Below are 115,343 nucleotides of genomic sequence, written 5' to 3'. Positions count from 1 at the left end.
CCTCATGGAGTCGGGGGGCGATCCGTCCGATGATCGGAGGGACCTGGCCACTTCCCGTACTCCGTCGTTGGGACGGACGATAGCAGTCCGTCAGGAGGGTATAAACACCGCCCCCTCGCGAGGGGGACAGCCGGCCCCCGTCACGGTTGACGCCCCGATTTGGGCTTCTCGTCACGGGATTCGGGCTCGACGTAGTAGATCTTCGCCTTCATGGCGCCGCGCACCTGGAAGCCTGTCCAGATCAGCGCGCAGCCGAGCAGCGTGAAGCCGAACACCTTGGTGTCGAAGAGCGTGGTGTGTTTGAAGAGCGCCAGGACGACCGCCACCGCGAAGATCTGCGTCGTGTAGACCATGAGCGCCGCGGCCATCATGATCTGCGGGTTGTTCCTGGTGAGCCGGTCGAGCGCGACCTGGCCGAAGCTGAAGAAGGCCATCACGAGCAGCGTCGCGAGGACCGCGCCGATCAACCCCTTGGTCCCCACGACCGCGAAAGAGATCACGGCAGCAATCACGCCGGCGACCGCAGTGGGGATTGCGGCGCCGCGGATGATCCGGGCGTCGTGGGACGGCATGTCGGCAACTCCGGCGGCATGTCGAGTACGGGGGGACGGGCGCGGGGGCGCGGTGGTGACACCGCACCGAGAACCACGGCCGCGGGCCGGCCGACGACGGCGAGCCCGTCGAGGGAGACAGACCACGGCGGAGGCTCTCCGCCTGTGAGGTCTTTCGGCGTGTTCTCGGTACTCGTGAACGGTATCACAAACTATTTGATGAGAGCTTTACCATGAACGTGTGGTACCTGTCACACCGACGGCCCAACGGTGCCGCCGTACGGGTGAACGTTCTTGACGGCCGGTCAGCTCAACCGTCAGTGCTTGGTGCGGCCCCGAGGTCCGGCCGCGGTGGCGCCGGTGCCCAGCCGCCCCAGCAGCGCCTTGTCGGCGGCCGACAGTTCGGCCATGGCGGGCGCCTGGGCGTTCTCCACCTGCTCCTCGGCGGCCGGTGCGTCGCCCGTCCGCGCGGCGGCCCCCACGGCCTCGGCGGCCTCCGCCGCCGGCACGGCGGCGGCCTCCCGCTCCTTGCGGTAGCGCGGCGGGACGATGGCCTGGACGGCGCGCGGCGCGTGCGGCTTGAAGCGCGGCATCAGCAGCACCACCAGGCCGACCAGGCAGAGCCCGGCGAAGGTGAGCACCACGGTGCGGCCGGTGTTGGTGACCGAGAAGGCCACCGTGCCGAAGGCGATCAGCGCGGCCCAGAAGTACATGATCAGCACGGCCCGGCTGTGCGAGTGCCCGACCAGCAGCAGCCGGTGGTGCAGGTGCTGCTTGTCGGCGGCGAACGGCGACTTGCCGGCCCAGGTGCGGCGCACCACCGCGAGCAGCAGGTCGGCCAGCGGCAGGGCGATGACGGTGAGCGGCAGCAGCAGCGGGATGTAGGTGGGCACCAGGGCGTGCACGGTGGCGGTCTGCGAACCCGCACGGGCGGCGACGAGGTCGGGGTCGACGCGCCCGGTGATCGAGATCGCGGCGACGGCGAGCATCAGGCCGAGCATCATCGAGCCGGAGTCGCCCATGAAGATCCGCGCCGGGTGCAGGTTGTGCGGCAGGAAGCCCAGGCACATGCCGATCAGCACGGCGCTGAACAGCACGGCCGGGGCGGCGTCGTTGACGCCGTACCCGATCCACAGCCGGTAGGAGTACAGGAAGAAGGCGATCGCCGCGATGCAGACCATGCCCGCGGCCAGGCCGTCCAGGCCGTCGATGAAGTTCACCGCGTTGACCATGACGACGACCAGCGCCACCGAGATGATCATGCCCTGGGTCGGGGTGACCGCGACCGGGCCGACGCCGGGCACCGGGATCGAGATGACCGTCACACCCTGCCAGACCATCACACCCGCGGCGATCATCTGCCCGCCGAGCTTCACCAGGGCGTCCACGCCCCACTTGTCGTCCAGCACGCCGAGGATCCACATGATCCCGGCTCCGGAGAGCAGCGCCCGCACGTCCGCGCTCTGGATGAAGAGCCGGCCGAGGGTGGTGAGCTGCGAGGCGACCAGCAGGCCCGCGCAGAGGCCGCCGAACATGGCGATGCCGCCGAGGCGCGGGGTCGGCTCACGGTGCACGTCGCGGGCCCGGACGGGCGGCATGGCGCCGGCCACGATCGCGAACTTCCGCACCGGGCTGACCAGCAGATAGGTCACGGCCGCGGTGACGAACAGCACCAGGAGATACTCACGCACCACTGACCTCCTGCGTCACGGTCCGACGGATGAGTACGGAGGGTACTCCCGGGAGTGTCCGGGATTCGAGGTGCGTCGCCACGGTCACACCTTATTGAGTGGGACGGGCGAGGTGTGCACCGCGGTTCTCCCTGCGGCCCCCGAACCGTCCACGGCCCCGTCCGCGCCATTCTCCACGGCTCCGGCCGCGGATCCGACCACGGCCCCGGCGGCGGGCTCAGCGGCGGTCCGCGTACGCCCGGGCCAGCTCCCGGATCCGGCCGGTGATCCGGGCGTCCGGGCCGCCGCGCAGCAGCGCGCCGATCAGGTCGCCCAGCTCCCCCATCTCCTCGGGCCGCATGCCCTGCGCGGCGACCGCGCCGGTGCCGAGCCGGATCCCGGAGGACTCGGCGGCCGGCACCGGGTCGTACGGCAGCGCGCACTTGCCGAGCATCAGCCCGGCGGCGGCGCAGCGGCGCTCGGCCTCGACGCCGGTGATGTCGAGCGGGCCGACGTCGGCGGTGACGAGGTGGGTGTCGGTGCCGCCGGTCAACGGCCGGGCGCCGTGGCCGGCCAGCCCGGCGGCCAGGGCCCGGGCTCCGTCGACGGCGCGCCGGACGTAGCCCGCGAAGGCCTCGGAGCCCGCCTCGGCGAGCGCCACGGCCTTGCCCGCCACCTCGTTCATGGCGGCGCCGCCCTGGGTGAACGGGAACACCGCGCGGTCGATCCGGTCGGCGAGTTCGGCGGTGCACAGCAGCAGCCCGCCGCGCGGGCCGCGCATCAGCTTGTGGGTGGCGGCCACCGTGACGTCCGCGTAGGGCACCGGGGAGGGTGCCACCCCGGCCGCGACGAGGCCGGTGACCTGCGCGGCGGAGGCGATCAGGTAGGCGTCGACCTCGTCGGCGATCGCGCGGAACGCCGCCCAGTCGAGGTGGCGCGGGTAGGAGATGCCGCCGGCGATGATCGCCTTGGGGCGGTGCCGGTGGGCCAGTTCGCGGACCTGGTCGAGGTCGACCAGGCCGTCCGCCTCGCGGACTCCGTAGCCGACGAAGTCGAACCAGCGGCCGGAGAAGTTGGCGCGCGACCCGCAGCTGAGGTGTCCGCCGTGCTCCAGCGACATGGCGAGCACCGTGTCACCGGGCCGCAGCAGCGCCGCGTAGGCGGCGAGCATCGCCGAGGTGGCGGAGCGGGGCTGGACGTTGGCGTGCGGCGCGGCGAACAGCTGCCGGGCGCGGTCGACCGCGAGCAGTTCGGCGGTGTCGGCGAGCGCGCAGCCGGTGTGGTGGCGGCGGCCCGGGTACCCCTCGGCGTACTTGTCGACGAGCGGGCCGCCGAGCGCGGCGAGCACGGCCGGGCTGGTGAGGTTCTCGCCGGCGAGCAGCTGGAGGCTCTCCGCGCGTCGCTCGGCCTCGGCGGCCAGCAGGTCGGCGATCAGCGGGTCCGCGCGGCGCAGCGCCTCGGCGGGCTCCCAACGGGGCGTACGGCCGCCCGCGGCGGCCTGGGGGTGGTCGGGGCGTGCACGGTGTCGGCGACGGACATGGCGGTGCTCCCGGGCTGCGGCGGGCTGGGTCCCTCCAGCGTAGGTCGGGGCGGTGGCCGGGGCCCGCTCGCGCGGCCGGTCGGGCGTCCGTCAATGCGTGCGCGGGCGGCGCTCACCGACCGGGCACCGGGCCGTCACCATCCCTCCACGCAACTCCCGTCAGTCCCCCACCGGTGCCGCGCCCGCCCGGGGGCACCGTGGCCCCGCACGCCGTCACCCGTCCCGTACGCCCCACCCGGCCGGTCACGGCCGCCCGGGCACGCCCGTCAGTGCGGTGACCACCGGGTCCAGCGCCCCGAATATCTCCTCGCCGCAGTTGCGGAACATCCCGATCGGGGCGCCGTACGGGTCGTCCACCTCGTCCGACTCGGGCGAGGCCGCCAACAGCCAGCCGCGGAGCGCGGCGGCGGAGCGGACGAGGGCGCGGGCCCGCTCGGGCAGCCGGGCGCCGTCCAGCGGGTCGGGCAGGGTGCTGGGCTCGATCCGGCGGACGAGGCGGGTGAACTCCTTCAGGGTGAAGGTGCGCAGCCCGGCCTTGTGGCCCATCGAGATGACCTGGGCCCGGTGGTCCAGCGTCGCGGTGAGCACCAGGTCGGCGTCGATGACGTGCTCGTCGAGCAGTTCCCGCCCGGCGAAGCCGGCGCTGTCGACGCCGTACTCGCCCAGCACGGTCGCCGCGTGCGCCTCCATCGGCGCGCCCTCGTGGCCCCAGGTGCCGGCGCTCTCGACGACGAACCGCTCGGCGCGGGCGCCGAGACGGGTGTCCAGCTCATGCCGGGTGAGCCGCTCGGCGATGGGCGAGCGGCACACGTTGCCGGTACAGACGAACAGGATCCGGAAGGCGTCCACCGGGCGCGGCGACAGCGCCGCGTACGGGGCCGCCCCGGGGCCCGCGGCGTGCAGCGACGCAGCGGTCAACTGCCGGCCTCCAGGTCCGGGACGACCTCCCTCAGCTGCTCGACGCTGATCGCGCCGGCCCGCAGCACCACGGGGGTCTTGCCGGTGACGTCGACGATGGTGGAGGCCGTGGCGTGGTCGGCGCGGCCGCCGTCCAGGTAGACCGAGATGCTGTCGCCGAGCTGGGACTCGGCGTCGTCGCAGGTGGCCGGGGAGGGGCCGCCGGTCTTGTTGGCGCTGGAGACGGCGAGCGGGCCGGTGGCGTTCAGCAACTCCAGGGCGACCGGGTGCAGCGGCATCCGGACGGCGACGGTGCCGCGGGTCTCGCCGAGGTCCCAGCGCAGCGACGGCTGGTGCCGGGCGACCAGGGTGAGGCCGCCGGGCCAGAAGGCGTCGACGAGCTCCCACGCCTGCTCGGAGAAGTCGGTGACCAGGCCGTGCAGCGTGGTCGGCGAGCCGACCAGCACCGGGGACGGCATGTTGCGGCCCCGGCCCTTGGCGTCCAGCAGCGCGGCCACCGCCTCCGGGGAGAAGGCGTCGGCGCCGACCCCGTACAGGGTGTCGGTCGGCAGCACGACGAGTTCGCCGCGGCGGATCGCGGAGGCGGCCTCGCGCAGCCCGGTGGCGCGGTCCCCGGTATCGGCACAGTCGTAGCGGCGGCTCATCGGTGGCGTCCCCTTCCGGATGTCACAGTGAAGTCAGAGCGAAGCGCGTCGGGCCGTCGCGAAGCGCGGCCGGTTGTTGAGGTCGCGGTGGTCGGCGGCGTCCGTCCAGCCGCCCTCCTCGCGGAAGATCCACGGCACCTGGCCGCCCTGGGTGTCGGCGTGCTCGACCACGACCGCGCCGCCGGGCCGCAGCAGCCGGGCGGCGACCCGCTCGATGCCGCGGATGGTGTCCAGGCCGTCCTCGCCGGAGAACAGCGACATCTGCGGGTCGTGGTCGCGGGCCTCGGGCGCCACGTACTCCCACTCGGTGAGCGGGATGTACGGCGGGTTGCTGATCACCAGGTCGAAGCGGCCGTCCCAGCCCGGCTCGCCCTCGAAGGCGCGGGTGGCGTCGCCCTCGTGGAGGGTGACCCGGGCCCGGTCGGGGCTGGCGGCGATGTTGCGGCGGGTGTAGGCCAGCGCGCCCTCGTCGAGCTCGAAGGCGTGCACGGTGGAGCGGGGCAGCTCCTGCGCGAGGGCGAGCGCGATCGCGCCGGAGCCGGTGCACAGGTCGACGACCAGCGGCTCGGCGACGTCCATGTCGCGGACGGCGTTTATGGCCCACTCGACGACCGATTCGGTCTCCGGGCGGGGCACGAACACGCCGGGGCCGACCTCCAGCTCCAGGTAGCGGAAGAACGCCCGCCCGGTGATGTGTTGGAGCGGCTCGCGGGCCTCGCGGCGGGAGATCGCCTCCCAGTAGCGGGCGTCGAAGTCGGCGTCGGCCACGGTGTGGAGCTGGCTGCGCTTGACGTTGTGGATGTACGCCGCGAGTTCCTCCGCGTCGAAGCGCGGCGACGGCACGCCGGCCGCGGCCAACCGCTGGGTGGCCTGGGCCACCTCGGCGAGCAGCAGGTTCATCCGACCCGACCCCTCAGTGCTCAGTTGTCCTGGGCGGCGGCCAGTTTGGCCGCTGCGTCGGCGTCCACGCAGGACTGGATCACCGCGTTCAGGTCGCCGTCCAGGACCTGGTCCAGGTTGTACGACTTGTAGCCGGTGCGGTGGTCCGAGATGCGGTTCTCCGGGAAGTTGTACGTGCGGATGCGCTCCGAGCGGTCCACCGTGCGGACCTGGCTGCGGCGCGCGTCCGAGGCCTCCCGCTCGGCCTCCTCCTGGGCGGCGGCCAGCAGCCGCGACCGCAGGATGCGCATCGCCGACTCCTTGTTCTGGAGCTGGCTCTTCTCGTTCTGGCAGGAGGCCACGATACCGGTCGGCAGGTGGGTGATCCGGACGGCCGAGTCGGTGGTGTTGACCGACTGCCCGCCGGGGCCGGACGAGCGGTACACGTCGATCCGCAGGTCGTTGGCGTGGATCTCCACCTCGACCTCCTCGGCCTCCGGGGTGACCAGCACGCCGGCGGCGGAGGTGTGGATCCGGCCCTGCGACTCGGTGGCCGGCACGCGCTGCACGCGGTGCACGCCGCCCTCGTACTTGAGGCGGGCCCAGACGCCCTGGCCGGGCTCGGTGGCCCCGCGGGTCTTCACGGCGACCGAGACGTCCTTGTAGCCGCCGAGGTCCGACTCGTTGGCGTCGATGAGCTCGGTCTTCCAGCCCGCCCGCTCGGCGAAGCGCAGGTACATCCGGAGCAGGTCGCCGGCGAACAGCGCGGACTCCTCGCCGCCCTCGCCGGCCTTGACCTCCAGGATGACGTCCTTGTCGTCATTGGGGTCGCGCGGCACCAGCAGCAGCCGCAGCTCCTCCGTCAGCTCGTCGCGGCGGGCCTCGGCGGCCTTGGCCTCGGCGTGGAAGTCCGGGTCCTCGGCGGCGAACTCACGGGCGGCCTCGATGTCCTCGCCGGCCTGCCGCCAGGCGCGGTAGACGGTGGTGATCGGGGTCAGCTCGGCGTAGCGCTTGGCGAGCTTGCGGGCGTTGGCCTGGTCGGCGTGGACCGCCGGGTCGGCCAGCCGCATCTCGAGGGCGGCGTGCTCGACGAGGAGCTCTTCGACTGCCTCGAACATCGGATGGGCCTACTTCCCGTGAGTGGCGGTGTGGGGGTGGAGATGCGAACGGCGCCGGCCCGACGCCCCCGCGGTACCGCGGGGACGCCGAGACCGGCGCCGTGGAAGCGCTAGGCCTTGCCGCCGCTGAGCTTCTTGCCGAAGCGGGCCTCGAAGCGCGCCACGCGGCCACCGGTGTCCATGATCTTCTGCTTGCCGGTGTAGAAGGGGTGGCACGCCGAGCAGACCTCGGCGCGGATCTCGCCACCGGTCTCGGTCGAGCGGGTGGTGAACTCGTTACCGCAGGTGCAGGTCACCTTGGTCACGACATACTCGGGGTGAACGTTGGGCTTCAAGGGTCTCTCCTAGGTTTCGGGAGGGCACCGGGTCGGCGGCAGGCAGCCGCGCGTGAACCGGGACCGACGGACCAGTCTGCCAGCACTGGCCGCTTCTTCCCAAACCGGGTGGCGGGCGACGCTATTCCCGTGGCCGCCCGCGCTCACCCGTGACCGGCGGCGCGCGCCGCGGAGGGCGAGGCGCCGCCGTCGGCCGGGTTGGTGGGCTGCTCCGACAGGACGGACTGCGGCACCGGCTGATCGGCCTGCAGGGCCGTCCACAGCGCGGCCGCCTGGGCCTTCTGCGGCACCACCCGGTTGGGGTCGGAGGGGGCGGTGACCACCGGCAGGGTGACCATCGTCATCTGGTCCGGGCCGACCGCCTTGATGGTGTTGGCCAGGCCGACGAGCGAGCTGACCGAGGCGAGGTCGGAGTCGGTGGTCATCGACCGGGTGAGCTTGTCGGCGACCGACCACATGCGGGCCGGGTTGGCGGTCAGGCCGATCGATCCGACCTGCCGCATGATCGACTTCACCATCTGCTTCTGCAGCTCGATCCGGCCGAGGTCGCTGCCGTTGCCGATGGCGTGCCGGGTGCGGACGAAGGCCAGGGCCTGGGCGCCGCCGAGGTGATGCGTCCCGGCCGGCAGCCGCAGCCCGCTGTCCTGGTCGGAGATGGGGACGGTGGTGGTGACGTCGACGCCTCCGATGGAGTCGATCATCGAGGCGAAGCCGGCGAAGTCGACCTGGACGTAGTGGTCCATCCGCATCCCGGTGAGCTGCTCGGTGGTCTTCACCGCGCAGGCCGGCCCGCCGACCTCGAACGCCGAGTTGTACATCACGCTGCGGGCCGCGGGCACGGCGGTGCCGTCCGGGGCGGTGCAGGCGGGCCGGGAGACCAGCGTGTCGCGGGGGATGCTGACCACCGACGCGTGGGCGTGGTCGTGGTCGATGTGCACCACCATCGCGGTGTCCGAGCGGGCACTGTCGCCGGTGTCGCCGCCCGCCAGCGAGCCGTTGGAGCCCGCCCGGGAGTCCGAGCCGAGCACCAGCACGTTGAAGGCGCCGCCGGTGGAGGCGGGCGGCCGCCCGGTGCCCAGCTGGGCGTCGATGTCCACGCTGCGGATGTTGCCGTTCAGCCGCCAGTACGCGTACCCGGCCGCACCGGCCCCCAGCAGGAGCAGTCCGGCCAGGGCGTACAGCGCGATGCGCAGGCCGCGGTGGCGGCTGCGGTTCGTGCGGTTCGTACGCCGATCGGACATGGCATCCCATTTCTGCTCGAACGGGTCATTCGAGCATAAGGCGGGTCCGTGAGGGCGGCCGATCGGGCGGCTGAAGGCCGGATGAGAAAGGGCCGGGCCCCGGCCGCGGTGCGGTCGGGGCCCGGTCACGGCAGCCTCGGTCAGTCGCCGGAGCCCGGCGCCGTCTTGGCGATCTGCATGAGGAACTCGGCGTTGCTGCCGGTCTTCTTCATGCGGTCCAGCAGCAGCTCGATGGCCTGCTGCTGGTCCAGGGCGTGCAGCACCCGGCGGAGCTTCCAGACGATCGCGAGCTCCTCGTTGCCGAGCAGGATCTCCTCCTTGCGGGTGGAGGACGCGTCGACGTCCACCGCCGGGAAGATCCGCTTGTCGGAGAGCTTGCGGTCGAGCTTGAGCTCCATGTTGCCGGTGCCCTTGAACTCCTCGAACACCACCTCGTCGGCGCGGGAGCCGGTCTCCACCAGGGCGGTGGCGAGGATGGTGAGCGAGCCGCCGTTCTCGATGTTGCGCGCGGCGCCGAAGAACTTCTTCGGCGGGTAGAGCGCGGTCGAGTCGACACCACCGGACAGGATGCGGCCGGAGGCGGGCGCGGCCAGGTTGTAGGCACGGCCCAGACGGGTGATGGAGTCCAGCAGGATCACCACGTCGTGGCCCAGCTCCACCAGGCGCTTGGCACGCTCGATGGCGAGCTCGGCGACGGTGGTGTGGTCCTCGGCCGGCCGGTCGAAGGTCGAGGAGATGACCTCGCCCTTGACCGAGCGCTGCATGTCGGTGACCTCTTCCGGACGCTCGTCGACCAGGACGACCATCAGGTGGCACTCGGGGTTGTTGTGGGTGATCGCGTTGGCGATCGCCTGCATGATCATCGTCTTGCCGGTCTTCGGCGGGGCGACGATCAGACCGCGCTGGCCCTTGCCGATCGGCGACACGAGGTCGATGATCCGCGTGGTCAGGATGCCCGGGTCGGTCTCCAGGCGCAGGCGCTCCTGCGGGTACAGCGGGGTGAGCTTGCCGAACTCGGGGCGGTTGCGGCCGCCGTCCGGGTCCATGCCGTTGACGGAGTCCAGCCGCACCATGGCGTTGAACTTCTCGCGGCGCTCGCCGTCGCGGGGCTGGCGCACCGCACCGGTGATGGCGTCACCCTTGCGCAGGCCGTGCTTGCGGACCTGGGCGAGCGAGACGTAGACGTCGTTCTGGCCCGGCAGGTAGCCGGACGTCCGGACGAACGCGTAGTTGTCGAGGATGTCGAGGATGCCCGCGACGGGGATCAGGACGTCGTCCTCGCCGATCTGCGGCTCCGGAGCCGCGCCCTCGAAGCCCTCACGGCGGCTGCCACGCCCGCGGCGGTCGCGGTAACGGCCCCGGCGGCCGCGGCGGCCGTCGCCGAACTCGTCGTCGTCGTAGGCGCCGCCGGCCTGCTGCTGCTGCCCGGCGGGCTGGCTCTGACGGCCGGCCTGGCCGGCGTCCTGCTGGGTGCCGGTCTGCTGCTGGCCCTGGCCGCCCTGACCGCCCTGGCGGTCGGTGCGGTCGCGGTCGCGGCGGTTGCGGCGGTCGCGGCGCGACTCGCGGCCGTCCGCGTCCTGCGCCTCGGCGGTCTCGGTGCGCTCGCCGCCCTCGCGGCGGTCGCGGCGGTCCCGCCGGTCGCGGCGCTCGGTGCGCTCGCCACCCTCGAAGCCGCGCGGCTCGGCGGTCTTGCTGTCGGCCTTGGCCTCGGCGACCACGGTGCCGGCCGCGTCCGCGGCCTCGGCGACGGGTGCGCCGGCGGCCGAGGTGGCGCGGCGGCGGGTGCGCTCGGCACGGGCCGGAGCGGCGGTCTCGGCGGCGGCCTGGACCGGGATCTCGATCTGGGCCTGCGCCTCGGCCGGAGCCTCGGCGGCGGCGGCGGTGGCCGTGGCGCGGGTGCGGCGGGCGGGCTTCTCCGCGGCGGCGGGTGCCTCCTCGGCGGGCGCGGCCTTGGCCGCGGCGCGCTTGGCGGCCGGGGCGGGCGCGGAGCCGCCGGCGAGCAGCGGGTCGCCGCCGTTCTTCTCCTTGATCGCCTCGATGAGCTGGCTCTTGCGCATCCGTCCGGTACCGCTGATGCCCAGCCCCGTGGCGAGCTTCTGGAGCTCGGCCAGGACGAGGCCGTCGAGGCCGGCGGCGGCGCTGCGACGGCGCTTGGCCGGCGCCGCGGGGGCGGCGGCTGCGTCCGACGCATCGGCGTCCGGGCGCGCGCCCATCAGATCGGTGGTGTCGCTCACTAAGGGTCCTTCCCTGGAGCGGACGTCGGCCTGTCTGGCTCGGCGACCGGTTGTGCTGTCCTGACCAACGCCGAATCACGCTGGTCCGAGGCGGTTGTCCCCCGAAAGGCTGAGCCGATCGGGAGGAGCGCTGCGATGTGCGGTGCACTGTGGTGCGAAGTGGCGCGACGGGCCGGTCTCGTACCGGCGTCGCTGCCTTGCGGTTCCCGGGCCCCGTCGCGCGGCGGTCCCCGGGCTCCGCCCGCCCGTACCTCAGTCGGGAGGCCGCGGGTGGGAGTCAGGTGCCGTCACGGCTTCGGGATGCGCCCCAATCGCGCAGGCAGGCTGCGTACGCGCTGTGGTGGGCTCCCGGAGAATCGTGGTCCCGTACTTCCGGACCCCGTGCGAACGGAGTGTCGGGATCGGGACGTGGCGCACCGGATCCCGATGGGCATCTGGTGCAGCAATGAGGTTAACACTACCGACCCCCTGACACATTCCCCAGCCCTGTTCTTGTCAATCGTTTCCATCCACGCGGGTAGGCCCGGAACCGGGCCGCTCAGCCGTCCAGCGGCAGCACGCTGGCACCGGTGCGGTCCAGTCGGAGCCGGTGGGCGGCGAATTCCGGTCCGGCGAGCTGCCGGACCTTGTCGGCGGACGCCTCGTCGGTGAGCGCCAGCACCGTCGGGCCGGCGCCGGAGATGACGGCCGGGACGCCGTGCGAGCGCAGTGCGGCGACCAGCGCGGCGCTGTCGGGCATCGCCGAGGCGCGGTAGTCCTGGTGGAGCCGGTCCTCGGTCGCGGTGAGCAGCAGCTCGGGGCGGCGGGTGAGGGCCTCGACCATCAGCGCGGCACGGCCGGCGTTGACGGCGGCGTCGGCCAGCGGGACGGTCTTCGGCAGCAGGCCGCGGGCGGTCTCCGTGAGCACCTCGGTGGCCGGGACGAAGACGACCGGGACGACCTGCTCGGACGGGTCGAGCACGATGGTGCGGGCGCCGTCCTCGGCCGTCCACGCCACCGTGAAGTTGCCGCGCAGACAGGCGGCGACGTTGTCGGGGTGGCCCTCGATCTCGGAGGCGAGGGCGAGCAGGGCGTCGTCGTCGAGCGCGGTGGCGCCGCCGATGGTGACCGCCCGGGCGGCCACGATGCCCGCGCAGATCGCGGCCGAGGACGAGCCGAGGCCGCGGCCGTGCGGTATCCGGTTGGCGCAGACGACCTCCAGGCCGCGCGGCTGGCCGCCGAGCCGGTCGAAGGCGGCCCGCATGGAGCGGACCACCAGGTGGCGCTCGTCCCGGGCGAGGGTGTCGGCACCCTCGCCGGCGATGTCCACGGTGAGCCCGGAGTCGGCGACCCGGACGACGATGTCGTCGTACAGGCCCAGGGCGAGTCCGAAGGCGTCGAAGCCGGGGCCGAGGTTGGCGCTGGTCGCGGGGACTCGCACCCGGACGGCGGCGGCACGGAACGCAGGACCGGCCATTGCGGTGGACTCTCCTGGGGAGTGAGGGCTGCCCGGTGGGGTGGGGCCAGCAGTGGTACGGCGGCGGGACCCAGGAACACGGGACCCGGCGGATCGGGCGTCTGCGCGGGAAGGCGCGGCCCGTCGGAAACTAGACTATCGAAGAGAGGTTCCACAGCGGTACACCCCGCTCCCCTTCGATCTGCCGTGTTGCCCTTTCTGGCCGGAAACCGTGCGGAAAAGAAGGGGGAAATCAGCGGCGAACCGACACGTAAGTGTCATACGACGACGGCGGCGGGCCGAACCCCCGAAAGGGTCGGCCCGCCGCCGGGCGCGCGCTGAACGACCGTCAGTCGAGCAGGCCGAGACGGTGCGCGGCGGCCTCCGCGTCGACCGGGACGATGTCGGGGCGCTGCGGGGCGCCGGCCACCGCCCAGTCCGGGTCCTTCAGGCCGTTGCCGGTGACGGTGCAGACGATCCGCTGACCCGGGTCGACCAGGCCGGCCTCCGCCTTGGCCAGCAGGCCGGCCACGCCGGCCGCCGAGGACGGCTCCACGAAGACGCCCTCCTGCGAGGCCAGCAGGCGGTAGGCGGACAGGATTTGACGGTCGGTCACCTTGTCGATGAGACCGCCCGACTCGTCCCGCGCGGCGACCGCGAAGTCCCACGAGGCGGGGTTGCCGATCCGGATCGCGGTCGCCAGCGTCTCCGGCTTGAGCACCGGGGCGCCGTCCACGATCGGGGCCGCACCGGCCGCCTGGAATCCCCACATCTGCGGCTTGCGCGTGGACAGGCCGTCGGCGGCGTACTCGCGGTAGCCCCGCCAGTAGGCGGTGATGTTGCCCGCGTTGCCGACCGGCAGGATGTGGATGTCGGGGGCGTCGCCGAGCATGTCGACGATCTCGAACGCGGCGGTCTTCTGGCCCTCGATGCGCACCGGGTTCACCGAGTTGACCAGCGCCACCGGGTACTTGTCGGACAGGTCGCGGGCGAGCGTGAGGCAGTCGTCGAAGTTGCCCTCGACCTGGAGGATCCGGGCACCGTGCACGATGGCCTGGCCCATCTTGCCGAGGGCGATCTTGCCCTGCGGCACCAGCACCGCCGGCACCATTCCGGCGCGGACCGCGTACGCGGCGGCGGAGGCCGAGGTGTTGCCGGTGGAGGCGCAGATGACGGCCTGGGCGCCCTCCTCCTTGGCCTTGGAGATGGCCATCGTCATCCCGCGGTCCTTGAAGGAGCCGGTCGGGTTGGCGCCCTCGACCTTGAGGTAGACCTCGCAGCCGGTCCGCTCGGAGAGCACCTGCGCGGGGACGAGCGGCGTGCCGCCCTCCAGCAGGGTGACCACGGGGGTGGCGTCGCTGACCGGCAGCCGGTCGCGGTACTCCTCGATGAGGCCGCGCCACTGGTGGGTGCGCGCGCCTGCGGCGATCACTGCGTTCATGGCTCTTCCTACTCCCCTTCGACCCGCATGATGCTGGCCACGTCGCGCACGCTGTCCAGCGCGCGCAGCTTGTCGACCGTCGCCGACAGCGCGGCGTCGGTGGCGCGGTGGGTGACCACGACGAGCGAGGCGTCGCCGTCGCGGCCCTGCTGGCGCACGGTGTCGATGGAGACGCCGTGCTCGGCGAAGACGGACGCGACCTGGGCGAGCACGCCGGCACGGTCGTCCACGTCCAGGCTGACGTGGTAGCGGGTGACGACCTCGTCCATCGGCATGGCGGGCAGCTGCGTGTAGACGGAGTCGCCGGGGCCGGTGGCGCCGTTGATCCGGTTGCGACAGACCGCGACCAGGTCGCCGAGGACCGCGGAGGCGGTCGGCGAGCCGCCCGCACCCGGGCCGTAGAACATCAGCCGGCCGGCCGCCTCGGCCTCCACGAACACCGCGTTGTAGGCCTCGCGGACGGAGGCGAGCGGGTGCGAGAGGGGGATCATCGCCGGGTGCACCCGGGCGGTGACCGAGGCGCCGTCGGCGGCCCGCTCGCAGATCGCCAGCAGCTTGACCACGCAGCCCATCTGCTGGGCGGAGGCGATGTCGGCGGCGGTGACCTCGGTGATGCCCTCGCGGTAGACCTCGGCCGCGGTGACCCGGGTGTGGAAGGCGATGCCAGCCAGGATCGCGGCCTTGGCGGCGGCGTCGAAGCCCTCGACGTCCGCGGTCGGGTCGGCCTCGGCGTAGCCCAGCGCGGTGGCCTCCTCCAGCGCCTCGGAGTACCCGGCGCCGGTCGAGTCCATCTTGTCGAGGATGAAGTTGGTGGTGCCGTTGACGATGCCGAGCACCCGGTTCACCTTGTCGCCCGCGAGGACTCGCGCAGCGGGCGGATCAGCGGGATCGCGCCGGCCACCGCGGCCTCGTAGTACAGGTCGACGCCGGCCTCGGCGGCGGCGGTGTGCAGCTCGGCGCCGTCCTTGGCGAGCAGCGCCTTGTTGGCGGAGACCACCGCGGCACCGTTGCGGAAGGCGGAGAGGATGAGGTGTTTGGACGGCTCGATGCCGCCGACCACCTCGACCACCACGTCGATGTCGCCGCGGTTGACCAGGGCCTCGGCGTCGGTGGTGAGCAGGTGCTCGGGCACCCCGGGCCGCGGCCGGCCGGCCCGGCGCACGGCGATCCCGGCGAGTTCGACGGGGGCACCGATCCGCGCGGCGAGGTCGTCGGCCGTCGTCGTCATGATGCGCGCCACCTCGGAGCCCACCACACCACAGCCCAGCAACGCCACCTTCAGCGGGCGCGTACGCATCATCCGACTCCGCTCTGCATTCTCGGTCTCCGCCGGGCAATTCCGGATGCCCGACGGTATTCGGTCCCTACCAGTCTCCGGGACTTTCCGCACGGATCTACGGCCGGTCCACGTTCTGAGACAAGAATTTCGTCAGCCGATATCGAGACGCAGGAGATCCTCCTCCGTCTCGCGCCTGACGATCACCCGGGCTGCACCGTCGACGACGGCGAGCACGGGAGGCTTGAGTGCGTGGTTGTAGTTGCTCGCCATCGAGCGGCAGTACGCCCCGGTGGCCGGCACCGCGATCAGGTCGCCCGGCGCCAGGTCGGCGGGCAGGAAGGCGTCACGGACCACGATGTCGCCGGACTCGCAGTGCTTGCCCACCACGCGGACCAGCATCGGCTCGGCGTCGCTCGTCCGGGAGACCAGCGCCACCGAGTACTCGGCGTCGTACAGCGCGGTGCGGATGTTGTCCGACATGCCGCCGTCGACGCTCACGTAGGTGCGCAGGCCGTCCAGCACCTTGACCGTGCCCACCTCGTACAGGGTGAAGGTGGTCGGGCCGACGATCGCCCGGCCCGGCTCCACGCTGAGCCGCGGCGGCGTGAGGTCGGCGGCGGCGCACTCGCGCCGGACGATCTCGGCCAGCGAAACGGCGATCTCGGCCGGCTCCCGGGGGTCGTCCTCGCTGGTGTACGCAATGCCGAGGCCGCCGCCGAGGTCGATCTCGGGGAGCTCGACACCGTGCTCGTCGCGGATCTCGGCCAGCAGCCCGACCACCCGGCGGGCGGCGACCTCGAAGCCCGCGGTGTCGAAGATCTGCGAGCCGATGTGCGAGTGGATGCCGCGCAGCTCCAGGCCCGGACGGGCCAGCACCCGGCGCACCGCCTCCGCGGCCGCGCCGCCGGACAGCGACAGGCCGAACTTCTGGTCCTCGTGGGCGGTCGCGATGAACTCGTGGGTGTGCGCCTCGACGCCCACGGTGATCCGGATCAGCACCGGCTGCCGCACGCCCTGGGCGTCGGCGATCGCGGCGAGCCGCTCGATCTCCTGGTACGAGTCGACCACGATGTGCCCGACACCGGCCTTCACGGCCTGCTCCAGCTCCTGCACCGACTTGTTGTTGCCGTGCAGGGCGATCCGCTCCCCCGGCATCCCGGCGGCCAGTGCGACGTGCAGCTCGCCGGAGCTGCACACGTCGACATTCAGGCCCTCCTCGTGCAGCCAGCGCACGACCGCCTTGGAGAGGAAGGCCTTGCCCGCGTAGTACACGTCGGCGTTCGCGCCGAAGGCGTCCCGCCAGGCGCGCGCCCGGGAGCGGAAGTCCGCCTCGTCCATCACGTACGCCGGGGTGCCGAACTCCTCGGCCAGCTCCCGCACATCACGCCCGCCGACGGTCACCGCGCCGTCCGCGCCGCGGGTCACGGTGCGGGACCACACCTTGGGGTCGAGCGCGTTCAGGTCGCTCGGCGGGGCCTGGTAGTGGCCCTCGGGCAGCACGTCGCCGTGGCGGGGGCCTGCGGGGTGGGCGGAGCGGCTCATCTTCTTCGCTTCCTTGCCGTGCGGGGCTGGTGCCGTGCGGGGCTCATATGCCGTGCGGGGCTTGTGCCGTACGGGGTTTATGGCGAGGGGCGGTGGGCGGTCTCCGTCGACCGCCCACCGCCCCTCGCCGTACGCATGGGGGTCGTGCTCTTACATCCGCTCGGGCGCCGAGACGCCCAGCAGCGTCAGCCCGTTGGCGATCACCGTGCGCGTGGCGTCGGCGAGCCAGAGGCGCGCGTGCGTGAGGTCGGTGACCTCCTCGTCGCCCTTGGGCAGGATCTGGCAGTTGTCGTAGAACCGGTGGTAGTCGCGGGCGACCTCCTCCAGGTACCGCGCCACGTGGTGCGGCTCGCGCAGCTCGCCGGCCTTGGCCAGCACCCGCGGGAACTCGCCGAGCTGGCCGAGCAGGTCGGACTCCCACTCGGTGGCGAGCAGCTCCGGTTTGAAGTCGTCGGACCGGGTGATCCCGAGGTCCACGGCCTTGCGCGCGACGCCGCACATCCGGGTGTGCGCGTACTGGACGTAGAAGACCGGGTTCTCGTTGGTCTGGCTGGTCAGCACGTTGATGTCGAGCGTGATCGTGGAGTCGGTCGAGGAGCGGGCCAGGGTGTAGCGGGCCGCGTCCACGCCGATCCAGTCGACGACGTCGTCGATCGTGATGATGTTGCCGGCCCGCTTGGACATCCGGACCTCTTCGCCGTCGCGAAGCATCTTCACGAACTGGCCGATCTTGACCTCGATGTTGCGGTCCATGTCGTCGCCGGCGCAGGCAACGATGGCCTTCAGCCGGTTGACGTAGCCGTGGTGGTCCGCGCCGAGCATGTAGACGGAGACCTCGGCACCGCGGTCCCGCTTGCTCAGGTAGTACGCGGCGTCGGCGGCGAAGTAGGTGGTCTCGCCGTCGGCCTTGATCAGGACGCGGTCCTTGTCGTCGCCGAAGTCGGTGGTGCGCAGCCAGATCGCACCGTCCTCGTCGAAGACGTGGCCCTGCGTGCGCAGCCGGCCGATGGCCTCCTCGACGGCGCCGGAGTCGTGCAGCGACTTCTCCGAGAACCAGGTGTCGAAGTGCACGCCGAACTCGCTCATGGACCGCTGGATCTCGGTGACCATGAGGCTCAGGCCCTCGGTGCGGAAGACCTCCAGCTGCTCGGCCTCGGGGAGGTCGAGCACGCCGGGGACGCCCTCGGTGATGGCCTTGGCGATGTCGACGATGTACTCGCCGACGTAGCCGTCCTTCGGGACCTCCCGGCCGTTCGCGGCGGCCTGCAGCGACGCGGCGAACTTGGAGATCTGCACGCCGGCGTCGTTCAGGTAGTACTCGGTGGTGACCTCGGCGCCGGTCGCCTTGAGGATCCGGGCGAGCGAGTCGCCGACGGCCGCCCAGCGGACGCCGCCGATGTGGATCGGGCCGGTCGGGTTCGCCGAGACGAACTCCAGGTTGATCCTGAGGCCCTTGAGCGCCTCGTTCCGGCCGTACGCCTCGCCGGCCGTGACGATGCTGCGGGCCAACTCGCCCTGGGTGGCGGTGTCCAGGGTGATGTTCAGGAAGCCGGGGCCGGCGATGTCGACCTTGGCGACGCCAGTGATCCCTCGCAGGCGGGCGGCCAGCAGTTCCGCGACGGCTCGCGGCGGCCGACCGGCCGGCTTCGCGAGCTGGAGGGCCACGTTGGTGGCGTAGTCGCCGTGGTCCCTGTTCTTGGGTCGCTCGATCGTCACGTGCTCGGGCACGGCGACGGTCAGCTCGCCCGCCTCGACGGCGGCGCTCACTGCGACCTGGACTGCCTGGGAAAGCTCTGCGGGTGTCACGACGCCAAGCGTAGGCGAGAGGTGGCGGGCCTCCGCCACTCGGTTTACCCGTTGAGACGCATTACGCCAGGGAGCGGGACGGTTACGGACGCCGTGTTCGCCCAGAGCGGAATCCGCACGGCCACTCCGGGGTGCCGCCCGAGCGGGGGCCGGGACTCAGGAGGCCCCGAAGGTGAGGCCCGGGCCGCGCGCGGCACCGTCGGCCGGGGCCGTCCAGCCGGCGCCCGGCACCAGCAGCCGTCGCACCAGCGCCACCAGGTCGGCCGGATCGAACGGCTTCGCGAGATAGCCGTCCACCCCGACCGACTCCCCGCGGTCCAGATCCGCCGGGGTGCAGGCACTGACAATGGCGATCGGCAGGTGGCTGGTCTCGGGGGCCGCGCGGAGGCGGGCCGCCGTCCGCAGGCCGTCCAGCCGTGGCATCACCACGTCCAGCGTCACCACGTCGGGGCGCACCCGGCGGACGACCTCCAGGCACTCGGCACCGTCGGCGGCGGTGACCACCTCGAAGCCCTCGAGCTCCAGGTTCACTCTGATCAGCTGGCGGATCACCTCGCTGTCGTCCACCACGAGGACCCGCCCGGTCGTTCCCGGCACATCACCGAGGGTAGCCGCGCCCCCACCGCCCCGTCCGGCCTTTCCCGACTTCGCCCGCCGCACCGCCCCGCGCACCACCCCGCCGCACCCGCGCAAACCCGTGCACGGATCACGCCACGGGCCTGGTAGTGTTCTCCACGTCGCAGCAAGTCAGCGACGGCCGACAGGCCCCCGTAGCTCAGGGGATAGAGCACCGCCCTCCGGAGGCGGGTGCGCAGGTTCGAATCCTGCCGGGGGCACTTCGCAAGAAGTGCAACAAAGGCCCAGCTCAGCGGATCACCTCCGCCAAGCTGGGCCTTCGTCATGTCCGGGGCCTCTTAAGGCTTGTGCCAGTTACGTGCCAGATGCCTCCGGCGCACCATCCGGTGGCGGGCTCTCCTTCTCCCTTCTGGCGCGCCTGCCACCCCGCCCCCGCGCCTTGCGGATCGCCGTCTCCATCCCGCCGGCGATGAGCAGGTCCCGCTCTCCCCGCATGTGCTGGTAGCGCAAGGCGGCGTCCATCGTCGAGTGGCCCATACGGTGCATCAGTTCCCTTGTGCTGGCGCCGGTGTCGGCTGCCAGGGTGTTACCGGTGTGGCGGAGATCATGGAACCGGATGCTGTCGGCGCCGGACTCCTCCATGGCCCGACTCCAATCGACTCCCGACTTCCGGAGCGCAGTTGTCCACACGCTGTGGAAATTGCTGCGCCGCAGCTTCCCGCCCCTCGGCCCGACGAAGACCAGGCCGGCCGGACCGTCCTCGCCGAACCACCGCAGGTGCTCGGAGAGCTCGGCCACGATCGAGACCGGGAAGGCCACCGGCCGCACGCCCGCCTCGCTCTTGGGCTTCTTGATCTTCAGGGCGCCGGTCTGGAGCTCTGCCTGCGCCCGGCGGACGCGGATGATGCCCTTCTCCAGGTCGACGTCCCGGCGCTGGAGCGCGGCGAATTCGCCGAAGCGGAGCGTAGAGAAGGCCGCCATGAGCACCAGGGCCCGGTACCGCGGGTCGATCGCCTCGGCCACCGCGTAGACCTCCGGCACGGTGAGCACCGGCCGCTCCGCCGAGTCCTCGTCCGCGGCCCCCTTGATGCGGCAGGGGTTCCGGGTGATCAGCCCGTCGTCCACGGCCGTGTAGAGGATCGCCCGCAGCACGCGGTAGGACTTGGCCACGGTCGCGGAGCCGACGTCCTCGTCCAAGAGGCCACTCCGCCAGCTCCTCACCCGCGCGGACGTGAGGTCGGCGACCGGACCAGCTCCGAACGCCGGCTTGATGTAGAGCCGCAGGACACCCTCGTACCGCTCCAGGGTCCGGTCCGCGAGCCCGCGCTCCTTGAGCCAGGCATCCGCGAACTCGCCGAAGTTGACCTTCCCGGCGTCCGGATCGACCCACTTGCCCCGTTTGAGGTCGGCCTCGATCAGGGTCAGCGCCACCTCGGCGTCCGTCTTGGTCGGGTAGGTCTCCTCCCCGGCCGGAGCAGGCCGGTCTCCGGGTCCGGGTACCGAATCTGCCACCGGCCGGAGCGCAGCTGCCGGAGGGCGCCGAAGCGCCGGCGGGTCCCCTTGTCGTTGGCCATCAGGCTGCCCTCCGCAGGTGGCCCCGCCGCACGGTGACCGGCTGGACGGTGCGGGCGGCCAGGAACTCGGCGAGCACCGAGGCCCGGATCCGGACGTGTCGGCCGACCTTGACGAAGGCGATGCGGCGCTCGGCGATGAGCCGCCGCGGGAAGCGCTCGGTGGTGCCGAGGAGGTCGGCGACCTGGGCGACGGTGAGGAGCGGGTCGGGCGGGGTCATGCTGCCTTCCTTTCGGGTGCGGTGGACGGGAGGGGCGTGCCCTCCGCGAGGGTGAGGGCCTGGTCGAGGGCCTGGCGCCAGCGGACGCGTTCGGCGACGGCGCGCAGGAGGCGGGTGGCGAGGGGTGTCGCGTCGGGATCGCCGGGGCGGACGAGGGCCCAGAGGTAGCGGGTGGGGTCGGGCTTGGCGGCGGTGTCGCCGAGGACGTCGAGGACCCAGGCGCGGCGTTCAGCCCGGTGGTCGGTAAGGGTCTTGCCGGACCACTTGCGGGAGACCAGGACCCGGCGACCCCCGTAGCCGAGGTGTTCGCGCTTGTGGGCCCGGGCGCGGCAGTTGCCGGCGTGGAGTCCGGGGTGGGCGCCGCGCGGCTGGATGCCGTAGAGCAGCCAGTTGGCGCAGGTCGGCGAGCAGGGCTCCCAACGGAGTTCGGCGGCGAGGCGGTCGATGTGGTCGGCCTCGGTGGCGCTGGTGGCGCTGTGGCACTCGGCGACGGACTTGGTCAGGTACTTGGTGAGGTAACGGATGCAGCGGCCGGCCTGGTCGGAGCCGACGAGGACGCCTTGGGCGTTGAGCTGGGGGCCGAAGCGGACGACGTGCAGCGGTTCGGTGTCCGGGTCCTGGTCGAGGCCGTCGAGGGCCTTCTCCCAGGTGGGGAGCGGTGCGCCGGTGGCCGGGTCGGTGAAGGCGCCGAGTTCCGGCTCCCACATCGGGGCCGTGTCCGGGGTGTAGCGGGGTCGGTCGGCGGACGGCCACCAGACCTGGTGGTAGGTGGCGGCGACGACCTGTCGCAGTTCAGCGCGCGAGATGGTGCCGCGCAGGGCGAGGTGCAGGTGCGGGGCAAGGCGGCGCTGCGGTTCGACGACGGCGAAGTACTGGACGTCGTAGCCGACGAAGCGGCGGAGGTTCTGGACGAACCGGTCGATGAGCTTGGGGAAGTGGAGCGCGTCCCGGGCGGCCCGGCGGTAGTCGTAGCTCGCCGGGTCGGCCGGGGTGCCGTCGCTGCGGACCCGCCCGTAGGAGGGCAGGGTCAGGGTGAGGAAGAGCGAGGGACGGAAGGTCTTGCCGTCCGGGGTGGCGTACGCCTTGCCGAGGGTGCGGGCCTCGACCGGGCGGCGCGGTAGGTCGGGGGTGTCCTGGCGGCGGCGGGTGGAGCGGACGCGCCGGGCCGCGGTGGCGGGTTCGAGGGTGCCGCGGACACCGGAGTCGGCGAGCTGTTCGTCGACCTCGACGAGGACGGCGGCCAGGTCCTCGGCGTCCGGGCCGCCGGCCTCGGCGTGAGCCTTGGTCAGGTCGGCCCGGAGTCCGGTGAGGAAGAGCTGTTCGTCGGTGGCGGGGTCCGCTTCGAGGGCCGGTTCCTCGGTGAGGTGCCAGCCCTCGCGGCACTGGACGGCCCGCAGGCGGCGCTTGCGTTCGGCGCAGGTCGGGCACTGGCTTGCGCGGGTGGAGCCGCAGGGGATGTCGATGACCTCGGTCTGGCCGGTGAGGACGTCGGTGCGGCGGACGGCCACTGGGCGGACGCAGACGCCGTGTTCCTCGGCGACGGTGCGGAGCACGTCCCGGGCCAGCGGCATGCGGGCCCGTTCGGCGCGGGTTGTGCCGGTCATCGGCTCTCGTCCCGGTAGCAGAAGGCGAACAGGGCCTCCATCAGCCGGACGAGGTCGCGGCCGGCGCTGATGGGCGGGTATCCGGCGTCCTCGATGCGGCGGGCGACGTCGAAGAGCAGGCCGCGGGTGAAGCGAGGGTCCTCGCCGGTCTCCGGCTGGGGGACGGGGTAGTGGGCCGCGCTGGGGAGGCGGTCGTCGGGCATGGCGGTACCTCCGGTCGAGGAGCGGTTCAGGGGTGGACAGCGGCGAAGGACTTCGCCAGCCAGGCGAGTAGGGCGCGGATCAGGGAGGCGGCGCCGGTGTCGGCGAGGAGGAAGCCGAAGGCCCCGCAGAGGAGGAGGTCGGTCGCCTTGAGGGCCTTGTGCCGGAGCAGGACGACGATGAGGGCGCCGAGGAGCAGGACGAGGGAGCCGGTGAGGATCACGGCCGGTCACCACCTTCCGGGTTGTTGTCGAGGGGGCTAGACACCACGTAGATGGACCGGTCCGGGCCGAACTGCGAGACGAGCGCGCTGATCTCGGCGTCGGGGACGTAGGCGGCGCGGACGCGGACGGGTTCCGGCTGGCCCTCGTTGCGGACGTAGCCGACGCCGGCCCCTGTGTGCGGGTCGGGCGAGATCAGGTCGGCGTACGCGCCGCGGTCCCGGGCACCGGAGCCGAGGACCATGTCGACCTGCGCCGCTTCGTCCATCCGCAGGGCGACCCGGTCGGGGAAGAGGTTGCGGAGGTTGATGACCTCCTTGCGCGGGTCCTGGAGGGCGCCGACGAGGCAGAAGCCGACCGAGCGCCCCTGGCTGGTCAGGGTGGCGATGGCCGCCTCGGCGCGGCGGCGGAGGTCCCGGTCGGGCTGGTAGGCGGTGAGGAAGGCGAGTTCGTCGACCAGGACGACGACGAACGGGGAGTCGGGGGTCGGGGTGTGCGAGCGGACGCGGCCGGCGAAGGAGCGGGCCCGTTCCTGCATCCGCTCGACGGCGTCCTCCAGAAGCTCGACCATCCGCTCCGGGTCGCTGGCGTACTTGGCGAAGAGGCCGACCCCGAAGGAGAGTTCCATCCGCTTCGGGTCCAGGGCCCAGATCTGCACCAGCCCGGCCGCCACGGCGGGCAGTAGCTTCCGGACGATCCCCCACAGGACCGAGCCCTTGCCGGCCCCGGTGACCCCGGCCACCAGGACGTGCGTGCCGTGCAGCCGAAGACGCCACGGGGATCCGTCCTCGCGGGTGCCGATCTCTACCGACGCCCACCCGGCCGACGCGCCCACCGGTTCGGCCGCAGCGCCCTCTCCTCCCCCACCTCGACGGCCAGCAGTGCCGCCCGACGCGAGAGCCGAAGGACGGCGACCAGCCCCCGGAAGCTCCAGCGCCGAAGCCGCCCAGGCCGACGCGGCAGCCGTGCGAGCCCGCCGAGCAAGCGCCCGGAGGTGAAATCGGGCCCGGCGGACGAGGGTGGCGAGCCCGTCCCACCATCCCCGCAGCCGCTTGCCGAGAGGCGGACGGGTGACGGTCGGCGCGGTCCGGCCGGCGCTGGTGAAGGGTTCGGCGAGCGGGTCGACCGTCCAGGCCCGCAGGACGACGACGCCGCGCCGCGGACTGGCCACCTCGACCCGGTGGACCCGCCAGGCGTGGGCGATGCCCTGCGCGTGCTGCGCGACCTGGTCCGGCACCTGACCGGGCAGCAGGCCGATCAGGACATCCAGCCCGCCCGGATGGCGCCGGACGCGGGCGATGCGCGGCCAGACGTACTCGTACGGGGCATCGAAGCGCGGCAACGGCGCCTGCTGCCAGAGCCCGAGGGCGTACGTCAGGTCCGGCCAGCCGCGCCGGATGCGCGAACGCAGCGACTTCGCCCGGTAGACCAGCACGCCGGCCGGGCCGGCCACGCAGAGCGCGAGGACCAGGACGCCGCCAAGGGAGCCGAGGTGGGCGACGGCGGTGGAGTAGACGAGCCAGACAGCGGCCACCAGGAGGACGGCCGTCTTGAGCTTGGGGTGGATGGACTTGGACATGGTTGTTCACCTCTTTCTCGTTGCGGAGGGATCGGGTACTGGCCCGGCGTACGGCGCGGCCGAGGGCGGTCGCACGCCGGGCCCGGAGCGGTGGGTCAGGCCGCCGACTTCGCCGAGGGGCGGGCGGCAGCGGGGGCGCGGACGCCGGAGGCCCGGAACGAGTAGGCGACCCGGCCGCCGTTGTTCACGTACGCGGTGACCGTCAGGCCCTCGAACTCGACCGGACGGAACGGCAGCCCCGGAGCCGCGTCCGGCAGGACGGGCAGCACCGGCGCGGCGACCTTCACCCGGGCCGAGGTGTCCCGCGCCTCCGGGTCGGGGTCGACGACCGAGACGACCCACAGCGGCTGACCGGTCGTCTTGTCGCGCGCCTGGACCTTGGCCCCGCCCTTGCTCGCCTCGAAGTCGGCGACCGGCTCGACGGAGACCGCGAACGCGCCGGCGGGGAACACGTCCTCGAAGCGGACGGGGATCGCACCACGGATGGCCATGGGAGCACTCCTTGTACACCCCCTAGACAGTCGAAGGCCGACCGCCCCGAGGAAGCTGTCGAGGGGGTAGACAAGACGGTAGGCCGCGACGGCGGGAGGTGTCTAGGGGTATATACAAAGATCTTGACGAGGCGTCAGGGAATCGGTGCCGGGCGCGGGGCACAGCTAACTCAGGCCGTGGTGCCCTCGCCGGCCTGCCTCACGCAGCCGAGTGCCCGGGTGCCCGGCGAAAATTGGTATGCGCGGAGCCGATCCGCTGGAGTCAACTAGATGACATGTCGAGCACCGCGGACCTGCCCTCCGCCATCACGCAGTACGTCGCCGCTAATCAGGCCGTGCAGGACCTGTTTCGCGCGCACCCGGACGGCGACCTTCACGCCGCCCAGATCGAGCCCCTTCTGGCCGTGGAGCGACAAGCCCGAACCCGGTACGCCGCCGCTCTTCAGGCTGCCGGCCGTACAGTTCCTGTCGGCCTGCTCGACTACTGACAGTGCCTGGCTGGTCCGGTCGGCCCACGCTGCCCGGACCCACTACCGGGACTGCGGCTGGCCCCAGCTGGGAGGCACTGGGAACGAGCCCGCTGCCGGAGCTGCCTGTGGCGGCTGCGACTGAGCCGCGTACTGTGGCCCCGCGAAGTAGCCCGGTGGCGGCAGGTCTGCCCGCCGGAATACGCACATTGCAGACGGGTGGTCCCTCCGGTCCTCAGTCCACGCGACCTGATCGAGTACCCACCCAGCGGCCTCGATGCCCTCGATGACCTCGGCGATCCCGTACAACGGCATCGAGAAGCTCATTTGGAACGCGCCCTGGTTGATGCGGCACACGAAGCGTCGCCGACCCTGCACAAACGCCTTTCGCGCATCGTCTGGCAGCGACCCCTTCGACATCGCACCCCTCCACACTTGGGCCGCCTTGTCGACGGCGACCGGGTCACCGTATCGGCCCGCCCTGGCACCCGTCAGCCAATCGCTGATGGGCCTGTGAACGCCGCACTCGGGCGCCGGATTCGTAAGCTACTGGGTGTCAGTGACGCGGCCCGGCGCGGACGGATTCTCCGCCGTCGGCGCTGTGGACTCAGTCCGCGTCCGACTCAGCTCGACAACGGCTGCCAGCACCACCAGGCCAAGCATCACGAAGAACCATGCGACGTTGGCTCGGCCGTTCAGAGCCAGTGCGCATGCCGTCTGGTCACTGCCCAGGCCCGAGCTCAGGTTCGGGCTCCACGCGGATCCACAGTTATCGCCGACCTTCCACAGCCCGTATGCCAGGCCCAGCGCAACCATCACCCCGCCCGACACGCCCATGGCTCGCGTCACACGCTCCAGCACTACACACCCCCAGGGATCAACTCCAGGGCGCACAGCCTAGGGCGAAGTCGATAGGCACGACCCGAAATTGGCTAAGCAGGTCGGAACACAGCAGTCCGCCGGGAATATCCAGGCGCCGATCTGCCAGACACCAGCGAAGAAGATGGCGGCCGCGTAGGCCAGGCCCACGCTAAACGCCGCCCGGAGAACCCGCCGATCCCTGGACGATCGAACCACAGCCAGGCGGAATCTCGATCTCATAGGCGAGCCTGAAGCGGTCTGCGCTGAGCACGATGTCAGCCGTCTCGACAGCGAGCTCGCCCGCCCAGTGGGTTCGCTCGATGGCGAGCACGGTAGACCCGAGCGGGATGCCGAGCGGGCCCGCCTCGATCTCCAGAACCGGCCGAGCCGTGACCTCCTCGGTCACGCGCGTGACGGTGACGCCGATGTGGGCCATCCGCTCGACCACGCCGCAGCCAGCCAGCGGGCCGAGTTCCGGCAGGACGACGATGCTGCCCTCCGTGACCGCCAGCGGCTCCCAGCTGGTCGACAGCTGGGCAGGCTCGTCGTCCGCGAGGAAGACGTACTGCGACTGCATCACCGGGTCGCCCTCGGCGATGCCGAGCCGAACCGCCAACGCGGTCGTCGCGTAGGTCTTCTGTGACTCGTGGGTCCAGGACGGCTCGACGCCGCGGGCCCGGCTCTCGGCTGCGAACGGACTTCCGGCGGCCCGGTAGCGCCCCCGCGCGATCCGGGCCGGCGCCGGGCGGTGGCGGACGTAGGTTCCTGATCCGGGACGCCCCTCGGTCAGGCCCTCAGCGGCCAGGACCCGGAGCGCCTGGCGGACCGGCTGTTCGGACAGCCCGTGGTCGCGGCACAGGTCCGCGATGCTCGGCATGCGCGATCCCGGCTCACGCCCACCCGAAAGGATCTCGGCACGCAGCGCATCGGCGAGCCGCAGATAGGCCGGTCGACCCAACTCCCCCATCGCGGACCTCTTCTCACGATTCCTCACATCAGCTTGACAACCTCGGACCCGAGCTTTCAAGCTCGGATTCGAGCTTGACTCATTGTGATTGGCCAAATGCGCCACGAGGCGGAGGGGTACAGCCATGACATGGATCGCCCAGTTCCCAGGAGTGCCCGAGTCGGTCGGGGCCGCGCGGAAGCTGGTCCGCGACGCACTCCCGTTCTTCCCCCAGGTCGGCGAGGCGGAGCTGATCGTCTCCGAGCTGGTCACCAATGCCATCCTGCACAGCAGGTCCGGGCTCGGCGGCGCCCTCTGGGTGGAGATCCGACGCCGGCGCGGGTTCATCCGGATCGCGGTGACGGACGAGGGCTCGGCGGGATCGGAGCTGTCGTACCGCACGGCCGAGGAGGTCGCCGACTTCGGACGGGGGCTGAAGATCGTGAACGAGCTCGCCGACCACTGGGGCGCCAGCAGTGAGGTCGATGACTGCCGGACGGTCTGGGTGGAGCTAGCATCCCCCGCAGAGGCGACCTCTCGCGCTCGCACGCAGAAGCCCTCTTCATGGGGTGTATAGCCCCCTATACAACGACGGTTGCCGACCAGCCGCCAGGAGACCCGCGATGACCGACCGCCCGCAGCACGCCGGACTGCACCTGCGTTTGCTGATCATGTCTATCCCCCTAGACTCTGCCCTGACAGGGCCGGACACAGGAGGAGACGTGGCGGGAGAGACGCAGCGGATCGCCGCCATCAAGGACCCGTTCGCGCTGTTGCGGGCGGCCACGGTGCGGCTGGCCGAGGCCCAGCAGGAAGTCACCGAGCTGTCGCGGCTGCGGCAGCGGGTGATCTCCGAGCTGCACGACCAGGGCATGTCCTACGCCCAGATCGCCGCCGAAGCCGGGCTGACCCGGGGCCGGATCCACCAGCTCAAGCAGTCCGCCCCGGCGCCCGAGGGTGCGTTCCTGGGAAACGCCCGGTTGATCATCGCCACCCCGCTCAAGCAGGAGGCCGGCAACGCCCGTCCGGTGCTGGCCGCCGAGGACTTCTCCGCAGCCCAGCGCCTCGGCGACCTCGCCCGCTCCTACAAGCTGGACCCCAACTTCGAGCACGTGCCCATCGGTGGCGAGATCGACCTCAACCGCGAAGACATGATCGTCATCTGCGGCCCCCGGCTCTCCAGCCACGTCGCCGACGTCCTCGCCCAGGACCCATCGATCAGCTTCGAGCGAGCCGAGGACGGCCCGTGGACGCTCCGCGACCACGAGACCGGCGTCGCCCACCGCTCCGGCATGGACTCCGACCCCAAGACCAACTCGGACGTCGCCTACTTCGGCCGGCTCCCGCGCCCCGACGGCCAAGGCCTGATCATGGTGCTGACCGGCATCCACCCGCAGGGCAGCCTCGGAGTCGTCCACCTGATCGTCAACGACCTCGCGGACCTCTACCGCCAGGTCGGCACCGAGCGGTTCTCCGTCCTGGTGAACGTGGACTACGACCCGGCGAACAATGAGCCCGTCAACGTCCGTCTCCTGTCGCCGTTCTACCGGCACGGGGCAGACTGAGATCGTGCACCTGGAGATCGCCACCGAGCCCGCCCACCCGCAGCGTCCCAATGAGGACTTCACCGCCGCCAGCCCGAGCGCCGTCGTCCTACTCGACGGCGCCGGCACCCCGGCCGGATCCGACTGCGGGTGCAGCCATGGCGTCGCCTGGTATGTCTCCCGCCTCGGCGTCAGCCTGCTGGCGGCCGTCACCAACCAGCCCGACCGCGCCCTGACCGACTGCCTCGCCGACGCGATCACGCAGACCGCCGGGCTGCACGCCGACACCTGCGACCTCAGCCACCCGGGCACGCCATCAGCCACGGTCGTCGCGGTCCGGCTGGCGGACGAGGTCGTCGAGTACCTGGTGCTGGCCGACTCCACCCTCGTGCTGGAACACACCGACGAGCGCGGCCCGGTGGCCGTCACCGACGACCGCGAGGCCCTGGTCGGCGCCGCCCTGCGCGGAGCTATGGACGCCGAGGCCGCCGGCACTGCCGAACACGCGGAAGCCCTCCGCGGCTACGTCGAGGCCATGCGCGCCCACCGCAACCAGCCCGAAGGATTCTGGGTCGCCGCAGCCGACCCCGCCACCGCCTACGCCTCACTCACCGGCAATGTCCCCCGCGCCGACCTCACCGGAGTCACCCTCCTGAGCGACGGCGCCTCCCGTCTGGTCGACCGCTTCGAACTCGCCGACTGGGCCGAAGCCCTCCGCCTCATCCGCGAACAGGGCCCCGCCGCACTCATCCGCGAAGTCCGGACCGCCGAACTGAGCGACACCGACGGCCGCCGCTGGCCCCGCGGAAAGACCCACGACGACAGCGCAGTCGTCCGCGTCACGCTGTAGCGCGAGCCCGGAAGCCAGCCCGAGTCACTGCCGAATTCCGCTCTACAAGGTCAAGGGCGCGCTACGCGCGCCGCTGCCCCGCCCTCGGCGGCCGACGCCGGGCGTGCGGGCTGGCGCCCGGTCCCGGCGCGACCGCCAGAACGGGGCAGCATCACGACGACGCCACCTCTGACAGTTGAGCAAGTGCCTTCAGGATCGGCTGTTACGAGTTCACTACTTCACAAGGCGCGCCCGCGCGCGGCCCGGGCCACACCGGCGGGCCAGGTGGCAGATTTTGGTTGAGCCCAGAACCCCGTTGTGGCTTGGAGCGGGCGGCTCCGCAGTTTTACCCACCTGTCAGGACCGGGACCCGCACCGAGCAAGAACGGGGGCCACTCGGCCAAATTGCGGTCAGGCTCAGAAGCCCTGACCGAGTCGCAACAGCTTACGGCCCCCCGATCATGCTCGGCCCCAGACCAGACAGGACACCGGCCAAAACCGCTCCGCCTCCCTCGCGGCCTCAGTACACGCGGGGCAATATGCACGTGTACTCCCCGGAGGCCAGGGGAGTACACGTCTTCAGTGGGCGCCCTCTTCACCCAAGGCTTTGGCAATTCCTTCTATAAGTTTGACGTGATCCTCGAATGGAAGCTCGCTTATTACATCGCAAACGCCCGTGCCCATCTCGCTCTTAGACATCACTCGCACCTTAATTGCAGGCGATTCATGTCGGCCAGTTGCTAGGTCAATGACGGAACATCGGAGAATTAGGTCATCAATGGCAAGGGTGCCCGCAACGTTCGAAGGTGACTGGAAGTCTGCCAGTGCGGATCTAGCCATCATTCGAGCACCCAGCGACATCCCTTCACTCAGGTTCGACTGAAGGAAGGCTCGAAGCTGAGGGGCGAGTAACCCCAAAATGTTTCGGCCAAGGTCTACTTTAGTGTGTGTTCCGTAACTCTTCAGCGCCACCTCCCGTTGAACTTCTTCACTTTCCCATTTTCGGGGGTGGATGTTGCATCCCAGGCCAGCTCGAAAGCCTCCTTTATTAGCAGGTCTGCAATATTTGTGGGGCCGTGAACTTTGGCGCCAAGATTCTGAGAGTGAAGCTGCATTACATGAATTGTAATGTAGTCATCGTAGCCAATTCCAGGAAATTTCCCTTCTATAAATTTAATTCGCTCGGTCATCGAGAAGGACAGCTTGGCCTTTTCTCCGTCGCTGAGGGATGCGAATGCATGCAGGGAGGCGCCGGGACTCTTGGCAATGATCGTTTCGACTTCGCCAGTGTCAAGGTGCAGCCTGTACCGCTTCTTCATTTCATCGACGAACTGCTCGTAGTCCATATCCTCATAGGGAAGGACTTTTGGATCGATGTTGATCAGCACCTCGGAGGACTGAATCAGGCGAATAAAGTCGGGCGTCTGCGTAGACTGAACCTGCTGCTTTACTTGATCTCTCCGTTGTGTGTCTAATTGACCTAGTGCCGCCGTCACGTCATTTGCGGGAGCTGTATTCACCTTAAACCACCTCCAGGTTATTCCTCACGTAGTCGACAATTTTGCTGGTGGCATTATCGACGGCAGATTTTATGGCACCCATTTCGGCGGATCCCGACTTGATGGTGGCGATTGCGTCGATGCATGTTGCCTGCACGGGCGAAGGGAGCCAGAGGGACTGCTTAAGTATTTCTTCCCATTCCTCGTCCGATCGCTTGATTCCTAGCCGCTCCTGCAGTAGTGCGAGCCATACAATTTGCAAGGCGTCTCGCCGTAGTGGGAATAGCGTCCCGAATCTCTCGCTTCTCAGCCTTTGGGCTTGAAGCTTTCTTTCGTGGGCCTGAGCTTGGCGTGCTGTGAGATATGAAGAGACAAAGACTATTAGCCCGCCAGCTGCTGCGGAGATAAGCGCTGAAACCACACTGGACACGACGGCTCCACGCGAAGTGATCCTTGAACGGGCCCCTATGTCTACGATGCCTCCGCCAAGCAGTGGGTGCACCTTGGCGGGCTCGCGACACGCAACGTGATCGCCGGATCTTGCGCGCCGAACGGTCGCTGACACCGCTCTCATGCCGAGAAGCGATCTGGAGCAGCCTTCCTGTCGATCGCCCTGGGTGTGTCGAGCTGGTCGCCGGCGAGGTTGTGGCCGAGCCGAAGGCAAGCAGATATGCGTGAATTTGCAACGAACTGCCCAGCAGCCCTACGGCTACGGATTTGGGTTACTCAATTGCGCCACAATCGCCCACTCTTCAGCGGACAACTGCAGACGTTCAGGCACTTGGCCGCACGGATCGGCGGCGCGCTCCCCTCACGTCGGGCGGGCGCCCGAGTTGCTTCGGGACGAAGAGCCAACGAGTACCCGGCTCGAACCCGGCTGCCCCCTCCACAGTGGGCTGGGGCTGTGGGGTCGCAAGCCTGGCCGATGCAGCGAGGCGTACACGTGCCCCAGTCGTGCCAGATCGGGCGGTGAATGGCGGTGACTCACGGGCCCCGACGGCAGGGAAGTAATCGAACGCGCATGGCAGACTACCCGCAGCTCAGTGCCGGGGGCTCACACCAATCTTCCTAAAGCCGGTGCACAGGTAGCCGAGGCCGCTCCACCATGGCCACATGATGCCGGCGGGCCCACGAATCACCGCGCCGAGGATGCTCCTGGTCAATCTGGTCGGCTCCGAGCCGGGCTGTAACGTCTTCGCGTGGATCAGCCACTCTTCCTGATGCCGGGTGGCCAGGTGTGGACCAAGAAGCGCTCCGTGGCCGTCCTGCGGGTTCTGGGGCCCTTGAACGGCCCTCGGGCTCGTGGCGGTCGTTCAAGCTTCTGTGAGCCGCCGTGCCCCTTGCGTGCCCGTTCGACCGGGAGCCAGCAGGGAGCGGCGGGGGACGACGGCGAGGCGCCCCCTCCCCCGCAGGTCACCGCATCGCGCCACATGCGCGCCAGATCGGACGGTCAGTAGAGGGCAGTCAAAGTGCCATGCGGGCCAGATGGTCGCAGTGCGTAGATGTTGCACTGCCCCAGGTCACACAGGGTCCCTGCCTGCCGCCCTCCGGAGGCGGGTGCGCAGGTTCGAATCCTGCCGGGGGCACTTCGCAAGAAGTGCAACAAAGGCCCAGCTCAGCGGATCACTTCCGCCAAGCTGGGCCTTCGTCATGTCCGGGGCCCCGTCGGGCGCGTGCCAGTTCCCGCCCCCTTTCCTGGGCCCTGCGGATCGCGGTCTCCGATCTCCATGCCGCCGGCGATGAGCAGGTCCCGCTCCCCGCGCATGTGGGCTGACACCTCAGCGCCGCGTCCGTCGTCGAGTGCCCCATACGGTGCATCAGCCCCGCGTGCCGGCGCCGGTGGGCAGCCCGGGCGATGGCGAGGAGCGGGTTGGACGGCGTCATGCCGCCTTCCCTTCGGGCACGTTGGACGACAGCACCGCGGCGCTCGGCCCCGTGGACGATGAAGGTCCTGCCGGACCACGTGCTGGGCGATGTCGGCGGCCGGTGCAACGATTCGCATCACCGACACCGCTCCGACGGGCGGCACTGGGAACAGGGACACCGAGGAGATGACCATGGGCACGTGGGACATCGGCCCGTTCGACAACGACACCGCCGCGGTCTTCGCCTTCACCCTGGACGAGACGGATCCGGACGAACGTGAAGGCCTTGTCCGCACCACGCTGCTCCGCGCCATCCGGCACCACGAGTACCTCGACGGTACCGGCGGGGTCGAGGCGGTCGCTGCTGCCGCCCTCATTGCAGCCCAGCACCCCGGCGGCGACCCGGTCAGTACGATCTTCGGCCCGAAGGAAGCCCTTCCGACGTTCGCCGCCGATCTCCACCCACTCGCCGTCGAGGCCCTCGACAGGGTCCTCACCACGAATTCCGAGCTCGCCGAGCTCTGGGACGACGCCGTCGAGGGCCTTCAGTGGCGCCGGAGCATCCGCCGGCTCCGAGCGGCCCTCGACCCCGAGCCCGAGCCCCAGGCCGAGGTTCTGTTCGACATCTGAACTCGGCGGCGCAGGCGAGGGTTGCCGGACTCCCGCGGCCGCGTCCGGCCCGGCCGTCACGCGGAGCCGGTGACGGCCTTGCGGTAGAGGGCGGTCATGGTGTGGTCGAAGTACGAGCTGTAGGAGGTGTCGGGGGTGTCGCCGCCCTGCTGGTAGCCGCCGATGACACCGACCACCTCGCCGGTGCGGGTGCTGATCCAGGGGCCGCCGCTGGTGCCGCCCGGGTAGGCGGGGCAGTCGATGCGGCGCTGGTAGGTCGCCTGCTGGGTGGTGGTGTTGGTGCACAGCAGCGGGGCCTCGGTGCCGGCCGGGTAGCCGTACAGGTCGACCTGGTCGCTGAAGTCGTCGTCGAAGCCGAGCGGGTTGCCGCCGACGATGTCCTCGATGTCGTGCCCGCTGTTGGGGGCGACCTGGAGGATCGCGAAGTCCTCGTCCTGGTCCTCGTCGGACGCCCAGCCGTCGGCGGTGTAGACCCGGGTGACCTGCCAGGTGCCGTACGGGGTGTGGCCGTCGCGGTAGCCGGGGGCGAACTGCAGGCCGTCGGTGGAGCCGACGCAGTGGGCGGCCGTGACCAGCAGGTTGCGGGTCGCGCTGCGCACCACGCTGGCGGAGCAGAAGTGGCTGCCGGCCGGGGTGTCCCCGGTGAACAGGACGCCGACCTTCGCGGAGACGTCGTCGGCGGGGGCGACCGCTGTCCGGCCGAGCGCCGCGGCGGAGGCGGACGGCGGAGGCGCGGCGGACTTCGCCGCGGACGGGGCCGCGGTCGGGCTCGGGGTCGCCACGGCGGACCGTACGGTCGCGGTGGGCGCGACGGGAGCGTGGGTGGCGGTGGCGACGGGCCGGACGGACGCGGTCGCGGGCGAGGAGTCGAGCGCATCGGTGGTCGCTATCAGGGCGGCGGCGACGGCGGCGACCAGCGGCGTGATGAGCAGCGGGCGCACTGCGCGCAGGCGACGCCTGCCCGTTGGCGGCTTGCGGTGTCGGCTCATCGGTTGGTGACCTCCTGGCCGGGGTGGTGCGACAGCCCTGGTCCTGCTGCCCCGTCGGTCCACTATCAACCCAGACACACGGCGATTTGATGATCCGGGTCTGTGAACCTCGTGAGAATCGGTACACGACGCCGCCCCGGTGGAGGTGGGAACCGGGGCGGCGTGTCGCGGAGATCCGGTGGGCCGGGCCAGCCGGGTCGGGTCAGGGCGAGGCGACCGCCGCGGACTCGGACTCGGCGCCCGCGCCGAGGGCTTCGCCGGCCTCCGGCTTGTGGTCGATCATCAGGAAGGCGATGACCGCGGCCAGCAGCAGGATGCCCATGGCCACGGTGGTGGCCACCACGTAGCCGTGCACCGCCCCTTGGGCCTGGGTGAGCTGATCGGCCGCGTTGCGGGTGGCGAGCCAGGTCGCGGTGGCACTGGCGGCGATGGTGTTGAGCAGCGCGACGCCGATCGAACCGCCGACCTGCTGCGAGCTGTTGATGATCGCCGAGGCCGCACCGGTCTCGTGCGGTGCGACACCGAGGGTGGCCAGGCTCAGCGACGGCATGAAGACCAGGCCCATGCCGAGGCCGAGCAGGATCTCGGCGGGCAGCACCATCGTGGAGTAGGGGCTGTCCACCTTCATCTGGGTCAGCCAGGCCATGCCTCCGGCGGCCAGTAGCAGGCCGGGCACGATGAGGTTGCGGGACGGCACCCGGGTCATCAGCCGGGCGGCGATGCCGGTGGCGCTGATCACGATGGCCGCGGTCATCGGCAGGAAGGACACACCGGCCATGACCGGCGAGTACCCCTTGACCGCCTGCATGTAGTAGGTGAGGAAGAGGAACAGGCCGAACATGCCGATGACCGCCATGCCGACGGCGATCGCGCCGCCGCCGCGGTTGCGGTTGCGGACGAGGTGCAGCGGCAGCAGCGGGTGGGTGGTGCTGCGCTCGACCAGGACGAAGCAGACGAGCAGCAGCGCGCCGAGGCCGAGGCAGCTCAGCACCAGCCAGTCGCCCCAGCCGCGGGAGACGGCTTCGGAGGTGCCGAAGACGATGGCGAGCAGGCCGCCGCAGCCCAGTACGGCGCCTGGCAGGTCGAGCTTGATGCGCCGGCCCTTGGCGATGTGGTCGCGCTTGAGCAGGTAGAACGCGCCGGTGGCGGCGGCGATCGAGATGGGGATGTTCACGAACAGGCACCAGCGCCAGTTCAGGTACTCGGTGAGCAGGCCGCCCATGATCAGGCCGATGGCGGCTCCGCCGCCGGCGAGGGCGCCGAAGATGCCGAAGGCGGTGGCGCGTTCCTTCGGGTCGGTGAACGTGATGGAGAGCAGGGACAGGGCCGAGGGCGCGAGCAGCGCGCCGAAGGCGCCCTGGAGGGCGCGGGCCGCGAACAGCATCCAGGGTTCGGTGGAGAAGCCGCCGATCGCGGAGGCGAGGGCGAAGCCGAGGAGGCCGACGGTGAAGGTCCGTTTACGGCCGAAGAGGTCGCCGATGCGTCCGCCGAGAAGCAGCAGGCCGCCGAAGGCCAGGGTGTAGGCGGTGATCACCCACTGGCGGTTGCCGTCGGAGATACCGAGGGCCTTCTGGGCGGAGGGCAGGGCGATGTTCACGATGGTCGCGTCAAGGACGATCATCAGCTGGGCGACGGCGATGACCGCCAGGGCCCACCAGCGGCGGGGATCCGCCGTCTGCTCGTCCGATGCGTGCTGGAGGGACACCGTGGGCCGCCTTCCGGAGGGGATCTGGGCTTGGGGCGCAGCGCACGCAGCGCTCTCTCCAGGGAAGCCCTCGGAACGGCGATGGGCAAGACAGTTTGTAGGGAAATGTACGAATTGGGACTAAAGTCCTAAACACCTGCATCGGCGGGCCGGGGACCCCGGGCGGGGTCTGCGGAGCCGGCCCGCCGCGAGGTCACAGTGCTCCGAGTTCGGCGACCAGGTCGTCGAGGCCCAGCGAGCCCTGCGAGAGCGCCGCCATGTGCCAGGCCTTGAGGTCGAACTCCTCGCCGCGGGCCTCGGCCGCGGCACGGGCGGCGGCCCGGCCCTGGAGCCAGGCGCGCTCGCCGAGCTTGTAGCCGATCGCCTGGCCGGGCATGCCCAGGTAGCGGACGAGTTCGCTGTCCAGGAACTCGGCGGACAGCCCGCAGTACTGCCCGAAGAACTCCCGGGCGTCGTCCGGGAGCATGGCCTCGCCCGGCCGGAACGGGGAGTGCTCGGGGAAGTCGAGGCCGACGTGCATGCCGATGTCGACGATGACCCGCAGGGCCCGCATCATCTGGGCATTGAGGTAGCCGAGCCGGTGGCCGGGGTCGGTGAGGTAGCCGAGTTCGTCCATCAGGCGCTCCGCGTACAGCGCCCAGCCCTCCAGGTTGGCGCTGACCCCGCCGAGGGTGACCTGGTAGGTGGAGAGCCGGTCGGCGACGTACGTCCACTGCGCGAGCTGGAGGTGGTGGCCGGGGACGCCCTCGTGGTACCAGGTCGAGACGAGGTCCCAGACCGGGAAGGACTCCTTGCCGAGGGTCGGGAGCCATGTCCGGCCGGGCCGGGAGAAGTCGAGCGAGGGCTGGGTGTAGTACGGCGCCGCCGCGCTGCCGGCCGGGGCGATCCGGGACTCGACCTTGAGGAGCGGCTCGGCGAGGTCGAAGTGGGTGCCCTGGAGGTCGCTGATGGCCTGGTCCATCAGGCCCTGCAGGTAGGTGCGGGCGTTCTCCTCGCCCTTGATGGCCGGGCCCTCGGACTCCAGCCAGCGCATGGCCTCCATCGGGGTGGCACCGGGCAGGACCTTGTCGGCCTCGGCCCGCATCTGCGCGTCGAGGTCGTGGAACTGCTCCCACGCCCAGCCGTACGCCTCGTCGAGGTCGAGGTCGGCGCCCGTCCAGTAGCGGACCCAACGGGCGTAGCGCTCACGGCCGGTGGTGTCGGAGGTGCCGGCGGCGGCCGGGCCGTACACGTCGCGCAGCCAGTCGCGCAGGTCGGCGAGGGCGGCGGAGGCGGTGACCGCGACGGCGCCGAGGCGCTCGCGCAGCGGTTCGGGGGCGTCCTGCACGAAGGTGCCGAACCAGCCGCCCGGCACCTCGCCCTCCAGCCACTCGCCGATCTGGCCGACCACCGTGGTGACCTGGCGGGGGCCGGACAGCAGGCCGCGCTCGATGCCCTCGGCGAGGGTGGCGCGGAACTGGTCGAGCGCCACCGGCACCCGGGCGAGCCGGCGGCCGATGAGCTCCCACTGCTCCTCGGTGTCGGTGGGCATGAGGGTGAAGACCTCGCGGACGTCGTGCACCGGCGAGCCGAGGTTGCGCAGGGCGCGCAGGTTCTCGCCGGCTTCGTGGACGGCCAGGTCGGCGGTCAGGCGTTCGCGCAGCAGCCGTGCGCAGCGGCGCTCCGCGTCGTCGTCGGCGGCGCCGGCCGCCTCGGCCGCGTCGAGGGCGGCGAGCGTGGTGCGGGCGAGGTCGGCGAGCGCCTCGCGTCCGGCCGGGGACAGGTCGGTGATGCGGTCGTCATCCGGGTTGAGGCCGAGGTAGACCGCGGTCAGCGGGTCGAGGTCGGCGAGGGCGTGGACATAGGCGTCGGCGATGCGGCGGGGGTGGTGCCGTCGGCGTCGCTGCTGATCAGTTCTGGGGCCATCGGGCCATCCTGTCGCAGCGTCCGGTGATTTCAAGACCCTTTCCGTCCGGCTCGGACGATTGACGCAGGCGTTCGACCCGGGCGGCGCGCCGCCGGGCGCTCTGCGTTGCCGGTCGGTGGCGGAACGCTCCCGGCGCGCGCCCTGCGCGCCCCTCCGGCACGGACGTTGCCGGTCAGTGCCGGCGGCGGCGCAGGGCGGCGGCCGGGTCCCAGGTGGGGCGGCCCCGGGTGATCGGCCGAAAGGCCAGACCGATCAGCACCGCGCTGAAGTGGCCGAGGTCGGTGAAGGTGTGCGACACCAGCAGCGGCACCAGGTAGAAGACCAGCAGGCCGCCGCCGTAGAGCAGTCGCCAGGGCGGCGCGAAGCGGTAGGTGAGCACGCCCTGGACGCCGGCCAGCGCGTAGGAGACGCCGACGTCGATGGTGTCGGCCATGTTGGCGGGCAGGCGGCCGCTGTCGACGCCCCAGGCGACCACGCTCTGGCTGATCAGGGTCGCCAGGATGTGCGCGGTGAGCGCGACGGTGAGCCAGCGGCGGGTGCCGAGCCAGCGCTCGACCGGGGCCTGGAACAGCGTGAACATCACGAAGTAGAAGGGGAAGGCCGCCTGTTCGGTCCAGATCGCGCTGGCGACCAGGGCGTGCACCGGCCGGTCGCGCAACTGGTCGAGGTTGGTGCTGCGTTTGGCGAGGAACCACTCCAGCCGCTCGGGGGACATCCGGGCGACCACGAAGCTGGTGGCGGCCAGGATCAGCAGCCACGCATAGGTGCCGGGGGCGGAGCGGATCCAGCGCGCCACGGCCCGCAGGGCGCGGCGGCCCGGGCCGGGCGCCGCGGGGGCGGCGCGCCGCGCTCGTGGTCGGCCCGGTCCTGCATCGCCGTCGGTCCTCCGGTCGTGGACGGGCTGTCGCCGGTGGGGCGGAGTGGCCCCCGTCCCATGATGGGAGCGGCGGGGCGGGGCGGTCGGCCGACCCGCCGGGGTGCGGGCGGGCGCACGCCGGCGGCTTCGGCCGGGCGGTGAACGGGCACTACGCTGGCGGTCATGGCAGCCAGATCAGCGCCCGCCCGTCCCGTCCCCGCGGCCGGCTCCGCGCCCGGCTCCGACAGCGGGGGCGGCCTCGCCGAGCCCGAGCGCCCGCGCCGCGCCGGGTACCGCCGGCTGACGGTGGAGCAGCGCCGCGAGCAGCTGATCGAGGTGGCGCTGGAGCTGTTCGGCTCGCGGCCGCCGGAGGAGGTCGGGCTGGACGACGTGGCCCAGGCCGCCGGCGCGTCCCGCCCACTGGTCTACCGCTATTTCGCGGGCGGCAAGCAGCAGTTGTACGAGGCTGCGCTGCGCAGCGCGGCCTCCGAGCTGACCACACGGTTCCGGGTCGACGGGCGGGGCACCCCGACCGAGCAGCTCGCGGGCGTGCTGGACGGCTACTTCACGTTCGTGGCGGAGCACGCGGCGGGGTACGGGGCGCTGCTGCGCGGCGGTTCGGTGGTGGAGACGGCGCGGACCTCGGCGATCGTCGACGAGGTGCGGCGGGTGGCGCTCCGCCGGACGCTGCGGTACCTGGGGGTCCGGGCGGCGGGGCCGCGGCTGACACTGCTGGTGCGGTCGTGGATCTCGGTGGTGGAGGCGTCCGCGCTGAGCTGGCTGGACGAGGGGCGGCAGATCCCGCCCGACTCGCTGCGGGACTGGCTGGTGGACGAGTTCCTGGCGATGAGCGCGGCGACGGCGCTGCACGATCCGCAGACGGCCGGGGTACTGGCCGGCTTCCTGGCGCTGGAGGGCCCGGACGGGCGGGCCGCCCGGCTGGCGGAGCGGCTGGGCGGGCTGATGCCGGCGGCGGGCGGGGCCGCGGTGTCGGCGGAGCCGGCCGCGCACGGGGCCGGGTCGGCGGCCCGCTGAGCGGACCCGACCCCCGTGCCCGGGGTCGGGTGCCGTGGGGCGGCCCGGGGTCAGGCCTTGCCGAGCACCTGGCGCTGCCGGCCGAGGCCGTCGACCTCGACCTCGACCACGTCGGAGGGCTTGAGGAACGGCGTGCCCGGGCGGCCGGTGGTGACGCCGGCGGGCGTGCCGGTGATGATCACGTCACCGGGCTCCAGGACCATGAACCGGCTGACGTAGCGGACGAGTTCCGCCACCGGGAAGATCATCTCGGACGTGTTGCCGTCCTGCCGGAGCTCGCCGTTGACCCACAGCCGCAGGCCGAGGCGCTGCGGGTCGCCGACCTCGTCCGCGGTGACCAGCCAGGGGCCGAGCGGGGTGAAGGTCTCCGCGGACTTGCCCTTGTCCCACTGGCCGCCGCGTTCCAGCTGGAAGGCGCGCTCGGTGACGTCGTTGACGGCGGCGTAGCCGGCGATGACGTCGAGCGCCTCGCGGTGGCTCTCCAGGTAGCGGGCGGTGCGCCCGATCACCACGGCGAGCTCGACCTCGTAGTCGGTCTTCTCACCGCCGCGCGGGACGAGGACCTCGTCGTCCGGGCCGACGACGGTGTTGCTCGGCTTGAGGAAGACCACCGGCTCGGACGGCGCGGGCATGCCCGCCTCGGCGGCGTGGTCGCGGTAGTTGAGGCCGATGCCGACCACCTTGCCGGGCCGGGCGACCGGGGCGCCGATGCGCTGCCCGGCCAGGTCGAGGCGCGGCAGCGCCCCGGCGGCCAGGGCGGCCGCCAGGGCGGCGCGGCCGGCGTCGTCGAGCCCGGCGAGGAACCGCCCGTCGATCTCCGGGGTGTGCCCGGAGAGGTCGTACGCGGCGCCGTCGGGGCCGAGCACGGCCGGGTGCTCGGCGCCCGGGGGCCGACACGGAGGAGCTTCACTGCCCATCACCACCTGGTTCGTCGCAGTCGACGGGGAGGCGACACACCTCGCCCGTCCTATGCATCCGAGGTATATCAACCATTCAACCTGCGAACCAGAGGAGCCTTCTCGGCTGATTCCTATCAATTCGCACAAGGCGGCGGGTGCCGGAATCGGGTCCCCGTACGGTTGACAACGGCCCGGCGAACGGCGTTCCGTGGTGGGGCGACACCCGGTGCCGGAGCGCACCGCCCGGCGGCACCCCGGACGGCACCGGGTGCCGGGTCAGGTCTCCCGCTGCGGCCGGTACGCGGCCTCCTCGACCCCGAACGTCCAGGCGACGCCGGCACGCGCCGTCCGCGTGCTCGGCGGCACCCGCAGCCAGTAGGTGCGGAAGGTGCCGTCCGGCTCGGCGGTGGAGTTCACCACCTCCACCATCACCACCGGCTCGTCGTCGGGCAGCCGGATCCGCCACAGCACGCCCGTCCCGTCGCGGTGCACCGGCTCGGCGCCGGAGTCGGCCAGGTAGCGGTCGTAGCCGTAGTGCTCCAGCAGGACGCGGCGCAGCTCGGCGTTCTCCTCGGTGCGGATCCGCTCGGGGGTGACGTCCGCCAGCCCGGCCAGGAAGTCCGCCGGCACCGGCATGCCGCGCCAGGCGTGCACCGCGAAGCCGTCCGCCCAGGAGAGTGCCGGGCCGTCGGCGCGGTCGAGCCGGCCCGCCTCGTCGCGGTGCAGCTCCACCGGCCGCTCGCACACCACCGCGACCTCCGCGTACGGCCACCACCAGCCGACCTGCCGGGCCGCCTCGGCGAGCGGCCCGCCCGCTCCCGCCCCGCCGTCGAGGTCGGCGTCGAGGTCGGCGTCGAGGTCGGCGTCGAAAGCTGCGAACCACGGCGCATCGTGCTGGCCGAGCACGGCGTCCAGCAGCGCGAGCCGGACGGTCGCCCTGGCGGCACCGGCCGCGGCGCGCGCCGCCCGGTCGGCGTCCCGCGCCGGCTCGGGCGCGAGGGTGTCGAGCACCGCGCCGCGGATCCGGCCGGCCAGGCCCTGGGTCTGCGTCCACAGCTCCGCGCCGGTGACGGCCCACCGCTCGGCCCAGCCCTGCGCGCCGAGGTGCCCGTGCAGCCGGGCCCGCTCCTGCTCCCAGGGCCGCGTGCGGACCGCCTCGCGGACGCTCACCGCCCCCTGGGCGCGCAGCTCCAGCACCGCCCGGGCCGCCGCGAGCGGCGACGCGCACCACAGCACCCGCCCCGGCCCGGCCAGCCCCGCCGACCGGTACGCGGCGCGCACCGCCCGCTCGGCCGCCGCCCGGTCGGCCGGGCCGGTGGCCGCCGCCACCGCCCGCCAGCGGGCCGTCACCTCGGCCGGCCCCGCCGGCCGGATCGTCCCCGTCCCCATCCCGCGCCCCCTCAGTCCGCCACGACGCGCACCGCGCCGGGCACGTACTCGCGCTGCCGCACCACCCGGTACCAGCCCCGGGGCAGCCCGATCGCCGCGTGCTCCTCGTGGACCACCCGGCCACCCTGCGGCAGGTGCAGCCAGGCCCGGCCGAACTGTCCGGACTCCCGGCGCAGTTCACCGGGGCCCAGCACGGCGTGCGCGTGGCCGGTCACCTCGCCGAGCGCCAGCACCAGCCGGCCGCGGGCGTCCCGGGGCTGCCCCGGCAGCGCGGCCGCGGACGGCGGCACCGCGGCCTCCTCGACCGGCACGATCAGCACGTCACCCTGGCGGTACATGGCCGGGCCTCCCCTCCACCGGGCCGACGGGACGCCGGCCGCACGACCGGAAAGCTAGGGGCCCCCTCTGACAGCCCGTCGGGGCCCGGCTCCGGCGGTCCGACCCCGGCGGCCGGCTGTCGGACCTGCCTGATAGACAGGTCCCGGCCGACCGGACCTCCCAGGAGCAGCGCATGGCGATCACCAAGCACATCGAGCGGTTCGGCGGGCTGCCCGTCGTCGACTTCCCGGGTGCGGCCGAGGACGGCCGCGACCTGCCGGACGCCGCGGCCGCGGCCTGGAAGGTGGGGCTGGACTACGAGTCCGAGCAGACCTTCGCCGAGGCCTGGGAGCGGTTCCTCGGCGCCGTCGACACCGCGCGGGTCACCGCGGTGGTGATCGGCAACTGGTCCTCGGAGGAGCCCGAGCCCCTCGACGGGCCGCTCCGGGCGGTCGTCGACGCGGCCGGGCGGCTGCCGGCGCTGCGGGCGCTGTTCGTCGGCGACGTCACCTTCGAGGAGTGCGAGATCTCCTGGCTGCAGATGTGCGACGTCACGCCGCTGTTCGAGGCCTTCCCGCGGCTGGAGGAGCTGGTCGTCCGCGGCGCCTCGCCGGACTGGGAGAACAACGGCGGGCTGGCGCTCACCCCGCTGCGGCACGAGCACCTGCGGACGCTGCGCTTCGAGGCGGGCGGCCTGCCCGGCAGCGTCGTCCGGGCGGTCGGGGCCTGCGACCTGCCCGCGCTGGAGAGCCTGGAGCTGTGGCTCGGCGTCGAGAACTACGGCGGCACCTGGGGGCCGGACGACCTCGCGCCGTTCCTGTCCGGCACCCGGCTGCCCGCACTGCGCCGCCTCGGCCTGCAGAACAGCGAGCAGCAGGACGCGATCGCCGCCCTGGTCGCACAGGCCCCCGTGGTGGCCCGGCTGGAGCACCTCGCGCTCTCCATGGGCGCACTGACCGACGAGGGCGCCACCGCCCTGCTGGAGGGCCAGCCGCTCACCCACCTCTCCTCGCTGGACCTGCACCACCACTACCTGACCGACGCGGTGCAGCAGCGGCTCACCGAGGCGCTGCCCGGCGTCGACGTCGACCTGTCCGACGCCCAGAAGTGGGACGACAACTGGCGCTACGTCGCCGTCTCGGAGTGAGGGGGCACCGATGAGCGGCACCTTCCACGGCCTGCCCGTGCACAACGTCCTGACCTGCCTGGAGTCCGGCCACCGGCTGCCCTCCGCCGAGGCGGCGGCCTGGCGGATATCCCTGGGCTACGGCCACAAGGAGGGGTTCGCGCAGGCCTGGCAGCGCTTCCTCGACGGCGTCGACCCCAGCCGGGTCCGCGCCCTCGTCCTCGGCCCGTGGTGGTCCGGCGAGTACGACGGCCTGGCCGGCCCGCTCGCCGCGATCACCGCCAGCGCGGCCCGGCTGCCCGCGCTGGAGGCGCTGTTCCTCGGCGACGCCGAGTCCGAGGACTGCGAGATCTCCTGGCTGCAGATGTGCGACATCACCCCGGCGCTCGACGCCTTCCCCGGCTGGAGCGGCTGGTGGTGCGCGGCGGGGACGGGCTGGAGCTGCGGCCCGTCCGGCACGGGCGGCTCCGGTCGCTCACCTTCGAGTCCGGCGGGCTGCCCGCCCCGGTGGTGCGCGCCCTCGGCGAGAGCGACCTGCCCGCCCTGACCGACCTCGACGTGTGGCTGGGTGTCGACGAGTACGGCGGCGACCACACCCTGGACGACCTCGCGCCGCTGCTCACCGGCGCCCGGCTGCCGGCACTGCGCCGCCTGGGCCTGCAGAACAGCGAGTACCAGGACGACATCGCCGCGGCCGTCGCCCGCGCGCCCGTGGTGGCCCGGCTGGAGCACCTGGCCCTCGGCATGGGCGTGCTGACCGACGAGGGCGCCGCCGCCCTGCTGGAGGGCCAGCCGCTCACCCACCTCGCCTCGCTCGACCTGCACCACCACTACCTCTCCGACGGCATGCAGCAGCGGCTCACCGAGGCGCTGCCCGGTGTCGACGTCGACCTGTCCGAGGCCGACGACCCGGAGGACGAGGAGGACCGCTACGTCGCGGTCTCCGAGTAGCCATGGGTCTGCAGCTCACCGTCCTCGGCAACCCGGGCCACCGGCGGGTCACCCTGTTCGCCGCCGCGGCCCGGGCTGCCGGCCTGCCCGAACCGGCCGTCCTGCCCTGGCTGGACGTGCTGCGCGGCTCCTACCGGCTCGCGCCGGGCACCGTGCTGCGGATCGAGTCGCCCGGCGAGGACGCGGCCGTGGACGCACTGCTGCGCGGGCCGGCGCTCGGCGCCGGGTACGCGCCGACCCGGGTCGAGGGCTCGGCGGCCTGGCACACCCGGGTGACCGCCGCGCTGCACGCGCTGGCGGGGCGGCCGGGCGTGCGGCTGCTCGGCGACCCGGCCGAGATCGCCGTGATGTTCGACAAGCGGCGGGCCCACGCCCGGCTCGCCGCGGCCGGCGTGCCGGTGCCGCCCGCCCTCGCCGGGCCGCCGCCGGGCGGCTGGGCGGACCTGAAGGAGCGGCTGGCCGCGGCGGGGCTGCGCCGGGTGTTCGTGAAGCCCGCGCACGGCTCGTCCGCGTCCGGTGTGGTGGCCCTGGAGTTCGGGCCGCGCGGGCAGCTGCTCGCCACCACCTCCGCCGAGCTGGCCCCCGAAGGCCTGCACAACTCGCTGCGGGTGCGGCGCTACCGCAGCGAGGCCGAGATCGCCGAGCTCGTCGACCGGCTCGCCCCGGACGGGCTGCACGTCGAGCAGTGGGTGCCGAAGGCGTCGCAGTCCGGGCGGGCGGCCGACCTGCGGGTGGTGGTCGTCGGCGGCCGGGCCACCCATGCGGTGGTCCGCACCAGCACCCGGCCGATGACCAACCTGCACCTGGGCGGGGCACGCGGCGACACCGCCGCCGCGCGGGAGGCCGCCGGGCCCGCCTGGCCCGCGCTGCTGGAGACCGCCGAGCGGGCCGCCGGCTGCTTCCCGCACGCGCTCGCGGTCGGCGTCGACGTCCTGCCCACCGCGGGCTGGCGCCGCGCCCTGGTCGGCGAGGTCAACGCCTTCGGCGACCTGCTGCCCGGCCTCACCGGGCTGCCCGGCGGCCCCGCCGAGGGCCTGGACACCTACGGCGCCCAGATCGCCGCCCTGCTCGCCGGACACCCCGGGGTGCCGTTGCCCGCCACCTCTCCCGGGGCTCCCCCGCGCACCGCCCTGCCCGACGCACGACCGCGAACGGACCACCACTGATGCACCACCTCCCGTCCCCCGCCGCGGCCCCCGGCCCGCCCGCCGTCGCCGCCGCCGCGCCGCACGGCATCCCGGACATGAACGCCGTCGTCGGCAGCCACGACCTGCTGCTGGTCACCCTCGACACACTGCGCTTCGACGTCGCCGAGGAGCTCGCGGCGGCCGGCCGGATCCCGCACCTGGCCGCCCACCTGCCCGGCGGCCGCTGGGAGCGCCGGCACTCCCCGGCAGCTTCACCTACGCCTCGCACCAGGCGATGCTGGCCGGCTTCCTGCCCACCCCGGCGAGCCCGGACGGGCCGCACCCGCGGCTGTTCGCCGCCCGCTTCGCCGGGTCGGAGACGACCGAGTCGCGCACCTGGGTCTTCGACACCCCCGACCTGCCGTCGGCGCTCGCCGCCGCCGGGTACCGCACGGTCTGCATCGGCGGGGTCGGCTTCTTCAACCGGCAGGGCCCGCTCGGCTCGGTGCTGCCCGGGCTCTTCCAGGAGAGCCACTGGGAGCCGGAGATGGGCGTGCCCTCGCCGGTCTCCTTCGAGGCCCAGGTCGCCCGGGCGGAGCAGGTCTGCGCCGAACAGCCTGCCGACCGGCCGCTGTTCCTCTTCCTCAACGTCTCCGCGCTGCACCAGCCGAACTGGTTCCACCTGCCCGGCGCCACCCGCGGGCACGGCGACACCCGGGAGAGCCACGCCGCCGCCCTGGAGTACGTGGACGCCCACATCGGCCGGCTGTTCGCCGCGATGAGCCGACGCCGCCCGTGCTTCGCGATCGTCTGCTCCGACCACGGCACCGCGTACGGCGAGGACGGCTGGACCGGGCACCGGATCGGCCACGAGGTGGTCTGGACGGTGCCGTACGCGCACTTCACCCTCCCCGCGACCGCCGAAGGGCCGGCCCGATGACCACGGCGACCGCATCCCCGTACCGGAGCACCGACTCCCCGTACCAGAGCTACGTCTACGCCTACCCGCACAAGACCGCCTACCGCCCGCTCGCGGACCGGCCGGCGCTGCGCGACCTGTGGGCCGGCGAGCCGCAGCAGGCGCTCTCGCTCTACGTGCACATCCCGTTCTGCGAGGTGCGCTGCGGCTTCTGCAACCTGTTCACCCGGATCGGCAGCCCGGAGGGCCTGACCACCGCCTACCTGGACGCGCTGGAACGGCAGGCCTCGGCCGTCCGGGCGGCCCTCGACGGGCAGGCCCGCTTCGCCCTGGCCGCGTTCGGCGGCGGCACCCCGACCTACCTGACCGCCGCCGAACTGGAACGGCTGTGCGACCTCACCGAGGCGCACACCGGCGCCGACCTGCGGGCGATCCCACTCTCCGTGGAGGCCTCCCCCGACACCGCGACCGCCGACCGGCTCGCGGTGCTCGCCGACCGCGGCACCACCCGGCTGAGCCTGGGCGTGCAGTCGTTCCTGGACGACGAGGCGCGCTCGGCCGTCCGCCCGCAGAAGCGGGCCGCGGTGGAGGCCGCGCTCGGCCGGATCCGCGCGGCGGGCTTCCCGGTGCTCAACATCGACCTCATCTACGGCATCGACGGGCAGACCGAACGGACGTGGCTGGCCTCGCTGGACGCGGCCCTCGCCTGGCAGCCCGAGGAGCTCTACCTGTACCCGCTCTACGTCCGCCCGCTCACCGGCCTCGGCCGCCGGGCCGCCGACGGACCGACACCCGCCTGGGACGCCCAGCGGCTCGCCCTCTACCGGGCCGGCCGCGACCACCTGCTGGCGCACGGCTACCAGCAGGTGTCGATGCGGATGTTCCGCCGGTCCGGTGCGCCGACCGCGAGCGCCGGCGAGTACGCCTGCCAGACCGACGGCATGATCGGCCTGGGCTGCGGCGCCCGCTCGTACACCTCCCGGCTGCACTACTCGTTCGACTACGCGGTGGACGCCCGGGAGGTCCGCGGCATCATCGACGGCTACGTCGCCGCCACCGACTTCGCCCGGGCCGAGGTCGGCCGGGCGATGGACGCGGACGAGGCCCGCCGGCGCCACCTGATGCAGTCGCTGCTGCAGGCCGAAGGCCTCGAACTCGACGGCTACCGGGCGCGGTTCGGCTCGCTTCCGGGCGACGACTTCGCGGCCGAGCTGGCCCGGTTCGAGGCCCTCGGCTGGCTGGCCGAGGTGCCCGGGCGACTGGTGCTCTCCGCCGAGGGCCTGGCCCACTCCGACGCCGTCGGCCCGGCGCTGTTCTCCCCCGCGGTGCGCGCCGCGATGGCCGAGTACGAGCAGAAGTGACCGTCGACCTCGGGCTGCCCGGCCGCCGCCCCGACGAGCATCCGCTCGACCTGACCGTGCTCTACCGCGGCCCGCTCGCCTCCTGCGACTACGACTGCCCGTACTGCCCGTTCGCCAAGCGGCGGGACAGCCCGGAGCAGTTGCGCGCCGACCGGGCGGCGCTGGAGCGGTTCACCGGTTGGGCCGCCGCGCAGCACGGCGACACCCTCTCCGTGCTGTTCACCCCCTGGGGCGAGGGCCTCGTCCGGTCCTGGTACCGGCGGGCCCTGGTCGAGCTGAGCCGGCTCGCGCACGTGCGCCGGGTCGCGATCCAGACCAACCTCAGCTGCCGCACCGACTGGCTGGCCGACGCGGACACCGACGCGGTGGCCCTCTGGGTGACCTACCACCCCGGCCAGGTCCCGATCGAGCGGTTCCTCGCCAGGATCCGCGAACTGACGGCGCTGGGCGTGCGGCACAGCGTCGGCGTGGTGGGCGAACCGGCGCACCTGGACGCCGCCCGCCGGCTGCGCGAGGCACTCCCCGACACCACCTACCTGTGGGTGAACGCCGCCGACGGCCGCAGCTACGACGACACCGAGGCCGCCGCGTGGACGGCGCTCGACCCGCTGTTCGGCTGGAGCCGCGAGCCGCACCCCAGCGGCGGCCGCCCCTGCCGCACCGGCGAGTCGGTGATCTCGGTCGACGGCGACGGCACGGTGCGCCGCTGCCACTTCGTCCGGCCCCCGCTCGGCAACCTCTACGACGGCTCCTACCGCGCCCACCTGGCGCCGCGGCCCTGCCCGCTGCCGGTCTGCGACTGCCACATCGGGTACGTCCACCTGGAGTCGCTGCCGCTGTACGACGTCTTCGCTGGTGGCGTGCTGGAGCGCATCCCGCACGGCTGGTGAGCCCCGGGCGGCTCGGCGGTACGAGGGCGGAGGGGATCGGCGGCGGCGATCGATGGGACCTGTCGATGGACCGGCCGGCGGGGCGGGCGACTGCTTGACAGCCGCGGTTCGGGCGACCGTACGATCGGCATCGGAGCGACCGCCGGAGGCCGGCCGAAGTCCCGGCGTTCCCAGCCGTGTTGCAGGACACGGCGGGCGCACCACGCAGCGCCGTGCAGCCCCCTGCCCACCCCTTCCCCGGAGCGCCGCCATGGCCTTACCGCCCCCCGTCGTGCCCGCCGGCGGGCCGCGAACCTCCCCGCGGGGGTCCTCCGATGAGCACCCTGGTGATCGTCGGGGCGGGCCCGCGCGGCACCGGACTGCTGGAGCGGATCGCCGCCAACGCTGCCGAACTGCTGCCCGCCGACGTGCCGTTGCACATCCATCTGGTGGACCCGCACCCGCCCGGCGGCGGCCGGATCTGGCGCCACGACCAGTCCCCGCTGCTGCGGATGAACTCCAGGGCCGAGGACGTCACCGTCTTCACCGACCTGCGCTCGACCCTGGAGGGGCCCGTCCGGACGGGCCCCTCCCTCGCCGAATGGGCCGCCGCACCGGAGGAGTTCCCGCCCCACCTGCCGGTCGGCGACCCGGCGGTGGCGGCCGAACTGCGTGCCCTCGCACCGGCCGACTTCGCCACCCGGCGGGCCCAGAGCGCCTACCTGGACTGGGCGTTCCGCCGCGCGGCCGCGGACCTGCCGGCCCGGGTCACGGTCACCGTCCACCGGGACCGGGCCCGGTCGGTCACCGGGCCCGCCGGCGGGCCGCAGCTCGTCCGCCTCTCCGACCGGGTGCTGACCGCCGACCAGGTGGTGCTGGCCCTCGGCCACCTGGACTCCGTGCCGGAGCGGCGGCACGCCGCGGCCGCGGACTTCGCGGCCCGGCACGGCCGCTTCCACCTGCCGCCGGCGTTCTCCTCGGACACCGACCTCGACGGCGTCGCCCCGGGCGAGAACGTGCTGCTGCGCGGCCTCGGCCTGGCCTTCGTCGACCTGGTGGTGCTGCTCACCGAGGGGCGGGGCGGCCGCTTCGCGGAGGGGCCGGACGGGCTGCGCTACCTGCCCTCGGGACGGGAGCCGGTGATCCACGCCGGCTCCCGGCGCGGCGTTCCGTACCACTCCAAGACCCACTACCGGCTGCAGGGGCCGCCGGCTCCCCTGCCCCGCTACTTCGGCCCGTCCGCCGCGGCGGCCCTGGCCGGGGCCGGCCGGCCGCTCGAACTACGGCGCGACGTATGGCCGTTGATGGCAAAGGAGGTCGGCTTCGGGCACTACCACGAGCTGTTCCACGCGCACCCCGGGCGCACCGCGATGCCCTGGGCGGAGTTCCTCGCCGCGTACGACACGCTGGACTGGTACTCCGCGGGCCGCACCGACCTGGTGGCCGCCGCCGTGCCCGATCCGGCCGACCGGCTGGACTTCGAGCGCCTCGACCGGCCGCTCGCCGGTCGCGTCTTCGCCACGGACGAGGACTTCCAGCACCACCTGCGGGCGTACCTGCGCACCGACGCCGACCGCCGCGCCGACCCGGCCCACAGCGCCGACCTCGGGGCGTTCCTGGCCCTCCTGTCGGTCTACGCCCAGCTGGCCCGGCTGGTCGCGGCGGGCGGCCTGACCGCCCGCTCGGTGGAGCGGGAGCTGGACGGCTGGTGGTTCGGCTTCTTCGCCTTCCTGGCCTCCGGACCGCCCGGCTTCCGGCTGCGGCAGCTGCTCGCGCTCTCCGACGCCGGGGTCCTGCGCTTCCTGGGTGCGGACACCGCCGTGGCCCTGGACGAGAGCGACGGCACCTTCGTCGCGACCAGCCCGACCGTGCCGGGGCGCAGCGTCCGGGCGACCGCGCTGATCGAGGCGTACCTGCCGGTGCACGCCGTGGAACGCACCGCAGACCCGGTGCTGAACGGCCTGCACCGGGCGGGCCGGATCCAGGGGAGGCGCTCACCGACGCCGGGCACACCTACCGCTCGGGGCTGCTCGCGGTGGACCCGGCCGACGGACGGCTCCTCGACCCGGGCCTCGGAGGTGCGCCGCACCCGCGCCGCACGGCGCTCGGCGCGCACACCAGCATCCGCAGCTACGCGGCGTTCGCCCGGCCGCACACCGACGCTCCCGCGCTGCGGCAGAACGACGCGACCGCCCGGGCGCTGCTGCGCGCCCTCGCCGGGACCGCCCGAGCGGGCACCACCCGGCCGGAAACCCGGCCGGACACCCCGGCCGGCTCCGGGCCGGCCGGGCGCACCGGCGCGGTGGCCTGACCGGGGGCCCCACCCCGGGGCCCGACCCGGGGCCCGCCGGGCCCGGCACCACCACCACGACCCGCCGCCGACCAGCCCGGTTGCGGGCAGTGGAAGGATGGAGCAGGGCCGCGGCAACGACGCCCGCGCCCAGCTGGAGGAGGTGCCGTCATGGCCAAGCAGGCCCCGCAGACCGACCCGGCGCAGGACGCGCCCCGGGTGTCGGCCCCACAGCACGCCGCGGCCGGCGTGCCGGCGGTGCTGCACAGCCTGAGGATGGCCGGCGAGCAGATGAGTGCCCGCCGCACCCTGGCGACGCTGCGCAAGATCAACCAGCCGGACGGCTTCGACTGCCCGGGCTGCGCCTGGCCCGAGCCGGGGAAGACGCACACCGCCGAGTTCTGCGAGAACGGTGCGAAGGCGGTCGCCGAGGAGGCCACCGAGCGCCGGATCACCGCGGACTTCTTCGCCGCCCACCCGGTCTCCGAGCTGGCGGAGCGCTCCGGCTACTGGCTGGGGCAGCAGGGCCGGCTCACCGAACCGATGCTGCTCGACGAGGGCTCGGACACCTACGTGCCGGTGTCCTGGGAACGCGCCTTCGTGATCGTCGCCGAGGAGCTGCGCGCCCTGGACACCCCGGACGGCGCGGCGTTCTACACCTCGGGGCGGACGGGCAACGAGGCCGCCTTCGCCTACCAGCTGTTCGCCCGCCGGCTGGGCACCAACAACCTGCCGGACTGCTCCAACATGTGCCACGAGTCGTCCGGCTCGGCGCTGGTGGAGACCCTGGGAGTCGGCAAGGGCAGCGTCCACCTCAAGGACCTCTACCAGGCCGACCTGATCATCGTGGCGGGCCAGAACCCGGGCACCAATCACCCGCGGATGCTCTCCGCGCTGGAGCGGGCCAAGCGGGCGGGTGCGACCGTCGTCTCGGTCAACCCGCTGCCGGAGGCCGGGCTGGAGCGCTTCAAGAACCCGCAGAACGCCCGCGGTCTGGCCGGCTCCGGCACCAAGCTGACCGACCTGTTCCTGCAGATCCGGCTCGGCGGGGACCTCGCGCTGTTCCGGGCGCTCAACCAGCTCGTCCTGAAGGCCGACGGGGTCGACCGGGAGTTCGTCGCCGAACACTGCCTGGGCTTCGAGGAGTTCGCGGCCGAGGCGGCCGCCACCGACCGGGACGAGGTGCTGGCCGCCACCGGCCTGCCCTGGGAGCAGATCGAGGAACTGGCCCGGCTGGTGCTGGCCTCGGAGAAGATCATCGTCTGCTGGGCGATGGGGCTCACCCAGCACCGGCACGCCGTGCCGACCATCCGCGAGGTGGTCAACTTCCTGCTGCTGCGCGGCAACGTGGGCCGCCCCGGCGCCGGCGTCTGCCCCGTCCGCGGCCACAGCAACGTCCAGGGCGACCGGACGATGGGCATATTCGAGCGGCCCTCGGCCGCCTTCCTGGACGCCCTGGCGAAGGAGTTCGACTTCGAGCCGCCGCGCGAGCACGGCCTGGACGCGGTCGACACCATCCGGGCGATGCGCGACGGCCGGGTGAAGGTGTTCTTCGCGATGGGCGGCAACTTCGTCGCCGCGACACCTGACACCGACGTCACCGAGGCCGCGATGCGCCGCTGCCGGCTGACCGTGCACGTCTCCACCAAGCTCAACCGCTCGCACGTGGTGACCGGCGCCCGCGCCCTGATCCTGCCCACCCTCGGCCGCACCGACCGGGACTGGACGTCGGCCGGCGCCCAGTTCGTCAGCGTCGAGGACTCCATGGGCGTGGTGCACTCCTCGCGCGGCGGCCTGCGTCCGCCGTCCGACACCCTGCTCTCCGAGGTCGCGATCGTCTCCGCGCTCGCCCGGGCCACCCTCGGCCCCGAGGACCCGACGCCGTGGGAGGAGTTCGCCACCTCGTACGACACGATCCGGGACCGGATCGCCCGGGTCGTGCCCGGCTTCGAGGACTTCAACGAGAAGGTCCGCCGCCCCGGCGGGTTCACCCTGCCGCACGGGCCGCGGGACAGCCGCACCTTCCCGACCGCCACCGGGAAGGCCAACTTCACGGTCAACCCGCTGACCGCGCCCGAGGTGCCGGCCGGCCGCCTGCTGCTGCAGACGCTGCGCTCGCACGACCAGTACAACACCACGGTCTACGGCCTCGACGACCGGTACCGCGGCATCACCGGCGGCCGCCGGGTGGTCCTCGTGAACCCGGCCGACGCCGACGGACTCGGCCTCGCCGAGGGGCAGTACGTGGACCTGGTGAGCGAGTGGAAGGACGGCGTGGAGCGCCGCGCGCCGCACTTCAGGGTGGTGCACTACCCGGTGGCCCGCGGCGGCGCGGCCGCGTACTACCCGGAGACCAACGTCCTGGTGCCGCTCGACTCGACGGCCGAGATCAGCAACACGCCGACCTCCAAGGCCGTGGTGATCCGCTTCGAGGCGGACAGCGGGGCGTGACCGGACGGGCCGGGCGCAGTCGGTCACTGCGCCCGGCCCGCGGGTCGGGAGGGGCGGCCGCGGTCAGGCGGCCGCGGTCAGGCGGCCGCGGCCGGTGTCAGGCCGAGGCGGTCGGCGAGGCGCTCCCCGCCTTGCCGGACGAGGCCGTGGCCGAGGCGGACCGGGCCGGGGTGCTCGACCCCGCCGCGCTGGGCGTGCCGTTCCCGGACGGGCTGCTGTTCCCGGACGGGCTGCCGGATCCGCTCGGGGAACCGGACGGCGTGCCGGAGCCGGAGGGGGCGCCCGAGCCGGAGGGCGTGCCCGTCCCGGTGCTCGGCGAGGGGGTCGACGTCGGGGTCCCGGAGGGCGGGCCGCCCGCCGACGGGGGCGACGGAGGCGCGGGGGGCAGGGTGCCCGGCTTGGCGGGCGCGATGCGCGGCGGGCCCTCCTTCACGTCCGGGACCTTCCACTGGCCGCCCTTGTCGTCGCCGCCGTCGTCCGGGTCGGGGCGGACGGCACCCAGGATCTGCATGGCGCCGACCTTCGACACCTTCACCACGTCGCCGGTGTGCGGGGCCTGCACGATCAGCCCGCCGCCGATGTACATCGCCACGTGGGTGGCGCCGGTGTGGTAGATCACCAGGTCGCCGGGGCGCATCTGGTTCAGCGGGACGTGCTTGAGCTGGGCCCACTGCTCCTGGCTGGTGCGCGGGATCGGCACGCCGGCGTGCAGCCAGGCCTGCGAGGTGAGGCCGGAGCAGTCGAAGACGTCAGGGCCGGCGCCGCCCCACACGTAGTCCTTGCCGAGCTGGTTGAGCGCGAAGGCGATCGCCTTGCGGCCCGCCGCGGACGGCGTCCGCTCGCCCTTGCCGAGGGCGCCGGAGGCGAGGAACGCCAGCTGGGCCTGGTCGGCCTCCTCCCGCTCCAGCGCCTCCAGTTCGCTGCGCTGGGCACCGGTGAGCGAGCCGACCATGTCCTCGACCGCGCCGAGCCGCTTGGCCATGTCGGCCTTGGCCAGCGCCTGCTGGGCGGCGAGCTGGGTGGTCTGGGCGAGCGACTGCTCGGCCTGGGCCTGCAGCAGGGTCAGGGCCTCGCGGTCCGACTTGAGGCGGTCCAGGAAGGCCTTCTGCGAGCGGCCCGCGGCGTCCAGCAGCTGCGCGATGGCGACCGCCTGGTACGGGTTCTCGGCGAGCATCAGGTCGGCGAGGTCGGAGGACCGGCCGTTGCGGTACTGGGCGGCCGCGAGCTGCGCGGCGATGTCGATGCCCGCGTCCACGGCGGCCTGCTGGCGGACCATCCGGGCCTTCAGGTCGTCGACCGCCTTCTGCTGCTCGGCCTGCTGGGCCGCCGCGGCGTTGTACTGCTCGGTGGCGGCCTCGGCGTCCTGGTACAGCTGGTGGAGGCGGTCCAGGAGGGGCCCGAGGGTCGTCTTGGCGTCCGCCAGCGGGTCGGCCCCGGCCGCGACGGTGATCGTCGGGGTCGGCGCGGGGGCGGCGTACGCGGCAGTCGCCGCCGGCAGCGCGAGTGCAGCGGCGGCCAGCAGCACCCCGCAGCGCAGGGCGGCCCGCACCCAGGGTCGGAGCCCGCTCGTGTCCTTACGCTGCCCGGCCGCCATCGGCCCGCCTCCCCGCAGTGCCCCCGGACCCGCCGCCCGGTGATCTCCCGCTGGAATCCTGCCATGCCCGCCCCGTGCACCGGCAGAGGGTGTGCGGACGGATCGGTGAATTCTCAGACTCTCCTCACGGGAGGCCGGGAGCCGATGTGAGACAGGTCTCAGCAAACCGCCACCAAGAGGGAGGGAACCGCTCAATACGGCCCTTCAGCGCACGGATCTCCACGGGTTCACAGCTTCTCCGCAACCTCTGCGCAACCCCCGGAACCCGGATTCCCGCACCCGTTCACCTTCCGTTCACCCGGCATGCCTACGGTCGCCCACGACAGCAGCGTCAGTCCGACAACTACGACGATTGTTTGGTTATGGAACACATCACGTTCCTGGTGGCCGTTGTGATCATCACGGCGCTCGCCTTCGACTTCACCAACGGCTTCCACGACACCGCCAACGCGATGGCCACCTCCATCGCGACGGGAGCCCTCAAGCCCAAGGTCGCGGTCACCATCGCCGCCGTCCTCAACTTCGCCGGTGCGTTCCTCTCCGTGAAGGTCGCCACCACGATCTCCGGCGGCATCGTCAACGAGAAGTCCGGCCTCCCGCCGTCGATCATCTTCGCCGCCCTGGTCGGGGCGATCCTCTGGAACCTCCTGACCTGGCTGCGCGGCCTGCCCTCCAGCTCCTCGCACGCGCTGTACGGCGGCCTGATCGGCGCCACCGTGGTCGGAGTCGGACTGCACGGCGTCAACTTCGACACCGTCGTCACCAAGATCCTGATCCCCGCCGTCGCCTCCCCGATCGTGGCCGGCCTCGCCGCCTGGGGCGCCACCAAGCTGGCGTACCTGATCACCCGCGGCGGCCGCGAGACCACCACCGACAAGGGCTTCCGGCGCGGCCAGATGTTCTCGTCCTCGCTGATCTCGCTGGCGCACGGCACCAACGACGCGCAGAAGACCATGGGCATCATCACCCTCGCCCTGGTCTCGGCCGGCGCCCTGAAGCCCGGCGCGCTGCCGCCGGTCTGGGTCATCGTCAGCGCGGGCGCCGCCATCGCCCTCGGCACCTACATGGGCGGCTGGCGGATCATCCGCTCGATGGGCAAGGGCCTGACCGACATCCGCCCCCGCCAGGGCCTGGCCACCGAGACGGCGGCCACCGCGGTCATCCTCACCTCGACGCACATGGGCTACGGCCTCTCCACCACCCAGGTCTGCTCCGGCGGCATCATGGGCGCCGGCCTCGGCGGCCCCCAGGGCACGCTGCGCTGGAGCCTGGTGCGCCGCATGGTCTACACCTGGGGCCTGACCCTGCCCGCCGCCGCCACGGTGGCCGGCATCGCCGCCTTCGTCGCCGACCAGGGTTCCTGGGGCGTCGCGCTGGTGGGTGCCGCACTGGTCGCCGGCTCGGGCACCATGTGGATGCTCTCGCGCCGCCAGCCGGTGACCGCGGGCAACGTCAACGACGTCACCGAGGTCGAGGTCACCGCCCCGGCCGCCGTGCCCACCCCCGCCACCACCACCGTCGCGGCCTGACGGCCCAGTCCAGAGAGGACGGACAGCCATGCACATCAAGTGGAGCGCCCTCGCTCAGACCGCGGGCCTGAGCTTCGCCATCACGGTCGCCGTGGTCGCGGCCTTCTCCTCGGCATCCTCGCGCTGTCGCGGCGCGAGGCGGCCCAGGACGCCGTCCGGTCGGGCATCCCCGGCGCGGGCAGCGGCAACCTGGCCCTGGCCGGTGCCGCACTCAGCTTCAGCGTCTGCGCCTCGGTGGTCTTCTACGGCATCACCATGATCGCCGGTCACTGATCGCACGACGTGCTGCCTGCAGCGTGCAGGTGAAGGGCCCCGCAGAGATTCTCTGCGGGGCCCTCGCGCGTCCGGGGGCGCTCCGGGGTCCGGGTCCGAGGTCGGGGCCTTGGGCCTGCGTTCGCGTGGGCGTTGACGTTGACGTTGACGCCGGCGCCCGGGTGACCTCCCACCGCATCGCCCCCGGCCCCCGCCACGTCCGCCCGCCCGCCCACCCGCCGACCCGTCCCCGCCCGCAAGCACGCGAAGGGCCCCGCAGAGGATCTCTGCGGGGCCCTTCGCAGGCGTGACGGCCGGGTCAGTCGCGGACGAGCTCCACCGGCCGCTCGACCGGGGCCTCGGCGCCGGTGCGCAGCACCGTCTCCCGGATCATCAGCACGACCAGGAAGGCCAGCAGCGCGAACGGCGCGGCGAGCAGGAAGACCGTGCCGACCCCCGGCCGAAGGCGTCGGTGACGAGCGGGACGAGCTGCGCCGGCAGCTTGTGCAGGTCGGGGATCTCGCCGCCGCCGATCGATGCGCCGCCGGCGGGGTGCACGCCGGCCTTGGCCAGGTTGTCGGTCAGCACGGTGGTCACCCGCTGCGACATCAGCGCGCCGAGCGCCGAGACGCCGACCGCGCCGCCCAGGGTGCGGAAGAAGGTGACGGTGGAGCTGGCCGAGCCGAGCTCCTCGCGGGGCACGGTGTTCTGCACCGCCAGTACCAGGTTCTGCATGGTCAGGCCCAGGCCGATGCCGGTCACCGCCATGTAGAGGGCCAGCAGGGCGTACGGGGTGTCGTCGTGGATGGTGCCGAGCAGACCGAAGCCGATCGCCAGCAGCAGGGTGCCGGACACCAGGTAGGCCTTCCAGCGGCCGTAGCGGGTGATGAGCTTGCCGGCGACGGTGGAGGAGACGGCCAGTCCGAGGATCATCGGGAGGGTGAGCAGCCCGGCCATGGTCGGCGACTTCTCGCGGGCCAGCTGGAAGTACTGGCTGAGGAAGGTGGTCGCGCCGTACATCCCGACGCCGACCAGGACGCTGGCGATGGCCGCCAGGGTGACCGTCCGGTGCCGGAAGAGGTCGAGGGGGACGATCGGCTCCGCGGTCCGGCGCTCGGTGACCACGAACAGGACGGCCAGTACGGCGGTGCCGCCGAGCATGGCGGCGGTCTGCCAGGACGCCCAGTCGTAGTTCTTGCCGGCCAGGCTGACCCAGATCATCAGCAGGCTGGCCGCAGCCGTGATCAGCAGCGCGCCGACGTAGTCGATCTTCGGCTTGGTCGTGCGGGCGGCCACCGGCAGGTTGAGGGTGCGCTGGAGCACGATGATCGCCAGGATCGAGAACGGGATGCCCGTGTAGAAGCACCAGCGCCAGCCGAGCCAGGAGGTGTCGACGATCACCCCGCCGATCAGCGGTCCGCCGATGGTGGCCAGGGCGAAGACCGCGCCGAAGTATCCGCTGTAGCGACCGCGTTCGCGGGGCGAGACCATCGCGGCCAGGCAGATCTGGGCGAGGGCGGTGACGCCGCCCGCGCCGATGCCCTGCAGGACGCGGCAGGCGATCAGCTCGCCGGTGTTCTGCGAGAGACCGGCCAGGGCCGAGGCGGCGATGTAGATGACCAGGGCGATCTGCAGCAGCAGCTTCTTGCTCACCAGGTCGGAGAGCTTGCCCCAGATCGGGGTGGAGGCGGTCAGCGACAGCAGGGTGGCGGTGATCACCCAGGTGTAGGCGGACTCGCCGCCGTGCAGGTCGGTGAGGATCGTGGGCAGGGCGTTGGAGACGACCGTCGAGGAGAGGACCGCGACGAACAGGCCCAGCAGCAGGCCGGAGAGGGCTTCGAGGACTTGTCGGTGGGTCATCGGTGTCGTCGTGGTCATGTGGGTCCTTCGGGTGCGTTTCGTTGCCTAAAGCAACCATAAGTCCAGATGGTTGAGTAAGGCAACTTTTACCCGGGCAAACAAAAACCCGGCCCACCCGGGACCGGGCCCGCACCGCCACCGGATCACGCCGCCACCGGGTCACACCGCCATGGCCTGCGCCGCCACGTCGTTGAAGCGCCGCAGCAGGTCCGCGAACTGCACCACGTCCTCGCGCTCCCAGGCGCCCATCAGCTCCCGGAAGCGGTCCATCCGGTCGTCCCGGGCGCGCAGGTAGCGCGAGGCGCCGTCCTCGGTCAGCGACACCAGCGAGGAGCGCCGGTCGTGCGGATCCACCTCGCGGCGCACCAGCCCGAGCGCCTCCAGGTGCTTGACCTGCCGGCTGATCGAGGCCTTGCCGACCCCGAAGTGCACGCCGATGTCGGTCAGCCGCACCCGCCCGGCCTCCTCGATGAACGCCAGCATCCCGTAGCCGACGCCCTCCAGTTCCGGATGCACCCGGCGGGACATCTCGAACGCCCGCGCCCGGCCGCGCCGGAACAGCAGCGCCACCTCGCGCTCCACCGCACGAAAGGCCTGCTCCGCCGACTCCTGCTCACCCATGGCGCCAGTATCCCGCAGGCCGTGCCTCCCTCCCGCGAGAACTGCTTCATGCTATGAAGTGTCTGTTTCAATGATCTTTGCGGTGATTGATCACGACTTTGGAGGCCCCGGATGACCGCCCCGCGCCCCGGCTTCGCCGCGGAGGTCAAGGACGCGGTCACCCCCGCGCGGCCCTGCTGGTGTTCGCCGTCCTGCTGCTCCAGCTGGGCTTCGTGGCCAGCTACGTCGGCGCTCTGCACGACCCGTCCCCGCACCGGCTCTCCATCGCGGTGGTCGCCCCGGCCCGGGTCGCCCCGCAGCTGACCGCGGCCCTGGACGCCGTCCCGGACGAAGCCGTCCGCTCCAGCACCGCACCCGACCGGCAGACGGCCGTCACCCGCATCAAGGATCAGAAGATCTACGCCGCCTGGCTGTTCGACGCCGCTGGCAGCCGGGACACCCTGCTGGTCGCGAGCGCCCGCGGGCCGGCCGCCGCGACCGCCGCCGAGAAGATCGTCGGCAGCGTGGAGACGGCCCGGCAGCGGACGCTCACGGTCGAGGACGTGGTGCCGCTCGCCGCGGGCGACGCCGAGGGGCTGTCCTCCTTCTACCTGGTGGTCGGCTGGTGCGTGGGCGGCTACCTGGTCGCCTCGATCCTCGGCATCAGCGCCGGCTCGCGGCCCGCCAACACCGACCGGGCCCTGATCCGGCTCGGCACGCTCGCCCTGTACTCGGTGGCGGCCGGTATCGGCGGGGCCGTCATCACCGGCCCGGTCCTGGACGCACTGCCCGGCTCGATCTGGGCGCTCTGGGGGCTGGGCGCTCTGGTGGTCTTCGCCGTCGGGGCCTTCACCATGGCGATGGAGTGCCTGTTCGGCGTGGTGGGGATCGGGCTGGCGGTACTGATCTTCGTCGTGCTCGGCAACCCGAGCGCCGGAGGCGTCTTCCCGCCGCCGCTGATGCCGCCCTTCTGGCGGGCCATCGGTGCCTGGATCCCCAACGGCGCCGGCACCTCCGCGGCCCGCTCGATCGCCTACCTGGGCTCCACCGAACTGCTCGTCCCGTTCCTGGTGCTGGCCGCCTGGGCGGCGGTCGGCGTCGCCGTCACCCTGGTGGCCGTCGCCCGCCACCCGCACGGGCCCACCGCGCCGGACACCACCGCCGGCTGACCGGGCCGCCGAGCCGCTCCCCGCCCGTCGCCCGCCCGACGCGGACCCGTCCGTCCGCCGCTCGCTCAGGCCTCCGCCGCGGCGAAGCGGGCAGGGTCGGCCACCACGGCCCGGACGACGCCGGTGGCCGCGCCGAGCAGCGGGCCCCGGCGGCCCAGCGCGGAGGCCGACAGCCACTCCCCGGACCACGGCCGCACCGTGACCCTCGCCGCCAGTTCGGCCCGCATGGCCGGCAGCAGCCACTCGGCGAGTTCGGCGTAGCCGCCGCCGAGCACCACGGCCGCCGGGTCGAGCAGGTTGACCGCACCGGCGGCGGCCACGCCGAGGGCGGCCCCGGCGGCGGCCAGCGCCGCCCGGACCAGCTCGTCCCCGCCGGCCGCGCGGTCGGCGAGCAGCGCGACCCAGTCGTCGCCGGCGCCGGGGAGCCCGGCCGCGAGCAGGACCGCGGCCTCGCCGGCGTACTGCTCCAGGCAGCCGCGCGCCCCGCACGGGCAGCGCGGCCCGTCCGGGTGGACGGGGAGGTGGCCGAGTTCGCCGGCGTAGCCGCGGGCGCCGCGCAGCAGGCGGCCGCCGACCACGATGGCGGCGCCGATGCCGGCCTCGGCGGACACGTGCAGGAAGTCCTCCGGGCCGTCGCCGAGCCAGAGTTCGGCCAGACCGCCGAGGTTCGCCTCGTTGTCGATCTCGATCGGCAGGGCGGCCAACGCGTCGGCGCCGGCGGCGGCCAGGGCCTGCCGGAGACCCTCGGCGACGGGTTCGCCGGACCAGCCGAGGTTGGCCGCCCGTTCGACGGTGCCCTCGGTGGCGCCGACCAGGCCCGGGACGGCGACGGTCAGTCCGGCCGGGTCGAGCCGGGCGGCCGCGGACACGTCGCGCAGCAGGGCGGCCAGGTCGGCCAGCACCTCCGCCGGCCGGCGGCCGCGGTTGGACACGTCGCGGCGGCGCCAGCCGCGGACCTCCCCGCGCAGGTCGACCACGCAGGCCGCCAGGTGCTCGACGCCGATCTCGCCGCCGAGTCCGGCCGGCCCCTGCGGGTCGAGGGCCAGCGCGGTGCCGGGTCTGCCGACTCTGCCGCTGGGCGCGGCGGGTCCGCACTCGGCGACCAGTCCCGCCGCCGACAGCTCGTCCACCAGGGAGGAGACCGCCGCCCTGGTGAGGCCGGTGGCGGCGGCGACGTCCGCGCGGGAGCGCGGGCCGGCCGCGAATTCGCCGAGCACCAGGGCCAGGTTCGCCCGGCGCATGCCCTGCTGGCTGGCGGGTTGGGCCCGCCGCGACTCCGTCTCCCGCATCCCCGGTTCACCTCTCGTTCCGCGACCGAACACCTGGTCGGTCGCTTGCAGCGTAGCGGCGGGCGCCGCGGGGACACCCGCCGTCGGCGGTTCGGACACGCAGCAGTGCGTGCGGTCAGCGGTCTGGGCCCGCCAGCAGCGGCCGGCCGGCCGCCAGCACGCCGGCGATCCGGGCGAGTGCCGCGTCGTCCCGGTCGACCGGGTCGAGGACGGGGCCCGCGGCCGTGTCCCAGCGGCGGGCGATCCGGGCCGGGTGCTCACCGGTGAGCAGGCCGGCGGCCTGGGCGGCGGCGCCGAGGGCGACCAGTTCGCCGGCCTCCGGGACCTGGACGGCCCGGCCGGACAGCCGGCGGACGGTGTCCTGCCAGGCGCGGCCGCGCGCGCCGCCGCCGATGAGCAGCAGCGGTTCGTCGCCGGGGCGCTCGCCGCCCGCGGCGAGGACCTCGTCCAGGGCGGCGAGCAGCGCGTACGCGGCGCCGTCGTACGCGGCCTGGAGCAGCTGGCCGGGGGTGGTGGTGTGCCGCAGGCCGTGGATCAGCCCGGCGGCGTGCGGCAGGGCGGGGGTGCGCTCACCGTCGAGGAAGGGCAGCACGACGGCGTCCCCGCCGGGTTCGACGGCCTGCCGGTCGCGGCCGAGCAGGGTGGCGAGCCGGTCGACGGCGAGGGTGCAGTTGAGCGTGCAGGCCAGCGGCAGCCAGTCGTCGTGGGCGGCGGCGAAGCCCGCCACGGTGCCGCTGGGGTCGGCGGGCCGGCCGCGGGTGACGGCGTAGACGGTGCCGGAGGTGCCGAGCGAGAGGGCGGGGCGGCCGTACGCGGCGCCGGGGCCGCCGCCGAGTCCGAGGCCGAGGGCGGCGGCGGCGTTGTCACCGGCGCCGAGGGCGACGGGCGTGCCGGGACGCAGGCCGGCGATCGGGGCGCGGACCTCGCCGGCGGCGGCGCCGACCGGGGCGAGCGCGGGCAGCAGCGCGGGATCGAGGCCGACCAGGTCGAGGATGCCGGTGTCCCAGCCGTGCTCGCCCCACCAGCCGGTGCCGGAGGCGTCGCTGCGCTCCGCGGTGGCGCGGCCGGTGAGCCGTTCGGTCAGGTACTCGTGCGGGAGCCGGACGGCGGCGACCTTGTCGGCCAGGCCCTGGTCGCGCAGCCAGGCCCATTTGGTGACGGTGAAGGAGGCTCCGGGGAGGCTGCCGGTGCGGCGGGCCCACTCGGCGGGGCCGAGCGCCTCGACGAGGCGTTCGGCCTGGGCGGCGGAGCGAGTGTCGTTCCACAGCAGGGCGGGGTGGACGGGTTCGCCGTCCGCGTCGAGGGCGACCAGGCCGTGCTGCTGGCCGCCGATGGCGAGGGCCTCGGCGCGGTCCGCGTGGCCGGTGCCGGCGACCGCCTCCTCCAGTGCGCGCCACCACTGGCGGGGATCGCTCTCGCGGGCGCCGTCGACGCCGGCGACGGTGTGGGCCGCGCGGCCCTCGCCGAGCACCGCACCGGTGTCGGTGTCGACCGCGAGGGCCTTGGTGGACTGGGTGGAACTGTCCACTCCGATGACGATCCGTGCCATGCGTCTCTCTCCGTCCGCGCGCCGGGGCTTCCCATCCGTGCCTGGGGATATTAGTTTGTTTTTCGCCCTGACGAATAGACCCTCGGCAGAATCCGGAGCCCCGCCATGCCCACCCCCACCCCCGCTGACAAGTTCACCTTCGGCCTGTGGACCGTCGGCTGGCAGGGCCGCGACCCGTTCGGCGACGCCACCCGTCCGGCCCTGGACCCGGTCGAGACGGTGCACCGCCTGGCCGGACTCGGCGCGTACGGCGTGACCTTCCACGACGACGACCTGATCCCGTTCGGCTCCACGGACGCCGAGCGCGACGCGATCGTCAAGCGCTTCCGGGCCGCCCTGGACACCACCGGCCTGGCCGTCCCGATGGCGACCACCAACCTGTTCACCCACCCGGTCTTCAAGGACGGCGCCTTCACCGCCAACGACCGCGACGTGCGCCGCTACGCGCTGCGCAAGACCATCCGCAACATCGACCTGGCCGTGGAGCTGGGCGCCACCACCTACGTGGCGTGGGGCGGCCGGGAGGGCTCCGAGCACGGCGCCAGCAAGGACGTCCGGGTGGCCCTGGACCGGCTCAAGGAGGCCTTCGACCTGCTCGGCGAGTACGTCGAGCAGCAGGGCTACGACCTGCGGTTCGCCATCGAGCCCAAGCCGAACGAGCCCCGCGGCGACATCCTGCTGCCGACCGTCGGCCACGCGCTGGCGTTCATCAACAGCCTGGAGCGCCCGGACCGGGTCGGCCTCAACCCGGAGGTCGGCCACGAGCAGATGGCCGGTCTGAACTTCACCCACGGCATCGCCCAGGCGCTGTGGCACGGCAAGCTCTTCCACATCGACCTGAACGGCCAGTCCGGCATCAAGTACGACCAGGACCTGCGGTTCGGCGCCGGCGACCTGCGCAGCGCCTTCTGGCTGGTCGACCTGCTGGAGTCGGCGGGCTACGAGGGCCCGCGGCACTTCGACTTCAAGCCGCCGCGCACCGAGGACTTCGACGGGGTGTGGGCCTCGGCCGAGGCCTGCATGCGCAACTACCTGCTGCTCAAGGAGAAGGCGCTGGCCTTCCGGGCCGACCCGGCCGTCCGGGACGCGCTGCGGGCGGCCCGGCTCGACGAGCTGGCCGCTCCGACCGCCGCGGACGGCCTGGACGCCCTGCTCGCCGACCGCGCGGCCTTCGAGGAGTTCGACGTCGAGGCCGCCGCCGCCCGCGGCATGGCCTTCGAGCAGCTCGACCAGCTGGCCATGGACCACCTGCTCGGCGCCCGCTGAGCCGGTGGCCGCGCGGCGGCCGCCCGCCGGCGGAGCTCAGACCCGTTCGGGTGCGAGCTCCTCGGCGGGCGGCTGCAGCCTGCTGCGGGTGAACACCCAGCGGTTCATCGCCCAGTAGCGGAACACCATCGCCAGCAGGGTGCCGACGATCATGCCGCTGAGGAAGTCGGCGCCCTCCTGCACGGCGTGCGAGACGTCCGGCTCACGGAAGTCCAGCACGTAGCGGGAGAACACCAGCGGCACGTCGTTGACGGCGATCGCCAGCGCGCTCACCACGAAGAACAGGATCGCCTCGCGCTGCTTGCCGTTCGCCCGGAAGGACCACTGGCGGTTCAGCACGTAGGACACGACCGTGGCCACCACCGTGGCGACGGTGAGCGCCACGACCGGCTTGGACTGCAGCACCGTGAGCTTCAGCCCGAGGTCGATGACCGTGGTCAGCACGAAGCAGGTACCGCCGACCAGGGCGAACTTCACCAGCTTGCGGTGCTGCACCAGGAACGGCTTGTACCGCTCCGGGACTCGGGCGAGGGCCCGCTGCGTAGGGGACGGCATTTCGGCAGTGTCGCACGCGGACGTTTCGCGCGGGTGCCCGGACGGTCCGCACGGGGATCCGCTTTCCGGCGCCGGCGATCCTCGGCGCGCCCGTGGTGGTGCCCTGGAGCACGACGCCGCCCGGTGCGATCGACCCGACCCCATCTGCAGGGTGTCGTAGCGGAAGCCGCTGCCCAGCCACGCCGTCCGCACCACCCGGCCGGTCGCCGGGTCGATCTCGGCGCAGGAGTACGGGTCGAGGACGGAGGTCGCGGTCGTCCCCGGGATCACCGGGTCGCGCAGCACGGTGTGGATCAGCCCGTCCGCGCCGGACGTCGGGTCGACGGCTCGGGTGGGCGTGGCGATCCGTGGCCGTCGGCAGTCCGGGCAGGCCGACGGGGCGCGGGTGATCGCTCACCCGCGCCCCTTGCCCCGTTCCCGGGCCCTGCCGCGGCCCGCCTCCGCTACGCCGCGGCGACCAGCACCTCGGCCGGCTCCAGGGCCAGCTCCAGCACCTCCCGGACGTCGGAGACCGGGTGCACGGTGAGGCGCTCCAGGACCTCGGCCGGGACGTCGTCCAGGTCGGCCTCGTTGCGCTTCGGGATGATCACCGTGGTGACGCCCGCCCGGTCGGCGGCGAGCAGCTTCTGCTTCACCCCGCCGATCGGCAGCACCCGCCCGGTCAGCGACACCTCACCGGTCATCGCGACGTCGGTGCGCACCTTGCGCCCCGACAGCAGCGAGGCCAGCGCGGTCGTCATGGTGACACCGGCGCTCGGGCCGTCCTTGGGGACGGCGCCGGCCGGGACGTGCAGGTGGATGCCGCGCTCCCGCAGCCCGGTGACCGGCAGCTCCAGCTCGGCGCCGCGCGAGCGCAGGTAGGAGAGCGCGATGTGCGCGGACTCCTTCATCACGTCGCCCAGCTGCCCGGTCAGGGTCAGGCCGGTGGAGCCGGTCTCGGCGTCCGCCAGCGAGGCCTCGATGTAGAGGACGTCGCCGCCGGCGCCGGTCACCGCGAGGCCGGTCGCCACGCCGGGGACGGCGGTGCGCCGCTCGGCCGGCTCCTGTGCCGCCTCGGGGGTGTGGTGCGGCCGCCCGATGAGGGCCCGCAGGTCGTCCGCGCCGATCGCGGCCGGCAGGTCGCGCTCGCCGAGCTCGCTCTGCGCGGCGATCTTCCGCAGGATCCGGGCCACCGTCCGCTCCAGGTTCCGCACGCCCGCCTCGCGGGTGTACTCCCCGGCGAGCCGGCGCAGCGCCGCCTCGTCGAGGGCGACCTCGTCGGTCTTCAGCCCGGCGCGCTCCAGCTGCCGGGGCAGCAGGTGGTCGCGGGCGATGACGACCTTCTCGTCCTCGGTGTAGCCGTCGAGCCGCACCAGCTCCATCCGGTCGAGCAGCGGCTCCGGGATGGCCTCCAGCACGTTGGCGGTGGCGAGGAAGACCACGTCGGAGAGGTCGAGCTCGACCTCCAGGTAGTGGTCGCGGAAGGTGTGGTTCTGGGCCGGGTCGAGGACCTCCAGCAGGGCCGCGGCCGGGTCGCCGCGGTAGTCCGAGCCGACCTTGTCGATCTCGTCGAGCAGCACGACCGGGTTCATCGTGCCGGCCTCCTTGATCGCCCGGACGATCCGGCCGGGCAGCGCGCCCACGTAGGTGCGCCGGTGGCCGCGGATCTCCGCCTCGTCCCGGACGCCGCCGAGCGCCACCCGGACGAAGGAGCGGCCCATCGCGCGGGCGACGGACTCGCCGAGCGAGGTCTTGCCCACGCCGGGCGGGCCCACCAGGGCCAGCACCGCGCCGCCGCGGCGGCCGCCGACCAGCCCGAGGCCGCGGTCGGCCCGGCGCTTGCGGACGGCCAGGTACTCGACGATGCGGTCCTTCACGTCGGTGAGGCCCGCGTGGTCGGCGTCCAGCACCGCACGGGCGCCGGCGATGTCGTAGGCGTCCTCGGAGCGCTCGCTCCAGGGCAGCTCCAGCACGGTGTCCAGCCAGGTGCGGATCCACGAGCCCTCCGGGGAGGCGTCGGAGGAGCGCTCCAGCTTGTCGACCTCCTTGAGGGCGGCCTCGCGGACCTTCTCGGGCAGGTCGGCGGCCTCGACCCGGGCCCGGTAGTCGTCCTCCTCGGTGCCGGACTCGCCGTTGAGCTCGGCCAGCTCCTTGCGGACGGCCTCCAGCTGGCGGCGGAGCAGGAACTCCTTCTGCTGCTTGGCCACGCCCTCCTCGACGTCCTTGCGGATGGTGTCGTTGACCTCCTCCTCCGTGAGGTGGTCGCGCAGCAGGGTGAGCGCGTACTCCAGGCGGGCCAGGCGGTCGGCCTCCAGCAGCACCTTGAGCTTCTGCTCGGCGGTGGCGAAGGGGGCGTAGCCGATGTTGTCGGCGAGGTCGCCGACGTCCTCGATGGCGGCGACCCGGTCGACGATCTGCCAGGCGCCGCGCTTGCGCAGCCACTGGGTGGACAGCGACTTGTACTCCTTGACCAGCTCGGCGGCGCGGCCGGCCACGGCGGTGCCCTCGGCGGACTCCTTGAACGGTGTGGTCTCGACCCAGAGCGCGGCGCCGGGGCCGGTCGTCCCGGAGCCGATCCGCACCCGGCGGACGGCCCGGACGAGGGCGGCGGGGTCGCCGTCGGCGAGCCGGCCGACCTGTTCGACGGTGGCGAGGGTGCCGACGGCGGCGTACGAGCCGTCGAGCCGCGGGACGAGCAGCACCTGGGGCTTGGCCGTCGACGCCGCCGCCCGGGCGGCCTCGACGGCGGCGCGGACCTCGGTGTCGGACAGGTCGAGCGGGACGACCATGCCCGGGAGCACCACCTCGTCGTCGAGCGGCAGCACGGGCAGGGTGAGCGGAACGGACGTCGATGCCATGATCTCTCCCCAGTCAGCGAAGTTGAGCTGACCTGACTAAGGATTGGCGAGGCGCGGATGTTCCCCGGAGGCTGTTCGCTCTGGGCGATCGGCCGGGCACGGCCCGGCTGGCGGGGAGAACCCGCAGGTCGGGGCGGGTGTCAGACCCGGGCCGGCGCGGCCTGCGGCCGGCTGCGGCGGCGGGCCGGGCGGCGCAGCGGACGCCGGGGCGGGCGGGGGCCCCGGCGCAGCGGACGCCACAGGGCGAGGCCGATCAGCAGTGCCACCGGGTGGCCGACGCCGGTGACCAGGTCCGGGTCCTGGAGGAGCTGGTTGCCGACCACGGTGGCGGCGACCGCCAGGGCGAGCGCCCGGCCGCGGGGGCCAGCAGGCCGGCCAGCGCGCCGAGGCTGGCGAGGACGCCGTAGCTGACGCCGATGTCCAGGGCGTCGAGCAGGTCGTCGCCCTGGGCGCCGAGGGCCACCGCCGCGAGGACGACGCCCTGGGAGAGCAGGGTGGCCCCGACGTGCCCGGCGGCGAGGACGCCGGCGGCGCGGCGGCCGCCGACCCGGCGCTCCAGCGGCGCGACGGTGACCGCGACGGCCCACAGGTACGGCGTCCAGAGCGGCCCGGCGACCCAGCACCCGCTGGTGACCAGCGCCAGCACCGGGTGGTGCGCCAGGTTGTGGACGTCGGTGCTGGAGAGCGCCTGGAGCCGGCGGACGAGCTGCGGGTCGGCGAGGTGCGCGAAGAGCGTGGTGCCGAGCAGCAGCGCGAGGTAGAGGAGCGCGAAGGGGTTGCGCCGGGGGTGGGCAGGGCGCGCACCACCAGGTCGCGAGCCCGTGCGTACGGACCCGGGACGCCTGCGCCGGTGTCCGCCATCGGTCCTCCGTCCGCCGGAACGCGCGCCGTGCGCCCCCCGCCAAACGTACCGAGGGCGTGCACGGCCGCGCGCGGGATGCACCCGCGGAGGACACCGCTCGCCCTTGTCGTGCCCACGATACGTTCCGCATCTGGGAGTCCGCTGGGTAAGTGCTGTGAAGAATGCCTGAGGTTCGGTGAACGTCCGGCGCCGCTTGGTCCGTACCAGCCGTCCGTTCACGGACGAACGGTCCAGCGGTAAGCGGCGAATCGCGGGTCAAGGCACATACAGGCCGTTACAGGTGCGTTTTTCGCCCGGTAAGGTATCGCCCCGTGCCCGGTCCCGGAGCGGGACGGTATTCGGCCATGGGCCGGAAATGCCCCGTCCACCTGCCGGAACGCGCACGGTGTCCGTACCCTGCCAGGAGTGCGGACGGGGTGCGTGGCAGACACGGCGCATCCACGCCGCACGGCGTGCCGACGGCGGAACGGCACACGGCCGGCACAGCAGGCCGGGCACAGCCCACGACGGAACAAGACGACTACGACGCGGCGCCCGCCACCCCCACAGGTGGCCGGCCCGCAGCCCTGGGGGCGGTGGCGTGACCGTGACAGAAATTCAGCAGGAGACCGGCGGCGGCAATCCGGTCGGAACACAGCGACGGGTCCTGGTGGTGGAGGACGAACCCACCATCGCCGAGTCCATCGCCGCCCGGCTGGGCGCGGAGGGCTTCAAGGTCGCCGTGGCCCACGACGGGCCCGGCGCGGTGGACGGCTTCCACACCTGGCAGCCCGACCTCGTCGTGCTCGACATCATGCTGCCCGGCTTCGACGGGCTGGAGGTGTGCCGCCGGATCCAGGCCCAGCGCCCGGTGCCGGTGCTCATGCTGACCGCGCGCGACGACGAGACGGACCTGCTGGTCGGCCTCGGCGTCGGCGCGGACGACTACATGACCAAGCCGTTCTCGATGCGCGAGCTGGCGGCCCGGGTCAACGTGCTGCTGCGCCGCGTGGAGCGCGCCCAGCAGGCGGCCAGAACGCCGGCGCTCGGCTCGCTGCGCTTCGGCGACCTGGAGATCGACCACGTGCAGCGCCGGGTGCGGCTCGGCTCGGGCGACGTCCACCTCACGCCGACCGAGTTCGACCTGCTCGCCTGCCTGGCCGCACAGCCGCGCGCGGTGCTCACCCGCGAGCAGCTGCTCGCGGAGGTCTGGGACTGGACGGACGCCTCGGGCACCCGCACGGTCGACAGCCACGTCAAGGCGCTGCGCCGGAAGATCGGTGCCAGCTGGATCCGCACGGTGCACGGCGTCGGGTACGCCCTGGAGGCACCGCTCTCGTAGCACTTCCTCCTACGGCCGCGCGCCGAGGGCTGGGCCACCGGGGGCCCACGCTCTCCCTGCCGCGAGGCCGGGATCTGGGGCACCATGACCTTTCCACAGCAACGCAACGGACACGCCGAGCCGTGTCCGCGCCCCGGCCTGGCCGGCCGGGCGGCCCGCCGGGTGTGGGCCGACATGCGGCCGTTCGACCCGGTGCGCTCCATCAAGGGCAAGCTCGCCCTGCTGGTGATCGTCTCCGTCTTCCTGGCCACCGGGATGGTGGTCGTCGCGATCCGGTCCGAGACGCAGATCCGGATCATCATGATCTTCTCGATGATCGCCTCGCTGCTGTTCATGCAGTTCCTCGCGCACGGGCTGACCGCACCGCTGCGCGCGATGACCGCCGCCGCACGCGCGATGGCCCGCGGCGACTACAGCACCCGGGTGGACACCTCCTCCCGTGACGAGATCGGCGAGCTCGCCGACTCCTTCAACCGGATGGCGGCCGACCTGGAGGCCGCGGACCGGCACCGCCGCGAACTGATCGCCAACGTGTCGCACGAGCTGCGCACCCCGATCGCCGCCCTGCGGGCCGTCCTGGAGAACGTGGTCGACGGCGTCGTCCAGCCGGAGCCCAAGACGCTCGGCGCCGCCCTGGAGCAGACCGAGCGGCTCGGCCGGCTGATCACCCACCTGCTGGACCTGTCCAAGCTGGACGACGGCGTCGTCCCGCTGGACACCCGCCCGTTCGAGGTCCGGCCGTTCCTGGACGGCGTGCTCCGCGGGGTCACCGTGGACGGCGCGACCGCCGGCGGCGCGTACGGGCGCCGCGGCGACCTGCAGCTGAGCCTGGACGTCCGGCCGACCGGCCTGACCGCGGTGGCGGACGAGGAGCGCCTGCACCAGGTGGTCGCCAACCTCGTCGACAACGCCTGCAAGCACTCGCCGGCCGGCGGCACCGTGACAGTGCGGGCCAGGCCGGGCGAGGAGCCGGGCGGGCTGCTCCTCCAGGTCGAGGACCAGGGGCCGGGCATCCCCGCGCAGGACCGCGAGCGGGTGTTCGAGCGGTTCGGCCGCAGCGGCTCCGCGACCGCCCTGGGGCCGGGCAGCGACGGCGGCACCGGGCTGGGGCTGGCGATCGCCCGCTGGGCCGTCGACCTGCACGGAGGCGAGATCCGGGTCGGCGAGGCGGCGCGCGGCTGCCGGATCGAGGTCACCCTGCCGGGCGCCACGCCGGTGCCCGGCTAGGCCCTCCCAGTTGTCACACAACTGGGACAAACGGGGCCGGTCCGCCGTCGGACCGGCCCCGACCCAAGCTCCGCGTACGTATTGTCCGACTTTGGGACGATAATGACGGCGAGCGAAGGTGGCCGGTTCCCCGCCTCCGCGGGTTTCTAACGCACACAATCAGCCAAAATGAGGCCCACCACTGTGATCTGGGCGACGCCTGGCCAGGGGGACTGCGCGATCACTGGTCGGAGGCGTAGCCTTAATCCCCGCTGTCCACCATCCCAAAAGGAAGCGGAAGAGGGCGGTTGCCCCGATGTCGCCACACCCTGAAACCCCCAGCTCGGCAAGCTCCACCACTGGCTTCGGCCCCAATGAGTGGCTCGTCGACGAGATCTACCAGCAGTACCTCCAGGATCCCAACTCGGTCGACCGAGCCTGGTGGGACTTTTTCGCCGACTACAAGCCCGGTACCGAGGTGACTCCAGTGACCCAGGCCGCAACCCAGGTCGGCCCCACGCCGACCCCCGTTGCTGCTCCTGCCGCCGCTGCCGCTCCGGCGGCGCCCGCACCCGCTGCACCGGCCACGCCGGTCCAGCCGGCGCCCGCGCCGCTCGCTGCAGCCCCTGCCGCGCCGCCCGCGCCGAAGGCCGCCGCTCCGGCAGCCCCCGCGCCCGCCGCCCAGGGCCCCGAGCTCGTCCCGCTGCGAGGTCCGGCGAAGGCCGTGGCCACCAACATGGACGCCTCGCTGGAGGTGCCGACCGCGACGTCGGTGCGTGCCGTCCCGGCCAAGCTGCTGATCGACAACCGCATCGTCATCAACAACCACCTGCAGCGCGCCCGCGGTGGCAAGGTCTCCTTCACCCACCTGATCGGTTACGCCCTCGTCCAGGCCATCAAGGCCTCGCCGGGCATGAACCACAGCTACAAGGTGGAGGACGGCAAGTCCTACCTGGTCAAGCCCGACCATGTGAACCTCGGCCTGGCGATCGACCTGGTCAAGCCGAACGGTGACCGCCAGCTCGTCGTCGCGGCCATCAAGAAGGCCGAGACGCTCGACTTCTTCGGCTTCTGGCAGGCCTACGAGGACATCGTCCGCCGGGCCCGCGCCAACAAGCTGACCATGGACGACTTCACCGGCGTCACGGTCTCGCTGACCAACCCCGGCGGCATCGGCACCGTGCACTCCGTGCCGCGCCTGATGCAGAACCAGGGCACCATCGTCGGCGTCGGCGCCATGGAGTACCCGGCCGAGTTCCAGGGCTCCTCCGCGGACACCCTGGCCCGCCTGGGCATCTCCAAGATCATGACGCTGACCTCGACCTACGACCACCGGGTCATCCAGGGCGCGGCGTCGGGCGAGTTCCTGCGCACCATCCACCAGCTCCTGCTGGGCGAGCACGGCTTCTACGACGAGGTCTTCGAGTCGCTGCGGATCCCGTACGAGCCGGTCCGCTGGGCGACCGACGTCGCCACCACCCACGACGACGAGGTCAACAAGACCGCCCGCGTCATGGAGCTCATCCACGCGTACCGCGTGCGCGGCCACCTGATGGCCGACACCGACCCGCTGGAGTACAAGCAGCGCAAGCACCCCGACCTGGACGTCGTCCAGCACGGGCTGACCCTGTGGGACCTGGAGCGCGAGTTCGCGGTCGGCGGCTTCGGCGGCCAGCGGATGATGAAGCTGCGCGACATCCTCGGCCTGCTGCGCAACACGTACTGCCGCACCGTCGGCATCGAGTACATGCACATCCAGGACCCGAAGCAGCGCAAGTGGCTGCAGGAGCGCCTGGAGAAGCCGTACACCAAGCCCGAGCGCGAGGAGCAGCTGCGCATCCTGCGCCGGCTGAACTCCGCCGAGGCCTTCGAGACCTTCCTGCAGACGAAGTACGTCGGCCAGAAGCGCTTCTCGCTGGAGGGCGGCGAGTCCCTCATCCCGCTGCTGGACGCCACCATCGACGCCGCCGCCGAGCACCGCCTCGACGAGGCCGTCATCGGCATGGCGCACCGCGGCCGCCTCAACGTGCTGGCGAACATCGTCGGCAAGCCGTACGCCCGGATCTTCGGCGAGTTCGAGGGCAACCTCGACCCGAAGTCCATGCACGGCTCCGGCGACGTCAAGTACCACCTGGGCGCCGAGGGCACCTTCACCGGCCTGGACGGCGAGACCATCAAGGTCTCGCTGGCGGCGAACCCGTCCCACCTGGAGACGGTCGACCCGGTCGTCGAGGGCATCGTCCGCGCCAAGCAGGACGTGCTGGACCAGGGCGGCACCACCTTCCCGGTGCTCCCGATCCAGGTCCACGGCGATGCGGCCTTCGCCGGCCAGGGCGTCGTCGCGGAGACCCTGAACATGTCGCAGCTGCGGGGCTACCGCACCGGCGGCACGATCCACCTGGTGGTCAACAACCAGGTCGGCTTCACCGCCGCCCCGGCGTCCTCGCGCTCGTCGATGTACTGCACCGACGTGGCCCGCATGATCGAGGCGCCGATCTTCCACGTGAACGGCGACGACCCGGAGGCCGTGGTCCGCGTCGCGCGGCTCGCCTTCGAGTTCCGGCAGGAGTTCCACAAGGACGTCGTCATCGACCTCATCTGCTACCGCCGCCGCGGTCACAACGAGGCCGACAACCCGTCGTTCACCCAGCCGCTGATGTACGACCTGATCGACAAGAAGCGCTCGGTGCGCAAGCTGTACACCGAGGGCCTGATCGGTCGCGGCGACATCACCATGGAAGAGGCGGAGCAGGCGCTCCAGGACTTCCAGGGCCAGCTGGAGAAGGTCTTCGCCGAGGTCCGCGAGGCTGCGAGCGCCCCGGCGCCGACCGCCGGCGGCAAGCCCGTCGCGGACTTCCCGGTGAACATCCGCACGGGCATCTCCGAGGAGATGGTCAAGCGGATCGCCGCCTCGCAGGTCAACCTGCCGGAGTGGCTGACCGTCCACCCGCGCCTGCTTCCGCAGCTGCAGCGCCGCGCCGCCTCGGTCGAGGACAACACCATCGACTGGGCGATGGGCGAGACCCTCGCCATCGGCTCGCTGCTGATGGAGGGCCACCCCGTCCGCCTGGCCGGCCAGGACAGCCGCCGCGGCACCTTCGGCCAGCGCCACGCCGTCCTCATCGACCGGACGACCGGCGAGGACTACACCCCGCTGCTCTACCTGACCGAGGACCAGGCCCGCTACACCGTCTACGACAGCCTGCTGTCGGAGTACGCGGCGATGGGCTTCGAGTACGGCTACTCGCTGACCCGGCCGAACGCGCTGGTCATGTGGGAGGCGCAGTTCGGCGACTTCGTCAACGGCGCGCAGACGATGGTGGACGAGTACATCGCGTCCGCCGAGCAGAAGTGGGGCCAGCACTCGGGCGTCACCCTGCTGCTGCCGCACGGCTACGAGGGCCAGGGCCCGGACCACTCGTCCGCCCGCCCGGAGCGCTTCCTCCAGCTGTGCGCGCAGAACAACATGACGGTCGCCATGCCGACCTCGCCGTCGAACTACTTCCACCTGCTGCGCTGGCAGGCGCACAACCCGCACCACAAGCCGCTGGTCGTCTTCACCCCGAAGTCGATGCTGCGTCTGAAGGCCGCGGCGTCCGCCACCACCGAGTTCCTGTCCGGCTCGTTCCGGCCGGTCATCGGTGACAGCACGGTGGACCCGGCGCAGGTGCGCAAGGTCGTCATCACCTCCGGCAAGTTCTACTACGACCTGGAGGCGTCCCGCACCGAGCGCGGTGTCACCGACACCGCGATCGTCCGGGTCGAGCGGCTCTACCCGCTGCCGGTGGCCGAGCTCCAGGAGGAGCTGAACCGCTACGGCGACGACGTCCAGTTCATCTGGGCGCAGGAGGAGCCGGCCAACCAGGGCGCCTGGCCGTTCATCGCGATGAACCTGGTCGACCACCTGCAGGTGGTCGTCGGCCGCAGCGCCGGCGGTCCCCGGCTGCGCCGTGTCGCCCGCACCGCGTCGTCCGCCCCGGCGGTCGGCTCGGCCAAGCGGCACGCCGCCGAACAGCAGGGCCTGCTGGACGAGGTCTTCTCGCTCTGAGCCGACCCGCTCCGCGGCACTCGTCCCGAGGCCCGGTCCCGCCGTCGCGGCGGGGCCGGGCCTCGGCCGTTGCCCACCCCCGGGGCGAGGTGACGGCCCGTCGGCCCGCCGCCGCGTCAGGTCGGTACGGTATGGGCGTCACGCCGCGTCCCAGGGGGAGTCCGCATGTCCACCGATCAGTTGCCGCCCGTGTTCCAGCCCCTGCTGCCGGAGGATCCCCGGGAGGTCGGCGGCTACCGGCTGTACGCCCGGCTGGGGGCGGGCGGCATGGGCCGGGTCTACCTGTCGTACACCCCGGGCGGGCGGCCGGTCGCCCTCAAGGTGGTGCGCCCGGAGTTCGCCGAGGACGGCGAGTTCCGGCGCCGGTTCGCGCAGGAGGTGACCAACGCCCAGCGGATCCACGGCCTCTACACGGCGCAGGTGATCGACTCCGGGCTGGACGCGGCGAGCCCCTGGCTGGTCACCGCCTACGTGCCGGGCCCCTCGCTGCAACAGGTGGTGCGCGAGCAGGGGCACTGCCCGTCCGCACCGTGCTGCTGCTGGTGGGCGGCATCGCCGAGGCGCTCCAGGCGATCCACGGCGTCGGCGTGGTGCACCGCGACCTCAAGCCGGCCAACGTGCTGGTCGCCGCCGACGGCCCGCGCGTGATCGACTTCGGCATCGCCCGGGCCGCCGACGCCACCGCGCTGACCGGAACCGGCTTCCGGATCGGCTCGCCCGCCTTCATGTCGCCCGAGCAGGCACAGGGCCGGCCGGTGACCGAGGCCACCGATGTCTTCGCGCTCGGCGCGCTGGCGGCGTACGTGGCGGGCGGCACGCCGCCGTTCGGCGAGGGCCCGGAGACGGCGGTGCTGTACCGGGTGGTGCACGAGCAGCCGGATCTCGGCGCCGTGCCGGACGAGGGCCTGCGCGCCCTGCTGGAGCGCTGCCTGGCGAAGGCCCCCGGGGACCGTCCGACGCCCGCCGCGATCATCGCCGCCGCCCGCAGCCACCCGGCGGTCGGCGGGGAGCTCAGGTTCGCCGACGACTGGCTGCCGGCCCGGGTCGGCACCGAGATCACCCGCCGCTCCGACCTGCCGCGGACCCCGCCGACCCCGCTGCCGGTGCCGCCCGCCGTCCCGCCGATGCCGACCGTGCCGGCCACCGCACCGTCCTTCGCCGCGCCCGTGCCCGCGCCGCAGGTCGGCCCGGTGGCCCCGCCGGTCGGTGCCTTCGGCCCGCCGCAGCCGCCCCTGCAGGCCCCGGCCGGGCCGGCCCCGCACCCGTTCGCCGCCCCGGCCGCCTTCGACACCCGGGCGCCGGCGGCGCCCGTACGGCGCGGCGTCTCGTGGAAGGCCCTGCTGGCCGTCGCGGTGGCGGCCGCGGTGGCCGGGACGGTGGCCGGTGTGTGGCTGATGAAGGACAGCGGCGCCGGGAACGGGACCGCTGGCGGGCGGGGGCGACGACCGGTGCGGCCGGCGCGTCCCCGAGCGGCGGCAAGGGGCCGGCGGCGGCTCCCGCCTCGTCCCCGGCCGCCGCCCCGAGCGGCTCCCCGGGCACGGACACCGGCGGCACCGGCACCCACTGGACGGAGGTCTACTCCGGCCGCGAGCTGGCCAGCCCGAGCTACACGTACGTCTTCGACCTGTCGAGCGGCAAGGTGGTCGCCGCCTCGGTCAGCCCGTCCTGGGCGCTGGAGCCGACCTACGGCCACTTCAACTGGTCGAGCAGTTCGGACGTCTACTTCACCAAGCAGGCGGAGCTGACCCCGGCCCAGTGCACCACCGGGATCGAGCAGGAGCCGCTGACCGAGATGAAGTACGACGACCTCCCGGTCGGCCGGCTGTTCTGCGTCCGCAACCGGGAGAACGGCGGGGTGGTGATCGGCAGGGTGCTGGAGCAGGGCAACGGCTCCACCGGCGCGGTCAAGGTCTCGCTCTCCTACTACCGCAACGACGCCTGATCCCCCAGGTCTATCCTGACCTGGTCACATCCCATCGGACCGGAGCGCACCGTGTACTTCACCGACCGCGGCATCGAGGAGCTGGCGAGCCGGCGCGGCGACGAGGAGGTCACCTTCGAGTGGCTGGCCGAGCGCCTGCGCGAGTTCGTCGACCTCAACCCGGACTTCGAGATCCCGGTCGAGCGGCTGGCCACCTGGCTGGCGCGGCTCGACGACGAGGACGAGGACTGAGCGCGGCAGGCGCGGGCGGCGGCCCGGGAGGCATTCGGCCTCCCGGGCCGTTGTCGTTCGCGAGGGGCGCTTGACTTCCGCGCCACGCGATATATCGTGTTTCTCATCGGGAACGCGATACATCGCGAACGGGAGACGGGGACACCATCATGAGCCAGTGGACGGTCGAAGGACCCGACAGGATCACCATCGACGAGCCGGTCGGCACCCTGCACGTGCGGATCATCGGAGGCGCCGTGAACGTGGTCGCCGCCGAGGGTCCCGCCCGGCTGGAGGTCGGCGAGCTGGAGGGCGAGCCGCTGCTCGTCACGCTGGCCGACGGCGTGCTGACGGTCGCGTACAAGGACCTCAGCTGGAGCGAGTTCGGCGAGACGGTCAAGTCGGTCCAGTCGGTCAAGTACTTCTTCGCCTCGCTGCGCCGCAAGCGCCGCGCCGTCGTCTCGCTGGCCGTTCCGGCCGGCTCCGACGTGAAGATCGGGACGGTCTCGGCCGACACCACGGTCTCCGGCATCAGCGGCCCGGTCGCCGTGCACGGGGCCAGCGGCGCCACCACCCTGGTCGACCTGACCGGCCGGATCCACGCCAACACCGTCTCCGGTGACGTCGACGCCCAGTCGGTGTCCGGCGAGCTCAAGGTCAACTCCGTCTCCGGCGGGCTCACCGTCGTGGCGGGCACGGCCGACAAGGTGCAGGCCAACACGGTCAGCGGCGCCGTCACCCTCGACCTCGACGTGCAGACCCCCACCGACATCAAGGTGACCACGGTCTCCGGCCCGGTCGGCGTCCGGCTGCCCTCGGTGGCCGACGCCAAGGTCGAGGCGGGCACCACCAGCGGCGACCTCACCAGCACCTTCACCGAGCTCACCGTCGGCGGCAGCTGGGGGGCCAAGCGGCTCTCCGGCCAGCTCGGCACCGGCACCGGCCGGCTCCAGGTCACCACCGTCTCCGGCGCCGTCACGGTGCTGCACCGCCCGGAGCCCGAGGACGAGGGCCCCGTCCTGGTCAAGGAGCTCCCGGTCGGCCCCGACCTCACCAAGGAGGCCTGAGATGAGCCCGGTGTTCGGGCACGGCCGGCTCCGGCTGTACCTGCTGAAGCTCCTGGACGAGTCCCCGCGCCACGGGTACGAGGTGATCCGCCTGCTGGAGGAGCGCTTCCAGGGCCTGTACGCCCCCTCGGCCGGCACCGTCTACCCGCGCCTGGCCAAGCTGGAGAAGGAGGGCCTGGTCGCCCACAGCACCGAGGGCGGCCGCAAGGTCTACCGGCTCACCGACGCCGGGCGCCGCGAACTGGCGGACCGTCAGGGCGAGCTCGCCGAGCTGGAGGTGGAGATCCGGGAGTCCGTCGCCCAGCTCGCCGGGGCGATCCGGGAGGACGTCCGCGACACCGCCAGGGACTTGCGCGAGGAGCTGTGGGGCGCCGCCCGGCAGGCCCCGCGGCCGGCCACCGCGTCCGGCGACCCGTGGGCGGGCCCGTGGGGCGACAAGGAGTCCTGGTACCGCGCTAAGGAGGAGTACGAGCGCTTCAAGACCCAGGCCAAGGAGCAGGCCAAGCGGGCCAAGGAGCAGGAGAAGGCCGCCAAGGCCCAGGCCAAGGCCGCCGAGGAGGAGGCCCGCCGGCTGCGCGAGCAGTCGAAGGCCGCCCGCAGCGCCACCCAGCAGGAGGCGCTGCGGATCAAGCGCCGGGTGGAGGAGCAGGTCCGCCGGCACGCCTCGCAGGGCGACTGGTCGACCGGCCTCAGCGAGGGCCTGGCCGAGCTGACCCGCAGTCTCGGCGGGCTGGCCGACGCCGCGAAGTGGGGCCATCCCGCCCCGTCCGAGGACGTCCGGATCACCCGGATCGACCTCGACAAGGACGACGCGGCCGAGGGCGGCGCACCGCAGGACGGCGCACCGGCCGAGGAGCTGCCGTCCTGGGCCCGGACGGACCCGGCCGGCGACCCCGCCCGGGAGCTGGAGCGGCTGCTCGACCGCTTCCGCGACCACGTCCGCGACACCGCCCGCGACCACGGGGTGACCCGCGACCAGCTGGCCCGCGCGCAGGCGGCCCTGGCGGCGGCGGCCGCCCGGCTGCTCGGGCGTTAGCACCTGATCCCGGAGCGGGGCGCGGCCGCACCGCGCCCCCGCTCCCGCGTGCCGCTACGGGTTCAGGACGATCTTGCCGAAGACCTCGCCCTCGGCCAGCCGGGCGAAGCCCTCGCGCGCCTCGGTCAGCGGCAGCACCGAGTCGATGACCGGCCGGACGCCGCTGTGGGCGCAGAGCGCGAGCAGGCCGGCCAGCTCCTCCTTGGTGCCCATGGTCGAGCCGACCACCTTGAGCTCCAGGAAGAAGATCCGGGTCAGTTCGACCGACGTCGGGTTGGGCCCGGACGTGGCGCCGGAGATGACGATGGTGCCGCCCGGGCGCAGCGACTTGACGGAGTGCGACCAGGTGGCGGCGCCGACCGTCTCCATCACCGCGTCGACCCGCTCGGGCAGCCGGGCGCCGCTCTCGAACGCCGCGTCCGCGCCGAGCGCGACGGCCCGGGCGCGCTTGGCCTCGTCCCGGCCGGTGACCCAGACCCGCAGGCCGGCCGCCTTGCCGAGGACCACCAGCGCGGTGGACACGCCGCCGCCGGCCCCCTGCACGAGGACGGTGTCGCCGGGCTTGACGCCGGCGTTGGTGAACAGCATCCGATAGGCCGTCAGCCAGGCCGTCGGCAGGCAGGCGGCCTCCTCGAAGCTGAGCTCGGCGGGCTTGGGCAGCAGGTTCCAGGTCGGCACCACGACCTGCTGGGCGAACGTGCCCTGGTAGCGCTCGGTCAGCAGGGAGCGCGGCTCGGTGGGTCCGACGCCGTGCCCGCTCTGGCCGATGACGGAGTGCAGGACGACCTCGTTGCCGTGCTCGTCGATCCCGGCGGCGTCGCAGCCGAGGATCATCGGCAGCCGCTCGGCGGGCAGGCCCACCCCGCGCAGGGACCACAGGTCGTGGTGGTTGAGGGTGGCGGCCTTCACCGTCACCGTGCTCCAGCCCTCGCGGGCGACCGGCTCGGGCAGTTCGCCCAGTTCGAGCGCGCTCAGCGGGTCGTCGGCGTCGATACGTGCGGCATAGGCAGCAAACATGGTCCGGACGATAGCCGCGCACGCCCGGGGCCCGGTACCACGCGGTGGTGTGACGCTCGCCGCGTGTCCCGGGCCCCTCGGAGTCTGCTACCTGCGTGCCACGCCCTCGGCACGGGCGGCCTCGGCGACGGCCTTGGTGACGGCCGGCGCGACCCGCTCGTCGAACGGCGAGGGGATCACCTTCTGCGGCGTCAGCTCGTCGGCGACGACGGCGGCGAGCGCCTTGGCCGCGGCCAGCTTCATGCCCTCGGTGATCCGGGTGGCCCGGACCTGGAGGGCGCCGGCGAAGATGCCGGGGAAGGCCAGCACGTTGTTGATCTGGTTGGGGAAGTCGGAGCGGCCGGTGGCCACCACGGCCGCGTACCGGTGGGCGACCTCGGGGTGGATCTCCGGGTTCGGGTTGGCCATCGCGAAGACGAAGCAGCCCTTCGCCATGGTGGCGACGACGTCCTCGGGGACGGTGCCGCCGGAGACGCCGATGAAGACGTCGGCGCCGTCCAGCGCGTCGGCCAGCGAGCCCTTGACCCCGGAACGGTTGGTCAGGGCGGCGATCTCCGCCTTGACGTCGGTGAGGTCGCCGCGGCCCTCGTACACGACGCCGCGGCGGTCGCAGACGGCCACGTCGCCGATGCCGGCGGCGACCAGCATCTTGGCGATCGCGATGCCCGCGGCGCCGGCGCCGGAGATGACCGCGCGCAGGCTGCCGATCTCCCGGCCCGTCACCTTGGCCGCGTTCCACAGGGCCGCGGTGGTGACGATCGCGGTGCCGTGCTGGTCGTCGTGGAAGATCGGGATGTCCAGGGCGTCCTGGAGTCTGCGCTCGATCTCGAAGCAGCGCGGCGCCGAGATGTCCTCCAGGTTGACGCCGCCGAAGGACGGCGCCAGCCGGACGACCGTCTCGACGATCTCGTCGACATCGGTGCAGGCGAGCGCGATCGGGACGGCGTCCACGCCGCCGAACTGCTTGAAGAGGATCGCCTTGCCCTCCATGACGGGCAGCGACGCCTCCGGGCCGATGTCGCCGAGGCCGAGGACGGCGGTGCCGTCCGTGACGACGGCGACCGTGTTGGCCTTCCAGGTGTAGTCGTTCACCAGCTCGGGCTGCTCGGCGATGGCGGTGCAGACCCGGGCCACACCCGGCGTGTAGGCGAGGGACAGGTCGTCCGCGTCGCGCACCGGAACGGTGGCCCGGACCTCCATCTTGCCGCCGCGGTGCAGCGCGAAGACGGCGTCGACCGGATCGTCGGTGTCCTGCGTATTGGGGTGGATGATCTCCGCTGCCACGTTGACCTCTTCGTCAATGATCAGCGAGGGCGCACGGGCCGACGGTCGTGGACCCCGCCCGCGTCGCCGCGAGGACGGCGACGGCGGGTACGCGGAACGCGTACCCGGAGGCCGGGGTCGGGCGCGGCCGCCGGGCTGCGCCCTCGGGTGAGGGTTTTGGGTGTTCTGCGCTGTGCTTTCCGGTCATGCCCAGGCGTATCCGTACGGAGCCGGACGGTGACAGCACCGTCGAGCCTAGGCGGGGGAAGGCACCGCACCTGTGCCTTTCCGTCCTCGTCGCGCGCCGTTCACCCCGTTGCGGCGCCTTGACAGCGTCCGGTTCCACGGAGGAACCGGCGGCCGGCGGCGGCAACGGCGAGACGGTACGCGCACCCGCAGGAGTGAACGCAGACACGGAGAGGAGCCGGTGCCTCGGATCCAGAGTCGGCGTCGTCGACTTCCGGTCCTGCGCACCCCGGATGCGCACCGCTCGATTGGGAGCGGCGCAACCGGCGGTCTGCCTTCGTTGCGTCGGGGGTCACCCGATACCAGATTCTGACACACCCGCGACCTTCATCAGGAGGGTGGGATGGGAGGATCACATTTCCCGCACCGGCATCCGGACAGTCCTGCCGCCCCCGCGAACGCGGAATGTCCACCATCCGGGCCCCCTCACCCGGCGGGTCGGCCGGTGCACGGCACCACCAGAGTTCCTCAGGAGGACGACCGCATGCACGCCATCGCCCCCATACCCGCCCGCGCCGTCGCCGCCGGAGCAGCTGTCACTGCCGGCGTCCTGCTCCTCACCGCCTGCAGCAGCATCGGCGGCACGAAGAGCAACGACAGCCTGCACGACCGGCTGCCGGCGAAGATCCGGGACGCCGGCGTGCTGAAGATCGCCTCGGACGTCAACTACGCACCGGTGGAGTTCAAGGGCCAGGACGGCGAGGCGACCGGCATCGACCCGGATCTCGCCCAGGCGATCGGCAAGCGGCTCGGGGTGAAGGTGGAGATCGCGGACACCGCGTTCGACAAGACCATCCCGGGGCTCCAGGCCAAGGAGTTCGACGCGGTGATGTCGGCGATGACCGACAACCGCCAGCGCCGTGACGGCACCGACGCCGACGGCAAGCAGGTCAACCCGGGCGTGGACTTCGTGGACTACCTGATCGTGGGCTCCTCGATCCTCGTCCCCAAGGGCAACCCGGCCGGCATCACCAAGCTGGACGACCTCTGCGGCCACACCATCGCGCTCCAGCGCGGCACCACCCAGGCCGACATCGTGGACCGCCAGAAGGCCGCCTGCCAGCGCAACCACAACCCGGTCACCGTCCACCTGTTCGAGAACGACACCCAGGCGCTGGCCGAGGTCGCGTCCCATCGGGCCGACGCCGACATGAACGACCTCCCGGTGGCCGCCTACCTCGCGGCCAAGGGCGGCCCCGGCGGCGCCAAGTTCGAGGTGTCCGGCCCGCAGCTGCAGCCCGCGCCCTACGGCATCGCGGTGGCCAAGGACAACACCGAGCTGCGGGACGTGCTGGTGAAGGCGATCAACGCGATGATCCACGACGGCGAGTACGACGCCATTCTCGCCAAGTGGAACGTGTCGGCCGCGGCCGTCCAGAGCGCCGTGGTCAACGGCGGCTTCTGACCCGCGGCGCAGCCTCCCGACGCTCCCGGGGGCCGGCTTCCGGCCCCTCGGCGAGCATGTCTGCATACTTATACGTAGGGTGACAGGGGAACGGAATTCGTCCGAATAGCGGACGTCATAGCCCCCGTTATCCGATTTTGATCTGAAACATGGTCCGTTCACCCTCAGTGAGTGGCAGGATTCCCACAACTCGGATCGCAAAAAGCCACTGGTCGAGGCGGTTCGATCACTCGCTCACCTCGGCGGAGGGTGGCGATGCACAGACCCGGATGACCCGCACAAGTGAAGAACCGGCCCGGACGGCGCACGAAGACGTGCGCACGGCCCGCGCGACCGGTGCACCGCCGTTCCCCCGGCGGGGCGCTCCGCACGTCTCTCCCCCAGGAGGAGATCCCTCTCATGACCGCTCGCACCCTGCGCCCCCGCATCGTCGCGGCAGGCGCCGCACTCGCAGCCGGCACCCTGCTCCTCACCGCGTGTGGCAGCTCCGGCTCGTCGACCGCCTCCGGCGCCCCCAGCGCGGTCGGCACCGTCAAGGCCGCCAGCGCCGACCCGTCGCTCGCCGCGCTCGTCCCGGCGGACGTGAAGTCCGGCGGCAAGCTGGTGGTCGCTGCCGACGCGTCCTACGCGCCCAACGAGTTCAAGGACGACAAGGGCAACATCGTCGGCATGGACGTGGACCTGGCCAACGCCATCGCCGCGAAGCTGGGCCTGAAGGCGGACGTGCAGAACGCCGACTTCACCTCGATCATCCCGGGCATCTCCGCCAAGAAGTACCAGCTCGGCATGAGCTCCTTCACCGACACGAAGGAGCGCGAGAAGACCGTCGACATGGTCACCTACTTCTCCGCGGGCAGCGCCGTCGCGGTCAAGAAGGGCAACCCCGACAAGATCGACGCCAAGGACCTCTGCGGCAAGAAGGTCGCCGTCCAGACCGGCACCACGCAGGCCGACGAGATCAAGGACACCCGCAACCCGGACTGCACCAAGGCCGGCAAGCCGACCATCCCGGGCGACGGCGACAAGTTCTCGCTGCAGACCGACGTCACCCAGGCCCTGGTGGCCGGCCGCGACCAGGCGATGATGGCCGACTCCCCGGTCATCGACTACGCGCTGAAGCAGACCAACGGCCAGCTGGAGAAGGTCGGCGACACCTACGACAGCGCGCCGTACGGCATCGTCGTGGCCAAGGGCTCGGACCTCGGCAAGGCCGTCCAGGGCGCCGTGCAGTCGCTGATCGCCGACGGCACCTACAAGTCGATCCTCGACAAGTGGGGCGTCTCGGCCGGCGCCGTCACGCAGTCGCAGATCAACGCCGCGCAGAGCTGACGTCCGCCCACCGACCCCCTGAGGCTACTGAACGTGAACCCTAACGATCAGGGGCAGGTGACACCGGGACGGCCTGAGACCATCAAGGCCGTCCCGGTCCGCCACCCCGGACGCTGGGCCGGAGCCATCGTCGTCGCGGTCCTCGCGGCGATGCTGATCCACGCCCTCGTGACCAACCCCGCGTTCGAGTGGAGTGTCGTCGGCGACACCCTGTTCAACTCGCAGATCCTGCACGGTGTCGTGGTCACCCTGGAGCTCACCGCCCTCGCCATGGTCATGGGCGTGGTCGGCGGCATCGTCCTCGCGGTGATGCGGCTCTCCCCCAACCCGCTGCTGTCCGGCGTCGCCTGGATCTACATCTGGATCTTCCGCGGCACCCCGGTCATCGTGCAGCTGGTCTTCTGGAACTTCCTCGCGGCCATCTGGCCGAACCTGTCGATCGGCATCCCGTTCGGGCCGTCCTTCGCGTCCGGGTCGACCAACTCGCTCATCCCCGTGTTCGTCGCCGCCCTGCTCGGCCTCGGCCTGAACGAGGCCGCCTACATGGCGGAGATCGTCCGCGGCGGCCTGCAGTCCGTGAGCGAGGGCCAGACCGAGGCCGCGCACGCCCTCGGCATGAGCCAGTTCAAGACCATGCGCCGGATCGTCCTCCCGCAGGCCATGCGGGTGATCATCCCGCCGACCGGCAACGAGACCATCTCCATGCTGAAGACCTCGTCCCTGGCGAGCGTCATCGCCCTGGAGGAGCTCTACCAGGCCGGCCACAACATCTTCTCCCGGACGTTCCAGACCATCCCGGTCCTGATCGCCGTGAGCATGTGGTACCTCTTCATGACCTCGATCCTCACCGTCGGGCAGTACTACATCGAGCGGCACTACGCCCGCGGCGCGAACCGCACCCTGCCGCCCACCCCGCTGCAGCGGCTGCGGCTGCTCTTCCGCGGCAAGCCGACCCCGCCGCCCGCCCCGCTGCCGAGCGCCGGCATCCACGGCGGAGGGAACCTGTCATGACGGATCTGGACAAGACCCCGGCGGCCACGAGCGGCGTGATGGTCCGGGCCGAGCAGGTGCACAAGTCGTACGGCCTGATCGAGGTCCTCAAGGGCATCGACCTGGAGGTGCGCAGCGGCGAGGTGTTCGTGCTGGTCGGCCCGTCCGGGTCCGGCAAGTCGACCTTCCTGCGGTGCATCAACCACCTGGAGAAGATCAACGCCGGCCGGCTCTGGGTCGACGGCGACCTGGTGGGCTACCGGCAGAAGGGCGAGCGGCTCTACGAGCTCAAGGACAGCGAGGTCGCCCGCCAGCGCCGTGACATCGGCATGGTGTTCCAGCACTTCAACCTGTTCCCGCACATGACCGCGCTGGAGAACGTCATCGAGGCGCCGGTGCAGGTCAAGGGCGAGTCCCGGGCCGACGCCAAGGCCCGCGGCATGGCGCTGCTGGAGCGGGTCGGGCTCGCCGAGAAGGCGAAGAACTACCCCTCCCAGCTCTCCGGCGGCCAGCAGCAGCGGGTGGCGATCGCCCGCGCCCTGGCCATGGAGCCCAAGCTGATGCTCTTCGACGAGCCCACCTCGGCGCTCGACCCGGAGCTCGTCGGCGAGGTGCTGGACGTCATGCGCGGCCTCGCCGACGAGGGCATGACGATGATCGTGGTGACCCACGAGATGGGCTTCGCCCGCGAGGTGGGCGACGCCCTGGTGTTCATGGACGGCGGTGTGGTCGTCGAGTCCGGCAACCCCCGCGAGGTGCTCACCAACCCGCAGCACGAGCGGACCAGGTCCTTCCTGTCCAAGGTGCTCTGACCGGCACGCCCGGCGCCCGCCACCGTCCGGTGGCGGGCGCCGACGCGTTCCCGGCCCGCGGCACCCCGCGGAAGTAATACCCTTAGGGCAGCTCGCCCGTTACCGGCCCCGGAAGGACCACTCGTGGAGCTCGCCTCGTACGCCGACTACGCCGTCCGGCTGGTGAACACCGAGGAACCGGACCGCGGGACGGACACGCTGACCACGGTCGACGCCGTGCGCGCCCTGTTCGGCCCCTCCTCGCGCGGCGCCTCGCTCGCCGAGGAGGCCGACCTGCCCCGGCTGCGGGCCGTCCGCACCCGGCTGCGCGGCGTCTTCGAGGCCGCCGCCGAGGGCGACGAGATCCGTGGCGTCGACCTGCTGAACAGCCTCATGGTCGAGTACCCGGTCAGCCCGCTGGTCTCCGGCCACGACTACCTCGACGAGGCCGGGCGGCCGCGCTGGCACCTGCACCTCGCCGACAACGCGGCCACCGCGACCGCCAACTTCACCGCGGTCGCCTGCATGGGCCTGGCCATCCACCTCACCGAGCTGGGCGCCGACCGCCTGGGCATCTGCCAGGCCGCCCCCTGCCGCAACGCCTACCTGGACACCTCCACCAACCGGTCCCGGCGGTACTGCTCCGACCGCTGCGCCACCCGCGCCAACGTCGCCGCCTACCGGGCCCGCAAGCGCGAGGAGGCGGCCCGCACCGCGATCGGCCAGGCCTGAAGCCCCGGCCGGCGGCCGCGGCGCGCTCAGCGGCTGCCCAGCACCCGCGGGCGCGGCCAGTACCGCAGCAGGACCCGCCCCAGCACCAGGTCGTCCGGCACCACGCCGAACTCGCGGCTGTCGGTCGTCACCAGCGGGTTGTCCGACAGCAGCCACCAGCCGCCGCGGCGCCGCTCGGCGGCCCGCTTCACCACCAGCAGGTCCTGCCGCAGCGGGTGCCGGACGACCACCACCGCCCCCGGCCTGATCCGCGCGCCGTACCGGACGACCACCTGGTCGCCGTCGCGCAGGGTGGGCCGCATCGAGGGCCCCGCCACGTCGATCACACCGAACGGCAGCAGCCCGCCGACCGGTCCGCGCTCCGTCTCCTCGGCCATCCGCCCTCTCCTGCTCGCGCACCGCTCCGTCCGTAGTCTCCCCCATCCCCGCCGGTCCGATATGGACCGGTTGCGCCTCGTTCTTTTGCCCTAGGCCACCGGGCCGACAGCGAAACGGTGCCGGCATCGGGGTAATCTCGGCGCGGGAAGACGATCTAAGGAAGGACTCCCATGTTCTCTCGTCTGTTTGCTCCGCGGGCCACTGCGCACGCCCACTGCGACCTGCCCTGCGGCGTGTACGACCCGGCTCAGGCCCGCATCGAGGCCGAGTCCGTGAAGGCCACTCAGGAGAAGTACCAGGCCAACGAGGACCCGCACTTCCGTGCGCGCGCCACCGTCGTCAAGGAGGAGCGCGCCGAGCTGGTCAAGCACCACCTCTCCGTGCTGCACACGGACTACTTCAAGGCCCCGCACTTCGAGGCCTACCCGCAGCTGCACGAGCTGTTCAACAAGGCCGGCAAGGCCGCCTCGGCCGCCAAGGCGTCCACGGACCCGGCCACCGGCCAGGCCCTGCTCGACCTGATCGCCGAGATCGACCGGATCTTCTGGGAGACCAAGAAGGCCGCCTGATCACCGGTCAGTAACCGAAGGCCCGGCCACGGCTCACGCCGTGGCCGGGCCTTCGGCGTGTCGCGGCGACCGCCACCGGCGTACGCTCGGAGCACGGGTCGAACCGCCCGGTCCGGCCCGTCCAGCGACCGAGGAGACCGCGATGAGCACCGCGGCGGCATCGACCGCCTTCGACACGGACGCCCTGCGCCGGGGCATCGAGCAGCACGACGCGTCGGCCCTGCTGGCGCTGTACGCCGACGAGGCCGAGATCCGGATGGTCGACCGGCGGACCCAACCCAGCCACCCGATGGTGATGCACGGCCGGTCGGCGATCTCCGACATGCTGACCGACGTCTACGGCCGCGACATGACCCACACCCTGGAACAGGTGGTGGTGGACGGCGACCGGGTCGCCTTCATGGAGTCCTGCCGCTACCCGGACGGCACCCGGGTGCTGGCCACCTCGATGGCCGACCTGCGCGACGGCCGGATCATCGACCAGACCTCGATCCAGGCCTGGGACGAGGAGTGACCCGCGGGGCACCGGCCGATCGCACCCCGATATATCCCTTTCCGCCCGGTCGGTGCGTCCGAGTACCCTCGCCGTATGATCCGCACCGCCACCGCGACCGACGTCCCCGTCATCCACGCCATGATCCGCGAGCTCGCGGAGTACGAGCGGGCCCTGCCCGAGGCGAAGGCCACCGAGCAGCAGCTGCACGACGCGCTGTTCGGGGAGCACCCGGCCGTGTTCGGCCTGATCGCGGAGGACGACACCACCGGTGAGCCGGTCGGCTTCGCCCTGTGGTTCCGCAACTTCTCGACCTGGCGCGGCGTGCACGGCATCTATCTGGAGGACCTCTACGTCCGCCCGTCCAGCCGCGGCGGCGGCCACGGCAGGGCGCTGCTGACCGAGCTGGCCCGGATCTGCGTCGAGCGCGGCTACTCCCGGCTGGAGTGGTCGGTGCTCGACTGGAACGAGCCGTCGATCGGCTTCTACAAGTCGCTCGGCGCCGTCCCGATGGACGAGTGGACGGTGTTCCGGCTGACCGACGGGGCGCTCGCCGAGCTCGGCGGCGACGGTCGTTAGCGGTCCGTTTTCGCCCGTTCCCGTGATCGTGGCGGGAGACGGCGACATCGGCCGGTCGATCGCGGTAACGTCACGGGCGGATGCGCGGCGTTCGGAATGCCCCAGGTGGGTATGTACCGGTACGTACCGCACCACCCCTCGGACGAGTTGGGGCGAACCAGTTGAGTCAAGCACGTGGAAGTGCCGCGGCCGTCCGGCCGCAAGCAGCGCGCGTCACCCAGGAGGTGAGGGTGTCCCAGATCGACGGTGAACCCGACGTGAAGGACTTCGTCGAGGTCCGGCTGCCCGCGGCGGGCGCCTACCTCTCGGTGCTGCGAACAGCGACGGCGGGCCTGGCGGCCCGTCTGGACTTCACCCTCGACGAGATCGAGGACCTCCGGATCGCGGTGGACGAGGCCTGCGCCATCCTGCTCCAGCAGGCGGTGCCCGGCTCCGTGCTCAGCTGCGAGTTCCGGTTGGTCGGCGACTCGCTCAGGATCACCGTGTCGGCCCCGACGACCGACGGCCGCGCCCCCGAGCGGGACACCTTCGCCTGGACGGTGCTCTCCGCGCTGGCCGGCGAGGTCGACTCCTCGGTCGGCGAGGACAACACGGTCGTCATCAGCCTGCACAAGAAGCGCGGCGGGTCCCCTGCCCAGCCGTAGCACCGTGTACCGAGGGCCGTACGTGCCGGTGCCGCTCCGCCACGGCGGGGCGCCGCGCGTACGGCTCCCCCGTACCGCAGCCCTCAGCGGTACCACCAGTGACAAGTGCTCCCGGAACGGAACGGGTGATCGCCGTGAGTGATCTGGACCGCACAGGTGCCACCGGCCTGCCGGCGGCCACCGAGGACGTGGCCGTACCGCCCCAGGCGAGCGCTGCCCGCATCGCCGACGCCGCACCGACCGACCACGCGTACCCGAAGGACGCCCACCGGATGACCCAGCCGACCGATCCGACACCGGAGCAGCCCGCCGTCACGGCGGACGCGGCCACGGAGGCGGTGCCGCCGGCGGCCGCCCCGGCGGCCGTCCGCGGCGCGGTGCCCGCGCAGGGCCACCGCTCGGCGGCTCCGGACCGCGAGGCCGCCCGGGCGCTGTTCGTCCGGCTGTCCCAGCTGCCCGAGGGCTCGACGGAGCGGGTGGAGATCCGCAACCAGCTGGTGCGGATGCACATCCCGCTGGTGGAGCACCTGGCCCGGCGCTTCCGCAACCGCGGCGAGCCGCTGGACGACCTCACCCAGGTCGCCACCATCGGCCTGATCAAGTCCGTGGACCGCTTCGACCACGAGCGCGGGGTGGAGTTCTCCACCTACGCGACGCCGACCATCGTGGGCGAGATCAAGCGGCACTTCCGGGACAAGGGCTGGGCCGTCCGGGTGCCGCGCCGGCTCCAGGAGCTGCGGCTGTCGCTGACCACGGCGACCAGCGAGCTCTCCCAGCGGCACGGCCGCTCGCCCACGGTGCACGAGCTGGCCGAACACCTCGGGATCTCCGAGGAGGACGTGCTGGAGGGCCTGGAGTCCGCCAACGCGTACTCCACGCTCTCGCTGGACGTGCCGGACAGCGACGACGAGTCGCCGGCCGTCGCGGACACCCTGGGCGCCACGGACGAGGCGCTGGAGGGCGTCGAGTACCGCGAGTCGCTCAAGCCGCTGCTCGCCCAACTGCCGCCGCGCGAGCAGAAGATCCTCGTGCTGCGGTTCTTCCGGAACATGACCCAGTCGCAGATCGCGGCGGAGGTCGGGATCTCGCAGATGCACGTCTCCCGGCTGCTCGCCCGGACACTGGCGCAGCTGCGGGAGAAGCTCCTCGTGGAGGAGTGACCGGTCGCACCCGCGCAGACGCGCAGAAGGGGCGCGGGGCCTCGGCCCCGCGCCCCTTCGTGCTGGTGGCGCCTAGGCGCTCTCGCCGTAGAGGGTCCGGGTGACGGTGGGGTTCAGCAGGGCCACGATGCCGGCCAGGCCGAGCGCGGCGACCGCGACGGCGGCGCCGGTCATGGCTCCGCCGACCTGCCACATGTAGTAGGCGACCGGCAGGCAGATCGAGTGGGTGAGCAGTGCCGGGCTGCGGCCCCAGCGGCTGCCCCGGAGCAGGGCGCGGCCCGCCAGCAGCGGCAGGACACCCATCAGGAGCAGCACCACCGCACCGGCTTCGCTGCGGCCGAACCAGATGTGGTTGCCGGCCACGCCCGCAACGACGTCGTACAGGCCCCAGACGGCCAGTGCGGCGCCCTCCAGGAGGGTGATCGCGGCACCGACCAGCAGGGCGGTCGGACGGCCGGGACGGGGCCCGTCGTGGGCGTTCGCGCCGGCGGCCGGGGCGGGCGAGGGGTGGGCGGTTTCAGCGGTCACCCCAGCAGGGTAACCGTCGCCTCCGCGCTACCCACCCGTAGGCTGAACCTCATGCGCGCTCTCCTGGTCGTGAACCCGAAGGCGACCACCACCAGTGGACGCACCCGCGACGTGCTGATCCACGCCCTGCGCAGCGACCTCAAGCTGGAGGTCGCCGAGACGCAGTACCGCGGCCACGCGGGCGACCTGGCCCGCCGGGCGGCCGAGGACGGCTGGGTGGACCTGGTGGTGGCGCTGGGCGGCGACGGCACGGTGAACGAGGTGGTGAACGGCCTCCTGGCGCACGGTCCCTCGGAGCGGGTGCCGCGGCTGGCGGTGGTGCCGGGCGGTTCGACCAACGTGTTCGCGCGGGCGCTCGGCCTGCCGAACGATCCGGTGGAGGCCACCGGCGCGCTGCTCGACGCGCTGGAGCAGCGCCGGGAGCGCGCGATCGGACTCGGCAAGGCCTTCACCGAGGGGGAGCCGGACCGCTGGTTCACCTTCACCGCGGGGCTGGGGTTCGACGCCGGCGTGGTCGGCCGGGTCGAGGAGCAGCGCAGGTCGGGGCGGAAGTCCACGCACGCGCTCTACGTCAACCAGGCGCTCCGGCACTACGTCACCGAGCGTGAACACCGCCGGAGAGGCCCGATCACCCTGGAGATCAACGGCCTGGAGCCGGTGCCGGGGCTGGTTCTGTCGATAGTTTCCAACACTTCCCCATGGACGTACCTGGGCAGCCGCCCGGTGCTGCCGTCGCCCCGGGCGTCCTTCGAGACGCACCTCGACATCTTCGGCATCACCCGGATGACGGCGTTCGGCACCGCTCGAACGGTCCGTCAGATTCTGCGGTCGCACACGCCTGCGGACGGGCAGGCGGAAGCCCCCGGGCCCACCGGGAAGCACGTCGTCTCCTATCACGACGTCCGACACTTCACCTTGGTTTCACAGGAACCGGCCCCGTTCCAGGTCGACGGGGACCACCTTGGAGACAGGAGTCGCGTCAGTTTCACAGGCGTTCGGCGGGCACTGCGTGTGATTGTGTGACTGGAAGGGGGCTCTTCCCTTCTTCTCGAACGCGCGAGCCCCCTTCACCCCATAGAAGTACGGGCTGTGAGCTAGGCGACACCGAAGAATCAAAAATTCCTCGCCGAAGGGGTTGTATCCGGGCCCGAGGTTTGCGAACCTCTACATGGCGATCGGGAGACGCCGCAGCGGGACAAGCGGCACTCCCTCGAATCGCCCGAACCCCACCCCAGCACAGACCACCCGGGCCCGATGGGCCTTTGGTCCCTTTTGCTGTTGCGGGATTCGTGAAAGCGTTCACATTCACAAGCCGTCGATTGCGTCGGCAGGGCCACCGCCCGCCGACCGGAGGAGTTGGACGACCATGGACTGGCGCCACCGCGCTGTCTGCCGCGAAGAGGACCCGGAGCTGTTCTTCCCGATCGGGAACACCGGTCCTGCTCTGCTGCAGATCGAGGAAGCCAAGGCCGTGTGCCGCCGCTGTCCCGTCATGGAGCAGTGCCTCCAGTGGGCGCTGGAGACCGGCCAGGACGCCGGCGTCTGGGGCGGCATGAGCGAGGACGAGCGCCGTGCGATGAAGCGCCGCGCCGCCCGCAACCGCGCCCGCACCGCCTGACACACCGTCAGCACCATCTGATCAACCCATGATCGCAGGCCCTGTCTTCCCAGCAGTCCAGGGCCTTCCGTACGAAGGGTCCCGCACCACGGCGCGACCCGGCCGACGCAGAGCGGCCCGGGTACTTGATACTGCTCACTGAGAGCAATATCGTGGACCTAGGGCGCTCACCGTGTGCAACACACGAGGAGACGTCGCACCACCCATAGCCCCCGTTCCGGCCGACTCCCCCGACGGCCGGAACGGGTTGAGAGGCCCTGTCGACCCACCCCCGGTCGACAGGGCCTCGTGGTGTCTGCGGGGCGCCCGGGGCCGACGCCCCGGGTGCCTCGCGGCGCCCGCTACTTCACCGGGATCTCCAGCACGACCTTGGTGCCGCCGTCCGGGGCCGCGACCATGTCGAAGGTGCCGCCGAGCTCCCCGGTCACCAGGGTCCGGACGATCTGCAGGCCGAGGTTGCCGGCCCGCTGCGGGTCGAAGCCCTCGGGCATGCCCCGGCCGTCGTCCTGGACGGTGATCAGCAGGTACTCCTCGGGCTTGACCCCGTCGTTCCAGCTCTCCGACCACCCGATGCCGGAGGCCGGCGCCCGCCCGCGCAGCGCACCGACCTCCAGACTGCCCCCCGACTTCGGGTCGAAGGCGTGCTCCAGCGCGTTCTGCATCAGCTCGGTGAGGATCATCGCGAGCGGGGTGGCCACCTCGGCGGAGAGGATGCCGAAGCTGCCCGCCCGCTTCGTGGACACCAGGCCGTCCTGGGAGAGCTCCATGACCATGGCGAGCACCCGGTCGGCGATGTCGTCGAAGGCGACCTGCTCGTCGAGGGTCTGCGACAGCGTCTCGTGCACGATGGCGATCGAGCCCACCCGCCGGACGGCCTCGTCCAGCGCGGCCCGGCCCGACTCGGAGTCCATCCGGCGGGCCTGCAGCCGCAGCAGCGCGGCGACGGTCTGCAGGTTGTTCTTCACCCGGTGGTGGATCTCCCGGATGGTGGCGTCCTTGGTCATCAGCTCCCGGTCGCGGCGGCGCAGCTCGGTGACGTCGCGGCAGAGCACCAGCGAGCCGGTCAGCACGCCCTTGGGCTTCAGCGGGATGGAGCGGATGGTGACCACGCCGCCCTGCGCCTCCACCTCGGTCTGCCGCGGCGCCCAGCCACTGGCCATCTTGACCAGGGCCTCGTGCACCGCGGAACGCGAGGGCGGCGCCAACTCGGCGGTGGCGCGCCCGAGATGGCTGCCCACCAGGTCGGTGGCGAGGCCGATGCGATGGTAGGCGGAGAGCGCGTTGGGGCTGGCGTAGGTGACGACGCCCTCGGCGTCGAGGCGGATCAGGCCGTCGCCCACCCGCGGGGCGGCGTCCATGTCGACCTGCTCGGCCGGGTAGGGAAACGTTCCGGCGGCGATCATCTGGGCCAGGTCGGACGCGCTCTGCAGGTAGGTGAGCTCCAGCCGGCTCGGGGTGCGGACGGTCAGCAGGTTGGTGTTGCGGGCGATCACCCCGAGCACCCTGCCCTCGCGCCGGACGGGGATCGACTCGACCCGCACCGGCACCTCCTCGCGCCACTCCGGGTCGCCCTCGCGCACGATCCGGCCCTCGTCGAAGGCCGCGTCCAGCAGCGGCCGGCGGCCGCGCGGGACGAGGTGGCCGACCATGTCGTCCTGGTAGGAGGTCGGCCCGGTGTTGGGCCGCATCTGGGCCACCGAGACGTACCGGATGCCGTCCCAGGTGGGGATCCAGAGGACCAGGTCGGCGAAGGAGAGGTCGGACAGCAGCTGCCATTCCGAGACCAGCAGGTGCAGCCACTCCACGTCGGCACCGGTGAGGGTGGTGTGGCGGCGGACGAGTTCGTTCAGCGAGGGCACAGGGCGAGCCTAACGAAGTCGGCCCCGGCGGGCGCTCCGCGATGTTGTCCAGACCAATTTCGGAGACCCTCTGGACAACCCGGATTGGTCTAGTCCACAATGGAGAAGCACCAAGGAGACCGCCCCGCGCACACTGCCCTGACCGCGCAGGGAGTCTCCTCGGTCGGAGACCGCCGGCCGGGAGTCCCGCACAACTCCCGGCAAGGCTGCTCCGACGAAAGCTCCGGGCTGCGGTGCCGCACAGGTTGAGGGTCCTGTGTCGGCGCCGTGGCCCGTAGTGTTTTCCGCGTCCGACCGGGCCGCAGCGGCAGCCGGCCGCACCGATACGCCGAAGGGGCGCCGGGGATTCACCCCGGCGCCCCTTCGCGTGCCCTGCTCAGTGGGTCTCGGTGACCTTCGCCAGCGCGCGCGGCGCGTCCGGGTCCTGGCCGCGGGCGATGGTGACCTCGTAGGCCAGCAGCTGGAGCGGCAGGATCTCCAGGATCGGCTGGACCTCCTCCGGCACGCCGGCCGGCAGCGCGAAGCCCGCGGAGGCGGCCTCGACCTGGGCCTGCTGGCCGACCACGACCAGGTCCGCCCCGCGGCCGCGCAGGCGGTCCAGCACCGGCTGGAGGGCCTCGCCGCCCTTGCCGTCGGGCACGATCGCGATGACCGGCGAGACGTTGTCGACCATGGCCAGCGGGCCGTGCAGCAGGTCGGCGCCGGAGAACGGGGAGGCCGGGATGTAGGTGGTCTCCATGAGCTTCAGCGCCGCCTCGCGGGCGGTCGGGTAGCCGTAGCCGCGCGAGGTGATGACCAGCCGCTGGGCGAAGCGGTACCGCTCGGCCAGCGCCTTGACCTCGGACTGGCGCTCCAGGATGCCGGCCGCGAGGCCCGGCAGGTCCTTGGCGGCCGCGCCCTCGCCGCCGCGCAGGCCCTCGACGAACAGGTACAGGGCCAGCAGCTCTGCGGTGTACGTCTTGGTGGCCGGCAGCGCCTTCTCCGGGCCCGCCAGCACGTCGATGTGGAACTCGGAGACCTCGGCCAGCGGCGAGTCGGCGTTGTTGGTCACCGCCAGGGTGATGGCGCCGGCCTCGCGGGCGGCCCGGGTGGAGGCCACCAGGTCGGGCGAGCCGCCGGACTGGCTGACGGTGATCACCAGGCAGTCGGTGAGGTCGGGCCGGGCGCCGTAGGCCGTGGTGGTGGACATCGAGGTCAGGCCGGCCGGCTTGCCCAGCAGCACCTCGATCAGGTACTTGGCGTACAGCGCGGCGTTGTCGGAGGTGCCGCGCGCGGTGAGCAGCACGAAGCGCGGGTTGCGGGTGGCGATCTCGGCCGCGATCTCGCGGATCTTGGGAGCGCCCTCGTCGAGGATGCGCTGCAGGACGGCCGGCTGCTCGGCCATCTCCGCCGCCATGATCCTGCCGGGGACGGGGACAGTCTGCTGGTCGGACATCGTGGTGTGCCTCCGTTGAGATGGTTCAACCCCGCGGCGGGCGGCTGCCCGGCGGGGACCTCATTACGGCGGCGAGTCCGCACACTCGCTGCGGTGGGTGTTCCCCGACGATCCTACGGGTGCCGGACCCCGGAGCACACTCCGGAGCCCGGCGCAGGCGTCAGGACGGGTTGTTGATCAGCTGGTCGATCCTGGCGTCGGCGTCCTTGGTGGCCTTGTCCACCGAGGTGCCCGCGAGGATCGCGTCGAGCATGTCGACCAGCACGTTCTGCTTCTCGATCGCGGACCAGCCGGGGGCGAGCGGGGTGAACCAGGCGTCCGGCACGGCGTTGGCGGCCGCGGCGGTGGCCGGCTTGTCCTTCAGCGGAGCCAGCTGGGTGAGGTTGTTGGGCAGGGTGTCCTTGTCCGCCAGGACCTGCTCGGACTTGGTGCTGGTGAACATCCGGACCCAGTCCTTGGCCAGGTCCTGGACGTGGGACTTGGCGGTCACCGCGAGGTCGGAGCCGCCGATGAAGGAGGGCAGCGGCTTGCCGTTGGGGCCCGGCATGCCGGCCACCTTGACCAGGTCCTTGAGCTTGGGGTCGCCGGACAGCGGGTCGAGGGCGGCGGAGGCCTCCCAGCCGTTGCCGTACAGCATCGCCGTCCGGTGCTTGCCGAGGACGGCGGCCTGGTTCAGCTCGTTCACCTTCAGGTCGCCGTGGTTGTACGTCTTCACCAGGTCGACGAAGTGCGCGATGCCCTGCTGGGCCTTGGCCTCGTTGAGGGTGCCGTGCCAGCGGCCGCCGTTGTCGAACTTGGCGATGGCGCCGCCGTACGCCGCGACGTACGACATCGCGGCGTACCAGTACGGACCGGGCAGGTAGAGCGCGGAGAAGCCCTGGCCGTGGTTCTTGGACTGGATCTTGTCCAGGGCCGCCAGCAGGTCGTCCTCGGTGGCCGGCACCTCCGCGGCGCCGGTGGCCTCCCGGAACATCGCCGAGTTGTACAGGGCGACCCGGGCGCCGGCGTAGTAGGGCACGCAGTACAGCTTGCTCTGGTAGGTGCAGGTGTTGACCAGGCCGCGGATCCACGTGTCGTTGTTGTCGAACGAGGTGCGGTCCACCGGGGCGAGCGAGCCGTTGAGGATGTACTTCATCGTCTCGGTATTGCCGAGCTCGACCACGTCCGGCGGGTTGTTGGCCTGGAGCGCCGCGTCCAGATTGCCGATCTTGTCCTTCCAGGTCTGGTACGCGAGGCGCAGTTCGACCTTCGGGTACTTGGCCGCGAACTGGTCGTTGACCTGCTGGACGAGCTCCGGCCAGTTGTCCTGCGCCTCGCCCATCAGCCAGACGGTGACCGTCCCGGTGGAGTTCTTCGGATCGGCCGAAGCGGCGGAGGCTCCGGCCGCCCCGCTGCTGCAGCCCGCGGCCGAGGCCACCAGAGCCGCGACACCGATCGCTGCTGTCAGCTGACGCTTCACGCATTCCTCCGGGGGTCGGGTGTGATCCGCACTTTGGTACAGACCAGTTTGCGAAGCGTGGACCAGACCAATGGGCGAGTCAACGGCGCACAGGAGTACCGCGGGGAGTCGTTGCAGAGCCGTTGTCGAGTGGACACGAAGGGTGATCGGGCCTTTACGGCCGGCTCCCTTAAGGCTGCTTTAAGGGCTACTTGAGGCCCCGTTAGCCGCCGGAACGGATCGTCGACCATCTGTGCCCATTCATGGGTGATAGGCCCGATATATCCGCCGGGATGGTCCAGTCCAAGGCCCCTGGGCCACCAGACGCACACGGGCGTGTCAAGCGTTGATAACGGTGTGCACGGAGCCGGCGAGAAACCCTTGACGGTGCCTTTGGTCCATGCCAATCTCCAGGGCAGTTGGTCTACACCAATGGTCTACTCCTCAAAGCCGGTCAGCAGCTCCACCCCCGCATGCCCCCTCGCTTTCACCGGTGACACTCCCCCAGGCACGCCGCTTCAGGGCTTTGGCCCCACAGCCCGGTGCCAATTCCCTTGCACATCCATCTGGAGGATGGTTTGAACCGCAAGCTCGCCGCCGTGGCCGCCATTGCCACCGTGCTCGTCGCCTCGGCCTGCTCCTCGTCCGGCTCCTCCGGTGACGCCAAGCAGGCGACCCTCAGCAAGGACGGCAAGGGCAAGAAGATCACCGTCTGGCTGATGGACGACGCGCAGAAGGGCTGGCCGGACGTCGTCGAGGCCGCCAAGAAGCAGTTCAAGGACCAGACCGGCGCCGACGTCGACATCCAGTGGCAGACCTGGACGAACTACACCACCAAGCTCGACACCGCGCTGCTCTCCGGCAACGCCCCCGACGCCCTGGAGCTCGGCAACACCCAGGCCGCGAAGTACATCGAGGCCGGCTCCTTCGTCGACCTGACCGGCGTCAAGGGCCAGTTCGACAACTCGGACAAGTACCTGGACTCGCTGGCCGCCTCCGGCCAGACCCCGGACGGCTCCAAGACCTACGCCATCCCGTACTACGCCGGCGCCCGCGTCCTGATCTACCGCAAGGACCTCTTCGCCGCGGCCGGCGTCACCAACCCGCCGACCACCCTGGCCGAGCTGAAGGACGCGCTGACCAAGGTCAAGGCCGCGAACGCCTCGACCCCGGGCTTCTCCGCCCTCTACCTCCCGGGCCAGAACTGGTACACCGCCGCCTCCTTCGGCGCCGGCAGCTTCGGCGTCAAGGGCATCGTCGCCAAGTCGGACGGCGACAAGTGGACCGGCACCCTGACCGACCCGAAGTTCGTCGAGGGCGTCAAGGTCTGGAACGACCTGCAGAAGCAGTTCTCGACCGGTGGCACCACCACCGACGAGGCCACCCAGGACGCCCTGATGGCCAAGGGCAACATCGCCGCCATCGTCGGCAACGGCTGGGAGCTCGGCTCCGTCGCCGACCCGAAGACCGGTGACCCGAGCCTCAAGGACAAGCTCGCCTCGATCGCCCTCCCGGGCACCGCGGCCGGCACCCCCACCCCGGCCTTCCTCGGCGGCTCCGACCTGGCCGTCCCGGCCAAGGCCGCCAACGCGGGCCTGGGCGCGACCTTCCTGCAGATCTTCACCAACACCCAGCAGCAGACCGCGCTCGCCAAGTTCGCCATCCCGAACGCGAAGAACCTGGTCGCCGCGTACAAGGCCGCCGCGCCGGCCAACAAGGCCACCGGTGACGCCGCCGAGGGCCAGACCTGGTTCATCCCGAACTCGCCGCTGTGGTCCGGCGCCGACGAGACGACCCTGAAGACCGCCTTCGGCGCGATCGCCGCCGGTGGCGACCCGGCCGCCGAGCTCAAGAAGGCCGAGGACGCCGTCCTCAAGGACCTGAACGGCTGAACCCGCTGACCGCAGCGGTCCGGGGAGCCCGGCAACGGCTCCCCGGACCGCCAGCACCGAGCGCCGAAGGGGTGGGCAGTCCGCGACCGATGCGGACTGCCCACCCGCGCGCCAGGACCGACCAGTTCCGCGGGCCCGGGAAGGACCCTGATGAGTGTGACCACCGACGAGACCGTGATCCGGTCCGAGACGTCCGGGCCCGCCCCCGTGAAGGAGCCGCAGCGACGCGGCTTCTTCGCCGCGGGCCACTACATCCCGTACACGCTGATCCTGCCGGCGATCGCCGCCCTGGTCGGGGTCCTCGCGTATCCGCTGTTCAAGCTCTTCGACCTGTCGTTCCAGAACATCAACCGGTACTCGTACCTGGTCAACCCGGCGCTCGGGAAGTACGTCGGGTTCGACGGCTTCACCAAGGTGTTCGGCGACGGCCAGTTCTGGGAGGTCGTGCTCCGCTCCGTGTACTTCACGGCGGAGCTGGTCGTCCTCTCGATGGTGCTGGGCATGCTGTTCGCCCTGCTGCTCAACCGGGTCTCCGGCTGGGTCAAGGTCACCTGCATCACCGTGATGATGTTCGTCTGGGCCATCCCGGCGCTCGTCACGGGCACCGTCTTCCGCTGGCTGTTCGCCTCCAACGGCGGCGTCGTCGACTACATCGGCTACCTGTTCACCGGGGACGAGAAGACCAAGCACTACGACTGGTTCGCCGACCCGACGGTCGGCCTCTACGTGGTCGGCGCCGCGGTCATCATCTGGGGCGCCCTGCCGTTCCTGGTGCTCGGCCTGAACGCCGCCCTGACCCAGGTCCCCTCGGAGCTGATGGAGGCCGCCAAGCTGGACGGCGCGAACCCCTTCCAGGCCTTCCGGCACGTGGTGATCCCGGTCATCCGGCCGTTCCTGATGATCAGCGCCGCACTCAGCTTCATCTGGGACTTCCAGGTCTTCGCGCAGATCTTCTCGCTGCGCAACACCGCCCCCGAGCCGGGCTACTGGACCATCGGCACCTACCTGTACCAGAAGGGCATCGTCGCCTCGCACTACAGCGACAGCTCGGTGATCTCGATCACCATGATCGTCCTCATGCTGGCGGTGCTCGTCTTCTACATCCGCCAGATGCTCAAGATCGGAGCCCAGGACCGATGACCTCCATCGACGTGCAGGCGACCACCACCGCGCCGCCGCTCGCGCCGGCCGCCAAGGTCCGGGCCAAGGTCCGCCCCACCGGGCAGAGCCGGACGATGACCTGGGTCTGGAACACCCTGGGCCTCGGCTTCGCCGCGGTGATGGGCTTCCCGATCTACTGGATGATCATCACCACGTTCAAGACGAACAAGGACCTGATCGCCCGGGACCCCGCGTTCTGGCCCCGGATCTTCTCGCTGGACAGCTACCGCACCGTCTTCGGCGACACGGACTTCCTGCCGGCCCTGCAGAACACGGTGACCATCACCGTCGGCGCGGTGCTGCTCGGCCTGGTGGTCGGCTTCCTGGCGGCCGTCTCCGTCGCCCGGTTCAACTTCCGCGGCCGGAACTTCTTCATCGTCTCGATGCTCGTCGTCCAGATGGTGCCGCTCCTGGCGATCATCGTCCCGCTGTTCGTGGTGATGAACAACGCCGGCATGACCGGGACGCTCTTCGGCGTGATGCTCGCCTACCTGGTCTTCACCGTCCCGTACGTGATCTGGACGCTGCGCTCGTTCATCGTCAACATCCCGGCCGAGCTCGACGAGGCCGCCATGGTGGACGGCTGCACCCAGTGGGGCGCGTTCTTCCGGGTCATCCTGCCGCTCACCCTGCCCGGCCTGATCACCACCGGTGTCTACAGCTGGATCCAGGCGTGGAACGAGTTCATCGTCGCCAACACGCTGCTGTCCACCGGCGGCCAGAAGACCTCGATGATCTGGCTGACCTTCTACGCCACGACGCCCACCCGCGGCGCCGACTACGGCTCCCAGATGGCCGGCGGCCTGCTGGTGTCGCTGCCCGTGATCGTGCTCTTCGTGATCTTCCAGAAGAAGGTGTCGGCGGGTCTCACCGCCGGTGCGGTCAAGGGCTAGCCCTTCCTCACCCCCGCACCCCCAGCACTCCCCACACCCCAGGGAAGGAACCATGGCGATTCCCGGTACGGAAAGCCTCGAACTGCTGACGGACGCCGGTGCGGTGCTCCAGCCCGGCTTCGTCGGGCTGAGCGCCCCCGAGTGGCTGCGCCGCAGACTGGGCTCCGGCGAGCTGGGCGGCGTCGCGCTGTTCGGCCGGAACATCCGTACCCCGCAGCAGGTCGCCGCCCTGACCGCGGAGATGTACGCGCTCAACCCGGACCTGCTGGTCGCCACCGACGAGGAGGGCGGCGACGTCACCCGCCTCGAAGTGACCAGCGGGTCCTCCTACCCGGGCAACCTCGCGCTGGGCGAGGTCGACGACCCCGACCTCACCCGGCGGGTCGCCCGGTCGATCGGCCTGGACCTCGCCTCGGTCGGCATCAACCTGGACTACGCGCCGGACGCGGACGTCAACTCCAACCCGGACAACCCGGTGATCGGCGTCCGCTCCTTCGGCGCCGACGGCGACCTCGCCGCCCGGCACACCGCCGCCTACGTGCGCGGCCTGCAGTCCGCCGGCGTCGCCGCCTGCGCCAAGCACTTCCCCGGCCACGGCGACACCTCCGGCGACTCGCACCTCGGGCTGCCGCGGATCGACCTCACCCCCGAGCAGGTCCAGGAGCACCTCAAGCCGTTCCGCGCCGCGATCGCCGCCGACGTCAAGGCGATCATGACGGCGCACATCCTCTTCCCCGCGTACGACGGCGCGCTGCCGGCCACCATGTCGCGCGAGATCCTCACCGGCCTGCTCCGCGAGGAGCTCGGCTACCGCGGGCTGATCGTCACCGACGGCATCGAGATGGGCGCCATCTCCGGCACCCACGGCGTGGCGGCCGGCTCCGTCCGGGCGATCGCGGCCGGTGCCGACACCATCTGCGTGGGCGGCGGCCTGGACGACGAGGCGGCCTTCCTCTACCTGCGCGACGCCCTGGTCTGGGCGGTCCGCGAGGGCCGGCTGCCGGCCGAACGGCTGCACGAGGCCGCCGAGCGCAACCGCGCGGTGGCCCGCTGGTCCGCCGCCGAGCGCCGTGCCCAGGCCGGCGCGCACGGAGAGGTCGGCATCGGCCTGACGGCCGCCCGCCGGGCGCTGCGGATCCACGGCGAGCTGCGTCCCGTCCGGGGCGTGCCGCACGTGGTGGAGTTCGCCCCCGGCGCCAACATCGCGGTCGGCGACGACACCCCTGGGGGTGTCCGGTCCGCTGGCCGAACTCGTCCCCGGCACCACGCACGCCCGGATCGGCGCCCCGGCGACCCGCATGGAGGGCTCCGGCCTGCTGCACGTCCCGGTGGCCGCCGAGGGGGCCGACGTGGACGTCGCCCCGCTGCTGGGGGCGGCCGTCGACCGGCCGCTGGTGGTCGTGGTGCGCGACGTGCACCGGCACCCGTGGATGCGGCGGGCCGCGCTGGCCCTGGTCACCGCCCGCCCGGACGCCGTGGTGGTGGAGATCGGCACCGTGCACGGCCTCGCCGACACCTTCGGGGCCCGCGGGGTGACCGTGCTGGCCACCCACGGCGGCGCCCGGGTCTGCGGGGTGGCCGCGGCGGAGGCGCTGGCCGGACTGTCGCTGGAGGCCGCGCCGGTCTGACCGGCGCACACGACGCCCGCGGCGGACGGGGACGCCCCCGTCCGCCGCGGTGCTCCGTACCCGGTGGGTGCCGTCGCCGGCGCCCGCCGGCGGGGCCTGCGTGAGAACAGCCTGCGGGAGCTCACACCAGGCGGCCCGCGCGTGCAACGATGTGCAGATACAACGACGGAGGAGCCGGTGACGGCGGCAGGGCGAGGAGTGAGAGCGGCCATGAGCGGCGACAGGGGAACGGCGGCCCTCCCGGAGGGCCCCACGGTGCCGGCCCAGTCCACGGCGGCCGCCGGCACGGCTGCCCGCGTCCCGAAGTACTACGGCCTCAAGCGGCACCTCCTGCAGCTCACCGAAACCCAGCCGGCCGGCACGCCGGTGCCGCCGGAGCGGGCGCTGGCCGCACAGTTCGACACCTCGCGCACCACCGTCCGCCAGGCGCTCCAGGAGCTGGTCGTGGAGGGCCGGCTGGAGCGCATCCAGGGCAAGGGCACCTTCGTCGCCAAGCCCAAGGTCGCCCAGGCGCTGCAACTCACCTCGTACACCGAGGACATGCGCGCGCAGGGCCTGGAGCCGACCTCGCGGCTGATCGAGGTCGGCTACGTCAGCGCCGACGACCGGCTCGCCCCGCTGCTGGACATCAAGCCCGGCAGCCGGGTGCTGCGGATCGAGCGGCTGCGCCTGGCCAACGGCGACCCGATGGCGATCGAGGTCGCGCACCTGTCGGCGAAGCGCTTCCCGGCGCTGCGCCGCAACCTGGTCAAGCACAACTCGCTCTACACCGCGCTGCGCGAGGTGTACGGGGTGACGGTGGCCGAGGCCGAGGAGACCATCGAGACCACCCTGGCCAACCCGCGCGAGGCCGGGCTGCTCGGCTCGGACCTGGGCCTGCCGATGCTCCAGCTGTCCCGCCACTCGTTCGACGGCGAGGGCGCCCCGGTGGAGTGGGTCCGGTCGATCTACCGCGGCGACCGGTACAAGTTCATCACCCGCCTCCAGCGCCCGGAGTGAGGGCCGGGACGGCCGTGGCCGTCCCGGTATGAGGGAATCTCGGCCGGATGTAGTGACACGGGTCACCCGGTGCCCTACATTTCGCTGCGTCCTGTCGATCACCGAGGGTGCTGCTCGGCGGGCGCACAGCGATGTGCGCTGCGGCGCCGTTGAGGTGAGACCTCTTCAGCCGGAGCCGCACACATGTCGTCGGAAACTCCCCCGGGCGCCCTGCCCGCGGTCACGCCCGCCCGCGTCCTGGCCGGGCTCTGCCTGCTCGTGCCGGTCGTCGCCACACTCTGGGTGTCCTCGTACACCAAGGCGACGCCCGCGCTCGGCGGTGTCCCGTTCTTCTACTGGTACCAGCTGCTGTGGGTGCCGGTGTCGGCCGTGTTCACGGTCGGCGCCTACCTGCTGATCAACCGTGACGAGAAGGCCCGCAAGGCCGCCCGTGCGGGGGTGGGCAGTGATGCACACCGGCGTCAACGCGACCGCGCTCGCGGTCTTCGTGCTGTTCTTCGTCCTGGTCACGGTGATGGGCTTCATGGCCGCCCGCTGGCGCCGCGCGGACAACGCGCTGCACCTGGACGAGTGGGGCCTGGGCGGCCGCAGCTTCGGCACCTGGGTGACCTGGTTCCTGCTGGGCGGCGACCTGTACACCGCGTACACCTTCGTGGCCGTGCCCGCGGCGATCTACGGCACGGGTGCGGCGGGCTTCTTCGCGGTGCCGTACACGATCATCGCCTACCCGCTGGTCTTCCTGTTCCTGCCGCGGCTGTGGTCGGTCTCCCGGGTGCACGGGTACGTCACCCCGGCGGACTTCGTGCGCGGCCGGTACGGATCCAAGGGGCTGTCGCTGGCGGTCGCGCTGACCGGCATCCTGGCCACCATGCCGTACATCGCCCTGCAGCTGGTCGGCATCCAGGCGGTGCTGGACGTGCTGGGCGTCGGCGGCTCCGGGAACTGGTTCATGAAGGACCTGCCACTGTTCCTGGCGTTCGCCGTGCTGGCGGCGTACACCTACTCCTCGGGCCTGCGGGCGCCGGCGCTCATCGCCTTCGTCAAGGACACCCTGGTCTACATCGTGATCATCGTGGCGGTGATCTACATCCCGATGCGTCTGGGCGGCTACGGCCACGTCTTCGACAGCGCGGCGCAGAAGTTCTCCGCGGTCAACCCGGCCACCCACAAGCCGGTCGGCTCGCTCGTCCTCGGACCGAACGCGCACTGGACGTACGCGACGCTGGCGCTGGGCTCGGCGCTGGCGCTGTTCATGTACCCGCACTCGGTGACCGGTGTGCTGGCGTCGAAGTCCCGCAACACGGTGCGCCGCAACATGGCGATCATGCCGGCGTACTCGCTGATGCTCGGCCTGCTCGCGCTGCTGGGTTTCATGGCGATCGCGGCCGGGGTCGGCAAGGGCGTGAAGGGCTTCAACGCGCAGCTCGCGGTGCCGCAGCTGTTCGAGAACATGTTCCCGGACTGGTTCACCGGGGTGGCCTTCGCCGCGATCGGCATCGGCGCGCTGGTGCCCGCCGCGATCATGTCGATCGCCGCGGCGAACCTGTTCACCCGCAACATCTACAAGGCGTTCATCCGCCCGGAGGCCACCCCGGCCGACGAGACCCGGGTCGCCAAGATCGCCTCGCTGCTGGTGAAGGTCGGCGCGCTGGCCTTCGTGCTCACCATGGACAAGCAGTTCGCGATCAACCTCCAGCTGCTCGGCGGGCTGTGGATCCTGCAGACCTTCGTCTCGATCGTCGGCGGCCTGTTCACCCGGTGGTTCCACCGCTGGGCGCTGCTGGCCGGCTGGGCCGTCGGCATGGCGTACGGCACCTGGAAGGCGTACGGGGTGGCCTCGCCCGCCACCAAGCACTTCGGCGGCAGCTCGGCCGAGATCCCGGTGATCGGCCAGATCGGCTACATCGGCCTCACCGCGTTCGTGCTGAACCTGGTGGTGGCCGTCGTCCTCACGCTCGTCCTGCGGGCCGCCAAGGCCCCTGAGGGCCCCGACGAGACCGCCCGGGCGGACTACACCGCGGACGCCGGCGACCCGGCCGTGGACGGCGCCCCGCAGCCCGCGGCGGCGCACTGACCGCAGGCCCCAACGGGGCCGGGGGCGCACTCGGCCGCCCCGTGTGCGCCCTGTGCTCGCGCCGCCCCTTCCGTCAACACTGGAGGGGGCGGCGCGATCATCCTTTCCGGGCGGCCGCCCGGCAGCAGACGACGGCAACGGGGAGACGGGCGATGGCAGAGGCCGGCACCATCCTGAACGGACACCGCGGTACCGCGCACGAGGAGGGGCGCCCGCTGCCCTCCGTCCTGATCGCCACCCGGCACGGGGAGTCCGTGGCCAACGTGGAGTTCCGGCTCGCCGAGCAGACCGGCGCCCTGTCCGTCCCGATCACCAGCCGGGACGCCGACATCCCGCTCTCCATGCACGGCCAGGCGCAGGCCCAGGCGCTCGGCCGCTGGTGGGCCGCGCTGCCGCCGGCCGACCGGCCGCGGGCCCTGTGGTGCTCGCCGTACGTGCGCACCGCCGAGACCGCGCGGATCGCCCTCGCCCAGGCGTCCGGGCTCGGCGCCGTCCCGGTCGGGCTGCCGGTGCGCTACGACGAACGGCTGCGGGACAGAGAACTCGGCGTGCTGGAGATGCTCACCCGCGCCGCGATCGACAAGGAGCACCCCGCCGAGGCCGCCCGCCGGCGCCGGATGGGCGAGCTGTACTACCGGCCGCCCGGCGGCGAGTCCTGGCTGGACGTCGCCCTGCGGGTGCGCAGCGTGCTGCGCGACCTCTGCGAGGAGGAGGCGGGCCGGCCGGTGCTGGTGGTGGCGCACGACTGCACCGTGCTGATGCTCCGTCACATCCTGGACCGGCTGGACGAGGCGCAGCTGATGGCCCTCGATCCGGTCGGCAACTGCTCGACCAGCCTGTGGCGGGCGGGCGGCGGGCGGCTGCTGCCGGACGGCTGGAACGCCGTCGACCATCTCACCTGACGGAGTGTGGCGCTGCTCACAGCACCCTCCTGTCACCTGACGACCCCTCCGGTGCGTCTCCCGTTCGAGGACGTTCGTCCCGTCGACGGATCGGAGCAGGAAACGTGCGTGGTGTCCGACGCTGCCCGACCACCCGGGGAGTGCGGCGCCGCCTGCGCCGCGTGCTGCCCACCCGCCGGCAGGCCCTGACCGGCCTGCTGGCCTGCACCGCCCTGGTGGCGGGCACGGTGGGCTGGTTCTGGGAGGTCACGGACGTGCCCGACGACCTGAACGCCTTCGCCACCCAGCAGAACAACGTCTTCTACTGGTCGGACGGCACGGAGATGGCGCGCACCGGCCAGGTCAACCGGCAGGAGGTCCCGCTCGGCCGGGTCCCGGAGCCCGTCCGGTACGCCGTCCTGGCGGCCGAGAACGAGACGTTCTACTCCGACCCCGGGGTCTCGCCGACCGGGATCGGCCGGGCCGTGGTGCGGATGGCGACCGGCGGTGACACCCAGGGCGGCTCGACCATCACCCAGCAGTACGTCAAGAACATCTACCTGAACCAGCATCAGGACGTCTCCCGCAAGCTCAGCGAGATCGTCATCGCGATGAAGCTGGACCGGCGGATGACCAAGGACGACATCCTCGCCGGGTACCTCAACACCAGCTGGTTCGGCCGGGGGAGCTACGGGATCGAGCGGGCCGCCGCGGCCTACTACGGCAAGGACGTGTCGGCGCTGAACCCCAGCGAGGGCGCGTTCCTGGCCGCGCTGCTGAAGGGCGCGGGCCTGTTCGACCCGACGCTCGGCCCGGAGAACCGCACCCGCGCCGTCCAGCGGTGGTCGTGGATCCTGGACCGGATGGTCGCCACCGGGCACCTGACGGCCGCCGAACGGGCCACGTACACGGTCTTCCCGGAGCCCGTCGAGCCGCCCGCCGTCGTGGGACTCGGCGGCCAGGTCGGCTACCTGGTGGACCTGGCCAGGACGTACCTGGAGAGCCACTCGGACGTCACGCCGGCCCGGTTCGACCTGGGCGGCTACCAGATCCGCACCACCTTCGACCGCGCCCGGACGGCGGCGCTGGGCGCCGCCGTGAAGGACGCCGGGCCGGCCCTCGACCCGGCCGGGCGCGACGCCGACCGGCACGTCCACCTCGGCGCCGCCTCGGTCGCCGCCGACGGCCGGATCGTCGCCCTGTACGGCGGCCCCGACTACCTCGAGCAGGGCTTCGACGACGCCAACACCTCGAACGTGCCGGTCGGCACCGCGTTCACCCCGCTGGTGTACGCCGCGGGGCTCGGCCAGGGTGTGCAGCGCGAGCGCGGCGGCAGGCGCACCCCCGTCCACTCCTCCACCCGGTACGACGGCGACGACGGCGTGGTGCTGACCACCCCGGAGGGGCCGTACTGGCGCCGGGACGGGCGGATCGCGAAGGCGGTCAACGACAACGGCAGGAGCTGGGGCCGCGTCAGCCTGCGGACGGCGGTGGTGCAGTCGGTGAACGGGCCGATGATGCAGCTCGGCATGGACGTGGGCCTGGAGGGGGTGCGGGACACCGCCGCCGCGCTGGGGCTGCTGCCGGACAGCATGGGCGAGCTGGTGCCGGCCTTCCCGCTGGGCAACTCCCGGCCGAGCGCCGTCCGGATGGCGTCCGCGTTCACCGCCTTCGCCGACCGCGGCCGGCACACCGACCCGTGGTCGGTGGACCGGGTGACCCTGGGCGGCGCGCCGGTGGCGGTGGAGCGGCCGGAGTCCGCGCAGGTGCTGGACCCGGCGGTCGCCGCGGAGGTCGACGACGCGCTCGGGGCGGCCGTCCGCGAGGGCACCGGCCGCGACGCCGCCGGGGCCGCCCCGGACGCGGCCGGCAAGACCGGCACCACGGCGGACCGCACGGCCGGCTGGTTCGTCGGCCACAGCGGCCGGGTGGCCACCGCGGTCACCGTCTTCCGGATGGACCCGAAGACCCTGCAGCTGTCCCCGCTGGACGGGCTCGGCGGCACCGACGCGGCCACCCCGGTCTCGGCGTTCCCCACCCGGATCTGGGCGGCCTACACCAAGGCCGCCGCCCACTAGTCCGCGGCGCGGCCCGGCCCGCTACCGGACCAGCTGGGCCCAGTCGGCGGGCTGGCCCGGGTCCAGGCCGCGGAGCCGCTCCAGCACCTTCGGGTCCTGGGCGTCCAGCCAGTCGGCGAGCTCCTCGAAGGAGACGCAGCGCACGCCGTCGCGGTGGCAGACGCTCTTCACGACGTCCTCGACGGCCTGCATGTAGATGCCGCCGTTCCAGGTCTCGAAGTGGTTGCCGACGAACAGCGGCGCCCGGCTGCCGTTGTAGACCCGCTCGAAGCCGTTGAGGTAGCCCTCCCGGGTCTGCTTCTCCCACCCGGCGTACTTCTTCGGGTCGCCCGCCACGCTGTCGCCGGACTGGTTGGCCAGGAAGTTGAAGTCCATGGACAGCACCTGGACGGGCTTGTCGGGGTACGGCACCAGCTGGAGCGGGAAGTTCCAGATGCCGCCCCGCTTCGACGGCCAGACCTGGAACTCGCCGGGCGAGCTGGCGTCGTACCGGAAGCCGGCCGCCTTCTCGGCGGGCAGGAGACGGGGCTGGCCCTCCAGGCAGGGCGCGGCCGCCGACGAGCGCCTTGCCGTAGTCGAACGGCAGCGCGGGGACGTCGGTGAGGCCGGTGTTCGTCTTCCAGTCCGTCACGAACGAGCGGGCCTGCTCCAGTTCGCTGCGCCACTCCTCGGTGCTCCAGTCGCCGCCGCCCTTGGCGCCGCAGAAGTGCCCGTTGAAGTGGGTGCCGATCTCGCTCCCGTCCAGCCAGGCCTGCCGGACCTGCTCCAGGGTCGCCCGCAGGTGGGCGTCGGTGGGAAAGGAGATGTCGGCGGTGCCGACCGGGTGCTGCGGCGGCCGGTAGAGCATGTGCCGGGACTTGGGCAGCAGGTAGATGCCGCTCAGGAAGTAGGTCATGTGGGCGCCGTTGTCCTTGGCGACCTGGCGGAAGTGCGAGAACAGGTGGTCGTCGTTCTCCAGCGCGCCGTCCCAGGAGAAGACCACGAACTGCGGCGGCTTCTCCCCCGGCTTCAGCTTCTCGGCCTTCGGCCGGTTCGGCTGGGGCCCGGTGTCGGAGGTGGAGCCGTCGCCGATCAGCCGGACCTTGCCGTCCCAGCTCGGCGAGGCGGAGGGGGCCGGCGCCGGGCGGGCGGCGGTGCCGGGCGGCGCGGTGGCCGCGGACGGCACCGGTGCCGCGGCCGGGTCGCCGTGCCACTCGGGGACGAGGACCAGCGCGACGGCGGCGGCCGTGGTGGCCGCGAGCACGGCTGCGGTGCGGCGAGTGACCCTCATCGTGCCCCGTTCCCCCGAGCGGCGGCCGTCCGTCCGGCCGCCGGTGGTTCCATCCCTTCGTACAAGGACGCGATGACGGTCGGTCAGGTTGCACGGGCGCGCGGATCAGGGCCGCGCCCGGACCTCCTCGGGGCAGGCGAAGGCCCGGCGGTAGGCCTGCGGGGTGGTGCCGAGCCGGCGCGCGAAGTGGTGGCGCAGGGTGGCCGCGTTGCCGAAGCCGCAGCGGGCGGCGACCGCGTCGACCGGCTCGTCGGTGCCCTCCAGCAGCCGCTGGGCGAGCAGCAGCCGCTGGCCGACGAGCCAGCGGTGCGGGGTGGTGCCGGTCTCCTGCTGGAAGCGGCGGGCGAAGGTCCGCGGCGCCATGTGGGCGAGCGCGGCGAGGCGTTCGACGGTGCTGTCCTCGTCCAGGTGGTGGCGCATCCAGTCGAGCACGGCGGCGAGCGAGTCGGCGCCGGGCTCCGGCAGCGGGCGGTCGACGAACTGGGCCTGGCCGCCGTCCCGGTGCGGGGCGACCACCATCCGGCGGGCGATGGCCCGGGCGACCTCGGCGCCCTGCACCTTGCGCACCAGGTGCAGGCAGGCGTCGATGCCGGCGGCGGTGCCGGCCGAGGTGATGACGGGGTCGGCGTCGACGTACAGCACGTCCGGTTCGACGGTGGTGAGCGGGAAGCGGCGGGCCATCTCGGCGGCGTGCCGCCAGTGCGTGGTGGAGCGGCGGCCGTCCAGCAGCCCGGCGGCGCCGAGCAGGAAGCTGCCGCTGCAGATCGACAGGGCCCGGGCGCCGCCCTCGACGGCCTCCCGCAGCGCCCGGACGAGCTCCGGCGGGTACGTGTCGCGCAGCCCGGTGGCGGTGACGACGATCAGGTCGGCGCCGGCGAGCCGGTCGGGCCCGTAGGGGGCGTCGACGGTGAAGCCGGCGTGGGTGCGCTTGGGGCCGGGGCGGTCGGAGGCGAGCGCGAAGTCGTAGACCGGCAGCCCCTCCTCGCTCCGGTCGAGCCCGAACACCTCGCAGGCGACGCCGAGTTCGAAGGGGTGCACGTCCTCCAGCACCACGGCCACCACGTTCTTCAGCATGACCCCAGCATGCCCCTGGCAGGAATTCGAGGCAAGTGGGCATTCCTGCCACTCGTTCCGGGGCGGCCGCCCCGCGACAGTGGGGACATGACCTCCACCGTGCTCGCAGACGTCCTTCTGGTGTCCGGCCTCGTCGGCGGCTTCGGCCTGCTCGGCGCCCTGGTCGGACGTGACCTCGACCGCACCTCACGGCACGGCCGCGACAACTGGCACCGGTCCGGCGGCTACCCCGCGGACCCGGCGCTGCCCGACCGGCTGCACGGCACCCCGCCCGCCGCCGCGGCCGCCGGGGGCGGCAGACTGGCCGGATGGACGTCGTCATCCGCCCTGCCCTCGAACGCGACCTCGAACCCGCCGGAGCCCTCTCGGTCGAGGTCTACGTCGGCGACGGCTACAGCCTCCCGGACGGCCCGTACTCCCGGCTCCTGCGCGACACCCGCCGCCGCAGCACGGAGGCCGAACTCCTCGTCGCGGTCGACGCCGTCGACGAGCGCGTGCTCGGCTGCGTGACCTTCGCCGCCGGCGGCACCGCCTGGGCCGACATCGCCCGGCCCGACGAGGGCGAGATCCGGATGCTCGCGGTGGGCCGGGCCGCCCGCGGACGCGGCGTGGGCGCGGCCCTGGTCGGCGCCGCCATGGACCGCAGCCGCGCCCTGGGCCTGGCCGGAATGGCGTTCTCCACCCGCCCGGAGATGGACGCCGCCCACCGCGTGTACGAGCGGCTCGGCTTCCGCCGCACCCCCGCACGGGACTGGGAGCCCGTGCCGGGCACCCGGCTGATGGTGTACACGCTGACCTTCTGACGGGCCGCCGGGAGCACTGGCCTAGGCTGTCCCCCATGGGGATGCAATCGATGGGGCGGCAACGGCTGTTGGTGGCGGTGCTGGCCTTCGTCGTCTCACTCGTGGCGACGGTGACGGCCAGTCTGTTCGCCCGGTCGTCCTCCTCGGCGTCCGCCGAGGCCACGGTGGCCTCGGCAGCGCCCTCCCCACCGCGCCGCAGAACGGCAAGCAGCTGCGGATCGGCATCGCCTTCGGCGACACCCTCACCTGGAAGTCCGACCAGGACCTCGCGATCGGCCTGGACGACGCGGTGGAGCTCGGCGCCAAGTGGATCCGGGTCGACCTGTCCTGGAACAACATCCAGCCGGACAGTCCGAAGAGCTACGTGTGGAAGCGGTTCGACCGGGTCGTCAAGGCCGCCCACGCGCGCAAGCTGGAGGTGCTGCCCACCATCGGCTACACCCCCGGCTGGGCCCGCAAGGCCGGCTGCACCGACGACCCGTCCTGCCCGCCCGCGCACCCCGAGGTGTTCGCGGGCTTCGCCCGGGACGCCGCCCAGCGCTACGCCCCGCAGGGCATCCACGTCTGGGAGATCTGGAACGAGCCGAACATCCCGTTCTGGGCGCCCAAGCCGGACGCCGCCGCCTACACCCAGCTGCTCACCGTCACCTCCAAGGCGCTGCGCGGCGCCGACCCGAAGGCGTACCTGCTGATGGGCGGCCTCGCCGCGGTGGCGACCAACCCGCAGCAGGCGTACGTCTCGCACACCGAGTTCCTGGAGCAGGTGTGCAAGCTGGGCGGCAACAAGCTGGTGGACGCGCTCAGCTACCACCCGTACACCTATCCCCATCTGCCCAGCGCCAAGACGGACTTCGGCACGGCGATGGAGGAGATCAGCAGCGCCAGGGACAACCTCGTCGCCGTCCTCGACAAGTACGGCACGCCGAACATGCCGATCTGGATCACCGAGACGGGCGCGCCCACCAACGGGCCGGGCGGCGCGGCGGACGGCCGGACGATCCCGCCGGACGCCTCGCACGTGACGGAGGGCTTCCAGGCCGACATCGCCAGCGACACCATCCCCGCGGCGGCCGCCAACCCGCACGTCACCGCGGTGTTCTGGTTCGCCGAGCAGGACGCCGGCACCGCCAAGGACAAGCAGCGGCGTTCGCTCTTCTACGGCCTGCGGCGCTACGACGGCTCGCGCAAGCCCGCCTTCCAGGCATTCAAGGACGCCGTCGCCGCCTACTACCGGCGCCCGCAGACGCCGTAGCCGGGGCTCGTCGGCCCGGCCCTACGGCGCCCGGAACAGGTCGAGGTAGCGGTCGGTCAGCCGCCGCCAGTCGTAGTGCTCCTCGGCGCGGCGCCGGCCGGCCGCGCCGAGCCGGTCGGCCAGCGCGCCGTCGCCCAGCAGCCGACCGCAGGCCTCCGCCAGCGCCACCGGGTCGCCCGGCGGCACCAGCAGGCCCGTCACCCCGTCCACGACGACCCCGGGGATGCCGCCGACGGCCGACCCGACCACCGGCGTGGCACAGGCCATCGCCTCGACGAGGGCCATCCCGAAGGACTCGGCCTCCGTCCGCGACGGCAGGACGGCGACGGCCGCCGTACGGAGCTCCGCCACCAGCGCGGCACCGGTCAGCTCGCCCACCGCGTCGACGCGGTGCGCGATCCCCAGCCCGGCGGCCAGCGCCAGGTGGTCGGGGACGGCGTCCCCGCCGCCGACCAGCCGCAGCCGGGCGCCGCCCGCCTCCGGCAGCCGGGCGAACGCGCGGATCAGCACGTCCACGCCCTTCCAGGCGGAGGAGCGGTCCATCCGGCCGACGTAGGCGACGGTGCGCGGCCGCTGCGAGGCGGGTGCCCCGGGGTGAACCGCTCCAGGTCGACACCGGGGCTGATCTCCACGGCGTGCGGCCGGCCGGCCGCCAGCGAGACCGGGGAGACCGCCACCAGGTGCCGGGCGCGGCGCAGCACGCGCGGCAGCACGTGTCGCTCGTACAGGCCGATCAGGCGGTC

Annotated in this window: 94 protein-coding genes, 2 tRNA genes and 8 pseudogenes (1 of these 104 running past the window's edge); 52 read left to right on the top strand and 52 right to left on the bottom strand. The window is 72.5% G+C overall.

The genetic code is table 11. The annotated features are described in order from the left end of the window. Positions 1–140: 140 nt before the first annotated feature. The 16 genes and pseudogenes from ABEB13_RS25955 to ABEB13_RS25880 all read right to left on the bottom strand — a co-directional run bounded on the left by ABEB13_RS25955 (position 141) and on the right by ABEB13_RS25880 (position 19,230). Complete coding sequence (locus ABEB13_RS25955) at positions 141–572, bottom strand: Cg1360 family ATP-synthase-associated protein (RefSeq protein ID WP_100888523.1); 432 nt, start codon at positions 570–572, stop codon at positions 141–143. Between the two features lie 296 nt (positions 573–868). Then, complete coding sequence (locus ABEB13_RS25950) at positions 869–2,242, bottom strand: MraY family glycosyltransferase (RefSeq protein WP_345707415.1); 1,374 nt, start codon at positions 2,240–2,242, stop codon at positions 869–871. A gap of 217 nt (positions 2,243–2,459) precedes the next feature. Then, positions 2,460–3,674 (bottom strand): serine hydroxymethyltransferase, encoded by a 1,215-nt coding sequence (locus ABEB13_RS25945; RefSeq protein ID WP_345709823.1) that lies wholly within the window; start codon positions 3,672–3,674, stop codon positions 2,460–2,462. A 330-nt stretch (positions 3,675–4,004) separates the two neighbouring features. Then, positions 4,005–4,625 carry an arsenate reductase/protein-tyrosine-phosphatase family protein gene (locus tag ABEB13_RS25940; RefSeq protein ID WP_345709822.1) on the bottom strand — a complete coding sequence of 207 codons (621 nt, stop codon included), beginning with the start codon at positions 4,623–4,625 and terminating at the stop codon, positions 4,005–4,007. 50 nt (positions 4,626–4,675) lie between these two features. Then, positions 4,676–5,323: an L-threonylcarbamoyladenylate synthase gene (locus ABEB13_RS25935; RefSeq protein ID WP_345707414.1), complete on the bottom strand. Its 648-nt coding sequence runs from the start codon at positions 5,321–5,323 to the stop codon at positions 4,676–4,678. Positions 5,324–5,356: 33 nt separating this feature from the next. Next, on the bottom strand, positions 5,357–6,223 hold the full coding sequence (prmC, locus tag ABEB13_RS25930) for a peptide chain release factor N(5)-glutamine methyltransferase (RefSeq protein WP_100888527.1): 867 nt from the start codon (positions 6,221–6,223) through the stop codon (positions 5,357–5,359). 20 nt (positions 6,224–6,243) lie between these two features. Further along, positions 6,244–7,320, bottom strand: a complete 1,077-nt coding sequence (gene prfA / locus ABEB13_RS25925; protein WP_345707413.1) for a peptide chain release factor 1 — start codon at positions 7,318–7,320, stop codon at positions 6,244–6,246. A gap of 110 nt (positions 7,321–7,430) precedes the next feature. Continuing rightward, positions 7,431–7,655 (bottom strand): 50S ribosomal protein L31, encoded by a 225-nt coding sequence (gene rpmE / locus ABEB13_RS25920; RefSeq protein ID WP_100888529.1) that lies wholly within the window; start codon positions 7,653–7,655, stop codon positions 7,431–7,433. 143 nt (positions 7,656–7,798) lie between these two features. After that, entirely contained in the window at positions 7,799–8,896 is a 1,098-nt protein-coding gene (locus ABEB13_RS25915) for an LCP family protein (RefSeq protein ID WP_345707412.1), read from the bottom strand. A 140-nt stretch (positions 8,897–9,036) separates the two neighbouring features. Further along, entirely contained in the window at positions 9,037–11,130 is a 2,094-nt protein-coding gene (gene rho, locus ABEB13_RS25910) for a transcription termination factor Rho (protein ID WP_345707411.1), read from the bottom strand. 538 nt (positions 11,131–11,668) lie between these two features. Continuing rightward, positions 11,669–12,586 (bottom strand): homoserine kinase, encoded by a 918-nt coding sequence (gene thrB / locus ABEB13_RS25905; protein WP_345707410.1) that lies wholly within the window; start codon positions 12,584–12,586, stop codon positions 11,669–11,671. Positions 12,587–12,914: 328 nt separating this feature from the next. After that, positions 12,915–14,006 (bottom strand): threonine synthase, encoded by a 1,092-nt coding sequence (gene thrC, locus ABEB13_RS25900; protein WP_345707409.1) that lies wholly within the window; start codon positions 14,004–14,006, stop codon positions 12,915–12,917. Between the two features lie 8 nt (positions 14,007–14,014). Continuing rightward, positions 14,015–15,306: pseudogene (locus ABEB13_RS25895) on the bottom strand (homoserine dehydrogenase). Between the two features lie 129 nt (positions 15,307–15,435). Then, positions 15,436–16,827, bottom strand: coding sequence for a diaminopimelate decarboxylase (gene lysA, locus ABEB13_RS25890; protein ID WP_345707408.1), 1,392 nt, complete (start codon positions 16,825–16,827; stop codon positions 15,436–15,438). A gap of 150 nt (positions 16,828–16,977) precedes the next feature. Next, the gene (gene argS / locus ABEB13_RS25885; protein WP_345707407.1) at positions 16,978–18,633 is read right to left on the bottom strand and encodes an arginine--tRNA ligase; all 1,656 of its coding nucleotides are present in this window, start codon (positions 18,631–18,633) and stop codon (positions 16,978–16,980) included. Positions 18,634–18,789: 156 nt separating this feature from the next. Then, positions 18,790–19,230, bottom strand: a complete 441-nt coding sequence (locus ABEB13_RS25880) for a response regulator (protein WP_345707406.1) — start codon at positions 19,228–19,230, stop codon at positions 18,790–18,792. A gap of 167 nt (positions 19,231–19,397) precedes the next feature. Here ABEB13_RS25880 and ABEB13_RS25875 point away from each other — a divergent pair. Further along, positions 19,398–19,469 (top strand) — tRNA-Arg (locus tag ABEB13_RS25875). Between the two features lie 94 nt (positions 19,470–19,563). Here the strand turns inward: ABEB13_RS25875 and ABEB13_RS25870 are convergent. The 7 genes from ABEB13_RS25870 to ABEB13_RS25840 all read right to left on the bottom strand — a co-directional run bounded on the left by ABEB13_RS25870 (position 19,564) and on the right by ABEB13_RS25840 (position 25,097). After that, positions 19,564–20,721, bottom strand: a complete 1,158-nt coding sequence (locus ABEB13_RS25870; protein ID WP_345707405.1) for a tyrosine-type recombinase/integrase — start codon at positions 20,719–20,721, stop codon at positions 19,564–19,566. A gap of 61 nt (positions 20,722–20,782) precedes the next feature. Then, entirely contained in the window at positions 20,783–21,001 is a 219-nt protein-coding gene (locus tag ABEB13_RS25865; RefSeq protein ID WP_345707404.1) for an excisionase family DNA-binding protein, read from the bottom strand. Continuing rightward, the gene (locus tag ABEB13_RS25860; protein WP_345707403.1) at positions 20,998–22,605 is read right to left on the bottom strand and encodes a replication initiator; all 1,608 of its coding nucleotides are present in this window, start codon (positions 22,603–22,605) and stop codon (positions 20,998–21,000) included. The genes ABEB13_RS25865 and ABEB13_RS25860 overlap by 4 nt, the downstream gene beginning before the upstream one ends. Beyond that, a complete protein-coding gene (locus ABEB13_RS25855; protein WP_345707402.1) occupies positions 22,602–22,808 on the bottom strand; it encodes a hypothetical protein in 207 nt (68 codons plus the stop codon). The genes ABEB13_RS25860 and ABEB13_RS25855 overlap by 4 nt, the downstream gene beginning before the upstream one ends. 26 nt (positions 22,809–22,834) lie before the next feature. After that, positions 22,835–23,029: a hypothetical protein gene (locus ABEB13_RS25850; RefSeq protein WP_345707401.1), complete on the bottom strand. Its 195-nt coding sequence runs from the start codon at positions 23,027–23,029 to the stop codon at positions 22,835–22,837. Then, the gene (locus tag ABEB13_RS25845; RefSeq protein WP_345707400.1) at positions 23,026–24,606 is read right to left on the bottom strand and encodes an FtsK/SpoIIIE domain-containing protein; all 1,581 of its coding nucleotides are present in this window, start codon (positions 24,604–24,606) and stop codon (positions 23,026–23,028) included. The genes ABEB13_RS25850 and ABEB13_RS25845 overlap by 4 nt, the downstream gene beginning before the upstream one ends. Before the next feature lie 95 nt (positions 24,607–24,701). Continuing rightward, positions 24,702–25,097 (bottom strand): plasmid replication, integration and excision activator, encoded by a 396-nt coding sequence (locus tag ABEB13_RS25840; protein WP_345707399.1) that lies wholly within the window; start codon positions 25,095–25,097, stop codon positions 24,702–24,704. 275 nt (positions 25,098–25,372) lie between these two features. On the opposite strand from ABEB13_RS25840, the gene ABEB13_RS25835 reads away from it, so the two are divergent. Then, positions 25,373–25,585 (top strand): hypothetical protein, encoded by a 213-nt coding sequence (locus tag ABEB13_RS25835; RefSeq protein ID WP_345707398.1) that lies wholly within the window; start codon positions 25,373–25,375, stop codon positions 25,583–25,585. A 525-nt stretch (positions 25,586–26,110) separates the two neighbouring features. Here the strand turns inward: ABEB13_RS25835 and ABEB13_RS25830 are convergent. Continuing rightward, complete coding sequence (locus ABEB13_RS25830) at positions 26,111–26,425, bottom strand: hypothetical protein (protein ID WP_345707397.1); 315 nt, start codon at positions 26,423–26,425, stop codon at positions 26,111–26,113. Between the two features lie 169 nt (positions 26,426–26,594). Beyond that, a complete protein-coding gene (locus ABEB13_RS25825; RefSeq protein ID WP_345707396.1) occupies positions 26,595–27,392 on the bottom strand; it encodes a GntR family transcriptional regulator in 798 nt (265 codons plus the stop codon). Between the two features lie 124 nt (positions 27,393–27,516). Between ABEB13_RS25825 and ABEB13_RS25820 the strand changes: the two genes are divergently transcribed. From ABEB13_RS25820 to ABEB13_RS25810, 3 genes are all read left to right on the top strand, one after another. After that, on the top strand, positions 27,517–27,948 hold the full coding sequence (locus ABEB13_RS25820) for an ATP-binding protein (RefSeq protein ID WP_345707395.1): 432 nt from the start codon (positions 27,517–27,519) through the stop codon (positions 27,946–27,948). 145 nt (positions 27,949–28,093) lie between these two features. Further along, positions 28,094–28,936, top strand: a complete 843-nt coding sequence (locus ABEB13_RS25815; RefSeq protein ID WP_345707394.1) for a sigma factor-like helix-turn-helix DNA-binding protein — start codon at positions 28,094–28,096, stop codon at positions 28,934–28,936. A 4-nt stretch (positions 28,937–28,940) separates the two neighbouring features. Beyond that, on the top strand, positions 28,941–29,765 hold the full coding sequence (locus ABEB13_RS25810) for a protein phosphatase 2C domain-containing protein (RefSeq protein ID WP_345707393.1): 825 nt from the start codon (positions 28,941–28,943) through the stop codon (positions 29,763–29,765). A gap of 941 nt (positions 29,766–30,706) precedes the next feature. Here ABEB13_RS25810 and ABEB13_RS25805 read toward each other — a convergent pair. Then, positions 30,707–31,132, bottom strand: a complete 426-nt coding sequence (locus ABEB13_RS25805; RefSeq protein WP_345707392.1) for a hypothetical protein — start codon at positions 31,130–31,132, stop codon at positions 30,707–30,709. A gap of 1,623 nt (positions 31,133–32,755) precedes the next feature. On the opposite strand from ABEB13_RS25805, the gene ABEB13_RS25800 reads away from it, so the two are divergent. Both ABEB13_RS25800 and ABEB13_RS25795 read left to right on the top strand, forming a co-directional pair. Further along, positions 32,756–32,829: transfer RNA gene (locus ABEB13_RS25800), tRNA-Arg, on the top strand. Positions 32,830–33,300: 471 nt separating this feature from the next. Continuing rightward, a complete protein-coding gene (locus ABEB13_RS25795) occupies positions 33,301–33,738 on the top strand; it encodes a DUF4259 domain-containing protein (protein WP_345707391.1) in 438 nt (145 codons plus the stop codon). A 56-nt stretch (positions 33,739–33,794) separates the two neighbouring features. Here the strand turns inward: ABEB13_RS25795 and ABEB13_RS25790 are convergent, their stop codons facing one another. From ABEB13_RS25790 to ABEB13_RS25775, 4 genes are all read right to left on the bottom strand, one after another. Beyond that, entirely contained in the window at positions 33,795–34,727 is a 933-nt protein-coding gene (locus ABEB13_RS25790; RefSeq protein ID WP_345707390.1) for a trypsin-like serine peptidase, read from the bottom strand. Between the two features lie 202 nt (positions 34,728–34,929). Then, entirely contained in the window at positions 34,930–36,432 is a 1,503-nt protein-coding gene (locus ABEB13_RS25785) for an MFS transporter (protein WP_345707389.1), read from the bottom strand. A 193-nt stretch (positions 36,433–36,625) separates the two neighbouring features. Beyond that, complete coding sequence (locus tag ABEB13_RS25780; RefSeq protein WP_345709821.1) at positions 36,626–38,287, bottom strand: DUF885 domain-containing protein; 1,662 nt, start codon at positions 38,285–38,287, stop codon at positions 36,626–36,628. A 223-nt stretch (positions 38,288–38,510) separates the two neighbouring features. Continuing rightward, entirely contained in the window at positions 38,511–39,134 is a 624-nt protein-coding gene (locus ABEB13_RS25775) for a rhomboid-like protein (RefSeq protein WP_345707388.1), read from the bottom strand. A gap of 243 nt (positions 39,135–39,377) precedes the next feature. On the opposite strand from ABEB13_RS25775, the gene ABEB13_RS25770 reads away from it, so the two are divergent. Next, positions 39,378–40,229, top strand: a complete 852-nt coding sequence (locus ABEB13_RS25770) for a TetR/AcrR family transcriptional regulator (RefSeq protein WP_345707387.1) — start codon at positions 39,378–39,380, stop codon at positions 40,227–40,229. Positions 40,230–40,279: 50 nt separating this feature from the next. Here the strand turns inward: ABEB13_RS25770 and ABEB13_RS25765 are convergent. The 3 genes and pseudogenes from ABEB13_RS25765 to ABEB13_RS25755 form a co-directional block, all read right to left on the bottom strand. Further along, positions 40,280–41,139 (bottom strand): annotated as a pseudogene (locus ABEB13_RS25765) (fumarylacetoacetate hydrolase family protein). A gap of 265 nt (positions 41,140–41,404) precedes the next feature. Then, positions 41,405–42,517, bottom strand: a complete 1,113-nt coding sequence (locus ABEB13_RS25760; protein ID WP_345707385.1) for a DUF6745 domain-containing protein — start codon at positions 42,515–42,517, stop codon at positions 41,405–41,407. Positions 42,518–42,528: 11 nt separating this feature from the next. Further along, positions 42,529–42,855, bottom strand: coding sequence for a hypothetical protein (locus tag ABEB13_RS25755; protein ID WP_345707384.1), 327 nt, complete (start codon positions 42,853–42,855; stop codon positions 42,529–42,531). Between the two features lie 173 nt (positions 42,856–43,028). Here ABEB13_RS25755 and ABEB13_RS25750 point away from each other — a divergent pair, with 173 nt between their 5' ends. The 8 genes and pseudogenes from ABEB13_RS25750 to ABEB13_RS25715 all read left to right on the top strand — a co-directional run bounded on the left by ABEB13_RS25750 (position 43,029) and on the right by ABEB13_RS25715 (position 53,929). Continuing rightward, complete coding sequence (locus tag ABEB13_RS25750) at positions 43,029–43,982, top strand: STM4015 family protein (protein ID WP_345707383.1); 954 nt, start codon at positions 43,029–43,031, stop codon at positions 43,980–43,982. Positions 43,983–43,992: 10 nt separating this feature from the next. Continuing rightward, positions 43,993–44,912: pseudogene (locus ABEB13_RS25745) on the top strand (STM4015 family protein). Positions 44,913–44,914: 2 nt separating this feature from the next. Then, positions 44,915–46,078 (top strand): STM4014 family protein, encoded by a 1,164-nt coding sequence (locus ABEB13_RS25740; RefSeq protein WP_345707382.1) that lies wholly within the window; start codon positions 44,915–44,917, stop codon positions 46,076–46,078. Between the two features lie 77 nt (positions 46,079–46,155). Further along, positions 46,156–46,979 (top strand): annotated as a pseudogene (locus ABEB13_RS25735) (STM4013/SEN3800 family hydrolase). Beyond that, a complete protein-coding gene (locus tag ABEB13_RS25730) occupies positions 46,976–48,319 on the top strand; it encodes an STM4012 family radical SAM protein (RefSeq protein WP_345707381.1) in 1,344 nt (447 codons plus the stop codon). The pseudogene ABEB13_RS25735 and the gene ABEB13_RS25730 overlap by 4 nt, the downstream one beginning before the upstream one ends. Further along, complete coding sequence (locus ABEB13_RS25725; RefSeq protein ID WP_345707380.1) at positions 48,316–49,209, top strand: STM4011 family radical SAM protein; 894 nt, start codon at positions 48,316–48,318, stop codon at positions 49,207–49,209. Before ABEB13_RS25730 ends, ABEB13_RS25725 begins: the two co-directional genes overlap by 4 nt. Positions 49,210–49,523: 314 nt before the next feature. Then, positions 49,524–51,499 (top strand): annotated as a pseudogene (locus ABEB13_RS25720) (FAD/NAD(P)-binding protein). A gap of 150 nt (positions 51,500–51,649) precedes the next feature. Continuing rightward, complete coding sequence (locus tag ABEB13_RS25715) at positions 51,650–53,929, top strand: FdhF/YdeP family oxidoreductase (RefSeq protein WP_345707378.1); 2,280 nt, start codon at positions 51,650–51,652, stop codon at positions 53,927–53,929. Between the two features lie 97 nt (positions 53,930–54,026). Here ABEB13_RS25715 and ABEB13_RS25710 read toward each other — a convergent pair whose 3' ends face one another. Further along, positions 54,027–55,523, bottom strand: coding sequence for a C40 family peptidase (locus ABEB13_RS25710; protein ID WP_345707377.1), 1,497 nt, complete (start codon positions 55,521–55,523; stop codon positions 54,027–54,029). Positions 55,524–55,885: 362 nt separating this feature from the next. Here ABEB13_RS25710 and ABEB13_RS25705 point away from each other — a divergent pair, with 362 nt between their 5' ends. Together ABEB13_RS25705 and ABEB13_RS25700 are read left to right on the top strand one after the other, a co-directional pair. After that, entirely contained in the window at positions 55,886–57,052 is a 1,167-nt protein-coding gene (locus tag ABEB13_RS25705) for an inorganic phosphate transporter (RefSeq protein WP_345707376.1), read from the top strand. A gap of 39 nt (positions 57,053–57,091) precedes the next feature. Beyond that, the gene (locus ABEB13_RS25700; protein WP_345707375.1) at positions 57,092–57,325 is read left to right on the top strand and encodes a hypothetical protein; all 234 of its coding nucleotides are present in this window, start codon (positions 57,092–57,094) and stop codon (positions 57,323–57,325) included. Between the two features lie 372 nt (positions 57,326–57,697). Here the strand turns inward: ABEB13_RS25700 and ABEB13_RS25695 are convergent, their stop codons facing one another. After that, the gene (locus ABEB13_RS25695; RefSeq protein WP_425559913.1) at positions 57,698–59,182 is read right to left on the bottom strand and encodes an MDR family MFS transporter; all 1,485 of its coding nucleotides are present in this window, start codon (positions 59,180–59,182) and stop codon (positions 57,698–57,700) included. A 141-nt stretch (positions 59,183–59,323) separates the two neighbouring features. Then, positions 59,324–59,785: a MarR family winged helix-turn-helix transcriptional regulator gene (locus tag ABEB13_RS25690; RefSeq protein ID WP_345707374.1), complete on the bottom strand. Its 462-nt coding sequence runs from the start codon at positions 59,783–59,785 to the stop codon at positions 59,324–59,326. Between the two features lie 179 nt (positions 59,786–59,964). Here ABEB13_RS25690 and ABEB13_RS25685 point away from each other — a divergent pair, with 179 nt between their 5' ends. Next, positions 59,965–60,933, top strand: a complete 969-nt coding sequence (locus ABEB13_RS25685; RefSeq protein ID WP_345707373.1) for an ABC-2 transporter permease — start codon at positions 59,965–59,967, stop codon at positions 60,931–60,933. Positions 60,934–60,998: 65 nt separating this feature from the next. Here the strand turns inward: ABEB13_RS25685 and ABEB13_RS25680 are convergent, their stop codons facing one another. Further along, positions 60,999–62,222 (bottom strand): ROK family transcriptional regulator, encoded by a 1,224-nt coding sequence (locus ABEB13_RS25680; RefSeq protein ID WP_345707372.1) that lies wholly within the window; start codon positions 62,220–62,222, stop codon positions 60,999–61,001. A 115-nt stretch (positions 62,223–62,337) separates the two neighbouring features. Further along, complete coding sequence (gene xylB / locus ABEB13_RS25675; protein ID WP_345707371.1) at positions 62,338–63,771, bottom strand: xylulokinase; 1,434 nt, start codon at positions 63,769–63,771, stop codon at positions 62,338–62,340. A 105-nt stretch (positions 63,772–63,876) separates the two neighbouring features. Between xylB and xylA the strand changes: the two genes are divergently transcribed. Further along, complete coding sequence (xylA, locus tag ABEB13_RS25670; RefSeq protein ID WP_345707370.1) at positions 63,877–65,037, top strand: xylose isomerase; 1,161 nt, start codon at positions 63,877–63,879, stop codon at positions 65,035–65,037. 36 nt (positions 65,038–65,073) lie between these two features. Here xylA and ABEB13_RS25665 read toward each other — a convergent pair whose 3' ends face one another. The 3 genes from ABEB13_RS25665 to ABEB13_RS25650 all read right to left on the bottom strand — a co-directional run bounded on the left by ABEB13_RS25665 (position 65,074) and on the right by ABEB13_RS25650 (position 69,372). Then, complete coding sequence (locus ABEB13_RS25665; protein WP_100888557.1) at positions 65,074–65,592, bottom strand: GtrA family protein; 519 nt, start codon at positions 65,590–65,592, stop codon at positions 65,074–65,076. Positions 65,593–66,035: 443 nt separating this feature from the next. Further along, a complete protein-coding gene (gene lon, locus ABEB13_RS25655; RefSeq protein WP_345707369.1) occupies positions 66,036–68,429 on the bottom strand; it encodes an endopeptidase La in 2,394 nt (797 codons plus the stop codon). A 253-nt stretch (positions 68,430–68,682) separates the two neighbouring features. After that, positions 68,683–69,372, bottom strand: a complete 690-nt coding sequence (locus ABEB13_RS25650; protein ID WP_345707368.1) for a rhomboid-like protein — start codon at positions 69,370–69,372, stop codon at positions 68,683–68,685. A 505-nt stretch (positions 69,373–69,877) separates the two neighbouring features. Between ABEB13_RS25650 and ABEB13_RS25645 the strand changes: the two genes are divergently transcribed. The 9 genes from ABEB13_RS25645 to ABEB13_RS25610 all read left to right on the top strand — a co-directional run bounded on the left by ABEB13_RS25645 (position 69,878) and on the right by ABEB13_RS25610 (position 80,121). Further along, positions 69,878–70,612, top strand: coding sequence for a response regulator transcription factor (locus ABEB13_RS25645; protein ID WP_198524015.1), 735 nt, complete (start codon positions 69,878–69,880; stop codon positions 70,610–70,612). Positions 70,613–70,696: 84 nt separating this feature from the next. After that, the gene (locus tag ABEB13_RS25640; RefSeq protein WP_345707367.1) at positions 70,697–71,839 is read left to right on the top strand and encodes a HAMP domain-containing sensor histidine kinase; all 1,143 of its coding nucleotides are present in this window, start codon (positions 70,697–70,699) and stop codon (positions 71,837–71,839) included. A gap of 295 nt (positions 71,840–72,134) precedes the next feature. Further along, the gene (locus ABEB13_RS25635) at positions 72,135–75,866 is read left to right on the top strand and encodes a multifunctional oxoglutarate decarboxylase/oxoglutarate dehydrogenase thiamine pyrophosphate-binding subunit/dihydrolipoyllysine-residue succinyltransferase subunit (RefSeq protein WP_345707366.1); all 3,732 of its coding nucleotides are present in this window, start codon (positions 72,135–72,137) and stop codon (positions 75,864–75,866) included. 165 nt (positions 75,867–76,031) lie between these two features. Beyond that, positions 76,032–76,514, top strand: coding sequence for a protein kinase family protein (locus tag ABEB13_RS40755; protein WP_425559912.1), 483 nt, complete (start codon positions 76,032–76,034; stop codon positions 76,512–76,514). Beyond that, on the top strand, positions 76,397–77,611 hold the full coding sequence (locus tag ABEB13_RS40750) for a protein kinase domain-containing protein (protein ID WP_425559911.1): 1,215 nt from the start codon (positions 76,397–76,399) through the stop codon (positions 77,609–77,611). Before ABEB13_RS40755 ends, ABEB13_RS40750 begins: the two co-directional genes overlap by 118 nt. Continuing rightward, positions 77,506–77,808: a hypothetical protein gene (locus tag ABEB13_RS25625; RefSeq protein WP_345707365.1), complete on the top strand. Its 303-nt coding sequence runs from the start codon at positions 77,506–77,508 to the stop codon at positions 77,806–77,808. Before ABEB13_RS40750 ends, ABEB13_RS25625 begins: the two co-directional genes overlap by 106 nt. Positions 77,809–77,859: 51 nt before the next feature. Continuing rightward, complete coding sequence (locus ABEB13_RS25620) at positions 77,860–78,039, top strand: DUF6104 family protein (RefSeq protein WP_057226968.1); 180 nt, start codon at positions 77,860–77,862, stop codon at positions 78,037–78,039. Between the two features lie 149 nt (positions 78,040–78,188). Beyond that, the gene (locus tag ABEB13_RS25615) at positions 78,189–79,085 is read left to right on the top strand and encodes a DUF4097 family beta strand repeat-containing protein (protein ID WP_345707364.1); all 897 of its coding nucleotides are present in this window, start codon (positions 78,189–78,191) and stop codon (positions 79,083–79,085) included. A 1-nt stretch (position 79,086) separates the two neighbouring features. After that, the gene (locus ABEB13_RS25610) at positions 79,087–80,121 is read left to right on the top strand and encodes a PadR family transcriptional regulator (protein ID WP_345707363.1); all 1,035 of its coding nucleotides are present in this window, start codon (positions 79,087–79,089) and stop codon (positions 80,119–80,121) included. 54 nt (positions 80,122–80,175) lie between these two features. Here the strand turns inward: ABEB13_RS25610 and ABEB13_RS25605 are convergent, their stop codons facing one another. Continuing rightward, on the bottom strand, positions 80,176–81,138 hold the full coding sequence (locus tag ABEB13_RS25605; protein ID WP_345707362.1) for a zinc-binding dehydrogenase: 963 nt from the start codon (positions 81,136–81,138) through the stop codon (positions 80,176–80,178). 87 nt (positions 81,139–81,225) lie between these two features. Continuing rightward, complete coding sequence (locus ABEB13_RS25600) at positions 81,226–82,422, bottom strand: NAD(P)-dependent malic enzyme (protein ID WP_100888567.1); 1,197 nt, start codon at positions 82,420–82,422, stop codon at positions 81,226–81,228. Between the two features lie 709 nt (positions 82,423–83,131). On the opposite strand from ABEB13_RS25600, the gene ABEB13_RS25595 reads away from it, so the two are divergent. The 5 genes from ABEB13_RS25595 (at position 83,132) to ABEB13_RS25575 (ending at position 87,894) form a co-directional block, all read left to right on the top strand. Then, positions 83,132–84,052 carry an ABC transporter substrate-binding protein gene (locus ABEB13_RS25595; RefSeq protein ID WP_345707361.1) on the top strand — a complete coding sequence of 307 codons (921 nt, stop codon included), beginning with the start codon at positions 83,132–83,134 and terminating at the stop codon, positions 84,050–84,052. Between the two features lie 399 nt (positions 84,053–84,451). Next, complete coding sequence (locus ABEB13_RS25590) at positions 84,452–85,381, top strand: ABC transporter substrate-binding protein (protein ID WP_345707360.1); 930 nt, start codon at positions 84,452–84,454, stop codon at positions 85,379–85,381. Between the two features lie 33 nt (positions 85,382–85,414). Then, a complete protein-coding gene (locus tag ABEB13_RS25585) occupies positions 85,415–86,392 on the top strand; it encodes an amino acid ABC transporter permease (RefSeq protein WP_345707359.1) in 978 nt (325 codons plus the stop codon). Next, complete coding sequence (locus ABEB13_RS25580) at positions 86,389–87,183, top strand: amino acid ABC transporter ATP-binding protein (RefSeq protein WP_380230310.1); 795 nt, start codon at positions 86,389–86,391, stop codon at positions 87,181–87,183. The genes ABEB13_RS25585 and ABEB13_RS25580 overlap by 4 nt, the downstream gene beginning before the upstream one ends. A gap of 123 nt (positions 87,184–87,306) precedes the next feature. Continuing rightward, on the top strand, positions 87,307–87,894 hold the full coding sequence (locus ABEB13_RS25575; RefSeq protein WP_345707358.1) for a CGNR zinc finger domain-containing protein: 588 nt from the start codon (positions 87,307–87,309) through the stop codon (positions 87,892–87,894). Between the two features lie 26 nt (positions 87,895–87,920). Here the strand turns inward: ABEB13_RS25575 and sodX are convergent, their stop codons facing one another. Continuing rightward, positions 87,921–88,271, bottom strand: a complete 351-nt coding sequence (sodX, locus tag ABEB13_RS25570) for a nickel-type superoxide dismutase maturation protease (RefSeq protein WP_100888571.1) — start codon at positions 88,269–88,271, stop codon at positions 87,921–87,923. A gap of 171 nt (positions 88,272–88,442) precedes the next feature. On the opposite strand from sodX, the gene sodN reads away from it, so the two are divergent. The 5 genes from sodN to ABEB13_RS25545 all read left to right on the top strand — a co-directional run bounded on the left by sodN (position 88,443) and on the right by ABEB13_RS25545 (position 91,717). Then, positions 88,443–88,841 carry a superoxide dismutase, Ni gene (gene sodN, locus ABEB13_RS25565; RefSeq protein WP_100888572.1) on the top strand — a complete coding sequence of 133 codons (399 nt, stop codon included), beginning with the start codon at positions 88,443–88,445 and terminating at the stop codon, positions 88,839–88,841. Between the two features lie 142 nt (positions 88,842–88,983). Beyond that, entirely contained in the window at positions 88,984–89,355 is a 372-nt protein-coding gene (locus ABEB13_RS25560) for a nuclear transport factor 2 family protein (protein WP_100888573.1), read from the top strand. A gap of 75 nt (positions 89,356–89,430) precedes the next feature. Then, positions 89,431–89,913 carry a GNAT family N-acetyltransferase gene (locus ABEB13_RS25555; protein ID WP_345707357.1) on the top strand — a complete coding sequence of 161 codons (483 nt, stop codon included), beginning with the start codon at positions 89,431–89,433 and terminating at the stop codon, positions 89,911–89,913. A gap of 230 nt (positions 89,914–90,143) precedes the next feature. After that, positions 90,144–90,557: an ATP-binding protein gene (locus ABEB13_RS25550; RefSeq protein ID WP_100888575.1), complete on the top strand. Its 414-nt coding sequence runs from the start codon at positions 90,144–90,146 to the stop codon at positions 90,555–90,557. 272 nt (positions 90,558–90,829) lie between these two features. After that, positions 90,830–91,717 (top strand): RNA polymerase sigma factor SigF, encoded by an 888-nt coding sequence (locus ABEB13_RS25545; RefSeq protein ID WP_380230336.1) that lies wholly within the window; start codon positions 90,830–90,832, stop codon positions 91,715–91,717. Positions 91,718–91,789: 72 nt separating this feature from the next. Here the strand turns inward: ABEB13_RS25545 and ABEB13_RS25540 are convergent, their stop codons facing one another. Further along, positions 91,790–92,245: a hypothetical protein gene (locus ABEB13_RS25540; protein WP_345707355.1), complete on the bottom strand. Its 456-nt coding sequence runs from the start codon at positions 92,243–92,245 to the stop codon at positions 91,790–91,792. Positions 92,246–92,296: 51 nt separating this feature from the next. Between ABEB13_RS25540 and ABEB13_RS25535 the strand changes: the two genes are divergently transcribed. Next, a complete protein-coding gene (locus tag ABEB13_RS25535; protein ID WP_345707354.1) occupies positions 92,297–93,268 on the top strand; it encodes a diacylglycerol/lipid kinase family protein in 972 nt (323 codons plus the stop codon). 343 nt (positions 93,269–93,611) lie between these two features. Continuing rightward, on the top strand, positions 93,612–93,863 hold the full coding sequence (locus ABEB13_RS25530) for a WhiB family transcriptional regulator (RefSeq protein ID WP_014138019.1): 252 nt from the start codon (positions 93,612–93,614) through the stop codon (positions 93,861–93,863). A gap of 341 nt (positions 93,864–94,204) precedes the next feature. Here ABEB13_RS25530 and ABEB13_RS25525 read toward each other — a convergent pair whose 3' ends face one another. The 3 genes from ABEB13_RS25525 to ABEB13_RS25515 form a co-directional block, all read right to left on the bottom strand. Then, complete coding sequence (locus ABEB13_RS25525; RefSeq protein ID WP_100888578.1) at positions 94,205–95,722, bottom strand: sensor histidine kinase; 1,518 nt, start codon at positions 95,720–95,722, stop codon at positions 94,205–94,207. 376 nt (positions 95,723–96,098) lie between these two features. Continuing rightward, complete coding sequence (locus ABEB13_RS25520; RefSeq protein WP_345707353.1) at positions 96,099–97,157, bottom strand: SIS domain-containing protein; 1,059 nt, start codon at positions 97,155–97,157, stop codon at positions 96,099–96,101. A 160-nt stretch (positions 97,158–97,317) separates the two neighbouring features. Further along, the gene (locus tag ABEB13_RS25515; RefSeq protein ID WP_345707352.1) at positions 97,318–98,616 is read right to left on the bottom strand and encodes a type 2 periplasmic-binding domain-containing protein; all 1,299 of its coding nucleotides are present in this window, start codon (positions 98,614–98,616) and stop codon (positions 97,318–97,320) included. Between the two features lie 557 nt (positions 98,617–99,173). Here ABEB13_RS25515 and ABEB13_RS25510 point away from each other — a divergent pair. The 9 genes and pseudogenes from ABEB13_RS25510 to ABEB13_RS25470 all read left to right on the top strand — a co-directional run bounded on the left by ABEB13_RS25510 (position 99,174) and on the right by ABEB13_RS25470 (position 110,201). Next, the gene (locus tag ABEB13_RS25510) at positions 99,174–100,487 is read left to right on the top strand and encodes an extracellular solute-binding protein (protein WP_345707351.1); all 1,314 of its coding nucleotides are present in this window, start codon (positions 99,174–99,176) and stop codon (positions 100,485–100,487) included. 150 nt (positions 100,488–100,637) lie between these two features. Further along, the gene (locus tag ABEB13_RS25505) at positions 100,638–101,627 is read left to right on the top strand and encodes a carbohydrate ABC transporter permease (protein WP_345707350.1); all 990 of its coding nucleotides are present in this window, start codon (positions 100,638–100,640) and stop codon (positions 101,625–101,627) included. Next, complete coding sequence (locus ABEB13_RS25500) at positions 101,624–102,541, top strand: carbohydrate ABC transporter permease (protein WP_345707349.1); 918 nt, start codon at positions 101,624–101,626, stop codon at positions 102,539–102,541. Before ABEB13_RS25505 ends, ABEB13_RS25500 begins: the two co-directional genes overlap by 4 nt. 52 nt (positions 102,542–102,593) lie before the next feature. Next, positions 102,594–104,169, top strand: a pseudogene (locus ABEB13_RS25495) (glycoside hydrolase family 3 protein). 210 nt (positions 104,170–104,379) lie between these two features. Next, positions 104,380–105,168, top strand: a complete 789-nt coding sequence (locus tag ABEB13_RS25490) for a GntR family transcriptional regulator (RefSeq protein WP_345707348.1) — start codon at positions 104,380–104,382, stop codon at positions 105,166–105,168. Between the two features lie 183 nt (positions 105,169–105,351). Next, positions 105,352–105,579, top strand: a pseudogene (locus tag ABEB13_RS25485) (DUF3311 domain-containing protein); the annotation flags it as partial. Between the two features lie 37 nt (positions 105,580–105,616). After that, positions 105,617–107,242, top strand: coding sequence for a monocarboxylate uptake permease MctP (gene mctP / locus ABEB13_RS25480; RefSeq protein WP_345707347.1), 1,626 nt, complete (start codon positions 105,617–105,619; stop codon positions 107,240–107,242). 152 nt (positions 107,243–107,394) lie between these two features. Then, the gene (locus ABEB13_RS25475) at positions 107,395–108,144 is read left to right on the top strand and encodes a histidine phosphatase family protein (RefSeq protein WP_345707346.1); all 750 of its coding nucleotides are present in this window, start codon (positions 107,395–107,397) and stop codon (positions 108,142–108,144) included. Between the two features lie 161 nt (positions 108,145–108,305). Continuing rightward, positions 108,306–110,201: a transglycosylase domain-containing protein gene (locus ABEB13_RS25470; protein WP_345707345.1), complete on the top strand. Its 1,896-nt coding sequence runs from the start codon at positions 108,306–108,308 to the stop codon at positions 110,199–110,201. Between the two features lie 21 nt (positions 110,202–110,222). Here the strand turns inward: ABEB13_RS25470 and ABEB13_RS25465 are convergent. Together ABEB13_RS25465 and ABEB13_RS25460 are read right to left on the bottom strand one after the other, a co-directional pair. Continuing rightward, positions 110,223–111,471: pseudogene (locus tag ABEB13_RS25465) on the bottom strand (polysaccharide deacetylase family protein). Between the two features lie 105 nt (positions 111,472–111,576). Then, positions 111,577–112,545 (bottom strand): helix-turn-helix domain-containing protein, encoded by a 969-nt coding sequence (locus tag ABEB13_RS25460; RefSeq protein ID WP_345707344.1) that lies wholly within the window; start codon positions 112,543–112,545, stop codon positions 111,577–111,579. 308 nt (positions 112,546–112,853) lie between these two features. Between ABEB13_RS25460 and ABEB13_RS25455 the strand changes: the two genes are divergently transcribed. Together ABEB13_RS25455 and ABEB13_RS25450 are read left to right on the top strand one after the other, a co-directional pair. Continuing rightward, a complete protein-coding gene (locus tag ABEB13_RS25455; RefSeq protein ID WP_345707343.1) occupies positions 112,854–113,348 on the top strand; it encodes a GNAT family N-acetyltransferase in 495 nt (164 codons plus the stop codon). Between the two features lie 46 nt (positions 113,349–113,394). Next, positions 113,395–114,600 carry a cellulase family glycosylhydrolase gene (locus ABEB13_RS25450; protein ID WP_345709819.1) on the top strand — a complete coding sequence of 402 codons (1,206 nt, stop codon included), beginning with the start codon at positions 113,395–113,397 and terminating at the stop codon, positions 114,598–114,600. A 21-nt stretch (positions 114,601–114,621) separates the two neighbouring features. On the opposite strand, the gene ABEB13_RS25445 is transcribed toward ABEB13_RS25450, so the two are convergent. Continuing rightward, entirely contained in the window at positions 114,622–115,143 is a 522-nt protein-coding gene (locus ABEB13_RS25445) for a glycosyltransferase family 4 protein (protein WP_345707342.1), read from the bottom strand. Continuing rightward, a protein-coding gene (locus ABEB13_RS25440) for a glycosyltransferase family 4 protein (RefSeq protein ID WP_345707341.1) crosses the window boundary here: on the bottom strand, positions 115,104–115,343 show its 3' end. 429 nt of this gene lie beyond the right edge of the window; the window shows 240 of its 669 coding nt (coding positions 430–669); its start codon lies off the right edge, out of view; the stop codon is at positions 115,104–115,106. Before ABEB13_RS25440 ends, ABEB13_RS25445 begins: the two co-directional genes overlap by 40 nt.

The organism is Kitasatospora paranensis (assembly GCF_039544005.1).
Taxonomy (GTDB): Bacteria; Actinomycetota; Actinomycetes; order Streptomycetales; family Streptomycetaceae; genus Kitasatospora; species Kitasatospora paranensis.
Note: the sequence above shows the minus strand (reverse complement) of the source record. Positions and strands in the feature narration are given on the sequence as shown.

What these genes read in the sequence shown, in the direction of transcription:
- ABEB13_RS25715 (WP_345707378.1), top strand. Translation starts at nt 51,650, where the DNA reads ATGGCCAAGCAGGCCCCGCAGACCGACCCGGCGCAGGACGCGCCCCGG.
- ABEB13_RS25835 (WP_345707398.1), top strand. Translation starts at nt 25,373, where the DNA reads ATGTCGAGCACCGCGGACCTGCCCTCCGCCATCACGCAGTACGTCGCC.
- prfA (WP_345707413.1), bottom strand. Translation starts at nt 7,320, where the DNA reads ATGTTCGAGGCAGTCGAAGAGCTCCTCGTCGAGCACGCCGCCCTCGAG.
- ABEB13_RS25845 (WP_345707400.1), bottom strand. Translation starts at nt 24,606, where the DNA reads ATGTCCAAGTCCATCCACCCCAAGCTCAAGACGGCCGTCCTCCTGGTG.
- ABEB13_RS25730 (WP_345707381.1), top strand. Translation starts at nt 46,976, where the DNA reads ATGACCACGGCGACCGCATCCCCGTACCGGAGCACCGACTCCCCGTAC.
- ABEB13_RS25680 (WP_345707372.1), bottom strand. Translation starts at nt 62,222, where the DNA reads ATGCGGGAGACGGAGTCGCGGCGGGCCCAACCCGCCAGCCAGCAGGGC.
- ABEB13_RS25610 (WP_345707363.1), top strand. Translation starts at nt 79,087, where the DNA reads ATGAGCCCGGTGTTCGGGCACGGCCGGCTCCGGCTGTACCTGCTGAAG.
- ABEB13_RS25490 (WP_345707348.1), top strand. Translation starts at nt 104,380, where the DNA reads ATGAGCGGCGACAGGGGAACGGCGGCCCTCCCGGAGGGCCCCACGGTG.
- ABEB13_RS25560 (WP_100888573.1), top strand. Translation starts at nt 88,984, where the DNA reads ATGAGCACCGCGGCGGCATCGACCGCCTTCGACACGGACGCCCTGCGC.
- ABEB13_RS25855 (WP_345707402.1), bottom strand. Translation starts at nt 22,808, where the DNA reads ATGCCCGACGACCGCCTCCCCAGCGCGGCCCACTACCCCGTCCCCCAG.
- ABEB13_RS25500 (WP_345707349.1), top strand. Translation starts at nt 101,624, where the DNA reads ATGACCTCCATCGACGTGCAGGCGACCACCACCGCGCCGCCGCTCGCG.
- ABEB13_RS25580 (WP_380230310.1), top strand. Translation starts at nt 86,389, where the DNA reads ATGACGGATCTGGACAAGACCCCGGCGGCCACGAGCGGCGTGATGGTC.
- ABEB13_RS25665 (WP_100888557.1), bottom strand. Translation starts at nt 65,592, where the DNA reads ATGCCGTCCCCTACGCAGCGGGCCCTCGCCCGAGTCCCGGAGCGGTAC.
- ABEB13_RS25755 (WP_345707384.1), bottom strand. Translation starts at nt 42,855, where the DNA reads ATGTACCGCCAGGGTGACGTGCTGATCGTGCCGGTCGAGGAGGCCGCG.
- ABEB13_RS40755 (WP_425559912.1), top strand. Translation starts at nt 76,032, where the DNA reads ATGTCCACCGATCAGTTGCCGCCCGTGTTCCAGCCCCTGCTGCCGGAG.
- ABEB13_RS25535 (WP_345707354.1), top strand. Translation starts at nt 92,297, where the DNA reads ATGCGCGCTCTCCTGGTCGTGAACCCGAAGGCGACCACCACCAGTGGA.
- sodX (WP_100888571.1), bottom strand. Translation starts at nt 88,271, where the DNA reads ATGGCCGAGGAGACGGAGCGCGGACCGGTCGGCGGGCTGCTGCCGTTC.
- ABEB13_RS25605 (WP_345707362.1), bottom strand. Translation starts at nt 81,138, where the DNA reads ATGTTTGCTGCCTATGCCGCACGTATCGACGCCGACGACCCGCTGAGC.
- ABEB13_RS25770 (WP_345707387.1), top strand. Translation starts at nt 39,378, where the DNA reads ATGGCAGCCAGATCAGCGCCCGCCCGTCCCGTCCCCGCGGCCGGCTCC.
- ABEB13_RS25790 (WP_345707390.1), bottom strand. Translation starts at nt 34,727, where the DNA reads ATGAGCCGACACCGCAAGCCGCCAACGGGCAGGCGTCGCCTGCGCGCA.
- ABEB13_RS25825 (WP_345707396.1), bottom strand. Translation starts at nt 27,392, where the DNA reads ATGGGGGAGTTGGGTCGACCGGCCTATCTGCGGCTCGCCGATGCGCTG.
- ABEB13_RS25795 (WP_345707391.1), top strand. Translation starts at nt 33,301, where the DNA reads ATGGGCACGTGGGACATCGGCCCGTTCGACAACGACACCGCCGCGGTC.
- ABEB13_RS25640 (WP_345707367.1), top strand. Translation starts at nt 70,697, where the DNA reads ATGACCTTTCCACAGCAACGCAACGGACACGCCGAGCCGTGTCCGCGC.
- ABEB13_RS25445 (WP_345707342.1), bottom strand. Translation starts at nt 115,143, where the DNA reads ATGGACCGCTCCTCCGCCTGGAAGGGCGTGGACGTGCTGATCCGCGCG.
- ABEB13_RS25820 (WP_345707395.1), top strand. Translation starts at nt 27,517, where the DNA reads ATGACATGGATCGCCCAGTTCCCAGGAGTGCCCGAGTCGGTCGGGGCC.
- ABEB13_RS25590 (WP_345707360.1), top strand. Translation starts at nt 84,452, where the DNA reads ATGACCGCTCGCACCCTGCGCCCCCGCATCGTCGCGGCAGGCGCCGCA.
- ABEB13_RS25915 (WP_345707412.1), bottom strand. Translation starts at nt 8,896, where the DNA reads ATGTCCGATCGGCGTACGAACCGCACGAACCGCAGCCGCCACCGCGGC.
- ABEB13_RS25520 (WP_345707353.1), bottom strand. Translation starts at nt 97,157, where the DNA reads ATGTCCGACCAGCAGACTGTCCCCGTCCCCGGCAGGATCATGGCGGCG.
- ABEB13_RS25475 (WP_345707346.1), top strand. Translation starts at nt 107,395, where the DNA reads ATGGCAGAGGCCGGCACCATCCTGAACGGACACCGCGGTACCGCGCAC.
- ABEB13_RS25455 (WP_345707343.1), top strand. Translation starts at nt 112,854, where the DNA reads ATGGACGTCGTCATCCGCCCTGCCCTCGAACGCGACCTCGAACCCGCC.
- ABEB13_RS25705 (WP_345707376.1), top strand. Translation starts at nt 55,886, where the DNA reads ATGGAACACATCACGTTCCTGGTGGCCGTTGTGATCATCACGGCGCTC.
- xylA (WP_345707370.1), top strand. Translation starts at nt 63,877, where the DNA reads ATGCCCACCCCCACCCCCGCTGACAAGTTCACCTTCGGCCTGTGGACC.
- lysA (WP_345707408.1), bottom strand. Translation starts at nt 16,827, where the DNA reads ATGAGCCGCTCCGCCCACCCCGCAGGCCCCCGCCACGGCGACGTGCTG.
- ABEB13_RS25555 (WP_345707357.1), top strand. Translation starts at nt 89,431, where the DNA reads ATGATCCGCACCGCCACCGCGACCGACGTCCCCGTCATCCACGCCATG.
- mctP (WP_345707347.1), top strand. Translation starts at nt 105,617, where the DNA reads ATGCACACCGGCGTCAACGCGACCGCGCTCGCGGTCTTCGTGCTGTTC.
- ABEB13_RS25545 (WP_380230336.1), top strand. Translation starts at nt 90,830, where the DNA reads ATGACCCAGCCGACCGATCCGACACCGGAGCAGCCCGCCGTCACGGCG.
- thrB (WP_345707410.1), bottom strand. Translation starts at nt 12,586, where the DNA reads ATGGCCGGTCCTGCGTTCCGTGCCGCCGCCGTCCGGGTGCGAGTCCCC.
- ABEB13_RS25505 (WP_345707350.1), top strand. Translation starts at nt 100,638, where the DNA reads ATGAGTGTGACCACCGACGAGACCGTGATCCGGTCCGAGACGTCCGGG.
- ABEB13_RS25935 (WP_345707414.1), bottom strand. Translation starts at nt 5,323, where the DNA reads ATGAGCCGCCGCTACGACTGTGCCGATACCGGGGACCGCGCCACCGGG.
- ABEB13_RS25460 (WP_345707344.1), bottom strand. Translation starts at nt 112,545, where the DNA reads ATGCTGAAGAACGTGGTGGCCGTGGTGCTGGAGGACGTGCACCCCTTC.
- ABEB13_RS25840 (WP_345707399.1), bottom strand. Translation starts at nt 25,097, where the DNA reads ATGGCCATCCGTGGTGCGATCCCCGTCCGCTTCGAGGACGTGTTCCCC.
- ABEB13_RS25635 (WP_345707366.1), top strand. Translation starts at nt 72,135, where the DNA reads ATGTCGCCACACCCTGAAACCCCCAGCTCGGCAAGCTCCACCACTGGC.
- thrC (WP_345707409.1), bottom strand. Translation starts at nt 14,006, where the DNA reads ATGAACGCAGTGATCGCCGCAGGCGCGCGCACCCACCAGTGGCGCGGC.
- ABEB13_RS25710 (WP_345707377.1), bottom strand. Translation starts at nt 55,523, where the DNA reads ATGGCGGCCGGGCAGCGTAAGGACACGAGCGGGCTCCGACCCTGGGTG.
- ABEB13_RS25615 (WP_345707364.1), top strand. Translation starts at nt 78,189, where the DNA reads ATGAGCCAGTGGACGGTCGAAGGACCCGACAGGATCACCATCGACGAG.
- ABEB13_RS25595 (WP_345707361.1), top strand. Translation starts at nt 83,132, where the DNA reads ATGCACGCCATCGCCCCCATACCCGCCCGCGCCGTCGCCGCCGGAGCA.
- ABEB13_RS25955 (WP_100888523.1), bottom strand. Translation starts at nt 572, where the DNA reads ATGCCGTCCCACGACGCCCGGATCATCCGCGGCGCCGCAATCCCCACT.
- ABEB13_RS25760 (WP_345707385.1), bottom strand. Translation starts at nt 42,517, where the DNA reads ATGGGGACGGGGACGATCCGGCCGGCGGGGCCGGCCGAGGTGACGGCC.
- ABEB13_RS25860 (WP_345707403.1), bottom strand. Translation starts at nt 22,605, where the DNA reads ATGACCGGCACAACCCGCGCCGAACGGGCCCGCATGCCGCTGGCCCGG.
- xylB (WP_345707371.1), bottom strand. Translation starts at nt 63,771, where the DNA reads ATGGCACGGATCGTCATCGGAGTGGACAGTTCCACCCAGTCCACCAAG.
- sodN (WP_100888572.1), top strand. Translation starts at nt 88,443, where the DNA reads ATGTTCTCTCGTCTGTTTGCTCCGCGGGCCACTGCGCACGCCCACTGC.
- prmC (WP_100888527.1), bottom strand. Translation starts at nt 6,223, where the DNA reads ATGAACCTGCTGCTCGCCGAGGTGGCCCAGGCCACCCAGCGGTTGGCC.
- ABEB13_RS25530 (WP_014138019.1), top strand. Translation starts at nt 93,612, where the DNA reads ATGGACTGGCGCCACCGCGCTGTCTGCCGCGAAGAGGACCCGGAGCTG.
- ABEB13_RS25740 (WP_345707382.1), top strand. Translation starts at nt 44,915, where the DNA reads ATGGGTCTGCAGCTCACCGTCCTCGGCAACCCGGGCCACCGGCGGGTC.
- ABEB13_RS25750 (WP_345707383.1), top strand. Translation starts at nt 43,029, where the DNA reads ATGGCGATCACCAAGCACATCGAGCGGTTCGGCGGGCTGCCCGTCGTC.
- lon (WP_345707369.1), bottom strand. Translation starts at nt 68,429, where the DNA reads ATGGCATCGACGTCCGTTCCGCTCACCCTGCCCGTGCTGCCGCTCGAC.
- ABEB13_RS25695 (WP_425559913.1), bottom strand. Translation starts at nt 59,182, where the DNA reads ATGACCACGACGACACCGATGACCCACCGACAAGTCCTCGAAGCCCTC.
- ABEB13_RS25690 (WP_345707374.1), bottom strand. Translation starts at nt 59,785, where the DNA reads ATGGGTGAGCAGGAGTCGGCGGAGCAGGCCTTTCGTGCGGTGGAGCGC.
- ABEB13_RS25865 (WP_345707404.1), bottom strand. Translation starts at nt 21,001, where the DNA reads ATGACCCCGCCCGACCCGCTCCTCACCGTCGCCCAGGTCGCCGACCTC.